Below are 113,530 nucleotides of genomic sequence, written 5' to 3' on the forward strand. Positions count from 1 at the left end.
CCGAGCAGGGGCAGGGAATATATGAAATTGGCATCATTGAAATCGGGCCGCGATGGCGCGCTGGTGGTCGTGTCGGATGATCTGGCCTGGTATGCGAGCGCTGCCGCGATTGCGCCGACCTTGCAAGCGGCGCTCGACGACTGGGAAATCGCCGGACCGCGCCTTGTCGCCCTCGCGACCGATCTGAATCACGAGGTAATCCCGCGCGAACGGTTTCACGAACGCGATGCCGCCGCGCCGCTGCCGCGTGCCTATCAGTGGGCCGACGGCAGCGCCTATGTGAACCATGTGGCGCTGGTGCGGCAGGCACGGGGGGCGGAAATGCCCGCCAGTTTCTGGCACGACCCGTTGATGTATCAGGGCGGCAGCGACGCCTTTCTGGGACCGCGTGATCCGATACCGCTCGGCGATCCGGCGTGGGGCTGCGACATGGAGGCCGAGGTCGTCGTGGTCACGGGCGATGTGCCGATGGGCGTGTCGGCCGAGGCGGCGCGCAGTTATATCCGGTTGGTCGGGCTGACCAATGACGTCTCGCTTCGCGGGCTGATCCCCGACGAATTGGCCAAAGGTTTCGGTTTTTTCCAGTCAAAGCCGGCCAGCGCCTTTTCGCCCGTTTTTGTGACCCCCGATGCCTTGGGGACGCGTTGGGACGGCGCCAAGTTGCACGGCGCGCTGTGCGTCGATCTTAACGGTGCGCCGCTGGGCCGCGCGGATGCCGGGGTCGACATGACCTTCGATTTCGGACAGTTGATTGCCCATGCCGCCAAGACGCGGCAGCTGGGTGCGGGTACCATTATCGGATCGGGCACCGTATCCAATCGTGACAGCGACGGCGGGCCGGGACGCCCGATTGCCGAAGGCGGGCTGGGCTATAGCTGTCTGGCCGAAGTGCGCACGGTCGAAACCATCCGGAACGGGGCGCCGGCGACGCCCTTCATGCAACCCGGCGACACGGTGCGCGTCTGGATGGACGATGACCGCCACCACAGCATCTTTGGCGCGATCGAGCAGGCGGTGGTTGCGGCCTGAGGCCAAAAGAAAACCGGCCCGGCCAAAAGAAAACCGGCCCGGGTTGCCCCGGACCGGTTTTCCGCCCCCAAGCGGTGGATTTACATCTTGCCGATCAGCGCATCCTTGATCGAGCAGGCTGCCGGTCCCAGAATGACGATGAACAGCACCGGCAGAATGAACAGGATCAGCGGCACGGTCATGATCGCGGGCAGGCGTGCAGCCTTTTCTTCGGCGCGCATCATGCGTTCGTTGCGGAATTCGGCCGACAGGACGCGCAGCGCCGAGGCGAGCGGCGTCCCGTATTTTTCGGTCTGGATCATGGTCGTGACCACGCCCTTCACCGATTCCAGATCGCAGCGATAGGCCAGGTTTTCGAACGCCATGCGCCGTTCGGTCAAAAAGCCGAGCTCAATCGACGTCAGCGCAAATTCTTCACCCAGTTCGGGATAGGCGCGGCCCAGTTCTTTGGCGACGCGGCTAAAGGCAGCATCGACGGTCAGGCCCGCTTCGGCGCAGATGACGAGCAAGTCGAGCGCGTCAGGCAGGCCCTTGCGCAGCGCATGGGTGCGCTTGGTGCGCTTGTTCGAAACCCACAGGTCGGGCGCTTTATAGCCGAGCAGCAAGGCGGCCATCAGCGCGCCGTTGCGTTTCACCGGCGTCCAGTCGGGGAACATGTCGGTGAAATAGACCGCCACCGCGACGAGGAGGCCCAGCACGACGGGCAGGATCAGGCGGCCAAAGATGACCGCGACAGCGAGGTCCTTTGAACGGATGCCCGCCTGCGCCAGTTTCTGCTGAACTTCCTTGACCTGTGTGTCCTGCAGCACCTGCATCGACGACAAGAGCTGACGCATCTTGTCGGCATGCTCGTTCTTGCGCACCAGCTTGGCGCGGCGCTTGGCGGTCGATGCCGTGATGCCAGCCTTGAGCTGTTCGCGCCGTTCGTTGAGCGCCTTGACGCGCTTGGCCATCGGGTCGCGCACCGTCATCGCGCCATAGATGGCGAGCATGACGGCCACCACGCCAACGGCTGCCAGGATGGAGGCCACCCAGACAACATCGACGCCGAGGAGCTTGGGTCCGGCAGCCGCCGGTGCGAAAGCCGTGAGGAGGGTGAAATTGTCCATAATCGCCGCCCCCGTCAGATTTCGAAGCTGATCATTTTGGCCATGATCCCGGCCCCGATGCCCATCCACACCAGCCCGCCGATGCCGACCACAATCAACCGCTCTTCATAGAAGAAGCCGGAAACATATTGCGGGTTCATCATCCACACGAGGCCGAAGACGAAGAAGGGAAGGGCGCCGACGATATAGGCCGAGGCCTTGGCTTCGGAGGACATGGCGCGAATTTTCAGCTTCATCTGCGCGCGCTTGCGCAGCACGTCGGACAGATTGTTGAGCGTTTCGGCCAGGTTGCCACCGGTTTCGCGCTGGATCGCGATGGTGATGCAAAAGAACTGGAATTCGGGCGTATCGAGCATCTCGGCCGATTCCTGAAGCGCGGCTTCCATCGTCTTGCCGATCCGGATGCGTTCCGTGACGCCCTTGAATTCCTCGCCGACGGGTCCCGGCAATTCGGTAGCGACCACGCCGAAGGTTTCGGTGATCGGTAGGCCCGACTTCAAACCACGCACGAGCAAATCGATGGCGTCGGGAAAGCGTTTGGTGAAATTGGCGACGCGCTTGTTGATCAGCCGGCCAACCCAAAAGTGCGGCAAGCCAATGCCGACGAACGCAGCGATCAAGCCAGTCAGCAGTATCGGGGCACCCATCAGCACCAGTAACGCCGCCGTGCCGACGAACATCACCATGCACACCATCATGAAATTGCTGAGCGTCCAGTTTTTGCCGGTCCGGCGCAGGCGCAGTTCCATCAGGTCGCGGCGCGGCATGAAGGAAGCGAGCGAATTGGCCGCGCTGCCGTTCAGGTTCGCAATGGTCTTGCGCATCTGGGCGGCAACCACGGCCTCGGTTGAGGCGGCATGGCGGTCTTTCACCGCAGACAGGCGGCGCGATTTGGCCTTGCCTGCCGACGGCCCGATGAGGGCAAGCCCCAGCAGCAACAGCCCCACAAAGGTGGCGACGATGGTTATGATGACGGGCATGTTCATGGTGCGATGCGTTCCGCCTGCAAGAGGATGAGGCGGGGGTCAGACCAATGCGGCCCGACCCCCGGCCCGATTATTTTGCGCCCTTTTTGGCCAGCATGCCGCCAAGTCCGCCGATTTTGCCAAGCAGCGAGCCGCTCTTTTCCTTGGCCGCCGGCTTGGCTGAGACTTCGTCCGGATCGGCGTCGGCGCCTTCCAGAATCTGACGCATCAGCTGATTCCACACCTGCCCGGCCTTGGTACCCTTGCACAGTTCGGCATAGGGTTTGCCGAGCTTGGCAGCCTGGCTGACCAGCTTGGGATCGAACGGAATGACCACATCGACCGGACGTTCGACCGACGATTCAAATTCCTTCCGCGACAGTTCGCCCACCGCGCTCTGGAATTTGTTGGCGACCAGGATGACCCGGGCACCCGGCACATTCTGTTTGAACCATGACAGCATGCGAATGGTGTCGCGCGCCGCCGCCAGTGTTACATCGGTCACCAGCGCGATGGTGCCAGCTTCCGACACGAGGTGCGGGAAGGGGATGAGCACCTGGCGCGGAATATCGACGATGGTCATTTCGAACGCGTTGCGCAGTTCCTCTTCCAGCTGGAAGAAAGCGCTGCCGTCGGTCAGGACCGGCTGGTGAATCGGCGCTTCGGCCGACAACAGGCTAAGCTTGTCCGACGCGCGCACCATGGCGCGTTCGATGAACAGGCCATCGATGCGGCTGGGGTTATCGATCGCGTCGATCAGCCCGCGGCCGGGTTCCAGATCCAGCGTCAATGCGCCGGTACCGAAGTGGACATCAAGGTCGAGCAGCGCGGTGTGGCGCTCGGCCTGTTCGCTGAACGCCCAAGCAAGCGAGGTCGATACCAGCGAGGCCCCGACACCGCCGCGCACACCAACCACCGCCATCAGATGGTGCGGCCGGTCGGCAGCGCCATCGGCGTGCTTGGGCGCCGACAACATCGCCTGTGCCTGCGCGAAACTGTCGCGCAGCTGGTCCACCGACAGCGGTTTCAGCAGATAGTCCTGGATACCGCTGGACAACAGGTCGCGGTACAAGCGGACGTCGTTGACCTGACCGGCGGCAATCACCACGGTGCCAGGTTCGCAAACTTCGGCGAGCGCGTTGATGTCGTTGATCGGATCGCCGCTTTCGGACATGTCGACGAACAGGATGTTCGGGCTGGCCGACACCGACAATGTCTGCACCGCGTTGCGGAGCCCGCCCTTGTTGCACTTTTCGGTCGGCCAGCCGAGATCGCCAGCGACCATGCGCACCAGTTCGAGCGTTTCGTCGTCGCAAACGAAGGCGTTGAACGGTTCACGCGTTCCGGATTTGAATGAAGCGCTCACTTACTTGCCTCCCTGCTCGCTGGTCGCTGTATCTTTGAGGCCGCCCTTTCCGGTCGGCTCGCTCTCGCGGAAAACGCGGATCGGTTTCGTTGCGGCCGAAGGATCATTGCTGTTGGCGCCCGACCCCTTGATCAAGTCATTGGGGTCGGCGACCATTGCCGCCAAATTGCTGTTGGAAGCGCAGCCATAGTTGGACGAGGTGGCGTTCTTGTCGCTGCTTGATTTGGTGGTATCCCAGTTCGGGCAGCCCGGAACCTTTGCCGTTGCGCGGGTGATGGTTATGCGCAGATTGCCTGAAGCGACCGAACCGGCGGTGACCGGCACAGCGTCGCTGACCAGCAGCCCGCGGCGTTCGATGATAGCGCGGATCTGGGCGGTGGCCGCTCCCTTGCCATAAAGCGAGGGGTCTTCAATCGCGATGCGGTCGCCATAGGCCACGCCCATGGCATCGAGCCAGCCATTGAGTTTGCCCTGTTCAGACGGAGGCAGTTCGCTGCCGACCGTTGCAACGTCGAAGCTGAACACTTCGCTGGTAACAATCGGTTGGTGCACCGAATCCAGGCTGCGGTTACTGTTGGCACCGCCGCCGCAACCAGCCAGAGTTGCGACCAGTCCCAGCATTGCCAGTTTTTGCAGATTTTTCATCACACTACTCCTGAAAATGCGGGTTACTTGACGCTGAAGCCGGGGGCGGGATCACCGCTCGGCGTGGCGCGAGGACGGTCGGCATCGGGCGCGGCGGGCGCACTGGTCGGCTTGGGCCGATCGCCGCCGACACCGCCTTTGTTGATCTGGCCGAGCAGAACGCGCGACAGATCACTGGCGTTGTTGAACGCGTCGGTGGGCAAGGCGATTTCGTTCGCCGACACCGGCTTCACCAAATAGGGGGTCACGACAATGACCAGTTCGGTCTCGCCGCGCCGGAAATTGTCCGACTTGAACAAAGTGCCTAGCACCGGGATATCGCCGACACCGGGAACCTTGTCGATCGAACTCACTGTCCGGTTGCTCAACAGGCCACCGATCATGAAGCTTTCACCTGAACCCAGCTCGACCGTTGTTTCCGCCCGGCGGATTGTGAGGGCCGGGATTTCAAATCCCTGCAGCGTGATTGAGCCTTCGGCAGACAATTCGGACACCTCAGGGCGAACGCGAAGGCTGATCCGTCCGTTCGACAGGACAATTGGCGTGTAGGCGAGGCTGACACCAAATTTGCGATATTCGATGGTAACCTGGCCGTCTTGACCCGGCACCGGCACCGGAAATTCGCCGCCCGCAAGGAAGTCTGCGGTCTCGCCCGAAATGGCGGTCAAATTGGGCTGCGCCAATGTTGCCACCAAACCCGAACGTTCGCCAAGGTCCAACGCGGCCATCACGTCGATGCCAAAAAGTCGGCCGGCCGCGCCGACGCTGTTGACCCCGTCGGGCACCGTAAACCGATAGTTTGTGCCGGTCTGGGTGGACGGAACGCCCGGATCGCCCGGATAGGTTATTTCGCCGATGCTGCGGCCGCGCGTTAAGGCGCCCAGAAAGCCGTTACCCAATCCGCCGTCGCGGTCGCGCGTCAGCAAATTGCCGCTGATTTCCTTCACCAGGCTGCGATTCACCTCGGCCACGCGGACCTGCAGGTTGACCTGCAGCGGCGTCGCGGTGCGCAGGCGCGAGAGCACCTTGGTCTTGTCGCCAACAAAAGCTTCGACAAGCAGTTGTGCCTCGGCGGCGTCATCGGGTGACTGGACCGTACCGGTCAGGAGCACAAAGCCGTTCATCGTGTTGGCGTTGATGTTCGCATCCGGCATGGCCAGTGACAGCATCTGGTCGATGGTTTCGATGTTGTTGCCGACGCGGGCAACGGTCGAAAACACCACGCGGCCCGATGCATCGGTGGCATAGATGCTGGTTTCACCCGGCTCCTTGCCAAAGATATACAGCTGGCGCTGCGAGCGGACCTGGACGTCGGCGACCTTGTCATTGGCGACAAAGACGTCGGTCATCGGGGCGGGCAGGGTGACCAGCCGTCCGCGACCGACCGACAGGTCGACGCTGGAGGTGGCATTCTGCGTCGCCTGGGCGAACAGCGGGGCGGCGGGGGCCGCGACCAGCGATCCGGCCATCAGCGCAATCGCTGCGGTGCGGGCAATGCTGGTCATCGCGCTAAGCTTCTTCGCGTTCATCTCAATAGCCTCCAACCGTCACTTCTTTGACCTGGTCACCGCGCACAACGCGCACGGTGGGACCACGGGGGGCGAGCCCTGCACCGGCCGAACCGCCCGGAATGCCCGCATAGGGATTGCCGCCATACTCACCGCCGCCGCTGCGGCCGCTGCGCGAAGGTGCGGCGCTGCCACGCGGACGCCCGGACACGGGGATCCAGTAGCGCGACACGTCGCCGCCGGTGACAGCATTGGATTTGCTCGACGTCGGACGGCTCGCGACTGCCGAAAGCATGCGGCGTTCGTCGCGCGGATTGCCACTGGTGGGCACATTGACCGCGCCCGAAGCAATGGCTGCATCAATGCCGCCTGCGGTTTCCGACAGCGGGCGCAGCGCCAGCGACAGCTTGCCCATGCCTTGCGCAACGGCAATCTTCTGGGCGATTTCAGGCGTCGCTTCGAGCGTGACAGTGCCAAAGGTGCGGACCGGGGTCTTGCCCTCTTCGTCCTCTGCCTCGAAACGCTGGTCGGTCGCCAGCACGCGGATGTTCTGAACAATCGTTTCAGCAGTGAACAGCTGCTCGTCCGGGTATGAAGAGCCTTCTTTCACTTGCAGGGTCTGAGCGAGGATGACGTCCACACGGTCGCCCGGGAAGACGAAGCCGGCAACGCCCTGCTCCAGCGAGACGCGCACCGTGATGGCGCGCATGCCGGCGCCCAGTGCGGCAGCCAGGAACCCACGATCGTCGGGATGAACCAGCGATCCCTGCGTCACCGGCTGGCCCGCCGTAATGGCGTGGCGCACGACGGTGCCGACCAGCGAATTGACGTCGGTCTTTTCCTTCAGGAAATAATTCTTCTGCGCCAGCTCTGCGGGCCAGGGCTGAAAGCGGAACGCGTCGTTGCCGATGATGGTGCCGACGGGCAACTGCCGCGTCGCGACCAAAATCGACGGACCAGTCGGCTTTGGCGCCGCCGCCGCCTGAGCGGGCGGAGCAGATGCCCCGCGCATCATCTGGTTGACCCCGAATGCCGCACCAATTGCGACAATCAGTGCCCCCACGATCAGCATTATCTTTCGCGTATCCATGACGATCTTTCGCCTCCTGCGCCTGCCCTAACGGACGATGGCAATTGCCCTCATGCCGACGGGTTAAACGTAAACTGGTTAAGATATTGTTGGTGAAGCATCCAAAGCCCCGCGGCGGCGATGGCGACGCCATAAGGAACCTCGGGCGGCTCGGTTTTTTTGGTCCAATATTTGTGGGCAAGCATGGCCGCGCTCAGCACGCCGCCGCCGATGGCCATGACCATCAGCATCGGCAGGAGCAGCAATGGCGGGACCCACAGTGCAACCGCGCCAATCATTTTTACATCGCCGCCGCCCATGCCGCCGACCATGAAAAGGCCAACAAAAGCGGCAAAGGTGATGAAGGCGAAGCCGAACTGCAGCGCCATGTCAGGCCAAGGCGAGAGGCCAATCGCGAACCAATAGGGGATGGCCAGCACGGCCATCGCCGCGTTCAGCCCATTGGCGATGGTGCGGCTGCGAATATCGCTGATCGCCGCGGCCAGCATCATGGCGGCGAGTGCGGCGGCAAGGGCCAGTGCGACGGGCGGGGCGAGCGTGGTAAACGTCATCGCCACAGGCCTAACAAGTTTGACTTACCAAAACGTAACCATGTTCGGCGGCTGGCCAATCCCCAGCGCCCGTTTGCAAGGTTGCCGCCGCTGACGAGTGTCGGCATAGCCTTGGCTGCTATGACCAAGACCGACGGATTCGACTGTGACGTGCTGGTGGTGGGCGCGGGTATCGCCGGAGCCAGCCTGGCCGCCGCACTGGCTGGGCACCGTGCGGTGCGAATAATCGAGGCGGAGGATAATCCAGCGCGCCATTCGACCGGGCGATCGGCGGCGCTGTGGCACGAAACCTATGGCGGGCCGTTGGTCCAGCCGCTGACCATTGCGGGCAAGCCGGTGATTGCAAGCCCCGATCCGGACTTCAACGAAACCAGCTTCCTGAGCCCGCGCCCGGCGCTCACCATCGGACTGGCCGATGAACAGGCTGCGGTGGACAAGTTCGTGGCGACCTTTGCGGCGCAGGGGGTCGATGTCCGCCCGCTTGATCATGCGGGGATTGCCGCACATGTGCCCGGCCTGCGCCCCGAATGGGTGCATGGCGCAATCGAGCCCGATTGCGGCGATATCGATGTCGCGGGTCTGCACGCGGCCTATCTGCGTCAGGCGAAGCGCAGTGGGGCGGAATTGCACCTGCGCAGCATTTTCCAGCGGGCGCGCTGGCGTGACGGCGGCTGGGACGTGGAAACGAGCAGCGGCGCGCTGCGCGTGCACACGCTGGTCAATGCCGCGGGCGGCTGGGCGGACCAGATTGCGGCGAACAGCGGCATCCGGCCGATCGGCATCCAACCCTATCAGCGCACCATCGTCCAGTTGCGACTGGGGATTGCGACCCCCGCGCATCTGCCGTTGACGATCCACGTCGGCGGCGAATTTTACTTCAAGGGCGAAGGCGAGGGGCGGGTGTGGCTGAGCCCGCATGACGAAACGCCGGTCGCCGCAGGCGATGTCGCGCCGGAGGAATTGGACGTGGCCATTGCCATCGACCGGTTCGAACATGTCGTCAATTGGCCGATCGCTGCAGTCGAGCGCAAGTGGGCCGGACTGCGCAGCTTTGCGCCGGACCGGCTGCCAGTGTTCGGCGCCGATCCTGCCAATGACCGATTTGTCTGGTGCGCGGGGCAGGGCGGTTTTGGCATCCAGACCGCGCCAGCCATCGCCGGGCTGCTCGCCGAGCAACTGGGCACGCCGGCCGATCCGGCCTATGCGGCCATCGCAGCGGGGGCGTTCAGTCCAGCGCGGTTCGCCTGAACTTTAGGGCTTTACGGGGCATTGGCACGCTGGCAGCCTTGCCGCGATGTTCCAGGCAAGGAGAGGCAGCGATGGCGCATTATTTCGAGATCAAGCAGAACAAGAAGGGCGAATATGTCGCCTATTTCAAATATAACAGCGAAACCATGTTCTGGACCGAGGGCTATTCCAGCAAAGCTTCAGCCCAGAATGCCATCGAATCGCTGAAGAAGAACGGCCCGGCGGCCGAGGTGCGCGAGGCGGACTAACCCCGATCACTCCCCATCGGGCAACTTCCCCAGCGCGGCATCGCTGGCCAGTTGGTCGGCCCATTCATTGTCGGGATCGCCGGCATGGCCCTTGACCCAGCGCCAGTCGATGCTGTGGCGCGCGGCTTCAGCGGCCAAGCGCTGCCACAAATCGGCGTTGGCGACGGGCTTTCTGGCGGCGGTTTTCCAGCCGTTGCGCTGCCAGCCATGGATCCATTTGGTAATGCCGTCGCGGACATAGACGCTGTCCGTCGACAGGATGATGGTGCAGGGGCGCTTGAGTGTGGCCAGCGCCTCAATCGCCGCCATCAGCTCCATGCGGTTGTTGGTGGTGTCGGGCACATGTCCCGCCAGCGTCCGCACAACATCGCCCCACCGCAGCACCGCGCCCCAGCCGCCGGGTCCCGGATTGCCCTTGCACGCCCCGTCCGTGGCGATGACGACCGTTTTTGCCCGGGTCATGCTGCGCCGGCGTAATGATCGAGCCGCCGCAGAAAGGCGAGCGGGTCCTTGCGCATTACCAGCGCACCAGGCGGCGTGTTCACCCAATCATAAGCGCGGGTCAGCAAAAAGCGCAGACACGCACCGCGCGCCATGGCGTCAAATGCCGCGGCTTCGGCGGTGCTGCGACCAAAGGCGGCATCATAGCCCGCGACCAGAGCAGCGCCGATAGCGCCATCATAGTTTCGGCCATCGCTGGTGAAACTCCATGCGGCGTGCGTGACCGCCAGATCCCAGGCGCGGACTTCGGTTGCAGCAAAGTAAAAGTCGATAAGTCCGCCCACCGCGTCGCCGCGCATCAGCACATTGTCGGGGAAAAGATCGCCGTGGACGATCGCCGTGGGCAGGTTGGCGGGCCAGTGCTGGTCGAGCCAAGCAAGTTCGCCCGCCACGCGGTCTGCCAGCCCCGGCTGGATGGCATTGAGGCCATCGGTGCCGCAGCGCGCGGCCAGGTCGTGCCATCCTGCCAGTCCCAACGCATTGGGCCGCAACAGCGGAAAATCGCTCAGCGCCGCATGCATTTGCCCCAGCGCCGCACCAACATTCTGCGCCTGCGCCGGCGTCGGTTGTGACACCGAAATGCCGGGCAGAAATTCGATCAGGCACGCGGGCCGTCCCGCCACCTCTTGCAACTGTTCGCCCTGTTTGTCGCGGTAGGTGCGCGGCACCGGCACGCCGCGTTCTGCCAGATGGTCAAGCAGCGCGAAGAAGAACGGCAAATCGGCGCTGTCGACCCGTTTCTCATACAGGGTCAGGAACAGGCGGCGCTGGGTGGTATCAATCAGGAAATTGCTGTTCTCGACGCCCTCGGCAATGCCTTTGGCAGAGACCAGGGTGCCCAGATCATAGCGCGCCAGCAGCGCTTCAAGCTGCTCGGCAGAAACCTGCGTATAGACGGCCATCAGGCGGGAGCGGTTTCCAGGCCGCGCGGCAGCTTGAAAATCATATGCTCTTCCGCCGTAGTGACCTGCTCTTCATGCACGGGGCGCACAGCGGCGACGGCGGCAATCACTTCGCGCACCAAAAGCTCGGGTGCGCTGGCCCCAGCGGTGACGCCCAGCGTCTTCACATCGGCCAACCACGCCGGGTCGACGTCGCTGCCGCGCTGCACTAGCCGCGCCGGAGTGCCCGCGCGCGAAGCGACTTCGACCAGCCGCAAGCTGTTGGAACTGTTGGTCGCGCCGATGACCAGCATCAGATCGCAGCGTTCGGCGATGGCTTTGACGGCCGCCTGCCGGTTCGATGTGGCATAGCAGATATCCTCGCCCTTGGGCGCGACAATCGACGGGAATCGCGCCTGCAAAGCTTCGACAATGGCGGCGGTGTCGTCGACCGACAGCGTTGTTTGGGTCAGGAACGCCAGCTTGTCGGGATCGGCGGGGTCAAGAGCGGCGACATCCTCGACGGTTTCGACCAATGTCATGGCGCCGTCGGGCAACTGGCCAAAGGTGCCGATGACCTCGGGATGCCCGGCATGCCCGACAAAGATGATGTGCCGTCCCGCCTCATGGTTGCGTTCGGCCTGGCGATGCACCTTCGACACCAGCGGACAGGTCGCATCGAAATAGGTCAGGCCGCGCGCCTCAGCCTTTGCCGGAACCGCCTTGGGCACGCCATGCGCGCTGAACACCACGGGCACGCCGTCGGGCACATCGTCCAGCGTTTCGACGAAAATCGCACCCTGCGCCTTCAATGTGTCGACAACATATTTGTTGTGGACGATTTCGTGGCGGACATAGACCGGCGGGCCGAAACGTTCGAGCGACAATTCGACAATGCGGATGGCGCGATCGACGCCTGCGCAAAAGCCGCGCGGTGCGGCAAGGAGCAAATGGATGGGAGCAACAGTGTCGGTCATGCCGCCCTTCTAGACCAGCCGTCCCGCCTTCGCAAAGGGCCAGCCGCCGAAAAAGCGGCCACAAAGATTGCGCCCCGTTCATCCCCCCGATAAGAAGCGGCGCGCATGGTGCCACGGCACCAAGTTTTGAGGAAATTTTGTTCGTGACTTTTTCTGCTTTGTCTGGCCGCCGTGCCGCCCTGCTCGCCATGTCGGGCAGCGTTTTGATTCTGTCGGCCTGTGCACGGGACAATGAAATCGACCTGTCGTCGGGCGTCGGCATCACCCAGACGCGCAGCCTGTGCCCGGCGCTGGCCATTCCGCTGCACACCGGTGACATCACGATCTTTGACCCCGCCACCAGCCGCGATGCGAGCGCGGTGGATGTGGTGGCCGCCATCACCAAATTGACCCCGCAGTGCAATGAAGAGGGCGACAAAGTTTATATGGTTGCTGACTTCGACGTGCTGGCCACGCGCCGCGACGCGGGTCCGGCGCGCAGCATCGACATCCCTTATTTCTCCGCCGTCGTCCAGGGCGGCTCGGCGGTGGTCGCGAAACGCATCGGTCAGGTGCGCGTCAGCTTTGCCGACGGGCAGACCCGCGGCAGCGGGAAAGGGCAGGCCTCTGCCTATGTCGACCGCGCGGCCGCGACGCTGCCCGCCGACGTTATGGAACGGATTACGCGCAAGCGGCGGCCGGGAGACGAGGATGCTGCGGTCGATCCGCTGACCGTCCCCGAAGTGCGCACCGCCATGCAGCGCGCGAGTTTCGAATTGCTGGTCGGCTTCCAGCTGACCGAAGCACAGCTCGAGCATAACGTCCGACGATAATCGCCGCTGTCAGGGCCAGCCGCCTTGACGTCCCGCACGGGGCGTTTCATGCCGCATTTTGACTTTACGCCCAGCCGACAGGATGGCCGAACGTGACGATTTTCGCCGATTTTTCGAAGCATATCAGTGCCGCGCTCGATGCGCTTGAAGCCAGCGGTCAATTGCCCGCCGGCCTGCCGCGCAGCAATATCAGTGTCGAGCCGCCGCGCGACCCCGCGCACGGCGACATTGCGACCAATGCGGCAATGGTGCTTGCCAAACCTGCGGGCACAAACCCGCGCGCGCTGGCTGAATTGCTGGCTGGCGAGCTGTGCAAACTGCCGGTTGTCACCAGTGCCGAAATCGCTGGCCCCGGATTCATCAATTTGCGCGTCGATGCCGCGGCGTGGCGCGCCGAATTGGCGCTGATCCATGCCAAAGGCACAGATTATGGCCGCTCGGCGATGGGGCAGGGCAAACGCGTCAATGTTGAATATGTCTCCGCCAACCCGACCGGGCCGATGCATGTCGGCCATTGCCGCGGCGCCGTGGTCGGCGATGCGCTGGCCAGCCTGCTGGCCTTTACGGGGCACGAGGTCATCCGCGAATATTATGTCAATGATGCGGGCGGACAGGTCGATGTCCTCGCGCGTTCCGTGCATTTGCGGTATCGCGAGGCACTGGGCGAAACCATTGATATCCCTGAGGGTCTGTATCCCGGGGACTATCTGAAGCCGGTTGGTGTGGCGCTGGCGGCCGAATTTGGAGACCAGTTTGTAGCTGCGCCAGAAAACGAATGGCTCGCCCTGTTCCGCGCCCGCGCGGTGGCGGCGATGATGGACATGATCCGCGCCGACCTTGCCAAGCTGGGGATCGCGCATGACCTGTTTTCTTCCGAAGCCGAACTTCAAGCGGCGGGTAAGCCCGCGGCAGCCGAAGCGCGGCTGCGCGGCGAGGGCCTGGTCTATGACGGCATGCTTGAGGCCCCGAAGGGCGAGACGCCCGAGGATTGGGAGCCAGTGCAGCTGCCACTGTTTCGCGCGACCCAATATGGCGATGACCAGGACCGGCCGATCAAAAAATCGGACGGGAGCTGGACCTATTTCGGCGCGGATCTGGCCTATCATGCCGAAAAGGCGGCGCGCGCCGACGAGCTGATCGACATCTGGGGCGCCGACCATGCCGGGACGGTCAAGCGGATCACGGCGGCGGTCGCGGCGCTGACCGGGGGCAAAACGCGCTTCGACGTCAAGCTGGTGCAGATGGTGCGGCTGCTGAAGGACGGCGAGCCCTTTAAAATGTCAAAGCGCGCGGGCAATTTCGTGACGCTCGCCGATGTCGTCGACATGGTCGGCAAGGATGTCGTGCGCTTCACCATGCTGACGCGCAAGGCCGACGCGCAAATGGATTTCGACTTTGCCAAGGTGGTCGAGGCGTCGAAGGATAATCCGGTTTTCTATGTGCAATATGCCCATGCCCGCATTGCCTCGCTCGGGCGGAAAGTCGCCGAAGCGGCGATAGTGCTGCCTGCGCCCGACGCTGGCTTGCTGGATGAGACCGAACTGGCGCTGGTGAAATTGCTGGCGCAATTTCCCCGCACGGTGGAAGCGGCGGCGGCAAACCGTGAACCGCACCGCATCGCCTTTTACCTCGGCGAGGTGGCAGCAGCGTTTCACAGCTGGTGGAATGCCGGCAACGACCGACCCGAAGCGCGGGTTATCCAGACTGAAAATCCGGCGCTGACCGCAACGCGGCTTTATCTGGCGCAGGGAATCGGGCAAGTCATCCGCAACGGGCTGGCACTGATGGGGGTGACAGCGGTCGAGGAACTGGCATGATGGCGGCGGGTGAACAGGCGGGCGGGCTGAACCTCGATAATGAGGAACGCTTGCCCTGGCTGGAACCGGCAGGCGATTTTGCTGACGATGAGCCGGTTTCGCCCGTGCGGTTGCTGCTGCTGGTTCTCAGTGGGTTGGTGCTGATTGCGGCGGCGCTCGGCGCTTTGTGGTGGTGGCAGGGTGGCCGCGACCGCGGGGAAGGTGAACTGATTGCCGCCGAAGCCGGGCCCTATAAAACGCCGCCAGCGAGCGACGGCGCAAAGCAGTTTGAAGGCGAAGGCGATGCCAGTTTTGCTGCGAGCGAGGGGCTTGAGCCTGCCGGGCGCGTCGATCCGGCGCGCATTCCCGAGGAACCGGCGGTGACAGACGTGCCCAAGGCGGCCGCTCCTGCGCCCAAAGCGGTTGTCGAGGCCAAGCCAGATGGCCCGGCCCCGGCGGCCAAAGCCCCGATTGTGGTCAGCAAAGCCCCCCCACCCAAGGCGGCGACGGCTGTCGCCAAGCCGGAAGCTGCCACGCCGGCGCCGGGCACCGCCATCCAGCTGGGCGCATTCAGCAACGAGGGAAGTGCCAACCGTGCTTGGTCGTCGCTCACCAAACGCTTCCCTTATCTGGACGGGCTTGGCCAATCGGTTGTGCCTGCAACGGTCGGCGGCAAAACCGTCTATCGCTTGCGCGCCGGGGCTGGCTCCACCGCGGCGGCGAGCGAAATCTGCGGCAAGCTGCGCGTGGCGGGCGAAAGCTGCGCCGTGGTGCGTTGAAACTGGTGGCAGGGCGTGTCATCCTGACCGTGTTGGGGGAAACGGGGTGCGCGGCGCGCGCGCCCGGGCAGGGATGACGGCGATGCTACCGGCGATTTTCGGTCTGTCGGGACCGCAACTGACGAGCGACGAGCGCGCCTTTTTCCGCGACAGCAACCCTGCGGGCTATATTTTGTTTGGCCGCAATATCGTTGACCACGACCAGCTGCGGGTTTTGACCGACAGTTTGCGCGCGCTGTCGGGGCGCGACGATGTGCCGATTCTGATCGATCAGGAGGGCGGGCGCGTGGCGCGGATGCGCGCGCCGAACTGGCCGGAGTTTCCGCCCGGAGCCGCCTTTGACGCGCTATATGAGCGCGCCCCGGCAAGCGCGATTGAGGCGGCGCGGGTCAATGCGCGCGCGCTGGCGCTGATGCTGGCGTCCAGCGGCATCAATGTCGATTGCCTGCCGCTGCTCGACGTGCGCCAACCGGGCGCGAGCGACGTCATTGGCGACCGCGCGCTGGGCAGCGAGCCAATGCGCGTCGCGGCGCTGGGGCGCGCGATTCTGTCCGGTTTGCAGGCCGGCGGTGTGGTCGGCGTGGTCAAACACATGCCGGGGCATGGCCGGGCATTGCTCGACACGCACAAGGCGCTGCCTGTGGTCGATGCGCGCGATACCGAATTGGCCACCGACCTTGCCCCCTTTGCCGCGCTGCGCGATGCGCCGATGGGTATGACCTGTCATGTGGTTTTCAGCGCCTGGGATGCCGAATTGCCCGCGACGCTGTCGCCAACAGTGATTCAGTCGATCATCCGCGAGCGCATCGGTTTCAATGGCCTCTTGATGACCGACGATCTCGACATGGATGCGCTGGCGGGTGACGTGCCGTCGCGCGCGGCCCGCGCCATTGCAGCGGGATGCGATATTGCGCTGAATTGCTGGGCAAAAATGGACGATATGGTGGGGATCGCCAACGCCTTGCCCAGCATGTCGGTGGAGGTGCGCGCGCGACTGGACGGCGCGATGGATCGGGTACGGGAAGTGCGGAATGGCGCGGATTTCGCGGCGCTGATCGAACGGCGCGATGCGTTGATGGCGGCGGCGGCATGATGGCGGACGCCGTGCTGTTCGACTTTGCTGACGAGGCGCTGCCGCGCGAGCCAGATGGCGATACACTGCGGCTTTCGTTCGAAAGTTGGGAAGGGCCGCTCGACCTGCTACTCACACTGGCGCGCGGACAAAAGGTCGATTTGCGGCAGATTTCCATCCTGGCGCTGGTCGAACAATATCTGGCCTATATCGACAGCGCGCGCGCGCTGAAGCTGGAGGTGGCGGCCGATTATCTGGTGATGGCGGCGTGGCTGGCTTACCTCAAATCGGCGTTGCTGCTGCCCAAAGACCCGCTGGAGGAGCCATCGCCCGACGAGCTGGCGCTGCGACTGCAGCTGCGACTGCAGCGGCTGGCAGCAATGCGTGAGGCGGCAGCGCGGCTGATGGCGCGCGACCGGCTGGGGCGCGACGTGTTTGCGCGTGCCGCGCCAGAGGGGCTGCGCGATATCAAGCTGCGCCAATGGGATGCGAGCCTTTATGATCTGCTTGCTGCCTATGGTCAGGTGAAGGCGCGCGCCGCACCGGTGGTGCATATGATTGCGCGCCGACCCGTCGTGACGCTGGATGCGGCGCTGGCGCATCTGGAGCGGCTGCTGGGTGTGCGGCTCGACTGGACCGAACTGGCAGCGTTTCTGCCGAGCGACTATGACGGGCCGCTTCGCCGCTCGGCGGTGGCGTCAAGCTTTGTCGCCGCGCTCGAACTGGCGCGGCAGGGGAAATTGCAATTGCGGCAGGATGAGACATTCGGGCCCCTTTACCTGCGCGGGGTCACGGCATGATTGACGCCAATGAACGCGCGATTGAGGCGATGCTGTTCGCCGCTGACGCGCCGGTCGATGCGCGTGATCTGGCCGAGCGCATCGGGGTGACGTCAGCGCAGGTGCGGGAAATCCTGGCCGCCGTCGCCGAGCGCCACGCTGGAACGGGCATCGAACTGGTCGAGCGCGGCGGGCATTGGCATTTTCAGACGCCTGCCGACCTCGCCCATCTGCTGCGGCGCGAGCGCGACGAGGTGCGCAAATTGTCGCGCGCCGCCACCGAAGTGCTGGCCATCATTGCTTATCACGAACCCGTCAGCCGCGCCGAGATTGAGGCGATCCGCGGCGTGCAGACCGCCAAAGGTACGCTGGATGTGCTGATGGAGGCGCGCTGGATTGCGCCAGCAGGGCGGCGCGAGGTGCCGGGGCGCCCGCTAATTTACAAGACGACGCAGGAATTTCTTACCCATTTCGGGTTAACCAGCCGCCGGGATTTGCCGGGCGTCGACGATTTGCGCGCCGCCGGGCTACTCGACCCGGTCGATTTGGCCTATGAAGCGGCACTTGAAGCTTCGATAGACAATAGCGATCTGGTAAAGGACGGCGAAGACGCCTAATCGGACGGGCTAGGAGATTTTGAAATGGGTGGTTTTAGCATCTGGCACTGGCTCGTCCTGGGCGTGATCGTGCTGTTGTTGTTCGGCAAGGGCCGGTTTTCGGACATGATGGGCGACGTTGCCAAGGGCATCAAAAGCTTCAAAAAGGGCATGGCAGAAGATGAAACCGTCGCCGCGCCAAAGCAGATCGACGGCCAGCGTGCGCCCGATCCGGCCCCCAGCTCGACCGTGACCAACGACCGCGATCCTGCCTGATCTGCCGCGAGCGGCGGCGCTGACCGATGTTTGATATCGCTCCGACTGAATTGCTGTTGGTCGCGCTGATTGCGCTGGTCGTGATCGGTCCCAAAGATTTGCCACGGGCAATGCGCTTTGTTGGCAAATGGATCGGGAAAGCGCGCGGTATGGCCCGGCATTTTCGTTCGGGCCTCGACACGATGATGCGCGAGGCCGAACTGGAAGAGCTGGAAAAGCAGTGGCGCCAGCAAAATGAGGAAATCATGCGCCAATATCCGCGCGTTGATGAGCCGGTTCAGGTCAGCCCTGACGTGGCAAGTGACGATGACGGTCCCGAAATCTTGATGCGGCCGACCGCCGCGACGCCCGACGCCCCCGCTGCACCGCCCAAGGGCGAAGCGCTGCCATGACGGCCGAAACACCCGTGACCGGTGGCGAGGAAATTGATGCGAGCAAGATGCCGCTGCTCGATCATCTGATCGAGCTCAGGTCGCGGCTGCTCAAATCGGTGCTGGCGTTGGCCGTGGCGTTTGGCGTCTGCTTCTATTTTGTGAAGCCCATCTATAGCTTTTTGGTCGCGCCGCTGGTGAAGGCCGGGCAGTCAAAGCTGATCTATACCCAGCTTTTCGAGGCCTTTTTTGTCGAGATCAAGGTCGCCCTGTTCGCGGCAGTGATGGTCGCCTTTCCGGTCATCGCCAACCAGCTGTGGAAATTCGTGGCACCAGGGCTTTATGCCAAGGAAAAGCGGGCGTTGTTGCCGTTCTTGCTGGCGACACCGTTGCTGTTCACATTGGGCGCTGCGGCGGCCTATTATGGCGCAGTGCCAGTGGCGCTAACTTTCCTGCTCAGTTTTCAGGGGGACCTGGGCGGGGTGTCGCAAGAGGCGCTGCCGTCTGCCGGCAGCTACCTGTCCTTCATCATGCATTTCATGATGGCGTTCGGCATCTGCTTTCTGCTGCCAATTTTGCTGATGCTGCTCGAACGGTCAGGGATTGTTACCCGCGATCAGCTGGTTGGCGCGCGGCGCTATATGATCGTTGCGGCTTTTGCGATTGCCGCAGTGGCCACGCCGCCGGACGTGCTGAGCCAGTTCCTGCTCGCCGTGCCGATGATCCTGCTCTATGAAATTTCGCTGGTGGCGATCTGGTTTACCCAGCGCCGCCGCGACAAGGCCAAGGCCGACGAGGCGGCTTAAGTCGCCGCGTCTTCCACCGTTTCACCGACCGATTCCACGTCGCGGCCAATACCGGCAATGGTGTTGCACGCCGCGAGCGCGGCTGCGCCGGCGATGGTCAGGATAATTTTGGTGATGCGGGACATGGCGCCCTCCTTCGTTGGTTCGGACCAGAAATAGGCCCGGCGCGCATCGAGGGGGGGGGAGGGTGATGCGGCGCCGGGCCCATGGTGCTGGATGACGCGGGTTGGGGGGCTATACGCCATCCAATAACCATAACGCAGCTTCACCGCATTTGGTTTCACGCGATGCAAAAAAATTCTGAATCGTATGAATCAGATAGAAACCAGGCCGCTCGCGACCGCCAGGCCAAGGAAAGCCAGAAAGCCCATACTGTCCGTGATCATCGTGACGAAAATCGAGCTAGCCACCGCCGGGTCTTGGTCGAACCGATCGAACAGCAGCGGAATGGCGACCCCGGCGATGCCTGCGACCAAAATATTGACGACCATCGCACAGGCGATGACCACGCCCAGTTGCGGGCTGGAGAACCAGAACGCGGTGGCAGTCCCGGCGATCAGCGCGATCGTGCCGCCATTGAGCATTGCGATGCGCATCTCGCGCCAAATGGCGCGGCCGCTGTTTGATGCCGTGACCTGATTGGTGGCGAGCGCGCGCACCGTCACCGCCAGCGTCTGCGTCCCGGCATTGCCGCCAACGCCCGCAACAATCGGCATTAACGCAGCCAGCGCCACCATCTGTTCGATGGCGGCCCCGAACAGGCCGATGATTGATGTCGCGATCAGCGCGGTGCCCAGATTGGCAATCAACCAGCGCACGCGCACCTTATAAGTCTCTGCGACCGGTTCGTTGATGTCACCGTCGCCTGCGCCCGACAGGCGCAGCACGTCCTCGCCCGCTTCTTCCTGGATAATGTGGACGACGTCATCGACCGTAATCATGCCGACCAGCCGCCCGGCGCTGTCGACCACAGCGGCGGAGATGAGCGCGTATTTCTGGAACATCAGCGCGACTTCTTCCTGATCCATATCGGCGGGGATCAGGCGCTGTTCGCGCTTCATGACGTCGGTGATCGCAATGTCGCGCGGGGTGCGCAGGATCCAGCTCAGTTGGCATGTGCCGACGGGCTTATGGTGCGGGTCGACGACAAAAATTTCCCAGAAATCGGTGGTGAAATCGCCGCCTTCGCGCAGCTGGTCGATGACATCGCCGACGGTAACATGTTCGGGCACCGCGACCAGATCGCGCTGCATCAGGCGCCCGGCCGACTCCTCGGGGTAGGACAGCGCGTCTTCGATAGCGGCGCGATCCTCGGGCTCCATCGCCTCGAGCACCGCTTGCTGCTCGTCGGTGTCGAGCTCGGCAATAATCGCCACGGCATCGTCGGTGTCGAGTTCGGACGCGAGTTCGGCAAGCTGTTCGGGCGCGAGCAATTCGACCAGATCGTCGCGCACATAATCATTCATTTCCGCCAGCACATCGGCGGACACCAGCTCGCCGAGCGTCGCGGCGAGCAGCGCGCGCCCATCCGACGGCGCGAGTTCGAACAAATCGGCGATATCGGCGGGGTGGAGGCGGCCAACCCGGTCGCGTGCGCCCTCCACATCGCCCGCTTCGGCAAGGTCTAGCACTTCGCGCACAAATTGCGGGCGCAGGCGGTTTTCGTCGTCGAAGTCGGTCCGCGCGGGTGGGGCGGGATTGGCGGCGTGCTGCGGTGTGTCGGTCATCGCGCGCCTCCCTGCACCCGGACAATGGCTTGTCCCTAGTCCCCGCCCCTATGAATGGCAACGCGCACGCGCAATTTTCGGCTGGCATGCCGCGCCCGCCCCGCTATGGCGTGCGGCAACTTGATTGCAGGAGAATTGCCATGACCGACCAGACACTGACGCTGACGCTTTCAACCGGCGAGGTGGTGATCCGCCTGCGTCCCGACCTGGCCCCCAAGCATGTCGCGCAGATTACCGAGCTGGCCAGCGTCGGTTTTTACAATGGCGTCATCTTTCACCGCGTGATCGACGGCTTCATGGCGCAGGGCGGGGATCCGACTGGCACCGGCATGGGTGGGTCGCAGCTGCCCGACATTCCGGCCGAATTTTCGGCCGAGCCGCATGTGCGTGGCACATGCTCCATGGCGCGCTCGCAAAATCCCAACAGCGCCAACAGCCAGTTCTTCATTTGCTTTGAAGATGCACGCTTCCTCGATCGCCAGTATACCGTCTGGGGTGAAGTGATTTCGGGAATGGACGCGGTTGACGCCCTGCCCAAAGGCGAGCCGCCGCGTGAACCGGGGAAGATTTTGACCGCGCGCGTGGGGTAAAAAGGCGTGTCACCCCTGTTTGCGCAGGGGTGACGGTTACACTTCCGCCAAAAATCCGTTCAGTCGCTCGCATGCCGCGAGCCAGTCTTCCTTGAACGCCTGCACCACTTGGCCTGCCGACATGGCTTCGTTCATCAGTCCGACGCCTTGACCGACCCAGTAGGTGGCCAGGGCTCTGGCGCCCTCGTGCCCGCCCTCGGCCAGCTTGTCGACCTTGCGCAGCGCGGGTTCGCTGACCAGCGATTGCAATGGCATCGGCAGCGGCTTGGGCGCGGCTTCGCTTTCCCAAGCGTCGGTCCATACCGAGCGCAGCTGGCGCGACGGTTTGCCGGTGCGGCTTTTCGACCGGATGGTGTCGCGCGACGAGGCGGCGAGCATCTTTTCCTTCACGACCGGGTTGGTTTCGGCCTCGGCGGTGGTCAGCCACACCGATCCAGTCCACGCCCCGTGCGCGCCCATTGCCATGGCGGCTGCCATCTGCCGGCCAGTAACGATACCGCCCGCAGCCAAAATAGGCGTGTCCGCACCGACCGCCTCCACCGCAGCGGCAACCTCGGGGACCAGCACCATGGTGGCGACTTCGCCGCAATGGCCGCCCGCTTCACCGCCCGCGACGACCAGGATGTCGACCCCAGCGCGCACCTGCGCGAGCGCATGGTCGCGCGTGCCGACCAACGCGGCGACGGGGACATTGTGGCGTTTGCCCAGCTCGAGCATGAGCGGCGGCGGAACGCCCAGCGCATTGGCGATCAGGCCGATCGGGTGCCGAAAGGCCACTTCCAGCAGCGCCGCCGCGCCGCTGTCGGTCATATTGGTGCCCAGCCCGCCAGCGCTTTCCTTTGGCAGCGTCAGATCGGTCGCCTCGACGCCGTGCTGGCCGAGCAGCCCCGCGACAAATTCGCGGTGCTCGGCGGGAATGGCCGGGGCGGCGCGTGGGCCGTCTTCGCCCTTGCCGGCAAAGCTGTTGGGAACGATCAGGTCGACGCCATAGGGCCGTCCGCCAATATGCGCGTCGATCCAGGCTAGCTCCTCCTCCAACCGGTGCGGTGGCAGCGAAGCGGCGCCGAACACGCCCATGCCCCCGGCCTTCGACACTGCGACAACGACGTCGCGGCAGTGCGAGAAGGCAAGCAGCGGAAATTCGATGCCGAGCATGGTGCAGATGGGCGATTGCATGATTTGTTTCTCCTCTGGCTTGCAACACACCGCTACTTTACGTGAACGTCAAGTTGATTTGAGCGCGCGCGCGGGTAACGCAGGGGTATGACCTTATTCGCGCTTCCCGGCTTTGACCTTGATGCCTTTGTCCGCAGCACCTTGGCCGAAGATTTGGGGGCAGAAGGCGATATTACATCGCAGGCGACCATTCCCGCCGATGCGCGCTTTGCCGGGGTGATGGACAGCCGCGATGCAATTGTCGTGGCAGGCTTGCCGATCGCGGTGCGCTTCTTTCAGGCGCTTGATCCCGACATCGAAATCACGCCGCTGGCCAAAGAGGGGCAGGCGGTTACGGCAGGTAGCGACCTGATGCGGATCAAGGGTAACGCGCGCGCCATGCTGACCGCCGAACGCTCGGCGCTGAACACGGTGCAGCATCTGTCGGGCATTGCCACGATGACGCGCGCCTATGTTGATGCCATCGCCGGCACCGGCTGCACCTTGCTCGATACGCGCAAGACTATTCCCGGGCTGCGCGTGCTGGAGAAATATGCGACGCGTATGGGCGGGGCGACCAATCACCGCATGGGGCTGTGGGATGCGGCGATGATCAAGGATAATCACGTCGCCGTGGCGGGGTCGGTCGAAGCCGCCGTGCAGCGCGCCGTCGCGGCAGGGATTGAACGCATCATCGTCGAGGTTGATCGGATCGATCAAATCGAACCCGCGCTGGGTGCGGGCGCAACGCACCTGCTGCTCGACAATATGACGACCGACGAACTGCGCGCCTGCGTTGCGCTGGTGGCGGGCCGGGTGCCGACTGAGGCGTCGGGCGGCGTGCGGCTTGATACCATTCGGGCGATTGCCGAGACGGGCGTGACCTTTGTCTCGGTCGGGCGGCTAACCCAGTCAGCGCAGGCCGCCGATATCGGGCTTGATTTTGCGCTGGCTTAATCTGGCCATCGCGCTGCTGCCCGTGGCCGCGCAGGGGCAAGTCATCAGCTGCCGCGCCCCGGACCGTATCGACGTGCCCCGGCTGGAGCGCGCCCCGCGCGGCGCGGTGGCGCGTACGGTTCCGATCAGCGGCTATTTGCTGGCGCTCAGCTGGTCGCCGCAATATTGCGCCAGTCGCCGCAATCTTGGCGAGCGGCGCGACGCGGTGCAGTGCGGGGGCGAAACGGGGCGCTTCGGCTGGGTCTTGCATGGGCTGTGGCCGCAAGGCAGCGGCACCGGGTATCCGGGATGGTGCCGCCCGGCGCGGATCGTGCCGCAACCGGTGCTGCGCGAGCATCTTTGCATGTCGCCGTCGGTTCAGCTTATGCAGCGGCAATGGGCCAAGCACGGCGTGTGCATGAGCCCGACCCCGGCGGCCTATTTCCGCGCGGCGGCGATACTGTACCGCGCTGTGCGTTTCCCCGACATGGCGGCACTGGCACGCCAGCCGCAAACGGCAGGGAGTCTGCGCCGCGCCTTTGCCCAGCAGAACAAAGGTGTGAGCGCCGCCATGCTGGCGGTCACAGCCGAACGCAATGGCTGGTTGCAAGAAGTGCGGTTGTGTCTGGGCCAGCGGATGCGGCCCGCCGTTTGTCAGCCGGGTCAGCGCGGCTTGCGCGACAATGCGCGGCTGCGGATCCGCAGCAATGTGCCGCGTTGACACGTTTCAAAAATTAACCCTCTTTTAACCTTATCAATTCGTTAAAGCCGCGATAGCTTTGTCGGCATGACCGAAAGCGACTCCGACGCCGTCAACATCCGCGAACGGGTACGCGCCCATCATTTGCGGCAGCTAAAGGTGGCGGCGCTCGCCGCTCCTGCGGACTGGGAGGCCGCACTGCGCGCAGCGCTGGCGGCGGAACGCAAGCCCGCTCCGTTGCTGGTCAGCACCAGCGATGTGAAATTGTTTCTGCAGAGTTTCGCGGTGTTTTTCACAACGCTGATGGTGTTTCTGTACTGACCGGGGCAGGGCGGCTTAATCGCAGGCTTTGTGGAGTTCCCACGCCAGCCACGCCGAAATCAGGCACATAAAAGCGCTGAGCAACAGCTGGTTGATGACACTCATCCCCAGCGTGCTGAGCCCGATGGCGATCATGGATCCGACCACCATCGCCCCAGCGTTGACGATATTGTTGGCGGCCACGGTGCGCGCGGTTTGCGACAGCGGCACTGTGGTCGTCAGAAAGGCATAGAGCGGCACGACGAACATTCCGCCCGAGATCGCCACGCCCAGCAGCGTCAATGTAATCGCCCAGCTGTTCTGATGGTCCAAAAATTCACCGATATTGTAAAGCTCGCCGGGGTTGTCATTAATCCAGCCGCGACACACAAAGTAAAACGCCACGACGAACAGCCCCATGACAATGACAGACGCCGGGCTGTAACGGGCCGATACCTCGCCCTTGAGCAAGCGGTTGACGGCTACCGAGCCGATGGCGATGCCGACCGAGAAGATTGCCAGAAACAGGCTGGCGACGCCTGCGTCGGACGTCAGGACATTTTTTACTAGCGGCGGGAATTGGATGAACAATACGGCACCGATGGTCCAGAAAAAGCTGATCGACACAATCGCCAGATAGAGTTTGCGGATGTGCAAGGTCGCGCTGACCAGACGTATCGATGAACGGATGATGTGCCAGTCCGGCGGCGAATCGGCGTCGGCCTCGGGCGGAGCCGCTGGCACATGCCGCGACGTCAGAAAGCCCACCACAGCGGTGACAATGACGCTCGCGGCGGCGATTTCAACGGGGATCACCCCGGCGATGATCGTGCCCGCCAAAATGGCGATATAGGTGCCTGCCTCGACCCAGCCGGTGCCCGCGAGCACCTCGTCTGCGGCCAGGTGCTGGGGCAGAATCGCATATTTGATCGGGCCAAAGAAGGTCGAGTGCACCCCCATGGCAAACAGCGCGAGCAACAATAGCGGGATGGCCACCATGTGTACCGCGATACCCTGCCACGCCAGCAGCAGCCCTGCCGCGCCTACGAGCATGATCAAAATTTCGCAGAATTTGACGATGCGGATGATCCGCGCCTTGTCGCGCGTGTCGGCCAGCTGGCCAGCCATCGCAGAAAGCAGGAAAAAGGGCAGGATGAAGATCAGCGAGGCGAAACCGCTGAACAACGTTTCGTCGCGCTCGCTGTCCAGCACATTGTAGACAACGAACAGAACCATCGCATTCTTGAATAGATTGTCGTTGAATGCGCCGAGCAGCTGGGTGGCAAACAGCGGCAGAAAACGGCGCTGACCGAGCAGCGAGAGCGAGCCTGTCATCGAAATCCTATCCCCTGTGTACGGCGCGCTTCGCGGTTGTCGCGCCGATGCCATATCGGCTAGGAAGATGACGGTCAAAGGTCATAATGACCGTGCGCCGCGGGGGTTTTGTATCAAAATGTTGAGCCTGCCCAATTTGTTGACGTTATCGCGCATTTTGGCGGTGCCGATCTTGCTGTTCCTTTTATGGCCGGGGACGCGCATGGGCAGCCATCAACCGCTTCAAATCGACTATGCCCTTGCTTTTGCACTATATTGCCTGATGGGATTGACCGACTATTTCGATGGATATGTCGCCCGCGCGCGCGGTACGGTGTCGCGGCTCGGCCAATTCCTCGATCCGATTGCGGACAAGATCATGATCGCGGCCGTGATTTTGCTGCTGGTGTTCACGCGCGATATTGCCGGGTGGCACGTGATTGCAGCGCTGGTCATTCTGTTGCGTGAGATTATTGTGTCGGGTCTGCGCGAATTTCTGGCGACCTTGCAAGTGTCGATGCCGGTGACGCAGCTCGCCAAATGGAAGACGACATTCCAGCTGGTGTCGTTCGGTGCGCTGATTTTGGCTGGTGCGGTGCCGCAATGGGAGTGGGTCAAGCTGGTCGGGCTGGCATCACTCTGGGGCGCGGCGGTCCTGACGCTCATAACCGGCTGGGATTATCTGCGTGTTGGTCTGAAACACATGGATTAACACTATGCTATCGATGAATATTTCCTATTTCGCCTGGGTGCGTGAACGGATGGGGAAGGGCAGCGAAACGGTCACCGTTCCGACCGGGATAGCAACCGTTCGCGACCTGATCGGCTGGCTGGCCACGCGCGATGCGGCCGGCGCAGCGGCGTTCGCTGAGCCCGAACGCATTCGCGTGGCGCTGGGCGCAACCATGGCGAACCACGACGATACCCTTGGCAATGGCGACGACATTTCCTTGTTTCCGCCGGTGACCGGCGGGTGAAACGCGCATTGGTGACATCGGGTGCCATTGACGTGGTGACCGAATTGGCGGTGCATGACCGCGGCGGGCACGGAGCGACAGCCAGTTTCATTGGCCGTGTGCGCGGCGATGATGGCGTGAGCGAATTGATGTTGGAGCATCATCCGGCGATGACCGCAGCGGCGCTGGACGCTCTGGCGACACAGGCACAAGCGCGCTGGGCGTTGGATTGTGTCAGCGTCATTCACCGCATCGGTCCGATGCAGCGCGGCGACGTCATTGTGCTGGTCCTGGCCAGCAGCGCGCACCGCGATGCTGCGCTGGCGGGGGCAAGCTTTTTGATCGACCGGCTCAAGACCGATGTCCCGCTGTGGAAACGCGAAACGCTGCTGGATGGCACACAGCGCTGGGTTGAACCGCGCGCCAATGACGAAGCGCGCGCGGCGGGGTGGGACTAGCCGCGCGCGATATAGAGCCGCTTCAACACATCAGCCAGCAGGGCAAATTCCTCGCCGCGCGGGCTGTTCTTGCGCCAGACAAGCGCGATGGTGCGCCAGTCATGGTCCGAGGCAAGCGGCCGGGTATCGATGTCTGTGCGGTCGAGAATGCCGGAATCGAGCGCCATTTGCGGGAGCATGGTAACGCCGAGGCCGTTATCGACCATCTGTACCAGCGTGTGCAGCGAGGTGCCCATCATCCGGGTGCCGCTGCGCAATTCGGGGCGGTTGCATGCAGCCAGGGCATGATCCTTCAGGCAATGGCCGTCCTCGAGCATCAGCAGCTGTGCGGGATCGAGCGTGTCGGCGCTGACCACCGCCGGCAGGTCTCCCGGAAAGTCGCCGGGGAATGCGACCAGCAGGGGGTCGTCAAACAGCACGGCGCTATCGACATCACCGCAGGCATAGGGCAGCGCCAGCAACACACAATCGACCTGACCGTGGTGGAGCGAATCGCAGGCCTGGGCACTGGGCTCTTCGCGCAGGAACAATTTGAGCTCGGGGCGCTCGCGGCGTAGCTGTGGCAAGACCGTTGGCAACATGAACGGCGCAATAGTGGGGATCACGCTCATCCGAAGTTCGCCGGTCAGCGGTTGGCTTGCGCCTGCCGCCAATGCGGCCAGTTCCTCTGCCTCGCGCAGGACGCGGTGCGCCTTGCGCGCGATGTTGAGTCCAAGCGGGGTAAAGCGCACAACGCGGCGCGTGCGCTCGACCAGCATCAGGCCAAGCAGTGTTTCCAGCTCGCGGATGCCGGCCGAAAGCGTCGACTGGGTAACATTGCAACTGTCGGCAGCCTTGCCGAAATGACCATGCGCTTCGAGCGCAACCAGATATTGCAGCTGCTTCAGGGTGGGAAGATAGGGCGAACTCATCGAGTGCCTCGATAAATGATTGTGCTGTGATAGACAATCACGCGGTCGGCGCGTCATGGTAGCGCCGTAAATCTGTTGCAGTCACGTCACAGTATTGCAAATTATCTTATAAATTTGCGTAAAATTGCGCGTATTTCATTGCGTTGCTTTTCTGTGCCGTCATGCTGACGGTTAGCCCGGGTCGCGAGGCGCATTTGCCGCCTACCGGAGCCAAAACAGGGAGCTCTCTCAGCTATGTCACGCACCATCACCCGTTCGCTGCTTGCCACCGCCCTAGTCGCTGCCGCCAGCGTCAGCCTGCCAGGCGTCGCGTTTGCGCAAGAGGAAGCCGAAGTCGCCGACGAAAGTGCAACCATTATTGTCACCGGCACGCGCCGTACCGACCGCACCGTGGCCGATAGTACGGTGCCAATCGATGTGATTTCGGCCGATTCGCTGGTGAACAGCGGAACGACCGAAACCAACCGGCTGCTCAATAATCTGGTGCCGTCGTTCAACTTTCCCCAGCCGTCGCTGACCGACGGCACGGACTCGCTGCGTCCCGCGACATTGCGCGGCTTGGCCCCCGATCAGGTGCTGGTGCTTATCAACGGCAAACGCCGCCATCTATCGTCGCTGCTCAACCTCAATGGCTCGGTTGGCCGCGGCTCGGCGGGGGTCGATCTGAATACCATCCCGCCGCTCGCGATCGAACGCATCGAGGTGCTGCGCGATGGCGCGGCGTCGCAATATGGTTCGGATGCGATTGCCGGCGTCATCAACATCCAGATCAAGAAGCGCGAAGGCGGCCGCGCGCAGGCGAGTTTCGGCAAGTATATCACGACGATGGAAGATGTCGCGCAGGTCGCCAGCGTTGGCTTGACCACCGGGACCGCCGACGACCCGGCGATCACTTTCACCGGCAATGATCGCAAACGGCGCGATGGCGACACCTATACGCTATCGACCAACATTGGGCTGCCCGTGGGCGATAGCGGCTATTTCAACTTCACCGCCGAATATAAGGACCGCTCGCCGACCAACCGGTCGGGCCCCGACATTCGCCGCCAGTATCTTACGGCCGGCGACCCGCGCGAGGCGACGATTGGACGCTATCTGCACCGCTTCGGTGACGGGGAATCCAAAGATTTCAACTTCTTTGTCAATGCCGGCATGGATGTGGGTGAGAGCTTTGAGCTCTACACATTCGGCAGCTATGGTGTGCGCGACGGCAATGGCGCGGGCTTCTACCGCCGCGCGCTCGATGCGCGTAACCGCGATTGGTCGGCATCGACGACAACGTTCATTCCCGTTTATCCCGACGGCTTTTTGCCGCTGATCAACAGCGAGATCCGCGATATCGCAATCGCGGGCGGCATCCGCGGTGAAGCCGCTGGCTGGAACCTTGACCTGTCCGTCAACTATGGCTCCAACCGGCTTGATTACGTCATTTCGAACAGCATCAACACATCGCTGGGCGCGGCTAACAGCCCCCGCACATTTGACGCCGGCGGCCTGCGTTCGGGCCAGATGTCGGTCAATTTCGATGCGCAGCGCGAGGTCGATTTCGGGCTAGGTGCAACCTCGCTCGCGGTGGGCGGTGAATGGCGCAATGAAAATTACAAGATCGTGCCCGGCGAAGTGGCGAGCTATGTCGCCGGTCCCTTTACCTTCAGCAACGGTGCCGCACCGGGATCGCAGGTGTTTCCGGGCTTTTCGCCAACCACCGCCATCGACGAATCGCGCGACAGCTTTGCCGCCTATGTCGAATTGGATGCCGACCTGAGCGATATATTCAACGTCCAGCTGGCGGGGCGTTATGAGCATTTCTCCGACTTTGGCAGCACCATCAATGGCAAGCTGGCGGCGCGGTTTGAACCAATTGACGGCATTGCGCTGCGCGGTTCGATATCGACCGGTTTCCGCGCGCCGGGGATGGCGCAGCAGTTCTTCTCGACCACGTCGACCAACAATGTGAACGGCGTGCTGATCGAAATTGGCACTTTCCCGGTGCAATCGCCTATCGCGGTCGCGCTGGGGGCAGAGCCGCTTGACGCTGAAACATCGCTTAACATTGGCGCGGGCGTGGTGTTGAGCCTGATCGACGGGCTGAACGTGACGGTCGATTATTATAACATCAAGATTGAAGACCGCATCACCCTCACCGAAAATCTGCAAGGGGCCGATGTGGTCGCTATCCTGCAGGCCGCCGGGGTGGTTGGCACTTCGGCGCGCTTCTTCATCAACGGGATCGATACCCGGACCGAAGGTCTTGATATCGTTGCCAGTTACCGCGTACCCGATTTTGGGGCAGGCCGCTTCACGCTAACCGCCGGCTATAACATCAACGACAACAAGATTACGGACCGGCGCACTTTCAGCGGCTTTACCGCGCAGCGCCTGTTTGCACGGCCCGAAAGCTTCCGCCTGACCGATGGTCAGCCTTCGAACAAGTTGAACATCGGACTGGATTGGGAAGCTGGCAAATTCGGGCTGACGGCGCGGGGCAACCGTTATGGCAGCGTGTTCCTGCCGGGGCCGAGCCTGGATATCACCATCCCCAAGGGCTCGGCGCCGGGCGATATCACCCTGACGCCGAAATGGGTGATGGATCTGGAAGTGCGGTTCAACCCGGTCGAGGCAGTGCAGCTGGCGGTTGGTGCCAATAACTTGCTAGACGAATATCCCGACCGTCTGCCGTTCGGCACGGTGAATGGCTTTAACTTCGGACTTAACAACAGCTTCCTGCCCTATTCGTCGCAGTCACCCTTTGGCTTCAGCGGACGCTTCGTTTATGGCCGGGTCAGCGTGGAATTCTGACTTATCGGAGTGATGCATGGCGGCGCGGTCTCACTTTTTGCTGGGGGGCCTCGCCACCGCGCTGGCGCTGACGGGCGGGCTGTTCCTGTGGCAGGGGTTGAGTCAGAGCGAAGGCACGGTCGAGCTGCCGGCGCCGCCGCCCGCCTTGCCGGCTATTCCGCAGGCGGGGGCCGACGCACCAAAATTTGGTGCGCCGCCGCCGGTGCTGCCCGAGGCCAAGCGCGCCTCGCGCGAGGAGCAGCGCTTCAACCGCTATGACCGGGATCGCAATGAGCGCATCAGCCGCATCGAAATGCTGGGCACGCGGTCGGCCGCGTTTCGCAAGCTCGACAAGGACGGCAACAATCTGTTGACGTTCGAGGAATGGGCGGCGGCGACGAGTGACCGATTTGCGGGAGCCGACGGTGACAAGTCGGGAGATCTGACGCGGGCAGAATTTGCGACGACCGCGCCTAAACGCAATCCGAATCCGGCATGCCGGTGTTGAACCATTCAGATTTGCAAAGCCGTTCGTCCTGAGCTTGTCGAAGGACTGTCCTTCATCTTGGCAATGTCCAAGCAATGAACGGCCCTTCGACGCGCGCAGGGCGCGCGGGGTGGGGTTCAGGCGTTGGTTGGTTCCTCCGCCGCCATCCAATTCGCAAGCGCCGTTCCCGCACGCTGCGTATAGCCCAGCTTGCGGTCCTTTTTGCGCACGTCATCGGCGAGCGGCGGGAAGAGACCAAAATTGACGTTCATGGGCTGATAGCTCGCCGCATCGGCGCCGCCGGTAATATGTCCCAGCAATGCTCCGAGCGCGGTTTCGGGCGGCGGCGGGGCGATCGCGGACCCGCGCAATTCGGCAGCGCCAAAGCGCGCGGCAATCAGCCCGATGGCGGCGCTTTCGACATAGCCTTCGCACCCGGTAATCTGGCCCGCGAAACGGATATGCGGTGCGTTTTTCAGCCGCAACTGACCGTCCAGCAGCTCGGGCGAGCGGATGAAACTGTTGCGGTGCAATCCGCCGAGGCGCGCAAATTCGGCTTTTTCCAGCCCCGGGATCGTGCGGAACAGGCGCACCTGTTCGGCGTGTTTCAGCTTGGTTTGAAACCCTACCATGTTCCACAATGTGCCTAGCGCATTGTCCTGTCGCAGCTGCACCACCGCATAGGGCCAGCGCCCGGTGCGCGGATTGTCGAGCCCGACGCCCTTCATCGGGCCGAAACGCAGCGTTTCGACGCCGCGCTCTGCCATCACCTCGATAGGCATGCAGCCCTCGAAATAAGGGGTGTCGGTTTCCCACTGCTTGAATTCGGTCTTCTCGCCGTCGAGCAGTCCCTGGACAAAGGCGTGATATTGGTCCTTGTCCATCGGGCAATTGATATAGTCCTTGCCGTCACCCATCGGCCCAACCTTGTCCCAGCGGCTGGCCATCCAGGCGACATCCATGTCGATGCTGTCGCGATAGACGATCGGCGCGATGGCGTCGAAAAAGGCGAGCGCGTCGCGGCCGGTGGCGGCACCAATGCTGTCGGCCAGCGCCGCGGCAGTTAGCGGCCCAGTGGCGACGATGGTCAATCCGCTTTCAGGCAATCTGTCAATGCGTTCGCGGACGATGCTGACATTGGGGTGCGAGGCCAGCGTGCGGGTAACTTCGGCCGAAAACTGGTCGCGGTCCACGGCCAAGGCTGATCCTGCCGGAACCTTGGTGGCATCAGCAGCGCGCATGATCAGCGAATTCAGCGCGCGCATTTCGCGGTGCAGCAGGCCGACCGCGTTGCTGTCGCCATCGTCCGAACGGAAGCTGTTCGAACAGACCATTTCAGCGAGGCCGTCCGTTTGGTGGGCAGGGGTCATATCGCCGCCACCGCGCATTTCGGACAGGCGGACGGTCAGGCCCGCTTCTGCCAGCTGCCACGCCGCCTCTGACCCAGCCAGGCCGCCGCCGATGATGTGAACATGATGCATTGTCTGTTTACTGTTTCCATGGAAAGGCGTTGCCGCGGCCTTTGGCACGAAGCGGGGCGCGGCAAAAGGGGGATGGATATGCAGGCAGCGGTTCGGATCGACGAAACGCGAACGCCGTGGCTGTGGTGGGCCGCGCTGGCCGTGGGGGCGACCTATATGCTGCCGGTTGTGCTGGCGCTCAGCGGACCGTCGATCATCCTGTGGAAGGGAGCGGGCGTGGGCCTGCTGGCACTATGGGCGGCGGTCAACGGCCGCGATCGCCACGGCCAGATGATCGCGCTGGTGCTGGGCTTTGGCGCGCTGGGCGATGTGTTGCTCGAAACATCCGGGCTGATGATCGGCGCCTTTGCCTTTTTGTTCGGTCATGTGATTGCGATCGGGCTATATAATGCCAACCCGCGGCCCAAGCTGACCGGGTCGCAGCGGCTGTTAACGGCGGTGGTGGCACCGCTGTCGCTCGTCATCACCTGGTTTCTGCTGCGCGAGGCCGGTAGCTTCCATACCGCCATGTTTGCCGGTGCACTTTTCTATACGCTGGTGGTGGCAGTGATGGCAGCATCGGCGTGGATGAGCAGCTTTCCGCGCTATCGGGTCGGACTGGGGGCCATGTTCTTCCTTATTTCAGACCTGCTGATTTTCGCGCGCATAGGCGGTGCCTTGCCGCCGGGACTGGCCAGTATGCTGATCTGGCCGCTCTATTTTGGCGGGCAGGCCCTGATCGCGTGGGGCGCGGTGACTACGCTGGCGGCGCGGCGGCGCTAACGCTTTTCAATACCCTGTATCAGGGCCAGCCCAAGTAACCGGAGAATATACCTGCCGCGACCGCCAACAGACCAAAGCCAACAATCTTCGCGAGCGTGAGGCCCAGAGAGCGGCCCGCTTCGGACCGCGAGGCACCAGGAAAATGGTCCATCGCCGACGGCATGTCTGGTGCGCTTTGTGTCCACGGCAAAGGCTCAGGCCGGGCTTGCTCGTCGGAGCCGTCCGAAACGCGCCAATTCGACTCTGGTGGTTTGGCCATGACGCGATAAATAGCGGTCATGTCGCAGGAAGCAACGTCGCTCGACGAACTGACCAAGCTCGATAACGCCGTGCTGGCCGAAGTCGTACGCGAAGGCGAAATGCTGGTCGCCAGCCAGTTTCAGGCGAGCTTTGCGGCAGACCAGCGCGCACTGACGCTGGCCGGTATCGCGCTCACTGTCGCGACAGGTCTGGTCGGGCTGTTGATCGCGGAAAAACTTCCGACGGGTATCGTCTCCGACGCCGGACTACGCACGCTTGCGCTGGTTGTGGCCCTGGCGCTGATCGGCGGGGCAATGGCGGCGGTCCATGCCGCGCTGCCCGCCAAATTCTTTTTCCCCGGCAATGAACCGCGCAACTGGTTGCCTGACCAATGGAGCCCGCGCGAGCGCCCCCGTTATGATCTAACCACCGCGCGCATCGAACAGGCGCAGGTGCTGCAAGCCGTTATCGACGCCAACAAGGCCATTGCTGCGCGGCAAGCATTATGGATCCGCCGATCGGTGCTGTGGTGCTTTGGCGCGCTGGTAACGGGGCTGCTCGGCGCGGTCGTGCTTTACGCCATATCCCTAAGCTGAATGCCAATGACGGCAGACTGCGGCAATGGCGCGTAAAGGTGGGGGAAAAGTGCGCCGCCGCGCGACACTTCCCACTTCAGCGCCTCGCCAAAGCGGCTGAGATCGATTTCGGCAATTACTAGACCGGTCTGCCCGGCGAAGTGCTTTGCCAGCGTTTCTTCAAGCTGCTCGGCGGTCGACATATGGATATAGCCATCGGCCAGATCGATCGGCGCACCGGCAAACGCGCTGTCACGTTGCAGCTCCGCCCATTGGCTGGAGGTCAAAACCTTGAAAGCGGTCGGGCTCACTCGCTCGTCGGCTCGTCGCTTGGCGCCGCTGGGGCTTCCGTATCCTCGGCCTCTTCGCTCTCCTCGATCAGCGCGGCGGAAACAATATGCTCGTCGGCGGCGACATCGAACAGCCGCACCCCGGCGCTCCCGCGCCCAATGACACGCAAGCTGGACAAGCTGATACGGATGAGTTTCGCCTGATCGGTCACGAGCATCAGCTGGTCGTCCTTGACCGCCGGGAAACTGGCCACGACGAGGCCATTGCGCGCGATATTGTCGATATTGGTAATGCCCTGGCCGCCGCGTCCGGTACGACGATATTCATAGGCCGAAGACAGCTTGCCATAGCCATTGGCGCACACGGTCAGGATAAATTGTTCGCGCGCTGCCATTTCGGTCATGCGATCGGCCGGCAGGCTCGGCTCATTCTCATTGTCCTTCCACGGGGCGGCGCGCAGATAGGCCTCGCGTTCCTCTTGCGAGGCGCCCGAGCGGTGGAGGATCGACAGCGAGATAACCTCGTCGCCATCTTTCAATGTCATTCCGCGCACGCCGGTCGAAGCCCGGCTTTGGAATTCGCGGATATCGCTGCCCATGAAGCGGATCGCCTTGCCCTGGCGGCTGGCGAGCAGCACATCGTCGCCTTCGGTCAGCAAAGCGACGCCGATCAGCCGGTCATCGGCGTCATCGCCTTCGAATTTCATCGCAATCTTGCCGTTCGACGGGACATTGGCAAAGGCGTCCATGCTGTTGCGCCGCACGCTACCCTTGGCAGTAGCGAACATGACATGCAGTTTCGACCATTCGCCCTCGTCCTCCGGCAAGGGGAGCACGGTCGAGATTGTTTCGCCCTGCGCCAATGGCAGCAGGTTGATCATCGGCCGCCCGCGCGTTGCCGGACCGCCTTCGGGCAAGCGCCACACCTTCATTCGATAGACTTTGCCGTGGGTCGAAAAGAACAGCACGGGGGTGTGGGTGGAGGTGACGAACAATTCGGTGACGACGTCTTCGTCCTTGGTCGCCATGCCGGCGCGGCCCTTGCCGCCGCGACGCTGCGCGCGGAAGGTGGCAAGCGGAGTGCGCTTGATATAGCCGTCCATGGTGACCGTCACGACCATCTCTTCGCGCTCGATCAGATCCTCGTCTTCGATGCCGTCGGCGGCGGGCGCAATTTGGGTGCGGCGCGGCGTCGCAAACTCCGCGCGCACAGCGCTGAGTTCTTCACGCATGACGGCATAGAGCTTGGCGCGGTCGGCGAGGATGCTCAAAAGCTCCTCAATCTCGCCCGACAGTTCTTTGAGTTCCTTGCCGATTTCGTCGCGACCAAGCGCCGTAAGCCGGTGCAGGCGAAGCTCCAGAATGGCGCGCACCTGGGCCTCGGACAGGCGATAGGTTTCACCCGCATCAAAGTCGCCCTCGATGGCCTCGACCAGTCGGATATAGGGCGCGATTTCGCCCACCGGCCAGTCGCGCGTCGCCAGCGCTTCGCGTGCAGCCGCCGGGCTGGAAGACCCGCGGATGATGCGGACGACTTCGTCCAAATTGCTGACGGCGACGACCAAGCCCAACAAGATGTGGGCGCGGTCGCGCGCTTTTGCGAGCTCGAATTTGCAGCGCCGAGTAATCACTTCCTCGCGGAAGGTCACAAAGGCCGACAAAATGTCCTTGAGCCCCATCATTTCGGGGCGGCCGCCGCGGATGGCCAGCATATTGGCGGGGAAGCTTTGCTGCGCCGGGGTGTTGCGCCACAGCTGGTTGAGCACGACGTCAGGGGTCGCATCGCGCTTCAGGTCGATGACGACGCGCACGCCTTCGCGGTTCGATTCGTCGCGGATGTCCGAAATGCCCTCGACCCGCTTGTCGCGCGCGGCTTCGGCGATTTTTTCGACGAGGCCGTTCTTGCCCTGCTGGAAGGGGATCGAGGTAAGCACGATCGAACGGCGGTCGCCGCGCCCTTCCTCAATCTCGTGCGTCGCGCGCATCATAATCGAGCCGCGCCCGGTGGCATAAGCATTGCGCGCGCCGCCCTGGCCCAAAATCAGCGCGCCGGTGGGGAAATCGGGGCCGGGAATGATAGCCATCAGCTCTTCAAGCGTGATAGCCGGATTGTCGATCAGCGCCAGCGTGGCATCGATCACTTCGCCCAGATTGTGCGGCGGAATGTTGGTTGCCATGCCAACCGCAATGCCGCCCGCGCCGTTGACCAGCAAATTGGGATAGCGCGCCGGCAGCACCGACGGCTCGTCGCGGCTGGCATCATAATTGGGCTGGAAATCGACGGTATCCTTGTCGAGGTCCCCCAGCAGCGTCATCGCAGCCTTGGCCAGTCGCGCTTCGGTATAGCGCATCGACGCGGGCGGATCGGGGTCCATCGAACCGAAATTGCCCTGACCATCGATCAGCGGCACGCGCATCGACCAGTCCTGCGTCATCCGCGCCAGAGCATCGTAAATCGCGCTGTCGCCGTGCGGGTGATAGTTACCCATCACGTCGCCGACAATTTTTGCCGATTTTTTATAGGGTTTGCCCGGAACAAAGCCGCCTTCTTGCGCCGCGAACAGGATGCGGCGGTGCACCGGCTTCAAACCATCGCGCACATCGGGCAAGGCGCGCGAGACAATCACGCTCATGGCATAGTCGAGATAGCTCGACTTCATTTCGTCGACGATGTTGACGGGGGCAACGCCCTCGGGCGAGGGCGGGGGAACGGGGGTTTCTTCGGTCAAGACCGGGCCTTCTTTCGGGGGTAATGTGACAGAAATCTGTCTAGCCGAAGCGGAAGCGGAAGGCCAGCTTTACAGCCTTACCCATCATGCCAGATTTTGACACTAAGTCACTGTTTTAATTGATTCCATCAAAAGGCGCGCCAGAAAAAATTTGATGACCTGCGGCGCCGTAGGAATCTTCGCGGCGCGCGGGCTGCACCAAGGCTTGCCAAATTGCCGCATGGTGACCAGACAGGGGGGGTGAACCCGCATTTCAACCAGTCGATGCCATGGCGCTCGTCGCGCTGATCGCCGCGAGCGAAGCGCTCGACGATGGAACAATGTTGCGCGCATTGGCTCCGGTGGCGGGCGAAACAATTATCGAGCGGCAAGCGGCACGTGCGCTGGCGGCGGGTGCCGAGACTTTATTCGTCGTTGTGGGCGCTGTGCCTCCGGAACTTTTACAAGCCCTCGACCGGGTGCGGCGCCGCGGCAGCCGCGTGCAGGTGGTTCGCGACGCCGCAGATTTGCAAACCAGCCTGCAACCCACCGACCGGCTGTTGCTGGTGGCCGACGGGCTGATTGCCCCGCCTGGCCAATATAAAGCGCTGGCGCTGGCTGCGACACCGTCGATCCTCGTTACCGCCGACACGCCGTTGACGCACGCGCTCGAACGGGTTGATGCCGCGCACCGCTGGGGCGGGCTGGCGCTGGTCCCGGCCGCGAGCGTGACAGAACTGGCGGCGCTGCCAGGCGAATGGGACATTGTGCTGACGTTGCTGCGCTTTGCCATCCAGGCCAATGCGACGCGGCTGGAATGCGAACCCGCCTTGTTCGGACAAGGCGAGATTTCCATCGTTGCGAACAGCGCAACGGCTTCACAAATGGAGCAAGTGGGGATTGAGCGTGTGGAATATGGCGGCATGGGGTTTGGCCGGTCGCTGTTCTCGATGCCGTTGGTGCGGTTGCTCGGTCCCTCGCTGGTTCGCGCCCCACGCCTGGTCGCGGCCTTGCCGTGGATGACCGGGGCGGCGTGGCTGGCGGCGGCGGTTGCGGCCGGTTTGGGCCAGGAACTTGGCGCAGCGCTGGCCGCTGTTGTGGGGTGCATTGGATTGTCGGCGCTGCGGTTTCTGGCGGCTTTCCGATTGGAAAACGTCCGGCTCGAGCAGTTGCGGAGCCTGTTTCGGGCCATATCGGTCGCTCTTCTTGCGGCGATTGGCTGGGTCCCGGTCATATTGCCCGCACCCGGCGCGCCGCCGCCGCTTGTCCCGATGGCACTTGGGCTGAGCCTTGCGGCGATTATCCTGCTGGCACGGCGCCTTTATGCCGAATTGGGCGCGCAGCGTGCGCGGCACTGGCTGCTTCCCGATGCCGATCAGGCGTGGCTGATCCTGGCCGTTGCCGCTGCGGCAGGGCTGCTGCCTATGGCGAAAGCGTTGCTGCCGTTGGCTGGGCTTGCACAGCTGCTGCTGTGGTTGCGCTTTGCCCCGCGACACAGCAACAGGGTTTAGCAAACGTTAACGCGGCTCTGCTATGCAGGACAGGCATGCAGGAATCACCCTCTCTGGAAGGTCTGGGCGGCGCGGCGGCGCGCTGGTCGCAGCATCAGGCCGCGCTTGCGGCGCGGCTGGGCCAGCCCGGTGCAGTCAGGCTGACCGAGGAGCAAGAGGCGCTCGGCCTCGGCATCACCCGGCGACTGGTACAGATGCTGGCCGCGGAGCTACCGTTGAAAATCCCGGTCACGAGCATCTGGGCCCATTGGGAAAGCGTCGGCTTACCATCGGCGGCGGCGCTGGCACCGGCCATTTTTGCGCGCGTGGAGGAATATCGCTGGCGGCGGATGATGACCGGGCCACTGCACGACCCGCTGCCAGGCTTGTTCGCTGATGCGAGTGGCAAACGCCGGAGCAGCGCTGTGCCGCCAGGGGTCGAACCGGCGCGCGCCGCGGTGGTCGATGCGGCCTTGTTGGCGCTGCGCGTGGCCGACGGTCGGCGCAGTGACGCGTTTGGGCTGCCGCTGCTCCTTGCGTCCGAATTGCCAGCTGCGGCGCGACGGGCATTGTTGTTCGACCTTGGCGCGCAGGACCTTGCACAAGCCAATGACCTTAACGCTCGCGCGCCTGCCATCGCCCAGGCAGTGGAGCGCGTCATGGCCGATTTGGCGGATTGCCCCGCCGACAGTGCGGCGCGCGCTTATGTGAACGCGCTTGAAACGACGGATTTGCTGGCAGCCGCTATGGCTGACGCGATTGCTCGGCACGATTGGCTGGCGGTCATTGCAGTGGTGGCGGTGCGATCCGGATGGCGCATTGCCGACGCGGCGGCAGCGCTGGTGGCGGCGGATGAGCTTGCTGTATTGCAATTCTTCACAGGGCTTGGCCTCGAACCCGGCGCAATCACCCCGCTGCTCGATAGCCTTGCCGAAATTCCGGGGCGGCCAACCAATGCCACATTGCCCCCGCCGGTACCGGCGAGTGAAGATCTGGTTCAGGCGGTTGCAGCACGCGCCAATGCGCTGCGAGCACGCCAGCAGGACCGCCCGTTATGAGCGCCGCGGTCGTTACCGGACAGATTGACCCCAAGGGGCTGCTGGTCGCGGCCGACCCCGCGCTGCTGCGCCTTCAGGAGCGCGCGGGTGGCAAGCTCGGTGGCCCGCTGATGTTGCCGCAACTGTCGCGCCTTTCGGCGCTGGCCATGCGGCTGGAACGCGAAATCACCCGCTCGCTGCTGACCGCTGACGATCATAGCGACATCAGCGCCACCGTGACGATCAGCCCGGTTGCCAATGGAGCCGAAATCATCATCCGCGAATGGCGCTCGCAGCAGGCAGCCGACGCGGCCGGGTTCGCGGATGCCGACGCGCACGGCGCTGGCACATCTATGGCCACCGATTGGAGCTGGGCCTGTGATGCGCAGCTGCGCCTTTTGGCGTTGCAACCCGTGACCGGATCGCCACCCACCGAAGGCTGGCAAGGCCGCTCGCTGTCCGAAGTGTTCGAGCTGGAACCTGACAGCGATGGCCGATTGCCCCTGTTGCTGGCGCTTGCCGATCATCGCAGTTTTTCCGACCAAAGGTTGCGTTTGCCCGCCGCATTAATTGCCGACCGCCCGGCCATGGCAATGTCCGGAACGGCACTGTTTGACGCCGGAGGCGGCTTTTCTGGATTTCGGGGTTGGCTGACGCGGCTTGATGCCGATGATGCCGGCGTTGCCGATGCGCCGCGGATCATCGATCCCGCCTTTGGCGCGTTGCCGCTGTCCGATCCGCGCTTTGGGCGGCGAATCGACGGGGCATTGCGTGGCCCGCTGGGCCGGATTATCGCCTCGGCCGAAACGATTTCGGGCCAATTTGAAGGGCCGATCCGTGCCGACTATGCCCGTTACGCGGCCGATATTGCGCATGCCGGGCGGCATTTGCTCGGGCTGATCGATGACCTTGGCGATTTGCAGAATATCGAGCGCCCGGGGTTTCACGCGGCGCGTGAGGCCGTCGATCTTGCAGATGTGGCACGGCGGGCAGTTGGTTTGCTCGGGATGAAGGCCGAAGAGCGCCAGATCCGCATTGACGCACCCAAGCGTGACGAAGCCTTGCCTGCAACCGGCGAGTTTCGGCGCGTATTGCAGATCATGCTCAATCTGATCGGCAACGCGATCCGCTACTCGCCCGAAGGTTCGATGATCTGGATACGCGGCGAAGCGGACGCGTCCCACGCGAGCATTACCGTTGCCGATCAGGGGCAGGGCTTGGCCCCCGATCAGCAATCGCTGATCTTTGAAAAATTCGAACGGCTGGGCCGCACCGATAGTGGCGGGTCTGGCCTGGGCCTTTACATCGCGCGCCGGTTAGCTCGGGCAATGGACGGCGACCTGACGGTCGACAGCGCGCCGGGGCAGGGCGCGCGCTTCACGCTGCGCCTGCCCAAAGGCTGATTTAGCGCTGGCTTACCGGCACATAGTCGCGCTGCGTCGGGCCCGTGTAGAGCTGGCGCGGGCGGCCGATTTTCTGTTCGGGGTCCGAAATCATCTCGTTCCACTGCGCCACCCAGCCGACGGTGCGGGCGAGTGCGAACAGCGCAGTGAACATAGTGGTCGGGAACCCGATCGCCGACAGGATGACGCCCGAATAGAAATCGACATTGGGGAACAGCTTCTTTTCGATGAAATAGCTGTCGTTAAGCGCCATTTCTTCGAGCTGCAGCGCGACTTCGAACACCGGGTCATTGATCCCCAGCGAGCCCAAGACTTCGCGCACCATCCCTTGGATGACGGTCGCGCGCGGATCGTAATTTTTGTAAACGCGGTGACCGAAACCCATTAAACGGAACGGATCATTCTTGTCCTTGGCACGGGCGAGATATTCCGGAATTCGTTCGGGGCGCCCAATTTCGCGGAGCATGTTGAGCGCGGCTTCGTTCGCTCCGCCATGGGCCGGTCCCCACAAGCATGCGATACCCGCGGCAATACAGGCAAAAGGATTGGCTCCTGATGATCCCGCCAGCCGAACCGTTGACGTCGAAGCGTTCTGCTCATGGTCGGCATGAACAATAAAAATCTGATCAAGGGCCTTTTCGACAATCGGGTTAACGACATATTCTTCAGCTGGCACGCCAAAGGTCATACGCAGGAAATTGCCGGTGTAGGACAGGTCGTTGCGCGGGTAGATGAACGGCTGGCCAACGGAATATTTATAGGCCATCGCCGCAATCGTCGGCATTTTGGCGATCAGGCGGTGGCTGGCCACCATGCGCTGGTGCGGGTCGCTGATTTCGGTCGAGTCATGGTAGAATGCCGACAGCGCGCCAACGACGCCGCACATGATGGCCATCGGGTGGGCATCGCGCCGAAAACCGCGGTAAAAGGTCGCGAGCTGCTCATGCAGCATGGTATGGCGGGTGATGGTGTAATTGAAGTTATGAAGTTCGTCTGCTGTTGGCAACTCGCCGTTCAGCAGCAGGTAGCAAACTTCCATAAAACTGGAATGTTCGGCGAGCTGGCCGATGGGGTAGCCGCGGTGCAGCAGGACGCCTTCATCGCCATCGATATAGGTCAATGCCGACTGGCAACTGGCGGTCGAAGTGAAACCAGGGTCATAGGTGAAAGCGCCGGTTTGCGCATAGAATTTTCGGATATCAACGACATCAGGCCCTACAGAACCTTGATGCACGGGCATGGCGACACTTTGGTCGCCAAGGGTGAAGCTGGCGCTGTTCTGGCTCATATTATTCCCCTGTAGCCCGCTGGCGATTCTGAGAGAAGACTCGCCCCTGCCGGAACTTATTGTACCGCGTCAAGCCGCGCTAGACTTTCCTCGCGTCCCAAGAGCAAGAGCACGTCAAAAATGCCCGGAGAGACGGCCTGGCCGGTCAGCGCAGCGCGAAGCGGCTGGGCGATTTTGCCTAGCCCGACGCCTGCAATCTCGGCTTGTTCGCGGATTGCCGCTTCAATGCTTTCGCCGCTCCAATCGTTGAGGCCGCGCAAACATGTGGTTGCAGCCGTTACCAGCCCGGCCGGGGCATCGGCAATCAGCTGCGCGGCCTTGTCATCCATCACCAACGGGCGCTTGGCGAACAGAAAGCGGGCGCCATCGACGACTTCGTGCAACGATTTGGCGCGAACTTTGATCACGGCCATTGCCCGCGTCAGTAGCGCAAGGTCTGTATCGGTCAGGTCGCGCCCCAGCTCTGCGGTCAGCATCGGTGCGGCCAGCTTGGCCAAGCGGACATCATCGGCCTCGCGCAGATAATGACCGTTCAGATTATCGAGCTTTTTGAAATCGAAACGCGCCGGACTGCGCCCGACGTTGGCCAGATCAAACCATTCGACGGCCTGATCGCGGCTGATAATCTCGGCATCGCCATGCCCCCAGCCGAGCCGTAGCAGATAATTGTTCACCGCCTCGGGCAGATAGCCCAGTTCGTCGCGATAGGCGTCCACCCCCAGCGCGCCATGGCGTTTGGACAGTTTCGCACCGTCGGCACCGTGGATCAGCGGAACATGGGCATAAACAGGCTCTGGCCACTGCATCGCGCGGATCAACGCCAGTTGGCGGAAGGCATTGTTGAGATGGTCATCGCCGCGAATGACATGAGTGATCCCCATGTCATGGTCGTCGACGACGACGCTGAGCATATAGGTGGGCGTACCGTCCGAGCGCAGCAGGATGAAGTCATCAAGCTCGGAATTCTGGACGGTGACATCGCCTTGTACGCGGTCAGAAATGGTAACGGCGCCGTCCTGCGGCGCTCTGAGCCGCACGACCGGTGGGCCTTCGCCGCGGTCGGTGCGGTCGCGCCATGGACTACGCACCCTGAAAGGAAGGCGCTTTTCCTGTGCCTCGGCGCGCATTGCAGCGAGCTCGTCCTGCGTCAACCAGCATTCATAGGCATGGCCCGCCGCCAGCAACTGGTGCGCAACTTCGGCATGTCGCTCGGCGCGCGCGAATTGGTAGACGACCTCGTCATCCCAATCGAGATCGAGCCAGCGCATGCCATCAATTATGGCGTCAATTGCCGCATCGGTTGATCGCGCGCGGTCGGTATCCTCGATCCGCAGCAGGAATTTGCCGCCGTGGTGGCGCGCAAACAGCCAATTGAACAGCGCAGTACGCGCTCCGCCGATATGCAGATAGCCGGTGGGCGAAGGGGCGAAGCGGGTTACAACGGCGCTGCCGGTGGCTTCAGCAGCGGCGCGGGATTGGGTTGTCACGAGGCGATTCTTTGCGCAATTTGAATAAGGCGCCCGGTCGGGTCGCGGGGGACCCCCTAGCATGGCAACAGTGCCGCTTCAAACGCCCATTGCGGCCCCCCGGACGACAGCGGTGACGCGGTTGGAGGCGCGTCTTGAGGCAGAGCGCGATGCTATTGGGATTTGGCTGCCAGTAGCGCTGGGCGCAGGCATCATGTTGTGGTTCGTGCTGCCGCACCCTTTGGCGTGGGGCGGGGCAGCAGGGCTGCTGATTGCCGTGGCGCTCGTCGCCCATTTGCTCGCTCGCGGGACGCGGGCGGGGGCCATGCTGACGCGCGGTCCCTTGGCGGCGGTTTTGGGTCTGGCGCTGGTGTGGGGGCACGCCCAGTGGGTCGCGGGTCCGGTGGTAGCGCGCCCGGTTACCACCAGTTTTTCAGGCATTATCCGCGATGTCGAGCCGCTGCCCGCGCGGGAAACAGTGCGAATCGTCGTGGAGCCCGTTGGCCGCGCTGACCTGCCTCGCCGGGTGCGCGTAACGATTGCCCAGCGTGACCTGCCCGATCGACCACTCGTGGCGGGGCGGGGAATAGGATTACGCGCGCGGTTGATGCCACCACCGGGGCCGACTCTGCCCGGAAGCTATGATTTTGCCCAGCGCGCCTGGTTCGAGGGATTGGGGGCAGTCGGGAGCGTGATCGGCAAGCCGACCGTAGCCGGGGGAACCGCGCCGTCGCCCGATGCCGGAGTGCGAGCGCGACTCACGAAGCATATCCAGGCCCAAATTCAGGGCAGTGCAGGCGGTGTGGCGGCGGCGCTGGTCACCGGCGATCGCGGCGGCATCGCCGATGCCGATAATGAAGCGATGCAGCGCAGCGGATTGGCGCATTTGCTCTCGGTAAGCGGGCTGCACATAACGGCGGTTGTGGCTGGAACCATGTTTGCGATGATGGTTCTGCTAGCGCTGAACCAGCGATTGGCGCGGTCGGGAACGGTACCGCTGCTCGCGGCGGGCGGTGCGGCGCTGGCGGGCATCGGCTATACGCTGCTGAGCGGGGCAGAAGTGCCAACGATCCGGTCGTGCATAGCCGCATTGCTGGTGTTGACGGCGCTGGCGCTGGGCCGCGAGGCGCTGACACTGCGGCTGGTTGCGGCAGGGGCATTGCTGGTGATGCTGTTCTGGCCCGAGGCCGTGGCAGGACCCAGTTTTCAGCTGAGTTTCATGGCCGTGACCACCATTGTTGCGCTGCACCAGCACCCGCGCGTGCAAGGCTGGCTGGCTCGGCGGGATGAAGGCGCGGCAGCGCGATTTATCCGGGCGCTGGCGGGATTGGTGCTGACCGGACTGGCCATCGAGGTGGCGCTGACCCCGATTGCCATGTTCCACTTTCATCGCGCCGGACTTTACGGTGCGCTCGCCAATGTGCTGGCGATTCCACTGACCACCTTTGTGATTATGCCGATGGAGGCGCTGGCGCTGGCGCTCGACAGCTTGGGGTTGGGTGCACCGGCGTGGTGGATAGCCGGCAAGGGAATCGAAATCCTGTTGGGCATTGCCCATTTTGTGGCTTCCGTTCCCGGAGCAGTGCTCACACTGCCGCGCCCATCACCGATTGGCTTTGCGCTCGCGATAGGCAGCTTGCTGTGGGTGCTGCTGTGGCAAACGCGGTGGCGTTGGTGGGGACTGGGACCGGCCTTGGGCGGCTTTGCCCTGATGCTGGCGTCTCCGGCGCCTGATTTGCTGATTACCGGCGACGGCCGCCATGTTGCTGCACGGATGAATGATGGCCGTTTTGCCACGTTGCGATCGGGCGCAGGCGACTATGTGCGTGAACAACTGGCCGAGGCGGCAGGCAGTGGGGAGGAAATGGCGGCGTTTGCCGAACTCCCCGGCAGCGAATGCAACGCCGATTTCTGCCGTTGGCCGGTCGCGCGCGGCGGGCGCACTTGGACAATATTGGCAGCGCGCAGCCGTTATCTGGTTGACGGGCCGGAACTGATCGCAGCGTGCGCCGCGGCCGACATTGTCATTGCCGATCGCTGGCTGCCGGTGGGGTGCAGAGCACGCTGGCTAACGCTCGACCGCGATGCATTTGATGTCCACGGCGGCGTGGCAGTGCGGTTCGATCCACCGTCCCTGAGTACCGCCATCGACCCGAGTGATGCCCACCCATGGCGGCAGGCACAGCAGGTCAGTGGTAACGACGAAGCAGGCCCGCCAGCTTCCCCTGCACCATGACGCGGTTCGCCGGATATCGCTGCGGTTCATAGGCGCCATTAGCAGGATCAAGCCGGATCATCGCGCCTTCGCGGCGGAAATATTTGAGCGTTGCGTCCTGCCCGTCGACCAGCGCCACCACTATGTCGCCTTCGCGCGCGGTGTTGGCTTTCTGGATCAGCGCATAATCGCCGTCCAAAATGCCAGCCTCCACCATCGAATCGCCCGATACTTCGAGCGCATAATGATCGCCCGGGCCGAGCAGCGCAGCGGGCACGGCGAGCGCGGCCGAATCTTCGAACGCTTCGATAGGAACACCGGCAGCAATCTTGCCATGTAGCGGCAGCTCGATGATGTCGTTGGCGGCGATCGGAATGCGCGCAGGATTTTTGCGCAAGGGCACGACATTTTCACGATTGTTGCGCATAGACGCGGTCTCGGCCTTAAGCGCGTCGGGTAGCTTCGTCACCTCGAGCGCGCGGGCGCGGTTGGGGAGGCGGTGGAGAAAACCGCGCTCTTCCAAAGCACTGATCAGCCGGTGGATGCCCGATTTGGACTTGAGCCCGAGCGCTTCCTTCATTTCCTCGAACGAGGGCGAAATGCCGCTGGCGTCGAGCCGTTGCTGGATGAAGACGAGCAATTCCTGCTGTTTTGCGGTAAGCATGTTGGCACCCTTCGCTGGTCAGCCTCTGGACATAGGAAGAACAGCTAAAGAACAAAGCGGGCCGCGTCAAGCCCCTGTGGTCCCGCTTTGTTCAAAGCGCGATATATGGTGCCAGTGCGCCTGCGGGCTGGGGCGGGTCTCCGATGTCGCGAACCAAGAGCGCGTTGGCGTTGGCGAGTGCAATCGTGCGGCCGCTATCCTGCGCCGCAAAGGGTGTGATGCGTCCATCAGCGACGATCGCGCGCAGATAATCGCGGCGCGGCCCGCCCGCCTCTAGCGGGGCAGCGAGCGTGGCGTGTGCCACCTCGGGCAGCGGCATGTTGGCCCCGGCGAGGTGACGCAACAATGGCAGCAGGAACAGCTGCGCCGTCACAAAGGCTGACGCCGGATTACCCGGCAGACCGAGGAGCACCGCATTGCCGACGCGCCCCGCGAGCAGCGGTTTTCCGGGACGCATTGCGATTTTCCAGAAGGCGGGCGGGGCGCCGAGTGACGTCATGGCGGCGTGGACATGATCGTGATCGCCAACCGACGCGCCGCCCAGTGTGACAATGACGTCGTGCGTAGTGGCGGCCTGGTCGATTGCGGCAATGGTGGCGGCGCGGTCATCGCCGATGCGGACAATAGCACCGATCTGTGCCGGAACCGCCGTTAGCAACGCGGTCAGCATCGGGGCGTTGCTGTCCGGGATCTGGCCGGGAGCCAGCGGAGCGCCCGGGTCGACCAGTTCGTCACCGGTTGAAATCAGCGCCACCCGCGGGGCGCGACCGACGGTGAAGCTGGAGTGTCCTGCCATCGCGGCGAGGGCAACGAGGCCCGGCGAGACGCGTGCACCAGCGGCGGCGAGGTCGGCGCCATCGAAAAAATCGCTCCCTGCCGCGCGGACATGCTGGCCCGGCGCGGCGGGGCCTGATCCGGTGAGAGCGATTTTGCCATCGGTAGCGGCCGCATCTTCCTGAACCAGCACGGTATCGGCACCCTCGGGTAACGGAGCGCCGGTGAAAATGCGCATCGTTTCGCCCGGCGCAATGCCGGTTTCGGGCCAACTGCCCGCCGCGATGCTGCCGACCTGTTGCCAAGGCCCCGGCAGATCGGCGAAGCGAATGGCATAGCCGTCCATCGCCGACAGTGCGGCGGCGGGCTGGGTGCGCAGCGCAGCAAGGGGGGCTGCGAGATAGCGGCCAAGCGCGGTGGTGAGAGACAATGTTTCCGCCGGCAGTCGTTTGGCGAGTGCAAGCAGACGGGTCTGTGCTTCCTCCACAGGTAGCAGCCCGCTCATGCGGCCTGCCAGTCGCCCGATTTGCCACCGGTTTTGCTCAAAAGGCGAATATCACTGATTACCATCGCCTTATCGAGCGATTTTGCCATGTCATAGAGAGTCAGGAGCGCGACCGACACGGCGGTCATCGCCTCCATCTCTACCCCCGTTTGGCCTGTAAGGCGCGCAGTGGCGGTGGCGCGGATGCCCTCTGCTTCGAACACAAAATCGACCGCGACCTTGGCCAGCATGAGCGGGTGGCACAGCGGGATAAGATCGCTGGTGCGCTTGGCAGCCATGATGCCTGCGATGCGGGCGGTGGCGAGGACATCGCCCTTTTTCGCTGTTCCATCGCGGATGGCGGTCAGGGCTGCGGCCGACATGGTGATGCGCCCGCATGCCACCGCTTCGCGCACAGTCGGGGCCTTGGCGGACACGTCGACCATCGCAGCCTGACCGGCGTCGTCGAGGTGGGTGAGTTTGGTCATGCGCCCGTCAATAGCATGCGCGTCGCCGCTTCGACATCCGCCTGACGCATCAGGCTTTCGCCGACCAGGAAGGTACGCACACCGCTGGCCGCCATGCGCTGACAGTCGGTATGGCTGGCTATACCGCTTTCGCAAACCAGCAGCACATCGTCTGGAACCAGCTTGGCCAGACGCTCGGTGGTCGAAAGATCAACCTCAAACGTCTTCAGATTGCGGTTGTTGACGCCGATCAGCGGCGATTTCAGATGGTTGAGCGCGCGCTCGAGCTCGGACTCGTCGTGGACTTCGACGAGCACTTCAAGACCTTGGGCGAAAGCTTCGGCCTCGATTTCGGCCATCGCGCCATCATCGAGCGCGGCGACGATAATCAAGATGGCATCGGCCCCCATCGCGCGCGCTTCGGCGCACTGCCAGGGGTCGATCATGAAATCCTTGCGCAACACCGGCAGATCGCAGGCGGCCTTGGCGGCACGCAGATAATCGGAATGCCCCTGAAAATAGGGCCCATCGGTCAGCACCGACAGGCACGCCGCGCCGCCCGCCTGATAGGCGCTGGCGTGGGCGGCCGGGTCAAAATCGGCGCGGATCAGCCCCTTGGACGGGCTGGCCTTTTTGATTTCGGCGATCAGGGCGAGTTTCCCTTCGTTATGCTTGCGCACCAAGGCTGAATGGAAACTACGCAAGCCGCCAGTTATACTGCATTCAACCGCCCAAAGGTCCAACGCTTCCGCATCGGTGGCATCGTCCCATGGCGTGCCGACTAACCCATGTTCACGCATGGATTGAAGAGCTGCAGCCTTGCGTTCAGCTACTTCAATACGCTTCGTCGCGCAGATTTCCGCGAGTTTATCCGTCATTGGCCTTGCCGTCCTGCCGCGATCGATTCGCCGATTTCGCATGCCCGGTCGAGGATAAAGTCAATGTCAGCGCGGGTGGTACGCAGGTTCATGAAACAAGCGCGCAGGCCAATGCGACCTTTGACGTTGGCGGGGCCGAGGAAAGCATCGCCGCTGTCGACCAACTGTTTCAGCACGGCGCGGTTGCCCGCCTCGTCGAGCGCCGCAACGCCGAAACACACGCAGTTAAATGTTACCGGGGCCAGCAATGCCAGCTCCGGTCGCTTGCCGATTCCTGCGGCCATATAGTCAGCATGGTCCGCCATGCGGTCGATAACCCGGCCAAAGGCGTCGGCCCCGAACAATTTCAGTGACCACCACACTTTGAACGCCTTGAAGCTGCGCGTCAGCTGCGGGCCGTAATTGGCATAATCCACGAAATCGGGGTCTTCCGACATCGTCAGATAGCTCGGCTGGGCGCCGAACGCGTGGCGCAAATTGCCGGCATCGCGAACGATCACGCAACCAGCTTCTGCGGGGCAAAACAGAAATTTGTGCGGATCGAGCGACACGGAATCAGCCAGGCCGATGGGTTGCATCAGCACGCGATACCTCTCGCTGAGCACCGTCAGCGCGCCATAGGCTCCGTCGATATGCAGCCAAAGGCCTTCGCTGCGGCAAAATGCTGAAAGCTCTGCAATCGGGTCGATCGATCCAGTGGTGACTGTGCCCGCGCTGGCGACGACGCAAAAGGGCTGGCGACCGGCGGCGCGGTCTTGCTGCACCGCTGCCGCGAGCGCGTCGATATCGATGCGAAACGTCGCATCAGTGGCGATATGGCGCAAATTGTCGGTGCCCAGTCCAAGTACCGACACCGCCTTGTCGATGCTCGAATGCACCTCTTCGGAGGTATAAATCGTCAACGGACGCGCTTGGCCCTGCAGCCCATGTTTGCGCGCGTCTGGCCCCAAGGCATGATCGCGTGCAGCAGTGAGTGCGACCAGATTGGCGGCTGATCCGCCGCTGGTAATCAGGCCGCCGGCGCTGGCGGGAAAGCCGAACAGGTCGGCGAACCAGCGCACGACCGTTTGTTCAACCGCATTGGCCGAGGGCGACAGGTGCCACAGGTTACAATTCTGGTTAAGCAGGCTGGCGATGGCATCGGCATAGGGCGCGATCGCGTTCGGTGTCGGCTGGACATAGGGTAGGAAACGCGGGTGGGCGGTGTGCGTGGCGTTGGCGACGATGACGGCCTCCAGCTCGGCAAACAGAGCGGAAAGGGGCGAGCCTGCACGCGGCAGCGGGGCCGCCATCACATCGCGCAGCGCGGCGCGGTCGAGGTCGGGATAGACCGGACGGTCGGCGACGCCATTGAGGTAACGCTGGGCAAACTCCGCCGTCTGCTGCCACGCCGCATCATGCTGGTCAGGAGTGAAGAGTAAGTCAGTCATGAATGGATGGTGCTTTATTCTTGTTGCGCGCGCTGTCAAAACTTGATCCAGCAATTGAGCAGCGCGTTCGCCAGCCCCTTGTCGATGGCCTCGGCAGCTTCCTCTACGCCTTCGTGCCAGCTTGCCGCCTCGCCCGCGACCATCAGCGCGGCGGCGCTGTTGAGCAGCACGGCGTCGCGGTAGGCGCGGTCGAGTTCACTTTCCTGTTCGCCGAGCAGCAGGCGGCGGAGCGCAGCGGCATTGTGGGCCGCGGATCCGCCGCGCAGGGCAACGAGGGGGTGGCGGGTGAGGCCGACGTCTTCGGGGGTGATGCGCGCGGTTTTGCGCTGGAGGCGCAATAGGGTGCTCGGCCCGCTGACCGATAGTTCGTCGAGCGGCTCGTCGCCCGCGACCAGCATCGCATCTTCGGTATCCAGCAGTGCCAGTGCCTCGGCATAGACGGGCAGAAAGTCGGGGCGCGCCACGCCAATCAGCTGGCGGCGCACGCCCGCCGGGTTGCAGGCCGGGCCGGTGAGGTTGAAAATCGTGCGCCGCGCGATCGATTTGCGGATCGGGGCAAGACGGGCGAGCGCGGGGTGGTGCTTTTGCGCGAACAGGAAGGCGATGCCGAGGTCGGCAAGCGTGGCTTCAGCGGTTTCGCTCGCGCGGTCGAGGTTCAGGCCCAAAGCTTCGAGCGTATCGGCCCCGCCCGCCTGGCTTGATGCCGCACGGTTACCGTGTTTTGCGACGGGCACGCCGCACGCCGCGACGACAATGGCAACGGCGGTCGACACATTGACGCTGTTGCTCATGTCGCCGCCGGTGCCGCACACGTCGATCGCGCCTGCGGGCGCGGTGACCGGGATCATGCGTGCGCGGATGGCGCGGATGGCGGCGGCGATTTCGACTGGTGTTTCGTCGCGCAGCGAGAGGGTGAGGATGAAGTCGCGGATGGCTTCATCATCGACGCTGCCGTCAAGCAGCAGCGCGAAGGCGGCATCGGCTTCCTCTTGGGTCAAGGGTTCGGTGGCGTCGGGCAGGGTCATCTTGAATTTTCCCCGTCATTGCGAGCGCAGCGAAGCAATCCAGAGCGGCCTTGCGACGCCCTGGATTGCTTCGCCTTTGGCTCGCAATGACGCTGTTTGTTCACACCCGTTCCCCCACCGGCATGCCCGCCACGCGCAGGAAATTGGCGAGCATCGCATGGCCGTGCTCGGTGGCGATGCTCTCGGGGTGGAATTGCACGCCGTGGATGGGGAGTTCCTTGTGACGGAAGCCCATGACGGCGCCGTCATCGCTGGTTGCGTTGACGATGAGTTCGGCGGGAATATCGACCACCTCCAGGCTGTGATAGCGCGTCGCGGTGAAGGGGGTGGGCAGGCCTGCGAACAGCCCGCTGCCGTCGTGGCTGACCGGCGAGGTTTTGCCGTGCATCAAATGGCCGCGCTGGACGGTGCCGCCGAAATGCTGGCCGATGCTCTGGTGGCCGAGGCACACACCCAGCAGCGGCTTGCCGGACGCAGCGCAGCCGGCGACCAGATCGAGGCTGATCCCCGCTTCATTGGGTGTGCAGGGGCCGGGCGAGAGCAGGAAAGCGGTCGCGTTTGACGCCAGCGCCTCGGCTGCGGTCAGTGCATCGTTGCGTTCGACACGTACCTCAGCCCCCAGCTCGACCAGATAATGGACGAGGTTGAAGGTGAAGCTGTCGTAATTGTCGATGACCAAAATCATGTGGCGCTCACTGCCCATATCCCGCTTCACCCGCAAGCCGCACGGCTTCGCGCGCGGCGGCGAACAATGCCCCAGCCTTGGCCTCGCACTCGCGCTGTTCATATTCGGGCACGCTGTCGGCGACGATGCCCGCGCCGGCCTGCACATGCATGACGCCATCTTTCAGGATCGCGGTGCGCAGGACGATACAGCTGTCCATATTGCCGTCGGGGCTGAAATAGCCGACGCCGCCCGCATAAGGCCCGCGGGCGTCCGCCTCTAGCTCGGCGATGATTTCGCAGGCGCGGACCTTGGGCGCGCCCGACACGGTGCCCGCCGGAAAACCCGCGAACAGTGCGTCGATGGCGTCCTTATCAGGGGCAAGCTGGCCGACGACATTGCTGACGATGTGCATGACATGGCTGTAGAACTCGACGGTATAGCTGTCGGTGACCGTCACGCTGCCGCCCTTGGCCGCGCGGCCAACGTCGTTACGTCCCAGATCGAGCAGCATCAGATGCTCGGCGCGCTCCTTGGGGTCCGCGAGCAGGCTGTCGCGGTTGGCGACGTCCTCAGCAGCGGTGGCGCCGCGCGGACGGGTCCCGGCGATGGGGCGGATGGTGATTTCGCAGTCGCGCACGCGGACCAATATTTCGGGGCTCGATCCGATCAGCGAGAAGCCGGGGAGGTCAAGGAAATAGAGGAAGGGCGAAGGATTGATGCGCCTGAGGGCGCGGTAAAGGTCAAGCGGCGGGAGCGGGAAGGGTGAAGAAAAGCGCTGCGCCAGCACCACCTGAAAAATGTCGCCCGCGACGATATAGTCTTTCGCGGCCGCGACCATCGCGGCGTAGCGCTCGGGCGGGGTGTGCGCCGTGGCTGTAATGTCGGCGGGGTCCGGCAGAGCGGCAGTGCGGGGGCTGCCAGGAACCGCACCGGCCAGGCGCGCGGCAGTGGCTTCGATCCGTTCAGCGGCGGCGGTGATAGCGGCGTTGGCATCGCCACCGGGCCAGACAGGCGCGACGAGGAACAGCTCGTCGGCGAGGCGATCAAACACCAGCACCATGCCGGGGCGCACGAACACCATATCGGGCAGACCAAGGCCAGCGCCAGCTGCACGCGGGAGGCGCTCGACCAGACCGGTGGTTTCATAGGCGAAGAAACCGACCAGCACCGCCAGTGCCTTGGGCAGGTCAGCCGGCACATCAAAGCGGCATTCGGCGACCAGCGCGCGCAGGGCCGCGAGTGCGGGTTCAGGGCTGGCGGTGAAGGCTTCACGGGCCGTTCGCCAATCGCGGTTGATGCGCGCATCGTTGCCGCGCACCTCGAACAACAAATCAGGGTCGAGCCCGATCAGGCTGTAGCGCCCGCGTGTTTCGCCGCCTTCGACCGATTCGAGCAGCCAGTCGCCGCGCTCGGGCTGCATCAACTTCAGCGCGGCGGCGATCGGCGTGTCGGTATCGGCAATCTGGCGCTGCCAGATCACCCCGGCGCGGCCAGCGGCGAGCGCGGTGCGCGCCTGCTCGAGCCCGGCCAGCATAAGATTTAAAGCGCGGCGGGCGACTGGCCCGACATTTCGCGCTTGAGCTGGTTCACCGCGTCGGTGTTGATCGTCACGCCCACGCGCGCCTTGGCGTCGGCAATCAGCTGCGCGACCAATTCATTGCCAAAAGCACCGGCAAGCGGGCGCGCAACGGCATCGACGCGGGCCTGATCAACCGCAGCGGGATTGGGCCGCGGCAGCGCGCCGAGCGACAGCACCATCCAGCCACGATTGCCAGGGATTTCCAGCGTCTTGACGCTGTTGGCTGACATGGAAAACAGCAGCGCCACTTCGGGCGGAACGCGCTGTCCGTCGCGCGCGAGCTGGGCGCGGGTGCCGCCAATGGTCTGCACCGCGCCGACGCCGGTGCCGGTTGCAACGGCGCTGAGCGGTTGCCCGGCCTCGACCGCCTTTACGATGGCGCGGGCCTTGTCTCGCGCGGCGCGGTGACCCTGCGCCAGCCGCCAATCAGCGATCAGCGTGTCCTTGATCTGCGCCAGCGGCGGCGGGGCCGAGGCGACAATCTGCTTTACGTCAAAAACCGCAAACGACTGGTTCTGCTCCAGCGTCGCCAGCTGGCCCTCGCCCTCGGTCGCGCCCTGGAAAGCTTGATTGACCATCGGTGCCAGGATGGCTGGCAGGGCAAAACCGGCCTGGTCGGGGGCACGGCCGCTGGGCAGGATGGCGGGGGTCTCCACCAGCTTCAACTTACGCTCGGCCGCGATTTCTTCGACCGAGGCACCATTGTTTACGGCGTCCTGCACGCTGTTGTAAAAGGTGACCATGGCTTCCTGCGCCTTGGTCGCGCCAAGCTGCTGGCGCAGTTCGGGGGTCGCCTGCGCCAGCGTGCGCGCCGGAATGACATTAACTTCGGCGACGCGGTAAACGGCAAAGCCCAATGGCGCTTCAACCGGGCCTACAATCGCCCCGCGCGCGGCGGCGAACACCGACTTGGCGGTGGCGGCGCTGCTTTGCGAGGCAAAGGCGCTCTGCGACAGCGGCTGGGTGAAGCTGGACGACAGGCCGTTTGCCAAGGCGGCGGCATCAAGCGACTGGCCGCCGCGCGCGGCGGCGGCGATTTTGTCGGCAGCGGCGCGGGTCGGGGCAATGACCTGCGCCAGACGGCGCGTTTCACTCGCGGCGTAGCGGGCCGCATTGTCCTTGAACGCCTTGGCAATTTCGGCATCGGTGACCGGGGCAACGGGCACCGCGCTGCGGTCAAACACCGCATAGCGCAGCACCCGGCGCTCGGGCAGGCTATAGCGGACACGGTTCTGGGTCAGGTAGGTCGCCAGTGTTTTGTCGTCGGGCGTGGTTGTTGGCGCGAGTGCGCTGGCGGCGATGAAGGTCGCATTGCCCTTGCGCTCTTCCAGCAGCAGCGCGGCATAGGGACGCGCCAGCGAAGGCGACACAGCGGGCACCGACGCGATAGGGCTGATAATCTGTTCAAACAAAATCTGGCGCTCGAAATCTTCGCGCACTTCGGCGTCGGACAAGCCCTGCTGTTGCAGGAACCGGGCATAGGCGGCCTGATCGAATTTGCCGGCGACACCAAAAAATTGCGGCGTGTCGGCGATGCGCCCGTCGATCTGGCGCTTGCTCGCGGCAAAGCCTAGCTCGCGCGCGTAAAGGGTAAAGGCGCGCGCCTCGATCATGGTTTTGAGCGCATTGTCGAGCCCGCCTGATTCGACAAAGGCCGCCAGCGTCAGCGTCGGTTGCTGCTGGCGCGCCTGTTCATAGCTGCGCTGCACCTGCTGGCGCAGTTCACCCACGCCGATGCCTTTGCTCCCCACTTTGGCCACATCGCCCCCGGCAACGCCGCTAAAATTGCCGATGTTGCTGACATCGGTGAGCGCGAAGGCAAGGCCGATGAAGACCAGAAAGCCCAGCGCCAGCACTTTGCCGACGGCGGACGAAAACATACGGCGGATGGCGGTGATCATGGAAGAGGCAGGGCCTTGTCTAGTCGTCGTTAGGTGCAGCGAAGGGCCGCAAGCGCGGTGCTTTAGGCGGTGCGCCCGCCGTCATCAAGGGCGCTTGTGGCTTGCCAGTGCGCGGGCACAGCGCCAATAGGCAGGCCCGAAGCGGGGAGGATGTTATGGCACGGCGCAAATATATTGTCGGCAATTGGAAGATGAACGGGTCGCTGAGCGCGTTGGCCGAGCTGGACGCGATTGCGGCCCAAGCGGCCGGTGCGACGGCAACCGTTGCCATCTGTCCGCCCGCTACACTGATCGCGCCTGCTGCTGCGCGCCAACCAGGCCTGATCATCGGCGGGCAGGATTGCCACTGGAACGCCAGCGGGGCGCACACCGGATGTCTGTCGGCGCAAATGTTGATCGAGGCCGGTGCGCGGATGGTGATCGTCGGGCACAGCGAACGCCGCACCGACAATGGCGAAACCAGCGCGGAGGTGCGCAAGAAAGCGGAGGCCGCGCTCGCGGCGGGGCTGATCACCATATTGTGCGTCGGCGAAATCCGCGCCGAGCGCGAAAGCGGCTGGGCAATTGCGACGGTCGAACGTCAACTGGAAGATTCGCTCCCCGCGCCGCAGCATCTCGACCGGTTGATCATTGCCTATGAACCGGTGTGGGCGATCGGTACCGGCCTGACGCCAACGGTGGCCGATGTGGCCGAAATGCACGACGCGATTCGGGGGTTTCTTGGCGCGCGCTACGGCACGGTGGGGCAGGATATTTCGATCCTCTACGGCGGGTCAGTGAACGGCGACAATGCGGCCGAATTGCTCGGCGCAGCGGATGTTGATGGAGCGCTAGTCGGTGGCGCGAGCCTGACGGCGGCAAAGTTCGCGCCGATTGTTGCGGTTACCGTGCCTCCCGCTTGAACCCTGGCCCTTTCCCCCCTATGTGCGCGGCCAATCCCGAAAAATCACACAGGACGCGTTCATGGGCACCCTCTTTACCTTTCTCCTCGTCGTGCAGGCGCTGATTGCCGCTGCCATGATCGGCGTGATCCTGATGCAGCGCAGCGAAGGTGGCGGTCTGGGGGTTGGCGGCAGCCCGGCGGGCATGCTGTCGGCGCGTGGTGCGGCCGATTTCCTGACGCGCGCGACAACCATTTTGGCGATGCTGTTTGTTGGTTTGTCGATTGTGCTCGCAGCGCTGGCTGCAACGGGGGGCAGCGGCGCGACCAAGATTGATACCTCGCTGTCGAAATCGGGTCAGGCCGCGCCCGGCGCGGCTGTGACGGGGGCGGCGCCAGCTGCGGCCCCGGCCCTGGGTTCGGTGCCGCTTTCGGATGATCCGCTCGAGGCAGGAGCTGCGGCCGGGGAAGCAGCGCCGAAAGAGGCGGCGCCGCCGACGAAACAGGGTGTGCCGCTGGAGCAATAAGTTTCGGCGAGTTGTAGAGCCGCTGTGCCGAGCGAGGTTGAGGCTTAGGCAGCTCGGTTTCTCGCCCCGCTCACAGGGGCCCCTCGTGTTCGGCCGGGAAAGCGGAGTTGTTGTTATTCCGCTGCCCAACCGTTCCGAAAAATTCCTGCGGCTGCGATTCTCGCGCTTGCGCTTTTGACAATCTTGCGGCTAGGCCTTTTCTCCCATGGCGCGGTTCATTTTCATCACCGGCGGCGTGGTTTCTTCGCTTGGCAAGGGGCTCATGGCAGCATCGCTCGCGGCGCTGCTACAGGCGCGCGGCTATCGCGTGCGTATCCGCAAATTTGACCCTTATCTCAATGTCGACCCCGGCACCATGTCGCCCTACCAGCACGGTGAGGTGTTCGTGACCGACGACGGGGCGGAAACCGACCTCGATCTGGGCCATTATGAACGCTTTACCGGCGTCGCGGCGCGGCAGGCCGACAATGTCACCTCTGGCCGCATTTACCGCGACATTATTGCCAAGGAACGGCGCGGCGATTTTCTGGGCGCGACGGTGCAGGTCATCCCGCACGTCACTGACGCCATCAAGGCCTTTGCCATGGCCGAAACCGACGATCTGGATTTCGTGCTGTGCGAAATCGGCGGCACGGTGGGCGATATCGAATCGCTGCCCTTCATCGAAGCGATCCGCCAGCTGCGCAACGAATTGGGCCGCGACCAGACGGTATCGGTGCATGTCACCTTGGTGCCCTATATTGCCGCGGCAGGCGAGCTGAAGACCAAGCCAACACAGCACAGCGTGCGCGAGCTTGCGTCCCTGGGCGTTCAGCCCGATATTTTGCTGTGCCGCGCCGAAAAACCGCTGCCCGACAGCGAACGGGCGAAAATCGCGCTGTTCTGCAACGTGCGCAAGGAAGCGGTGATCCCGGCGCTGGACGCCGAGAGCATCTATTCGGTCCCCGTCCAATATCATGGCGAGGGGCTGGATGAAGAGGTGCTGCGCGCCTTTGGCATCACCGACGCACCGGCGCCCGATCTGTCGCGCTGGTACGACATCATGGACCGCAAGCAGAACCCCGAAGGCGAGGTTACGATTGGTGTGGTCGGCAAATATGTCGGGCTGCAGGATGCGTATAAGTCCTTGAATGAAGCGCTGGTGCACGGCGGTTTGGCAAACCGCGTGCGCGTCAACATCCAGTGGATCGACGCCGAGCTCTTCGAGGCAGCGGACAGCGACGTTGCGGCGAAGCTGGAGCCGATGCACGCGATTTTGGTGCCCGGCGCCTTTGGCGAGCGCGGGGCGGAGGGGAAGATCGAGGCGATCCGCTTCGCGCGTGAGCGCAGTGTGCCCTATTTCGGCATCTGTTTCGGGATGCAGATGGCGTGCATCGAGGCAGCGCGCAATCAGGCCGGGGTAACGAACGCCTCCTCGACTGAATTCGGCCCAACCGACGAGCCGGTGGTCGGCATTATCGAGGAATGGATGAGCGAAGAGGGGCTGCAAAAGCGCAGCGCCGCCAGCGATCTGGGCGGAACGATGCGGCTGGGGGCCTATGAGGCTGCGTTGTCGGGCAACAGCCATGTCGCGGGTATTTATGGGAGCGAGCGGATTTCGGAACGCCACCGCCACCGTTACGAGGTCAACACCGCGTGGCGCGAACGGCTGGAAGCGCAGGGGCTGATTTTCAGTGGCATGTCGCCCGATGGTGAGCTGCCCGAAATTGTCGAACGCCCTGACCATCCCTGGTTTATCGGCGTGCAGTTCCACCCCGAGCTTAAGTCGCGCCCGTTTGAACCGCACCCATTATTTGCCAGCTTTATCGCCGCTGCGGTAAGGCAGAGTCGCTTGGTCTGATTTTTGCGGGCCATTCGCCAAGGGGACGGGCGCGATGGATTATAGCGAATTGGCGAAGATGCAGGGGCCGGACAGCCTGTTTTCCGGGCTGGCCGCGCAAGATTGGGACGATCTGGCCGCGCGCGCGGTGCGCATTGGTTTCAAGCGCGGCAAGGAATTGCTAGCGCAGGGTGAAAGCGGCGACAAATTGTTGATCCTGACCGAAGGGTCGGCACGCGTGACGCTGACCACCGCGAACGGGCGCGAAATCATCCTTGCTTATGCCGACCCGGGCGCGGTGCTGGGCGAAATCGCACTGCTTGATGGCGGCGAGCGCACCGCTTCAGTGTTTGCCACCAGCGACGGCAGCGCTTTGCAGCTGGGGCGCAACGCCCTCAAAGATTTCGCCGCTAGCCATCCTGATTTTGCCTGGCGGATGATGCAGCAACTGGCACGCCGCCTGCGCACAGCCGACCAGACGATCGAAAGCGACCGCGCCTATGCGTCAGGGCCGCGTCTTGCGCGTTATCTGCGCCGCCTGATCCGGGTGGGGGCCGAGGCGACGCGGCTGGAACTTTCACAAACAGAACTCGGCAATTTTGCCGGGATGAGCCGCGAACATATCAACCGTCAGCTGAAAAATTGGGAAGAGGCGGGTGTGATCAGCCTCGAACAAGGACGCGTCCGCGTGCTCGACGCCGAAATGCTGGAGGATATTGCCGAGAGCGAAGCATAGGATTTAGCATATAGTCGTCGGCCGGATGCGGAAAAACACACCGCGGGGATGCCGTGACCTAGCGTGTCGGTATGCGCACAAACAGCCTCTGCCCGCCGACATCTATAATGCCCTGAAATTGCGTTAATATATCCTGACCAATAACGCCGTCCACCTCGACATTGTTGGCCGCACGCAAAGCACCCACAACGCCGTCGAGGTTGGCACTTCGCACTTCCGTTACGGGAAGTCTGATCGATTCAATTGCAAAGCTGTGGACCTGGTACTGGTTTATGGCAAATGTACCCCCGGCTCCGGTGGCGTTTTGCTGAGGGCCTGCAGGGTTGCTCAGATTGAATTTGGCGAGACTGCTGTTGTTAATGACCGACGCACCGGCACCTGAGTCAAGGATGAACAGACCGGTGACTCCGTTGATTTCGACTTTGACGCTTTCATGGCTGGAACGGAGTTTTGTAAGCGGTATGGCCGAGAAGCCGTGATTCGCCAGATATGCTAACAGGTCAGTTTGGTGTCGCTCTGAATGAGCGGACGCAGGCATTGCGCACGACAGAAATATCAGCGTGATCAGGCTTCCAAGCAACTCGCGCATATAGTGATCCCCTAACGACTACAGTTGTAGTCGTATGTAGCGATTGCTACGGAGTCAATATGCGAGTGGTTGTGATCAGGGAAAGAAACGCCCGGACCTGACCGCTGTCAGACCCGGGCGCCTGTGACGAACTTCGCCATCCCCCTTTGCGCCGGGCTTTGCAGACCCGGCACTCCCTGAAACCGGCCATCGCTGTCCGCAATCAGTGCATTGCCTGAGTAGCGCCATTGTGGGCCTTGTCACCCGCCCAGCGCATGGTGGCACCATTTTGCCGACAAGGCTGTTGCGTTTGCGCAACATTGCCAGCGAGCCAACGCCGCCCTAAAGCCCGCGCGATGCTGCTGCGCCCCCACGAATGGATGATCTTCAAACGCTACCTGCTGCCGCATCGCGGCGAGGGGTTTATTTTTGTCGCGGCGGGATTCAGCTTCACCGCCGTCATGCTGGGCGTCGCCGCGCTGGTGGTGGTGATGAGCGTCGTCAACGGCGTGCGCGCCGAGCTGTTCAACAAGATTGTTGGGCTGAACGGCCATGCGGTGGTCCAGGGGTTCGGCGGGCGGCTCGACGACTGGCAGGAACTGTTGCGGCAGGCGAAGGCTGTGCCGGGCGTGGTGTCGGCAACGCCGCTGATCGAGCAGCCGTTGCTCACCACCTTCAACGGGCGGGTTGAGGCGGTACTGGTGCGCGGGATGCTGGTGGAGGATATCCGCAGCAATCCCTCGCTTAAGGGCAAGGCGACGCAGGGCAGCTTTGCCGCGCTGGCCCCAGGCAGCGGGCGGGTGGCGATTGGTGCGCAGTTGGCCCGCAACATCGGCGCGTCGGTGGGATCGCGCATCACCATCATCAATCCCGCCGGGCGCGCGACTCCCTTTGGCACCGTGCCGCGCGAAATCAGCTATGATGTCGCCGCGATTTTCGAGATCGGGGTTTATGATTTCGACAAAGCGTTTGTCATCATGCCGATGGAGGATGCGCAGCTGTTGATGCTGCTGGGCGATTCGGTTGGCATGATCGAGATCAAGACCGAGGATCCCGACCGCGTCGGTGAGATTTTGGCACCATTCGCTCAGCAAGTGGCGACGAAAGCGGTCGTCGCCGACTGGCGCAGCATGAACGCCAGCCTGTTCGAGGCGTTGGCGATCGAGCGCGTCGCGCTGTTCGTCATATTGTCGATCATTGTGGTGGTGGCCGCGTTTAACATCATCTCGTCGTTGATCATGCTGGTCCAGGCCAAGACCCGCGACATTGCGATTTTGCGCACCATCGGCGCAACGCGCGAATCGGTTCTGCGCATCTTTATGAGCATCGGTGTGTCGATCGGCGTTGCAGGGATGATCGCGGGCATGGCGCTGGGGGCGATCTTGCTGCTGTTCCGCGGGCAAGTGGTGCGTGGGTTGGAACTGATCACTGGCCAGACTTTGTGGGATCCATCGATCCGCTTTTTGACCGAATTGCCCGCCGATCCCGACCCGGCGGAAATCATTGGCATTGCGGTAATGGCGGTGTTGTTCAGTTTCCTTGCAACGCTCTATCCCGCGTTCAAGGCGGCAAATACCGATCCGGTACAGGTGCTGCGCTATGAGTGACGCGCTGCGGCTTGAGAATGTGACGCGCAGCTTTGTCCAGGGTGACGCCGAAATTGCCGTGCTGCGCGGCGTCAACGCGCACCTGGTGCGCGGCGAAATTGTCGCGCTGCTGGGACCATCGGGGTCGGGCAAATCGACGCTGCTCCAAGCCGTCGGCCTGCTCGAAGGCGGCTTTGGCGGGCGCATCATCATCGATGGCGTCGATGTCGCGGGGTTTGACCAGGGCGAGCGCACGCGGGTGCGGCGCGAGCAGATCGGTTTTGTTTATCAATTCCACCATCTGCTCCCCGATTTCGACGCGCTCGACAATGTCATCCTGCCACAGCTGGTGCACGGCACTGCGCATGCCGATGCCGCCGCGCACGCTGCTGCGCTCTTGGGGCGGTTGGGGCTGGACGAACGGTTGCACCACAAGCCCAACAAGCTGTCGGGCGGCGAGCAACAGCGGGTGGCGGTGGCGCGGGCGCTGGCAAACAGTCCGTTGCTGGTGCTGGCGGACGAACCCACCGGCAATCTGGACGAAAAGACCGCCGATATCGTGTTCGACCAGTTTGTCGCGCTGGTGCGCGATCAGGGCTCGGCGGCGCTGGTGGCGACGCATAACGAACGGCTGGCGGCACGGATGGACCGGGTGTGGCGGTTGCATGACGGGGTGGTAACGGCCACCAGCAATAAGAAGGGATCGAAATGACGGCGCTTTATGATCTGGACGCCCCGATGCCGGGCGGCACGCTGCAGCCGATGGGCGATTATCGCGGCAAAGTGCTGCTGATCGTCAATACCGCGTCGAAATGCGGTTTTACCCCGCAATATGAGGGACTCGAAGAGCTCTACCGGGATTACAAGGATCGCGGGTTCGAGATTCTGGCTTTTCCCTGTAACCAGTTTGGCGCGCAGGAACCTGGCGATGCCCAGGAAATCGCCAACTTTTGTTCGCTCACTTATGACGTGACCTTTCCGTTGACGGCAAAGGTTGAGGTGAACGGATCGGGCGCAGACCCGATCTGGAAACTGCTCAAGAAGGAACAGGGCGGGCTGCTGGGCGACGGGATCAAATGGAATTTCACCAAATTCCTGGTCGATCGGTCGGGTAAGGTCGTGTCGCGCCATGCCCCAACGACCAAGCCCGAGGCGCTGCGGAAAGAGATTGAGGCGTTGTTGGGGTAAAAATTTCCGTCGCCCCTGCGATGGCTTAATTTCCTTCCCCGAATCACCCCGCCCGCATAGCGTCGGCGGATGCCCTTCAGCCCCTTTGTCCCGCTGCGCGTGTTTTCCAGCTATACCATGCTGGAAGGCGCGATCGAACCGAAGGCGTTGGCCAAACTGGCGCGCGCGCGCGGGTTTCCGGCGGCTGCCATTTGCGATCGCAACGGGCTCTATGGTGCCATGGCCTTTGGCGATGCCTGCGTCGAGGCAGGGGTGCAACCCATTGTCGGCGCGTTGGTCAGCGTTGCCCGGCCCGGGCCGGCGGGAGGCGGCGGAGCGCCGCTGATCGACTGGCTGGCGCTGTTTGTGCAGGATGCAGCGGGCTATGAAAATTTGTGCCGGATCGTCTCGGCGGCGCATCTAGACCGGCCCATCGAGCATGAACCGCATGTCGCGCTGGCGGCGCTGACTGGGCGCACCGAGGGATTGGTCTGCCTGACGGGTGCGGGCGAGGGTGCGCTGGCACGATTGCTCGCCGAAGGTCAGCAGGCGGCGGCGATTGGCTATGCTGAGAAGCTGGAGGCGCTGTTCCCCGGTCGCCTTTATATCGAGCTCGCGCGGCGGGGGGAGGCTACCGAGGAAGCCGCCGAAGATGGGCTGATCGATCTCGCCTATTCCCGCGCATTGCCCTTGGTTGCTACCAACCCGGCCTGCTTTGCCGAGGCCGAGTTCCATCCGGCGCACGATGCCATGCTGTGCATTGCGCAAAGCGCCTATGTCGAAAGCGAGGATCGCCAGCGGTCAAGCCCGCAAAGCTGGCTCAAACCGGCCGAAGCGATGGAGGACGCCTTCAGCGACCTGCCGGAGGCGATCCGCAACACGCTGGTGATCGCACAGCGCTGCGCCTTTATGGCGCCCAGCCGCAAGCCGATCTTGCCCAGTCTGGCCGGAGACCGTGACGCCGAAGCGGCGCAACTGCGCGCCGATGCAGAGGCGGGGCTGGAAATGCGGCTGGCTCGCTACCCGGATTTATCGGACGCCGAGCGCGCGGCCTATTTTGAACGGCTGGCATTCGAGGTTGATGTTATCGCCGGCATGGGATTTCCCGGCTATTTCCTCATCGTTGCCGATTTCATCAAATGGGCCAAGGCGCGCGACATTCCGGTGGGGCCGGGGCGCGGTTCCGGCGCGGGGTCGGTGGTGGCGTGGGCTCTGACGATCACCGATTTGGACCCGCTCAAGCTGGGCCTTCTGTTCGAACGCTTCCTTAATCCTGAACGCGTGTCGATGCCCGACTTCGACATCGATTTCTGCGAAACGCGGCGCGGCGAAGTCATTCGCTATGTGCAGGAAAAATATGGCCGCGATACAGTCGCACAGATCATCACCTTCGGTAAGTTGAAGGCCCGCGCGGTGTTAAAGGATACCGGGCGCGTGCTCCAGATGAGCTATGGTCAGGTCGACCGGCTGGCGAAGCTGGTGCCCAACCACCCGACCGATCCGTGGACGCTGGAGCGTTCGTTGAACGGGGTGGCCGAACTGTCCAAAGAGTATCGGCAGGACGACGGCGTGCGCCGCCTGTTCGATATGGCGCGCCAGCTGGAAGGGCTGCCGCGCCACAGCTCGACCCACGCTGCTGGCGTGGTAATTGGCGACCGCCCGCTCGACCAGCTGGTCCCGCTCTACCGCGACCCGCGCTCGGACATGCCGGTGACGCAGTTCGACATGAAATATGCCGAAGCTGCAGGCCTCGTGAAGTTCGACTTTCTGGGACTCAAGACCTTGTCGGTGCTGCGCGAGGCGCGGCGGCTCTTGGCGCTTCGCGGGATTGACATTGATCTGGATACGCTCGGCTGGGACGATCCGGCGGTGTACGAACTGCTCCAGCGCGGCGACACGGTCGGCGTGTTCCAGCTGGAATCCGAAGGGATGCGGCGCACGCTGGCGGCGGTCAAGCCGACCAATTTCGGCGACATTATCGCGCTCGTGTCGCTCTATCGCCCGGGGCCGATGGACAATATCCCGCTGTTTGGCGACCGCAAAAACGGGCGTGCTCCGGTCGAATATCCGCACCCGCTGCTCAGCGATATCCTCGCGGAAACCTATGGTATTTTCGTTTATCAGGAACAGGTGATGCAGGCCGCGCAGGTGCTGGCGGGCTACAGCCTCGGCGGCGCTGACCTGCTGCGCCGCGCGATGGGGAAGAAAATCCAGGCCGAAATGGACGCGCAGCGCGATACCTTTGTGAAGGGTTGTGCCGAGCATAATGGCATCGACGCCGCCAAGGCCAACGAGCTGTTCGATTTGATCGACAAATTTGCAGGCTATGGCTTCAACAAAAGCCATGCGGCCGCCTATGCGCTGCTCGCCTATCAAACGGCATGGCTGAAGGCGCATTATCCGCACGAATTTTTTGCCGCGTCGATGTCGTTCGACGCGCATCAGACTGACAAGCTCGCCGTGTTTGTCGATGACATGCGGCGGCTGGGCGTCACCATCGAACCGCCGTCGATCAACGCTAGCGAGGCCGATTTCTCTGTCGAGGGGACAGGAAACGCGCTGGCTGTGCGCTACGCGCTTGGCGCGCTCAAAGGCGTGGGGGAAAAGGCCATGATGGCTTTGACCGCCGAGCGCCACGAAAATGGCGATTTTGTAACGCTTGATGATTTCGCCAGCCGCATCGATCCAAAATTGCTCAACAAGCGCCAGATTGAGGCACTGATCGGGGCTGGTGCGTTCGATGCCATCGAGCCTGATCGCCCCGCGCTTTATGCTGGTGCCGAGCAATTGCTGGCGGCGGCAAACAATGCTGCGCATGAACGTGCGAGCGGGCAGGGCGGGTTGTTTGGCGGCGGCGATGTTGCCACCGTTGCGCTGCAATTGCCCAAGGCCGAACCCTGGACGCAGGCCGAACGCATGGCCAAGGAACGCGATGCCTTTGGCTATTATTTCGCCGCGCATCCCGTGCAACAATATGACGCCATCCTGACGGCACGCGGCGCACAGAGCTATGCCGACATTTGCGCGCGCGAAGACTTCACCCCGGGTACGCGCGTGCCGATGGTGATGGCGGGGATGGTCGAATCAATCCGCTGGCGCACCTCGCAGCGCGGCAACCGTTTCGCGATGGCGCAGATGTCCGACCGGTCGGGGCAGTTCGCGGCGAGCTGCTTTGATGAAGGAGCGTGCAAGGCGCTGGAGGCGCTCGCCGAAAATGGCGGCTGCGCCATGCTGGGTGTCGAGCTGGATTTGCTGGAGGGTGAGGAAACGCCGCGCGTGACCATCCGCTCTGTCCAGCCGCTCGCGGCCATCGCCGCGACCGCCGCGCTGCGCATCGAATGCGAGGTCGCGTTCGCGGACGCGGTGCCTGAACTTGCCAAGCTGCTGACCACCCATGACGGTGCGCGCGGGCGGGTGATTCTGGTGGCCACGGCGCCGGGCGGTGACCGGGTGCGGATCGAGCTGGGCCGCAATTTCACTGTCGACCCCGACCTGAAGGACCGGATGGAGCGCATTGGCGGCGTTGGCGCGGTGACAATGGGAATCGAGAGCGGGCCTGATTTCAGGGCGCGCGCGGTCTAGTTTTTCATCGCAGCCTTGAGCTTGTCGAAGGGCGCGGCGCGTCATGGCGAAACCCCCTTCGACAAGCTCAGGGCTACGGTATAAGACTTCGAAACAGTCTGCCCGGGTCATGAGGCAGAAGAACGGGAGAGAAGCAAATGTTCGGGATGCAGGGCCAACCCTTGCTGGTCACCAGCCTGATCGACCATGCCGCGCGCGAGCATGGTAGCCGCGAGATTGTGACGCGCTGGGCCGACGGACGCACGACGCGATCGAACTGGGGCGAGGTCGGGGTTGATGCCCGCAAATGCGCCGCGGCGTTGACCAAGCTGGGAATGCAAAAGGGTGACCGCATCGCCACGCTGGCGATGAATCACGTCCACCATCTGGCCAGTTGGTATGGCACGGCGGGCCTTGGCGGGGTGCTGCACACGGTCAACCCGCGTCTGTTCGACGAGCAGCTCGTTTACATCATCAACCACGCCGAAGACCGGGTGTTGCTGTTCGACAAGATGTTTCAGCCGATTGTCGACCGGCTGCGCCCGCAGTTCAGCACGGTTGAGCATTTCATCCTGTTCGATGCCGATGCCGAGGGTGACTATAAAAGCTTCCGCGCGTTGCTTGATGCCGAAGATGGCAATTTCGAATGGGTAGATCTCGACGAGCGTGATCCGGTGGGGTTGTGCTACACCAGCGGGACGACGGGTAACCCGAAGGGCGTGCTCTACGAGCATCGTTCGAACGTGATCCACGCCATCACCGAAATCCAGCCCGATGTATTCGACCTGTCGAACCGCAGTTGCATCTTGCCCATCGTGCCGATGTTCCATGCCAACAGCTGGGGCATTCCCTTTGCCGCCGCGACGGTCGGCGCGAAGCTCGTGTTTTCGATGACCAACGATGCGCAGGTGCTGTGCGACCTGATGCATGCCGAGGGCGTGACGCACAGCGCGGGCGTGCCGACGGTGTGGATTGCGATGTTCGCGCACATGGACGCGACCGGCATCGGTTATGGCAAGCTCTACCGCGTCATCATCGGCGGGTCGGCGTGTCCGCGCGCAATGATCGAACGCTTTATGAAGGCAGGGGTCGATGTCGGCCACGCCTGGGGGATGACCGAGACCAGCCCCATTGGCACCATGGGCAAACGGCCATGGAATTGGGATGCGCTGAGCTTCGATGAAAAAGTCGATATCGTCTGCCGCCAGGGGACGCCCCCGTTCGGCGTCGAGCTACGCGTGGTTGATGACGCCGGCGATGTTTTGCCGCGCGACGGCGTTTCGAGCGGGCGGCTGCAATGCAGGGGGCCGTGGATCATCCGGCGCTATTTCAAGGCCGAGGAGGATGCGACGAGCAGCGACGACTGGTTCGACACCGGCGATGTCGCGGTGATCCACCCCGACGGCGTGATGCAGATTACCGACCGTGCCAAGGATGTCATCAAATCGGGCGGCGAGTGGATTAGCTCGATCGAGCTTGAAAATGCCGCCGTTGGCGCACCGGGCGTCCAAGAGGCGGCCGCCGTTGGCGTCTATCATCCCAAATGGGACGAGCGCCCCATCCTCCTGATCGTGCCCAAACCGGGCGCGGAGGTCAGCGAGGCAGCGGTGGTCGACTATTTGAAGGACAAGGTCGCCAAATGGTGGCTGCCCGACGAGGTGCTGATTGTCGACAGCCTGCCGCACACGGCAACCGGCAAGATTTTAAAGCGCCAGTTGCGCGAGGATTATAAGAATTATCAGCTAAAGGCGCTGGCGGGGGTTTAGCTTGCAACCGCTCGTCGTGCTGAACTTGTTTCAGCACAACGCATTGCAGGCTCGTTATCCTGAAACAAGTTCAGGATGACGATGTTTTGGCGACGACTCACAGCTGTTCACAACAGCCGCAGCTGCCCACCCGCTTCGGGCCGCACGAACAAGTCGCTGCGTAACGGAACGTACCGCCCATCCAGGCCATGCTTGGCCGCCGCTTTTCTAAAGCGCGCCCGGATCAGCTCGGCCCACACGCCCGTGCCGCGCATGCGCGATCCGAATTCCGGATCATTGTCGCGCCCACCGCGCATCTCCCGAACAATGTGCATAACCTTGGCGGCGCGGTCGGGGTGGTGGGCATCGAGCCAAGCGCGGAACAGCGGCGCGACCTCGTGCGGCAGGCGCAGCAGGATATAACTGGCTCGCACAGCTTTCGCGTTGGCAGCGGCGGCCATGATGGCTTCGATTTCATGATCGGTGATCGCGGGGATGACCGGCGAGATGTTCACCTGCGTCGGGACGCCGGCGTCGTTGAGTGCTTTGATTGCAGCTAGGCGCTTGGCTGGCGCGGACGCGCGGGGTTCCAGCGTGCGCGCGGTTTTGGCATCGAGCGTCGTCACCGAAATGGCAACATGCACCAGTTGGTCGCGCGCCATTCCCGCCAGCAAATCGATATCGCGCAAGATGCGGTCGGACTTGGTGGTGATCAGCAGCGGGTGGCGCACCTCTGCCAGTACTTCAATCACCTCACGGGTGATGCGCCAGTCGCGCTCGATGGGTTGATACGGGTCGGTATTGGTGCCGATAGCGAGCGGCGCGGGGCGATAGCCGGGTTTGGCGAGTTCGGCGAGCAGCAGTTTCGCAGCGTCGGGCTTGGCAAACAGCCTGGTTTCGAAATCCAGCCCCGGCGACAGATCATGAAACGCATGCGTCGGCCGCGCATAGCAATAGACACAGCCATGCTCGCAGCCCCGATAAGCGTTGATTGACCGGTCAAAACTGATGTCGGGCGAGCTATTGCGCGTGATGATGGTGCGCGGCGTTTCGACCGTCACCGTCGTGCGCAGCGGGGGAGGGGCGCCATCGATCGTGCCTTGTCCGTCCAGCCAATCGCCATCGGCCTCGCGCAGCAGCGCACCGGTGCGCACCGGATTGGGATTGGTAGGGGCGCCACGACCACGCACTGACAAAATCCGCGAAGAAACAAAACAAGAACATATTGCATGTTTCCCGACGGTGTGCAACCTCGCCAAGGCCAGTCGAATCACCGGGGACTTTCATGCTTGATAAGCGCTTCATTCTCCCAGTTGCGGCCATATTGGCTGTTGCAGCGGTTCCCGTTGCAGCCGCCGAAAAGGTCGCATGCGGCAGGGATTTGATTTGCGCGAGCAAGCCAGAAACCGTGGTCAAGGGACTGCAAGAGGCAGGATATAAAGCCAAGCTGGTGACACCCGATGACGGTGATCACTATGTCGAAACAAGTATGAACGGCTATTTCGTCGATGTCGTTTTTAGTGACTGTGACAAAAAGAAAGACTGTAATAGCCTGTCTTTTCGTCTGAGCTTCGTTGAGGATCCGCTTTATACTGCTGAGGTGGCAAATAATTGGAACAAGGCCTATCGCTTCATGCAAGTTTATCGGACCGATAGTGGTGCGATGGGCATGAACTTTGATGTGTCGACGGTGGGTGGATTGAATCAAGCCAATTTTTCAGATGTCTGCCAAGTGTTTGACACGCAACTCGGCGCGTTCGATAAGTTTCTCGATAACGCACGGACCGAGCAAGAGGCGGCCGCCGCCAAACCACAAGCTGCGGCGCCCAGCGCTATTCCTTGAGCCGCGGCATCAGTTCGACAAAATTGCAGGGCCGGAACCGGCTGTCGAGCTGGCTCGCCAAAATGCCGTCCCACGCATCGGTGACTGCGCCGGTCGAGCCGGGCAGCGCGAAGATATAGGTGCCGCGCACCACGCGGGCGCAGGCGCGCGACTGGATGGTGGAGGTGCCGATGCTCTGATAGCTGAGCCAGCGGAACAGCTCGCCAAAGCCCGGAATATCCTTGCCGTCCAAGGCTTCCAGCGCCTCGGGCGTGACGTCACGGCCGGTGACGCCGGTGCCGCCAGTGGTCAGGATCACATCAATTTGCGGATCGTCGATCCAGCGGTTCAGCATGGCGGTGAGCAGGTCAACTTCGTCGCGCACGATTGCGCGGTCGGCCAGCACATGGCCGGCGTCGCTTAACCGCTGCACCAGTCGGTCGCCCGATGTGTCATTGTCCAGCGTGCGCGTGTCGCTGACGGTCAGGACAGCGATACGGACGGGCACGAAGGCCCGCGTCTCGTCAATCGGCATTGCTGCTCACGGGGGCCGACGTCATGGCGATACCCGCGCTACGAATTTCGCCGGGAAAGCGCGGCCAGCGGCCCGCGACCAAATCCTTGCGGCTTTGCGATGGCTTGCCTGCCTGCGCCTCATACATCCAGTAATTGCGCAGGACGATGCCAACATAGCCCCGCGTCTCCCAATAGGGGATGCTTTCGATGTAGAGCAACGGATCACCATTATCGCGCACTTCGGTCGCCCAGCGCGCCACCGGCGTCGGGCCCGCGTTATACGCCGCGATCACTTTGGGCAACAAGCCGCCGGTCGAGGTGTCGCCCGACAGCAATTGCAGATAGCTTTGCCCGAAATCCATGTTGACGGCGGGGTTCTTAAGGTCGCGGTTGCCCGCCGCCAGATCGCCGCGCCAGCGGGCAATGTCGCGCGCCGTGCCGGGCCGCACCTGCATCAGGCCCTGTGCACCGGCGGGGCTAACCGCCGCGCGCTTGAACTGCGATTCCTGCAATGCGTGTGCAAAGACCAGCGCGGGATCGACGCGCCAGCCGCCCGCGGGCGCCCAGCGCGGTGCGGGGTAGCGCGCCATCATGTCGGGACGCTGCCCGCGCGGCGTGTTGTGCGCAAGGAAAAGCTGGGTTTCGGGCAGCCCCATCGACCCGGCGAGCGCCGCGAGAGCGCTATGCTGCGCCGGATTGCCGATGCGTGCCTGGTGTCGCAACAGCTGATCCGCTTCCTCATACGCGCCAAGCTCGAGCAGAGCCTGGGCACGGCGGATGTTGGGCTGCTGGATCAGGATGCGAAATTCGGCGCCTGTCTCGTGCCGCGGGGCAACGGGCGTTTCGTCCAACAGTTCGGCCGCCAGCATGCCATAGAAAGTTTCGGCGTCATGCATCGCGGCGCGAAAACGCTCCTGGGCTTGCTTTTTCTCGCGCAATTTGGTGGCGGTTCGGCCCGCCCAATAATGCCCGGCAGCGCGCATTTCGGGGTCGTCGGCCATGTAGCCGACGCGGACAAAGGCATCGTCTGCCGCCCGGAAATCTTCCATGCGCCACGATGCCAGCCCTTCAACCCACGCAGCGCGCATCGCCCAAGCGCCCACGCCGCGAGCCGCCTCGCGCGCGACGCGCAGCGCATTGGCATCGTCATTTTCGATATAATAGGACCAGGCAACGCGTTGCTGCCATTCGGTCAGGCCCTCCGGTGAAAGTCCCGCACGCGCCTCTTCAAGCAGCAGCTCGGCTCCAGCAGGGTCATCCGCCTTGATGCGTTCGCGGATTTTGCCGCCAAGGGATGAAGCGGCAGGATCTTCCACCGAACGTTCGGTGGTGCGGCGCGGGGCGCTGCCAGCCCAGATCAGCCGCTGCTCGCTTGGCAGACGGGGCAGGGCCGACGCGCCCCGTTTGGAGGCGAGCGTGGCGAGGCGCGATGCTTGCGGCAGGTCAGGCGCTGATTCTAGGATCGGCAGGATGTCGGCCAGCTCAGCCCGCGGGCTGTCCGGGGCAAGCAGCAGCTGGGCGCGCAGATAATGGGCAAGCGGGCCATCCTTGTCGCTGTCGAGCAGCGCATCGGCATCGGCCCAGCGCTTCGCACGCAGCGCCGCAAGAACGTCGGCATAAAGTTGGCGTTGCTTGTCGGTCAGTGTTGCCGGTCCACCTTCGGCAGCCAGTGCCTTGCTGGCCTGCGCCCAGCGTCCTGCAGCATCGGTCGCCTGTGCCGGAACGGCGGCGGCAGCGACCAGCGCCAGCACGATCACGCGACCAAGAACAGGCGAAATGGTCATGCGGCGCTTTTTCCCTCAGCGAGCAGCGTCAAACTGTCCCACGCCGCCGCCTTGCGCGCCGGCCGGTCCAGCAGCAGCAGCGGATGCTGCGTTGCTGCGGCCGCAACTGTGACCCCGCTTTGGTTAACATCGCGTAAGGAACCCCGCAGTGCCGCAAGATCGCTGCCAAACACCAACTGGGCCAGATCGCTGCCAAAAAGCAGCAACTTTGCTGGAGCCGCAAGGCGCAAATGGTGCCATAGCAGCGGGGTCAGCGCAGCCAGGTCGGCACCATCGATCCGGCCACCGGGCGGCCGCGTGAGCGCCAGACTGGCAAGATAACATTGCGCCCGCGTCAGGCCGATGGCGCCCAGCATCGCATCGAGCAATCGCCCCGCGTCGCCCGCAAACAATTGTCCCGCATCCTGATCGGCCATTTCGGGGGTGAGCGCGAGCACCATCAGCTTCGCGCCCTGCGTTCCGGCAGGCAGAATGCGCTGCGGGTGCCAGCGCGTGCCGGGCACGGCGGTGTCGTTCGCGAGCCAGCTTTGGAACGCAACCCAATCGTCGGGCATCGCGAGCGGTGCCAGCGGGGTAGGGGTGGGCGACGGGGCCGGCGCAGCCAATGCAGACTCGCTCTGGCGGACCGGCGGAACCGCTTCGGGCGCGGGCTTATCCGGCACTGGATCGCCCTTGGGTGCCAGCCAGTTTTGCGGTTCTTCGTCGACCAGCGTTTCCAGCCCGGCAAGCTGCCACCAGTTGCGGTGGCTTTCGACAAGCAGGGCGGCGGGGGTCACGGTCATCGCGTTGGCACAAACAAGCGGTTGACGGCAGCGTCAATTGGCGGGCATCGGGTTATGTGATGGATTGACCGGCTGGCGCGGCAGAGTGAGGCTGCGGGCCGCCCGAAGCAGAGGAAGAGAGCCGTGAGCGAACGCGAAGCAATGCCCTATGACGTCGTCATTGTCGGTGCTGGCCCGGCGGGCCTGTCGGCGGCGATCCGGCTGAAACAGCTCGCAAATGAAACCGGCGCTGATCTGTCGGTCTGTATTTTGGAGAAAGGATCCGAAGTCGGCGCGCATATCTTGTCGGGTGCGGTGGTCGATCCGCGCGCACTCGACGAATTGTTGCCCGATTGGCGGACGATAGGTTGCCCGCTTGCGGAAACGCCGGTGACCGACAACCAACACTGGGTCCTGACCGCCAAGAGCAAACGCAACTTGCCCGAATTGCTGACCCCGCCCTATTTGCACAATGAAGGGACCTACACTGGCAGTTTGGGCAATTTGTGTCGCTGGCTCGCCGAACAGGCCGAGGGGTTGGGGGTAGAGATTTTCGCTGGCTTCCCCGCCGCCGAAATTCTTTACAATGACGACGGCTCGGTGAAGGGCGTCGCCACGGGCGATATGGGCATAGCGCGCGACGGCAGCCACAAGGGCGATTATCAGCCGGGGCTGGAACTCCACGCCAAATACACGCTGTTTGCCGAAGGTGTGCGCGGGCATTTGTCAAAGCAGGCCAAGGCGCGCTTCAATTTGGAAGCCAACTGCCAGCCGCAGGTCTATGGCCTTGGCATCAAGGAATTGTGGGACATCGATCCCGCCGAGCATGTGCCCGGCCGCGTCATCCATACCCAGGGCTGGCCGCTCGATGAAAATAGCAATGGTGGCGGGTTTCTGTACCATCAGGCGAATGGACAGGTGGCGTTGGGCTTTGTCACCTGGCTCAATTATCGCAATCCGCATACCTCGCCATTTCAGGAAATGCAGAAATGGAAAACACATCCCGAAATTGCCAAGATCCTCAAAGGCGGAAAGCGCGTGTCCTATGGCGCGCGGGCGATCAATGATGGCGGATGGCAATCGGTACCCAAATTGTCTTTTCCCGGCGGTGCGCTGATTGGCTGTTCGGCGGGCTTTGTGAATGTGCCGCGTATCAAGGGCAGCCACACCGCGATGAAGACCGGTATGCTGGCTGCCGAGGCTGCGTTCGCCGCTGTGCAGGCGGGCCGGTCCAATGACGAACTGACGGCCTATCAGGCGGCCTATGACACCAGCTGGGTCGAAGCCGAGCTGCGCGGGGTGCGCAACGTCCTGCCTTTGATGGAAAAATATGGCGATTTGGCAGGGTCGTTGCTGGCAGGCATCACCATGTGGGCCGAGTATCTGAAGGTCCGTATGCCCTTTACGATGAAGCACCATCCCGACCACCAAAGCCTGTACCGCGCCGATCTGATGACGCCGCCGGTCTATCCCAAGCCCGACGGGGTGCTGACCTTCGACCGGCTGTCGTCGGTGTTCCTGTCGAACACCAACCACGAGGAAGACCAGCCGGTCCATTTGCAGGTCAAGGACCTGGAACTGCAAAAGGCCAGCGAGCTGGGCGTCTATGCCGGACCGTCGACGCGCTATTGCCCCGCCGGGGTGTATGAATGGGTGGGCGTCGAATCGGGCGATCCCAAATATGTGATCAATGCGCAGAACTGCGTCCACTGCAAAACCTGCGACATCAAGGACCCCAACCAGAACATCAACTGGGTTTCGCCCGAGGGCGGCGGAGGGCCGAACTATCCCAATATGTAACGCCCGGATGCGCGGTGCCTTATCGGCGGTGGCGTTGGGCCTGTTCGCGGCGTCCGCGCAGGCGGCGCCCATTGTGAGTGATTCCGCCGTGATCCGCGCGGCGGCCAAGGCGCGCTTGGCCGAGGAAAGCGGCGATGCGCGCGCAGCGCTGGCGGCCTTGGTGGCGGTTGCTAATGTCGATCCTGCGCGCGCGGGACTGCGCGGGCGGATGCTGGAACAGGCGATTATCGCCGGTGACCAGCGCCGCGCCACCGAAGCGGCACAAGCGCTGTGGCAGGCAGGCGAACAGCGCTTCGATGCGCGGGTGGTGCTGCTCGTGGACGCGGTGCGGCGTGGCGACTGGAGGGCGGCGCGCGGTTTCGCAGGCGAGGAAAGTGGCAAGGCGGGTCCCGATTTCACCGGGCGGCTGCTGAGCCCGGCGATGCTGGGCTGGATCGATGTTGCGACCCGCGAAAAAGAACCGACGCGGCATCTCAATCGCTTTGGACGCATTGGCGAGGACCAGACCCCGCTGTGGATTGGAGCCACGATGCTGTTGCTGGGGGGTGAGCGCGATGCAGCGATCGGGCAGGCCGAGCGGCTCAATTTGGGCAACCGGACCAGCCGGATCGTTGCGGCGCGGTTGGCGGCGACATTTATGAAACGCGGTGATGTGGCGGCCGCCGATGCGCTGAAGCAGCGGCTTGCGGCTTTTCCCGACGCGCAATCCGTTGAAATTGCAGCGCCGTTGCCGGTCGCCGATGCCCGCCAAGGAATGGGCCAATGGTTGGGCCTACTCGGCGACGGCTTTGTCCGTACACCCGGCGGCAGCGGGTCCCTCGCGCTGCTTTTTGCCCGTGCCGCGCAATGGCTCGACCCGGCAGATGCCGTCGGGCGGCTTGCGCTGGCAGAGGCTTTGGTCAAGGCCGGCCAAACCGATGCTGCCCTAGAGGTGTTGGAACAGGCTGTGCGGGTGCCGGGTGGCGCGGCCGACCAGTTCGCACTGCGCCGCGCCGAATTGCTTGCCGACACAGGTGCGGTGGCGCAAGCGATTGCGCTCGTCGCGCCCGATCCTGCGCGATTGCCTGATGACCGGGGCTGGTTGGTCCGCTTTGCCGAAATCGCGCGGCAGTCCGACGATCCGGCAGTGGCCGAGGCCGTGTTCGACAAGCTGTTGGCGCAGCCCGCCGCAACGCCCAGCGACAATGCGCTGCGCGCTTCACTGTTGATTGCCAAGGCCGAAATCAAGCTGAAGCAAAACCGCTGGAGCGAGGCTGAGCCGCTACTGGAAGCCGCGTTGGCCGCTAACCCCGATGATCCGGGGACGCTGAATTTTGTTGGCTATTCCGCGCTCGAACGGCGGCAGGACGTGCCGAAAGCGCTCGCGCGGATCGAGGCGGCGTGGCGCGGCGAGCCCGGCAATGCGGCGATCACCGATTCGCTCGGCTGGGCCTATGTCCTTACCGGCGATGCGGCGCGCGGCGTGCCACTCCTCGAGCGTGCGGCGCGCGGCGAGCCCGCCAATAATGTTATCAACGAACATCTGGGCGATGCTTATTGGAAGGTCGGGCGGCTGATCGAGGCGCGTTATGCTTGGCGCGCGGCCGCGCTGGAGGCAGAGGCGGTCATGGCCGAGCGGCTGGCCATGAAGATTGCGGGCGGGCTGACCGAGGCGACGCTGGCGCCGTGACGTCGTGGTGCGAAACAGCCTATGCCAAGATCAACCTTGCGCTCCATGTGCGGGCGCGGCGGAGTGATGGTTATCATGACATCGAAACCATCTTTGCCTTTGTCGATACAGGCGACGCGCTTACGGCGGCACCCGCAGCCGAGGACAGCCTGGCCATCACCGGCGATTTTGCTGAGGGACTGAGCGCGGACGGCGAAAATCTGGTCTTGCGCGCGCTGGCTTTTATGCGCAGCCAGCCGGGCGGCACCGCCATTCCGCCAATGGCAGTCACGCTGGACAAGAAGCTGCCGGTGGCAGCCGGGCTGGGCGGCGGTTCGGCCGATGCGGCGGCGCTGATCCGGCTGGTGCAGCGGGAATTTGGCGTTGGAGAATTGGAAGCATTGGTGGCTGCCAGCCAATCGCTTGGGGCCGACGTCGGTGCTTGCATAATCAGCGAAACCCGCCGGGGCAGCGGGACAGGATGGGAACTTGAAAGGGTCGAGGACAGCGATGTGCGCGGCCTACCGTTATTGCTGGTCAACCCGCGCATCCCGCTGGCGACGGGGCCGGTATTTGCCGGATGGGACGGGCGCGATCGCGGCGCTTTGGCCGGGGGCAGCGCGCTCGCATCCGCGCGGTCCGGGCGCAATGATCTCGAGCCGCCCGCGCTCGCACTGGTTCCGGAAATCGATGAGGTGCTGGCAGTGCTGCGCGCGCAACTGCCGATACTGGCCCGGATGTCGGGTTCCGGGGCGAGCTGCTTTGCGCTGTTTCGCAGCGTTGCTGAACGCGACGCGGCCGCGTCTCGGATCGCCAACGATCATCCCGACTGGTGGGTGATGGCAGGGGCGGTGCGGTGAGCGCAGCCTGGCGCGAACTGGGCGCCGCGCGTGCGGGCGGCATATTGTTGATCGCCGATCATGCGAGCAATGCGGTCCCCGCCGACATTGATCTTGGCATCGCACCGGCGCTGCTTGACGACCATATTGCGGTCGACATTGGGGTGGCCAGCGTGGCCGAACAGCTGGTGAAATTGGGTGCGATCGATTGCGGCATTTTGGGCGGGATGTCGCGGCTGGTGATCGACCTCAACCGCGAGGTCGACCATCCCGGGCTTATCCCGGACAGCAGCGACGGGCATGTCATCCCCGGCAACGCCAACCTTTCAGCCGATGAGCGCCGGGACCGCATTGCCTGCCTTTACGATCCCTATCATGCCCGCATCGACGCTGTTATCGCAGCAGCGGCGCCCGCGATGATCCTGTCGCTGCACAGCTTCACGCCGCGCCTTGCCAGCCGTCCCGATGAAGCGCGGCCGTGGGACATTGGCATCCTTTATAATCAGGACGAGCGGCTTGCTGCCGCGGCCATCACGGCGCTTTCGGCCGACGGTTGGCTTGTTGGCGACCAGCTGCCCTATTCGGGCAAGTTGCTCAACGCGACGATGAACCGCCATGCCGAGGCGCGCGGCATTCCCTATGTCGGCGTAGAAATGCGGCAGGACCATAGCGGCAGCACGGCGGGACAAGCGCGCATGGCAACCAGTCTGGCAAAAATGCTGGCCGCTGCACGCAATCTCCTTGCGTGATGCGCTGTCCTTTGGAAAGGGACACGGCATAACCAGCGCCGCAGGAATAACTTCATGACGTTCGACAAATCGCGCCTGCCCAGCCGCCATGTTTCGGTGGGGCCCGCGCGTGCGCCCCACCGCAGCTATTATTATGCGATGGGGTGGAGCGAAGACGATATTGCCAAGCCGTTCGTCGGCCTAGCGTCAGCGGGCAATGAATCGGCGCCGTGCAACACCACGCTCGACGCACAGGCCAATGCCGCCAAGGCAGGGGTGCAGGCGGGCGGCGGCACACCCTTCCGCTTCAACACCATCACCGTGACCGATGGCATCGCCATGGGGCATCAGGGAATGAAATCGTCGCTGATAAGCCGCGAGGTGATTGCCGATTCGGTCGAACTTTCCATGCGCGGCCATTGCTATGACGCGCTGGTCGGCTTTGCTGGCTGCGACAAGTCGCTGCCGGGGATGATGATGGCCATGCTGCGGCTGAATGTGCCGTCGATCTTTGTCTATGGCGGGTCGATCCTGCCCGGCCAGTTCGACGGCAAGGATGTGACGGTCAAGGATGTGTTCGAGGCGGTGGGCCAGCACGCGGCGGGAAACTGCCCGCTGCAGGAGCTGATTGCACTCGAAAAGGTCGCTTGTCCGGGGCACGGCGCGTGCGGCGGGCAATATACGGCGAACACCATGGCGTGTGTTGGCGAAGCGATCGGCCTGTCGCTGCCGAACAGCAACATGGTGCCCGCGCCCTATCAGAGCCGCGCCGAAATTGCGGTTGCGGCGGGGCGGCAGGTGATGACGCTGCTGGAACGCAATTTGCGCCCGCGCGACATTTGTACGCGCGAAGCCTTTGAAAATGCGGCGCGGGTGGTTGCGGCGACGGGCGGATCGACCAACGCCGGACTGCATCTGCCCGCCATGGCGCATGAGTGCGGGATCGAATTTGACCTGTTTGACGTTGCCGAGATTTTCAAGACGACCCCCTATATCGCTGATCTGCAACCCGGCGGCCGCTATGTCGCGCGCGACATGTATGAAGCAGGCGGGGTTTACATGCTGATGAAGACCCTGCTCGATAATGGCTTGCTTAACGGCGATTGCATGACCGTGACCGGCAAGACGCTGGGCGAAAATATCGCAGAGGTGAGCTGGAACCCTGACCAGAAGGTAATTTACGACGCCCGCAGCCCGATAACGCCAACGGGCGGCGTGGTGGGACTGCGTGGCTCGCTCGCCCCCGACGGCGCGATTGTGAAGGTAGCAGGGATGACCGAGCTGGCGTTCACCGGCCCGGCGCGCGTGTTCGATTGCGAAGAGGATGCCTTCGGCGCCGTCGAACGCCGCGATATTGCCGAAGGGTCGGTTATCGTCATCCGCTACGAAGGGCCCAAGGGTGGGCCGGGTATGCGCGAAATGCTGTCGACCACGGCTGCGCTCTATGGGCAGGGCATGGGCGACAAAGTCGCGTTGATCACCGACGGACGCTTTTCGGGCGCGACGCGCGGTTTCTGTATTGGCCATGTCGGCCCCGAAGCGGCAGTGGGCGGTCCCATTGCCTTGATCGAAGATGGCGACATCATTCGCATCGACGCGAATGTCGGCACCATCGATTTGGACGTTGATGCAGCTGTGCTGGCGGAACGGCGCGGGCGCTGGCAGCCGCGCGAGCATGATTACCAGGCAGGCGCGCTATGGCGCTATGCCCAAAATGTCGGGGACGCGCGCACCGGCGCGGTGACCCACCCCGGCGCGGCGACGGAAACGCATGTCTTTGCGGATATTTAGTCTGTTTTCACTCGCCGCGCTGCTGGCGGGCTGCAGCAGCGGGGCTGACAGCGGCGGCGCCGCTGCCGCCAACCAAGGCCGCATCGATTGTGCGCTGGGGGGCGCTGCGCAATTTGACCGCGTTTGCACCCTCGACCGCATGAGCAGCGCCGACGGTATCGTGCTGGTGGTCGGGCGCGAAGGTACCGGTTTTCGCCGCCTGCTGATTACCACCGACGGGCGGGGCGTGGTCGCGGCGGACGGCGTGGATGCAGCCAGCGTTTCCATTGTCGGTGACGGATTGATCGAGGTCGCCATCGGCGGCGACCGTTTCCGCTTGCCCGCCGATACCGACGGCATGCCTTAGCGAACGGGACTCATCGAAAACTTGCTGCTATGCGCGCGCCGATGACCGTGCCCGTTGCCGCTCCGATCCTGAACATTGCGCAGATGCGCGCCGCCGAGCTGGCGATGACCGCGCATGGGGTCAGCCTGGCCGAGCTGATGGAACGCGCCGGGGCTGCCGTTGCCGACCTCGTGTGGCGCGCGGCGTCCGGGCGGCCAGTGCTGATATTGGCCGGGCCGGGCAACAATGGCGGAGACGGTTATGTCGCAGCGCGCTTGCTGGCGGAGCGGGGAGCAAAGCTACGCGTCGCTGCAAGCGCGCCGCCCGCAACCGATCTGGCGCGCGGTGCAGCGGCATTATGGGGTGGAACGGTTGAGGCATTGGGTCCGGAAACTTTGCCCGCGCCAGTCGTGGTCGATGCGTTGTTCGGCGTCGGGCTTACGCGCCCGCTGGCGCCTGAGCTGGTGGCGACACTCGGGCGGCTTGTCCAAGCCGCCGAGCGCCGGATCGCCGTCGATGTTCCCAGCGGCATTGCCAGCGACAGCGGCGCATGCTTATCGCCGGTTCCGCAATATGACCTGACCTTGGCCTTGGGCGCGCTGAAGCCCGCGCATGTCCTGCTGCCCGCTGCCGAACATTGCGGCGAGCTGCACTTTGCTGGCCTTGGCATTGCTGTCGACAGCAATATTGCGACCCTTGATCGGTTTGCGCCACCTTGGCCCGGTGCGGCCAGCCACAAGTATAGTCGCGGCCAGGTGCTGGTGATCGGCGGTGCGATGGGCGGCGCGGGGGCGCTGGCTGCCAATGCCGCGCTACGCGCCGGGGCCGGCTATGTTGTGCTCCACGGCGAAGGTGGTGTGGCAGCGCAGGCTGTGGTGCGCGACAGGCAAACGCTTGCTGAGTGGCTGCGTGACCGGCGGCTCGGCGCGGTCGTGCTGGGGCCGGGGCAAATTGAAGGCGTGGAATTTGATGCGCTCACCGCCGAAGTGGTGGCGGCGGGCAGGCCGGTGGTGCTCGACGCCGGGGCGATCAAGGCGGGTCTTGCGCCGCTCGCTGCCGCCGCCATGCTGCGACCGCCCACGATCCTGACCCCGCACAGCGGCGAATTTGATCGCGCCTTTGGCGGGCTGCGCGGCAGCAAGATTGATCGCACCCGCGCCGCTGCCAAGAAAGCGGGCGCGGTGGTGGTCCACAAGGGGGCCGACACGATCATCGCGGCGCCGGACGGGAAGGTCGCGGCGGCGTGGCCCGGATCGCCGCATCTGGCGAGCGCCGGTACGGGGGATGTGCTGGCCGGCGCATGCGGGGCGATGTTAGCGCAGGGCTTTGCTCCATTTGAAGCCGCGTGCCGTGCGGTGGAGTGGCACATCCAGCGGGGGCGCATGATTGGCGCCGGACTTATTGCCGACGATCTGGTTGCTGCACCATGACCAGCGGCGAAGCGATCGTTCGCATTGCCGCGCGCGGCGAGGGCGTGACCGCGACCGGCCGTCATATTGCTGGCGGCGTGCCCGGCGACACGCTGGCACCCGACGGCACGATCATCGCTGGTCCGAACCGCGCGATGCCGCCGTGCCGCCATTTCGGTTCGTGCGGCGGATGCCAGCTGCAACATGTTGGTGATGGCGCGCTGGCCGCTTATGCTCGCGATCGGGTGGTCGGCGCGCTGGCGGCCCAAAATGTGGCTGCCGGTTCCGTCCGCACCGCAATGCTATCGCCGCCCGCCAGCCGCCGCCGCGCCGCGCTCACCGCCATGGCAACGGGCAAGCGCGCGGTGATCGGCTTCAACGCGGCGGGGAGCAATCAAATTGCCGACATGCAGCAATGCCCGCTGTTGGATCCGGCGTTGTTCGCGCTGATTAAGCCCCTGCGCACCCTGGTTGGAACCCACGGCAAGCAGCGGCGGGCGATCAAGGTGCTGTTGCAACGGCTGGATCAGGGCGTCGAAGTCGTCATCGACGGCATGGCCGACGCCGGGCTGGGGACGGCTATGGCGTTGCAGGACTTTGCCGGCACGTACCAGCTGGCGCGGCTGGTGGTGGATCAGGGCGACGGGCCGCAAATAGTCTGGGAACCCGAACCCGCCACAGTGCGCTTTGGCAACATTGCGGTAGTGCCGCCGCCGCACGCCTTTTTGCAGGCGACCGCCGCAGGCGAACAAGCTTTGATTGCTGCGGTGGCCGAGGCTGTGGGTGATGCAACGGCATTGGCTGACCTGTTCGCGGGTATCGGCACCTTTGCGCTGTCGTTGCACCAGGGCCGCCGTGTCTATGCCGCCGAGGCTGCACGCGACGCGGTGTTGGCGCTGAAAGGTGCGGCAGACCGGGTACAGGCGCGGGTCGTGACCGAGCACCGCGACCTGTTCCGCCGCCCGCTGGTGCCCGCCGAACTCGACAAATTTGACGCGGTCGTGCTCGATCCGCCGCGCGCCGGGGCAGAGGAGCAGGTTGGGCAACTCGCCAACAGCAAGGTGCCGCGCGTTGCCTATGTCAGCTGCAATCCCGCCAGCTTTGCGCGCGACGCCAAGCTGCTCACTGGCGGTGGTTACCGGCTCGACTGGGTGCAACCCGTGGGCCAGTTCCGCTGGTCCACCCATGTCGAGCTGGCGGGCTGTTTCGTAAGGGATTAATGCAGCACAAAGCCGATGAAGGCGTGCAGGCACAGCGCGATCAGCGCCAGACTGGCCAACGCAAAGATGGCGAAGCGCAGCATCACCCGGTTGACCGTTGCCTGTACGATACTGTGCAGCACGCGCAGCCCGACATAGGCCCAGGCGATTTGCGTGTTCAGTCCATCGCCCTGACCGCCGATCGCCAGCGCGAGCGCCACTGCGTAAAAGACCGTCGGCTGTTCCATCAGATGGTTGTAATTATGCGCCTTCCACTGCACTTCGGCAGGCAGGGCATCGTCGAGGTTGCGTCCCGTCGTGCCGACGAGCCCCTTCGCGTCGATCTTGGCGCGCTGCATTGCCGGGATGCGCGTCGCGTACATCCACGCCCACATCACCATTGACCACATCGCCAGCGCGGCGACTGGCCCCAAAATGTCATGTCCCATAATACGTCCCCCCCCTTATTGTTAGATCAGCCCAGCGTCGCGATCACCGCCAGCACCGCCAATGCAATCAGGCATGTGCTTCCCGCCAGAAAAATGGCGAAGCGAACGGGCACCTTGTTGACCGTTGACTGGTAAATGCTGTGGACGATGCGCAGCGCGGTATAAGCCCAAGCCAAGCCGATAGTCAGCTGCGTGACCCCGCCCGCAAGCGTCAGAAATACGATGACCGCATAAAACACCGTCGGCTGTTCGTGCAGGTGGGTGTAATTGTGCGACGGCCAATTGACCTTGGCCGGCAGCATCGCCTCCACGTCTTGACCGCGTCCGCCGGGTGCCGGGTCAATGCCCAGCTTGTTCAGCTGCGGCAGGCGTACGGCGGCAAGCCAGCCGAGCATGATGGTGGTCCAAAGCGCCAGAACCGCACCCGGCGCAAGCAGACTGTAATCGACCATGAATTTCTCCCTTCCTCGCCGGGCAGCTTAGGTATTGCGTAGCCGATTGCAACGCTTTGTCATTTCGGATTGCTGCCGAACAGCTCGGTACGGATGGCGTCACCATCAGCGCCCAGCGCGGGAGCAAATCCCAGCGTCCGGTCGGGGTCTGCCGAGTAGCGCACCGGGGGGCGCATTTCGCGCATCGGCCCGACGACGGGGTGGTCGCGCGGGCGAAAAAATCCGGTCGCCGTAAAATGCGGATCGGATGTCACCTCGCTCAGATCGGCGGCGCGCATCGCCGGAATGTCATGCTCGGCAAACAGGGCGAGCCATTCGGCGGTGGTGCGTGAGGGCGTTTTGCGCGCGGTCTCGGCCCAGACCTCTTGCATCAGCGTGCCCTTCGCGCGCGCCTCGGCCATATCCGGACGGTCGAGAAAGCCGGCGCTGCCGATCAGGTCGAGCAGCCGCGCGGTGGTGATCGGGGTGTAGGGCACGACCGAGATAAAGCCATCGGCCGTGGGAAAAGGTTGGCGCAGCGGGTCAAGCTGGCGCGGATAGCCCGCGGGGCCGAGCGGCGGTTCGAGCGTCGCATCGCGCAGATGTTCGGTCATCAGGAAACTGGTGAAGCATTCGAACATTGGCACTTCGACCGCCTGACCTTTGCCGGTGCGCAGCTTGTGCACCAGCGCGGCCAAAATCGCCTGCGCCCCATAATGGCCGGCCACCTTATCAGCGATCAGCGATGGCAGGTACCGTGGGCGCGGGTTGCCATCAACGCGGGGCAACAAGCTCGTCGCACCCGAAGCGGCCTGAATAACATCGTCATAGGCCTGCAGATCGGCATAGGGCCCATCCTGCCCGAACCCGGCGCCATGGACGTAGATGATGTCATCCTTGATCGCCTTGCACGCGGCATAGTCAAACCCCAACCGCGTGATGGCAGCCGCGCGGACATTGTGGAAGAACACATCGGCGGTGGCGATCAGATCGCGCAGGGTTGCGGCATCATCGGGCTGTTTCAGATCGAGGATGATGGATCGTTTGCCGCGATTGACGGTCAGGTGGACCGACCCGTCGGAAGGCGCGCCAGCGCTGGAGCCAAGGTAGCGTGAGATACAGCCGCCCGGGGTCTCCACCTTAATGACATCGGCCCCCAGGTCGGCCAGCATTTGCGTGGCATAGGGGCCGAAGATGACCGTAGTCAGGTCGATGATGCGGATGCCGTCGAGCATGGTCATGGCCGTGATTTCCTAGCGCAGAGACTGCGGCCATGCCTTGCCCGAACAGCTTTGTCACCCTTGTCTCAAACCACCACCTGAACCCCCAGTTCCACCACCCGGTTGGGCGGAATGCGGAAGAAGTCGGTGGGGTCGGCGGCATTTTTCTGGAGGAAGATCAGAATCATGTCCTGCCAGAACGGCAGCCCTTCGTCGCGTGAAGCGCGCAGGCTGTTGCGCCCGATATAGTAACTCGTGCGCATCGGGTCGCCCAGATGCCGGTCGCCGCCCTCGCACATGCCCAGATCGCCCGGAACGTCAGGGGTGTCCATGAACCCATAGCGCAACTGGACACGGCTGAAATCGTCATTGATCCGCTGTTCCGTCAGCCGTTCCTCGACTGGCACATGTGGCATGCTGGCGGTTTTGATGGTGACGATCAGATTGCGTTCGTGCAGCACCTGATTGTGCTTGAGGTTGTGAAGCAGCGCGTTGGGCACCGCATCGGGGTTGGCGGTCAGGAAAACCGCCGTTCCCTTAACCCGCGCGGGCGGATTGGCCGCCAGAATCTTGGCGATTTCCTCCATCGGCAAGGCATGGCTCTGCTCATAATCAGCGATCAGCCGTTTGCCGCGCACCCACACCCAGATCGTCAGCAGAATAACGCCGGCAACCAGCAGCGGCACCCAGCCGCCCTCGACTATGCGCAGGACATTCGCCCCAAAGAAGATAAGGTCAATCAGCAGGAAGGGGGCAATGAACAGCGCCGATTTGGCGAGGCTCCATCCCCACAATTTGTGCACGACCACCGACGCGAGCAATGTGGTCATCACCATTGTCCCGGTGACAGCAATGCCATAGGCCACCGCCAGCGCCGAACTGGTCTGGAAAGCAACAACCAGAATGACAACTCCAAGCAGCAGCAGCCAGTTGATGACCGGCAAGTAGATTTGTCCGGCATGACCTGCCGAGGTCTGACGAATGGTCATGCGCGGCAATAGGCCAAGCTGGATCGCCTGCTGCGTCAGCGAATAGGCCCCGGTGATCACTGCCTGACTTGCGATGATGGTGGCCAGGCCCGCCAGGATGACCAGCGGTACGCGAAAGGCTTCGGGCGCCATCAGGAAGAACCAGTCCTGATTGGCAAAGGGACGGCCCGCCGCCTCGGCCTCGGCCAATGTTGCCAAAGCAAACGCGCCTTGACCGAAATAGTTGAGCGTCAGCGCCGGAAACACCAGCAGGAACCAGCCAAGCCGGATCGGAAAACGCCCAAAATGGCCCATGTCGGCGGTCAGCGCTTCTGCGCCGGTCACAGTCAGGAACACCGCGCCGAGCACAAGCAGGCCCACGACTCCATGTGTGAGCATGAACTGGACGGCATGGTGCGGCGATATGGCCTGCAGGATCGCGGGCTCGTCGCTGATGTGCATGATGCCGAGCACCGCCATGGCGAGGAACCACACCACGCATATGGGGCCGAACAACTTGGACACTGCGGCCGTGCCGCGCGACTGCACGGCAAACAGGCCGACCAATATGCCGAGGGTGATGAGGATGATGGTTGATGTCGCAATATCCGGGCCAATGGCAGGGATGGACTTCAGCCCCTCGACCGCCGACAACACGGACAGGGCAGGCGTGAGGATAGCATCGCCATAGAACAGCGCCGCGCCGATGGCCCCAAGTGCCAGTACGATACCGCGCCGCCCGCCGATGCCGCGGCCTGCGAGCGCGAGCAGCGCCAGCACGCCGCCTTCGCCATTGTTGTCGGCGCGCATCAGGAACAATATATATTTAACGGTCACGACCAGGATCAGCGACCATAGCGCCATGCTGAGCACGCCGATGATTTCATCGGCGCCGATGCCGGTCGGCGCGGCCTGGTGCAGCGCTTCGCGAAAGGCGTAAAGTGGGCTGGTGCCAATGTCGCCAAAGACGACGCCGATGGCGCCGATGGTCAGAAATGCAATGGTAGGTGTTTGGTGGCTGGAAGGGACAGCCGAGCCCGAATTCGCCAGTGTCATAATTGACTCCGAACAGGTGGGGCGGCGGCCACTACTCCAATTTTTGTGCGGTGCAAGAAAAATCGGCAAGTTCTTTTCAAAACCTGCCGATTCCATTTCAATACAATTAGTTGAGTAGATTTATAACCATTTTGCGTCATCCCGGACTTGATCCGGGATGACGATAGCAACGACTTGTGGCCCGACCTGGCTAAAACAGCTTTGTCACCGTTGCCGTACGGCGTTCGGGGGCGTGCGTGCCCGTGTAGAGGCTCGCCATTGGCTCGTCGCTGACGGTCTGCTGGTCTTCCGCGCCGAAGCCGTTGAATTTGGTGCGCATGGCGCAGCCATAGGCCCCCAGCATCCCGACCTCGATAAAGTCACCGGCCTTGACGTCGGCGGGCAGGAAGAACGGGCCGGCCATATGATCCATGTCATCACACGTCGGGCCGTAGAAGGCAAAGGGCAGCGTCTCGGCGCCCGATGGTTCGGCGCGGAGCAGCGTGACGGGAAAACGCCACCCGACATGCGCGGCATCAAACAGCGCGCCATAGGCACCGTCGTTGATGAACAGCTCATTGCCGCGGCGCTTTTCGACGCGCACGATCAGCGAGCTATATTCGGCGGCAAGCGCGCGGCCCGGCTCGCACCACAGTTCCGCCGAATAGCTGATCGGCAGCGCTTCGAACGTGCGGTGGATGACCGCGAAATAATCCTCGAGCGGCGGCGGCTCCATGCCGGGATAGGTCGAGGGGAAGCCGCCGCCGACATCGATGATGTCGACGGTAACTGCCGACGCCACGATGGCGGCGCGCACGCGTTCCATCGCCTGCGCATAGGCGTGCGGCGTCATCGCCTGGCTGCCAACGTGGAAACAGATGCCCAAAGCATCCGACGCCTGACGTGCAGCCATCAGCAGGTCAGCGACCTCTTCGGGCTCGGCACCGAACTTCGACGCAAGGCTCAGCTTTGAATGATCCGACGAAACGCGCAGGCGCACGAGCAGGTTCAAATCTTCCGCGCCCTTGGTGGCGCGGATGACCTTGCTCAGCTCGGTCATGCTGTCGAGGCTGAAGGTGCGCACGCCGTGGGTGAAGTAAGCCTCGGCAATCGCTTCCTCGGCCTTCACCGGATGCATGAAACACAGCACCGCCCCGGGCAGCGTGCGCGCAACCAGCCGCACCTCGGCAATCGAGGCAACATCATAATGGGTGACGCCGCTGTCCCACAGCACGCGCAGCAGGTCGGGCGAAGGATTGGCCTTCACCGCATAAAGCGTCTTCCCCGGAAAGCGGTCGACAAAGAAACGCGCGGCCCGCGCCGCGGCGTGCGGACGGACGAGCGTAACGGGTTCGACCGGCGAAAGTGCCTGGACTACAGCCAGCGCGCTATGATGATTGTGCAACGCAAGGGACCCCCAAAAAGTAACGGTAAACGACAAGGCTGCCTTGCGGTTATTGGAAGTCCCCCTGGGGCAGCGGAGGGCGCATATATGGGTGGGGGTCCCCCCTGTAAAGGGGAATCGGGGGCGGGTGTTAAGAATTAGGGTAAGACGATGAATTACTGTGTATAAAAATAGAATGCCGTCATTGCGAGCGTAGCGACGCAATCCAGAGCGGCGCACAACAGCCCTAGATTGCTTCGCTACGCTCGCAATGACGTGTCAGCTTAGGCGGCTTTTAAATTCATCATACCCGAACGACCGCACCTCGCGCAGGTCGTCGGTTTCGCTGTCCCACAACCAGATGGCGGGCAGGGGCACCCCGTTAAAGGTATTGGTTTTGACCATCGAATAATGCGCCTGGTCGAGGAAGGCGAAGCGTTCGCCCACCGCGCCGCCGGCGGGCAGGCGGTAATCGCCGATCACATCACCCGCGAGGCAGCTGGGACCACCCAGCCGCACGGCTTCGCCCTCGCTGCGCTCGTTCAGCATCGCGGGACGATAGGGCGCCTCGATGACGTCGGGCATGTGGCACGTCGCGCTGATGTCGGTGATGCCGATGGGCATGCCATTGTCGAACCGGTCGAGGATTTCGCCAACAAGGATGCCGGCGTCAAGCGCAACGGCTTCGCCCGGTTCGATCATGACGTCGCAGCCGGTTTCTTCGCGTACCGAGCGAAGGAATGCGATCAGATCATCGATCTGGTAATCGGCGCGCGTGACATGGTGCCCGCCGCCGAAGTTGATCCACTTCAGTGCGCCGAGGTGCGGCGCAAGCGCAGGTTGCACTGCCGCCCAGGTGCGCGCGAGCGGCGGGAAATCCTGTTCGCACAAGGTGTGCATATGGATGCCGGTGACGCCGTCCAGATGTTCGGGCCGCAGCTGGCTGACTGGAAAGCCGAGGCGGCTCATCGGCGCGGCGGGGTCATATTTGGCGACCTCGCCTTCGCTGTGCAGCGGGTTGAGCCGCAGGCCGATGTCGAACGCGATGCCGTCGGCGCGCAGCTGATCGAGCAATGGCCGGAACCGGGCAATCTGGAACGGCGAATTGAAAATCAAGTGATCCGACAAGCGGGCGATTTCGGGCAGATCATCGGCTTTGTAGGCCGCGCAATAGGTGGCCACTTCACCGCCATATTCTTCGCGGCCCAACCGCGCCTCATACAGGCCCGATGCGCAGACCCCGTCGAGATACTCGGCCACGGTCGATCCCAGCGACCACATCGAGAAAGCCTTGAGCGCCGCCAGCACCTTCGCGCCGGACGCGTCGCCGATATGGCGTAGCACCGCCAAATTGGCGCGCACCTTCGCCGCATCGACCACGAACGCGGGCGAAGGGACACGGGTCAGGTCAAACCAGGCAAAAGCCCCAGGATCGCCAGCTTTGGTTTCCATTTTCACTTTTCCAATTGGTTCACGCAGAGATCGCAGGGGAAGCAGAGACCGCAGAGAATCATTCTTCGCCGTTATAGTCGTTGACGATCCGCTTGATGCCTTCCTTCATCGTCGCTCCAGAAAAATTGAGAAGCAGCCCGACGGGCTGCTGCAAAATTCTGAGATAGGTCAGCAGTTGCCGAGAATGTGCTTTGCTCAGTTGCTCAACAGCTTTGATTTCCAGCACGAGCTTGTCCTCAACCAAAATGTCTATTTTGAATGCCGCGTCGAATCGGTCGTTGCCAACCGTCAGCGGGACGACATGCTGCCGTGCAATTTTCAAGCCTCGCGCGGCAAGCCTCGTTGCTAGCACCGTTTCATAGACTGATTCCAACAGTCCAGGCCCTAACAGTCGGTGTACGGCAATTGCTTCTTCAATTGCCAGGGCGCTCAGGTCGTCAATCCGCATATCATTATTCTCTCTGCGGTCTCTGCTTCCTCTGCGCCCTCTGCGTGAACCCTTAGAACTTCAAAGGCGCGTCCAATTCCTTCACCTGCCACGGCAACCCATGGTCGTTCAGCATCGCCATGAAGGGATCGGGGTCCATCTGTTCCATGTTGAACACGCCCGCGCCTGACCAGGTGCCCGTCACCATCATCGCCGCGCCGATCATCGCGGGGACACCAGTGGTGTAGCTGACCGCCTGATTGCCGGTTTCGGCAAAGGCATCCTCATGGTCACAGATGTTATAGAGGTAGAGCGTCTTTTCCTTGCCGTCCTTGCCGATACCCGTCGCGATGACGCCGATGTTGGTCTTGCCCTTGGTCGTCTCCCCTAGGCTCGACGGTTCGGGCAGCACGGCTTTCAAAAACTGCAGGGGGACGATTTCGCGGCCCTCGTAGATCACCGGATCGATGCGCGTCATGCCAACATTCTGGAGCACGGTAAGGTGCTGGATATAGGCGTCGCCAAAGGTCATCCAGAAACGGATGCGGCGGATTTCGGGCAGGTGCGTTTTCAGGCTTTCGATTTCCTCATGATACATGAGGTACATATTCTTGGGCCCCACTGCCTCGAAGTCGAATTGCTGCTTTACCGACATTGGCGGGGTTTCGACCCAGTCGCCATTTTCCCAATGCCGCGCCACCGCCGTCACTTCGCGGATGTTGATCTCGGGGTTGAAGTTGGTGGCGAAATGCTGGCCATGATCGCCGCCGTTGCAATCGAGAATATCGAGCGTGTCGATGCGCTCGAAATGATGCTTTTTCAGCCAGACGGTGAACACGCTGGTGACGCCGGGGTCAAAGCCCGAGCCCAGCAGCGCCATCAATCCCGCATCCTTGAAACGGTCATGATAGGCCCATTGCCAGTGATATTCGAACTTCGCCTCGTCACGCGGCTCGTAATTGGCGGTGTCCAGATAATGCGCGCCGGTCGCGAGACACGCGTCCATGATGGTAAGGTCCTGATAGGGCAGGGCCAGGTTGACGACATGGGTGATGCCGTGCGCGCGGATCAGCGCGGCGGTGGCGTCGGCATCATCGGCATCGACTTCGGCGGTTGTGATGGTCACGCCGGTGCGTGCCTTCACCGATTCGGCGATCGCGTCGCACTTGAACTTGCGGCGGCTGGCCAGTGTGATCGACGGAAAGATGTCGGCATTCATCGCCATCTTGTGCACCGCGACCGAACCGACGCCGCCTGCGCCGATCACCAGAACTTTGTTCATCGAAAAATCTCCCATGGCCTCTTTGCCATCTCAAACCGGCCCTATAGGACAAGGGCATGACAGAAGAAACTCCCCCGCATCTGCCCGACCCGGCGCGCGCGCCGACGCGCGAAGGCGTGCTGCGCGCCGCCGCCAAAGTGGCTGCAATCCTGCCACCAACACCGCTGTTGCCGCTCGAAGTCGATGGCCGGACCATCTGGTGCAAGGCCGAAAGCCTCCAGCCCATTGGTTCGTTCAAGATTCGCGGTGCATGGCACCGCCTGTCCGATCTCACCCCGCAGCAAGCGGCGGCCGGTGTTGTCGGCGTGTCGAGCGGCAACCACGCGCAAGGCGTTGCTTGGGCGGCGCGGCGGCTGGGAGTAAAGGCGACCATCGTCATGCCCAACGACGCCCCGCGCGCGAAGTTAGCGGCGACGCGCGCGCTGGGGGCCGAAGTCGTGCTTTACGATCGGCCTGGCGGAGAAGACCGTGACGCAGTGGCGCGTGCCTTGGTGGACCAGAGTGGGCGGACGCTGGTGCATGCCTTCGGCGATCCATGGGTGATTGAAGGCCAAGGAAGCCTCGCTATCGAGGCCGCCAACCAGCTTAAGGCGATGACCGGCACCGAATTTGACACCGCCATCGCCTGCCTGGGCGGCGGCGGGCTGTCGTCGGGCATCGCATTGGCGCTACCCGAAACGCAGGTCTGGGGTGTGGAGCCCGAAGGTTGGGACGACGTCCGCCGCAGCCTCGAAAGCGGCAGCATCGAGCGCGTCCAGAATCCCCCGCCAACGGCGTGCGACGCGCTGCAAACGCCCGCGACCTACCCCATCAACTTCGCCGTGCTGCAGTCACGCGGCGTAAAGGTTGTGGCTGTCAGTGAGCAAGAGGTGCGCACGGCGATGCGCCTTGCCTTTGCACGCCTGCACCTGGTTATCGAACCCGGCGGCGCAGCAGCGCTGGCGGCAGTGCTCGCCGGCAAGATTCCGGTGGGTCCGCACACGCTGGTTACGCTCTCGGGTGGGAATGTGGACGCCGATCAATTTGCCGTGGTGCTGGCCGAGGCCGCGTGACGCAAACCCGGTTGGCCGAATTGCTTGGACAGGTTGCTACCGGCGACCAGCCGGCATTGCGCGCGCTCTACACGCTGACCTCGGCAAAATTGTTCGGTGTGTGCTTGCGCATCACGCAGGATCGCATGGGGGCCGAAGAAGCGTTGCAGGACGCCTATGTTAAAGTCTGGCGCAAGGCGGCCTATTTTGACCCGGACAAGGCGTCACCCATCGCCTGGATGTGCGCGATTGCGCGCAATTGCGCGATCGACTGGCGGCGCACGCACGGCCGCGCGCCAGTGCCGGTCGAGGATGGCGCGCTGCATGATCTGATGCCAGATCAGGTCGACAAAAGCGGCGACGATGGGCACAATCTGCTCGACTGCGTGGCACAGTTGCAGGAGCGCGAGGCGCGCGCGGTGCGCTTCGCTTTCTACGAAGGGCTGAGCCATAGCGAATTGGCCGTGCGCCTCGCTATCCCCCTCGGTACCTTGAAAAGCCTGATGCGCCGCGCCATCCTGACATTAAGGAAATGTGTTGATGACGCCAACTGACACCAATGCCGATGACCGCACCGCTGCCGCCGGGGCGCTGGCGCTTGGGCTGCTTGAAGGGACGGAGCGCGCCGACGCGCTGCGGCGCATGTTGGCCGACCGCGACTTTGCGGCCGAGGTTGAGCGCTGGCGCATCAGGACCGGCGACCTGTTCGATGCGGTGCCCGAAGTGGAGCCGCCAGCGCATGCGTGGGATGGCATCGCCGCCCGTGTTGCGCCTCCGGGGCCGCAAATGCCCGCGACGCTGCGCTGGTGGCAGGGCGGGGCAATTGGCGCGGGCGCATTGGCTGCCGGACTGGCGCTGGCTTTGCTGTGGCAGCAGCCGGCGGTCGTGCCGGCGGCGCCGACGACGATGGCGGTAGCGCAGCTGACCGGGGAAATTGCCGGACTGCGCATTGCGGCGCGCTATGACCCGGCCACCGCCACCTTGCTCCTGCGGACCATCGGTATGCCCGATACGCCGACTGCACCCGAAATCTGGGTTATCCCGGCCGATGGTATTCCGCGCTCGTTGGGACAGATTGCCCGTGATGGCGAAACCCGGCTGACGGTAGCCGAGGGGCATCGCAGCCTGATCAACGGCCGTGCGCAATTTGGGCTGTCGATGGAACCGCCCGCTGCCGCCCCGCATAGCGCGCCTTCGGCACCAATGGTGGCGCGCGGCGCAATCGACATCATCTGAAAATTTTTTTTGGCCGTGCGTCATCCAAAATGGGTGGGCGCGCCGTAGCTCTTGTTGCTTCCATCCCCCGGGAGCGAAAACAGGAGTTTGATGATGACCCGTTTCCCCCTGAAAGCCGCCGCCGCGGCCCTGCTTGCGGTTGCCACCGTCAGCGGTGCTGCCCATGCCAACCACCATGGCGGTGCAGCAAAGGCCAACATCGTTGAAAAGGCGGCGTCGCTGCCCGACTTTTCAACGCTCGTGGCTGCGGTGAAGGCCGCTGATCTGGCCACGACTCTGTCTGGTGCCGGTCCGTTCACGGTATTTGCGCCCAACAATGCCGCCTTTGGCAAACTGCCCGCCGGTACCGTCGAAACGCTGGTGCAGCCCGCGAACAAGGGCACGCTGACCCGCATCCTGACCTATCATGTCGTCCCCGGTCGCATCATGGCGAGCGACGTTGTCAACGCCGTCAAGGCGGGCGGTGGGCGCGCCGAGCTGACCACCGTTGCGGGCGTAAAGCTGACCGCGCGTTATGACAGCCACGGTGCTCTGGTGCTGGTCGACGCCAAGGGCGGGACGTCCAAGATCATCGCCACCGACATCAACCAGTCGAACGGTGTCATCCACGCCATCGACACGGTGGTGATGCCGGGCTGAATTCAGCCCGCAGTGCTCCCTTGCCGGGCTATCCCCCCCTCCAAGTCCGGCAAGGGGCATTTGCGCAATTGTCGCGGCTTTGTCACGCCGGCGACGCGGAACTTCCATCAAACATTGTCATGCGCGCGTCATCTGATTCCATCTGGAAAGGACCCGCATGGCCAGCCAGCCCAATCGCAAAATCGCCGCCGCCGTCGTCCGGCATGAAGTAGAGGGCAAACAGCGCCTGCTCGACCGCGCCTTTGCTCTGGCGTTCAAGGGACTGGTTTACGCCCAAATCTGGGAGGATCCGGTCGTCGATATGGAGGCGCTGGCAATTCAGCCGGGCGCGCGCATCGCGACCATCGCCAGCGGCGGATGCAATGTCTTTTCCTATCTGGTCGCTGACCCGTCTGAAATCGTCGCGGTCGACCTCAACACGGCGCATGTCGCGCTGGGGCATTTGAAACGCACCGCGATCGAACGGCTGCCTGATTATGACGCGCTCCGCCAATTTTTCGCCGACGCCGACAGCAAGGCGAATGTCGCCAATTACCGCGCCCATGTGCATCCGCATTTGGATGAGGTCAGCCGCCGCTATTGGGAGGGCCGCGACCTGATCGGCCGGCGCCGCATCAACGGCTTCGCGGCCGGGGTTTACCGGCGCGGCCTGCTTGGCAATTTCATCGGTCTCGCGCATTTGGTCGCAAGACTCCATCGCGTCGATCCGCGCCAGTTTCTGGCCGCGACCAGCGTCGAGGAACAGCGCGCGATCTTTGATGAAAAGTTCGCGCCTTTCTTCGATCGCAAGTTCATCCGCTGGGTCACCGACCAGCGTTCGTCGCTGTTCGGGCTGGGTATCCCGCCCGCGCAATATGATGCGCTCGCGGGTGGCAAACCAATGGCCGAAGTGCTGCGCGGTCGGCTGGAAAAGCTTGCCTGCGATTTCCCGCTCGCCGACAATTATTTTGCGTGGCAGGCCTTTGGGCGCGGCTATGGCAAGGGTGCTAACGTGCCGCTGCCGCCCTATCTGCAGGCGGCCAATTATGATGCGGTCAAAGCGCGCGCCGGCCGTGTCACGATGATGCACGCCAATATGACCGACATGCTGGCTGCGTCAGAGGCGGCCAGCTTTGACCGCTATATCTTCCTCGACGCGCAGGACTGGATGAGCAACGACCAACTGAATGCACTGTGGAGCCAGGTGTGCCGCACCGCGCGGCCCGGTGCGCGCGTGCTGTTCCGTACCGCCGCCGAACCCAGCCTGCTGCCAGGGCGGCTCGGCGATGCGCTGCTGAACCAGTGGGACTACCGGGCTCAGGAATCGCACGACTACACCCGCCGCGACCGCTCGGCCATCTATGGCGGCGTCCATCTTTATGTGCGGAAAGACGGCTGACCATGGCCGGTACGCATGGCGGTATGATGGACGATGTCTATCGCACCCAGCGCCATTTCTATGACCTGACGCGCAAATATTATCTGCTGGGGCGCGACCGGCTGATCGCCGAATTGGACCCGCCAGCGCGCGGCAGCGTGCTGGAGATCGGCTGCGGCACCGGACGCAATCTGGTGGCGGTGGGGCGCCGCTATCCAGGCGTGCGCCTCTATGGCGTCGATATTTCGGCCGAGATGCTGACCAGTGCGCGAAAATCGATCGCGCGTGCTGGAATGGAGGACCGCACGCTGCTGGCCGAGGGCGATGCTGCTGATTTCGACGCTACCGCGCTGTTCGGCCAAGCGACCTTCGACCGCGTGTTCATCAGCTACGCGCTGTCGATGATCCCCGACTGGCAGGGCGCGCTCAAACAAGCGGCCCAATGCGTCGCCCCCGGCGGCCGCCTCGACATCGTCGATTTCGGGCAACAGGATGCACTGCCCAAGCTGTGGCGCCGCGGGCTGTTCGCCTGGCTCGCAAAATTCCACGTCGCCCCCCGCGCTGACTTGGGGCCGACGCTGGCGAAGCTGGCAGATCAAATCGGCAGCGCGGGCCACTGCCGCAGCCTTTATCGTGGCTATGCGATCATGGGCGGGATTATGCGAAATTGATCGTCGTCCCTGCGTGCGCAGGGCCGACGCGCTTGCCTAGGCCGCCTGCGCCACGCGCAGTTCCATCCGGTCCCAAATCTCGGCGAGGCCCGCGACCAGCTCGTCCATCATTTCGCGCGTATGCATTGGCCCCGGCGTAAAGCGCAGCCGTTCGGTACCGCGCGGCACCGTCGGGAAATTGATCGGCTGGACGTAAACGCCATATTCGGCGAGCAAAATGTCGCTGATCCGCTTGGCGCGCACGGGGTCGCCAACCATCAGCGGCACAATGTGCGTCACCGAATCCATCACCGGCAGCCCGGCGGCGCGCATTGCGTCCTTGAGGTAGGCGGCGGCAGCCTGCTGCGCCTCGCGCTCTTCGCTCGATGCCTTCAAATGCTTGACGCTCGCCAGCACGCCCGCGACCAGCACTGGCGACAGGCTGGTGGTGAAGATGAACCCCGGCGCGTAAGAGCGGATCACATCGATGATATTGCGATCGGCGGCGATATAGCCGCCCATCACGCCGAACGCTTTGCCCAGCGTGCCTTCGATAATCGTCACCCGTTCCGCCGCTTCGTCGCGGTCGGTGATGCCGCCGCCGCGCGGGCCGTACATGCCGACGGCGTGGACTTCGTCGCAATAGGTCAGCGCATTATATTTTTCGGCCAGATCACAAATCGCGTGGATCGGCGCAACATCGCCGTCCATCGAATAAACGCTTTCGAACGCGATCAGCTTCGCCGCTGCCGGATCATCGGCGGCGAGCAATTCTTCCAGATGCGCCAGATCATTGTGCCGCCACACGCGCTTTTCACAGCCCGAATTGCGGATGCCGGCGATCATCGAGGCGTGGTTCAATTCGTCCGAATAGATGATGCAGCCCGGCAAAATCTTGCCCAGCGTACCCAGCGTTGCCTCGTTGGAAATATAGCCGCTGGTGAACAGCAGCGCCCCATCCTTGCCATGCAGGTCGGCAAGCTCATGCTCCAGCTCGATATGATAATGGGTGTTGCCGCCAATATTGCGCGTGCCGCCCGAACCCGCGCCGACATCATGCAGCGCCTCTTCCATCGCGGCGATCACCTTGGGGTGCTGGCCCATGGCGAGATAATCGTTCGAGCACCATACGGTGATCGGCTTGGGCCCATTATGCCCCGCAAAACAACGCGCATTCGGGAACGCGCCCTTGTTGCGCAGGATATCGATGAAGACGCGGTAGCGGCCCTCTTCGTGCAGCCGGTCGATCGCTTTGGCGAAAATATCGTCGTAATTCACCGGGTGCACCCCATCGTCTGATGCGTTCAGGACCGCCCCTTCCAGGCGATTTTCCCGCGCGCTTTACCGTTGCTTTACGCCAAAGGCCAGTGCGAACGAATCGCAAATTTCCGCACACTCAAATCGACTGGATGCGCGACAGGCCGAAGGGCGCAAGCACTGCCGGGTCGGGGGGCGGCAGATCGGGATTGCGCGTAAACAGCGCAAGGCTGGCGGGCGGCTCGGCGGGCCACTCCTGTCCCGCGGTCAATGCCGCGATACGGCGCGCTATCCCCGCGCTGCCGTCAACGAAGCGGATATCCGGCGCTGCGGCGGCCAATTCGTCAGCCAGCAGCGGAAAGTGCGTGCAGGCGAGCACGACGGTGTCGAGCGCCGGGTTGTCGAACCCTGCCAAAGCGCGGTGGATGTCGGCGGGGTCAACCGGCTGCCCGCGCAGCTTCGCCTCGGCCGCGGCCACCAGCTCGGGCGCTGCGTGGCGCAGCACAGTGCAGTCGCTGGCGAACGCGGCGCTCAAGCGGTCGACATAGGGCTGGCGGATCGTCGCCGCCGTGCCCAGCACGCCGATAACGCGCGACTTGCTGGCCAGTGCGGCGGGCTTGATGGCGGGCACGGTGCCGACCACCGGCAGATCGAGCACGGCGCGGACATGGGCGAGCGCAATGGTGCTGGCGGTATTGCAGGCGATGACCGCAAGGCGCGGCTGATAGCGTTCGGTCAGCATCCCCAGCAACGCGCACACCCGCGTCGCCACCTCAATCTCGCTCTTCTCGCCATAGGGGATGCCGGCATAATCGGCGGCATAAATGATGGGGGCGTTCGGCAGCAGTTTGCGTGTTGGCGTCAGCACCGACAATCCGCCCAGCCCGCTGTCAAGAAACAGGATCGGGGCATCGGGGGCAGGGATCTCAGCCATTGCTGTGCGCGATAGGGTGTTGATCCGGATGCGGCAAGGGTGGCGTTGACCCGGCGCTGATTTCCACACTAAGCCCTGAACTTGACGAAGAATATTGCGAAGTCGTGCGCCACGTGCTTCCAGAGACCCAGCGCTACGATACTTTCGATTGGATCATATAGTGGAAGATTTCCTTAGTCTGTCGGGTTTCATGATCCTGGTGACCGATTGGCAGTTGGTAGCGATTGTATTCCTCTGTGGTTACCTCCTCGGCTCCATCCCGTTCGGCGTCATCCTTACCCGTATGTTCGGCGCGGGCGACCTGCGCCAAATTGGATCGGGCAACATCGGTGCAACCAACGTGCTGCGTACCGGACGCAAGGGGCTGGCGGCGGCGACACTAATCCTCGACGGCGCAAAAGGCGCTGTTGCGGCGCTGATGGTAGCACGCGCATTACCAGACATGGGCGACAGCTGGCCAATGCTTGCGGGCGCGGCGGCCTTCATTGGGCACTGCTATCCGGTGTGGCTGAAATTCAAGGGCGGGAAGGGGGTTGCCACCCTGCTTGGCTTGTCCTTCGCCTTCGCCTGGCCCATTGGCCTTGCCTTTGCAGCAACCTGGCTCGCCGCCGTGCTGATTACCCGCATCTCGTCGCTCGGCGGCCTGATCGGCAGCGTTGCCGCGCCTGTCACCGCCTTCGCCATCGGCGAGCATGGCTTCGTTACCGGCCTCGCCGCGCTCGTGGTGCTGGTGTTCTGGCGTCACCGCGAAAATCTCGCGCGGCTGCGTGCCGGGACCGAACCGCGCATCGGCGGTTCCAAACCCAAGTGAGCGACGCCGAACGGTTTGCCGCGCTCCAACTGCTGCGCACCCCCGGCGTTGGCCCGGTCAGCTGGCGCCAAATGCTGCTGCGCTTCGGCAGCGCTGTTGCAGCAGCGGACGCGCTGCCCGATCTTGCCGCGCGCGGCGGCAAGCGCTTGGCGCTCGCCGATCCACGCGGCATCGAAGCGGAACTCGCCCGTGTCGCTGCGCTCGGTGCGCGCCACATCTTCCAGACCGACGCCGATTATCCCGCGCTGCTTGCCGAGATCGAAGGCGCGCCCGCCGCCATCATCATCCGCGGCGACATTGCGCTTACCACCAAGCCCACGCTCGCCATGGTCGGCGCGCGCAACGCCTCGGCCATCGCCTGCCGCTTCGCGCGCCAGATCGCCGCCGAGCTGGCACGCGAAGGGGTGACCATCGTCAGCGGGCTGGCGCGCGGGATCGATACCGCAGCGCACGTCGGGGCGATGGGGCAGGGGAGCACCATTGGCGTCATCGGCAGCGGTATCGACGTCGCCTTCCCGCCCGAAAATGAAGAATTGCAGAATGAACTGGGCAACACCCAGCTGCTGATCGCCGAAGAGCCGCCGGGCACCCAGCCGCTCGCGCGCCACTTCCCCGCGCGCAACCGCATCATCGCCGGGCTGGCGCTGGGAACTTTGGTGGTTGAAGCCGCGCCCAAGTCTGGCTCGCTCATCACCGCGCGCCGCGCCGCCGAATTCGGACGCGAGGTGATGGCGGTTCCCGGCTCGCCGCTCGACCCGCGCGCGCAAGGGTGCAATTTGCTGATCCGCGAAGGCGCCACGCTGATCCAGTCCGCTGCCGACGTGATGGAAATGCTCCGCCCGATCGACCCCCGCATGCTTCGTGAACCGCCGCGCGACTGGCGGCACGACGGCGGCGATTTCGGCGTTGATGCGAACGACGCCGACCGCCGGCGCATCACCGAACTACTGGGTCCGGTGCCGGTCGCGATCGATGAACTGGTGCGCCAGTCGGGCTGTACGGCGAGCGTGGTGTCGCTGGTTTTGCTCGAACTCGAACTGGCAGGACGGCTGGAACGGCACGCGGGGGGAAGGGTCAGCGGAGGCTAGCTCGCCCCGCTTTCGTCATCCCGAACTTGTTTCGGGTTACCGAGCCGCCGGTGGCGCGCTGTGCTGAAACAAGTTCAACACGACGAAAACTGGGCCTATGGACACATTCTTTCGGCCCTGATCCACCGGGAAGCCAGCAGTTTGGTGCCGCTTATTACCGGCATGCCGCAATGCTCGCTCATCGGGTCAAGCGCCGCCTCGTCCAGCGTGTTGCGGAAGATGACCACATCGCCCTTGCGGCCCTTCACCTTCAATCCCGATTTGACGAACGCCGTCTCCCCGCCGCGATAGTCGTGGTTCAGATAGGTCAGCGCGGTCAGTACGCGCTGATTGTCCAGCGTCGGGTTGAAATCATAATGGGCGCGATATTGCTGACCGGGCTTGTAGCGCAAAATCTGCATCGCCTCGCCTTGTGACGCGTCGGTGCCGCTGGCAGCAGCAAGGCGGCGGTTGATGGCGTGCACCACCGGGTCTTCAATCATCCAGTGCAGCGTCGCTTCATCGCTGTTGCGAATGGGGTCGCGCATCGTGCCCCCCGATGGGCTGCGGACGGTGGCGGGCTGAAAGGCACGGCTGGCAAGGTCGACCAGATAGGCGCACTCGGCAGCCGTCAGCAGGCCGGGAAAGCGCCGCACCCACGGGCTGTCGCTCAGCACCTCTGGGTCGCGCACCCGCTGCGGGTCGCCCGCCGCGTCGATGTGCATTTTGCCCAACAGGTCGATTTGCACTTTTCGGCGCGGGTCGATGGCAGCCTCGCTCGCCAGCCGCATCATAGCGTCCGCCCAGTCGCGCTCGCCCGCGATGCCGCTCGCCAGCAAATTGGTGCTGACAATGCGCGCGGCGGGATGTCCGGCCTTGGCGGCGCGTTCGAAATTGCTGCGGGCTGCGACCGGATCTTGCGCCACGATGCCGCCGCCCCATTGCATTTGGCCCAGCAGGAATAGCGCTTGCGGCTCGCCGGTAGCGGCCAGCCGCGTCACAATCGCCGCCGCCTCGGCGTTGCGACCACTGTTCGAAAGCGCAATGGCCTGTTGGATCAGGGGGTGCGGCGTCGCCATGCCGCGCCTCATGCCCAAAAGCGGGACATGATGCCAGCCCGGCTTTCGTCGCAGTTCAGATACGGTTCATCCCAATGATACAATCTATCACGCGACAGGGATTGGGGTCGGGGAGGGTCGTTTTCATGCACCAGAAATTTCTGAGCTCCGTTGCCTTGCTGGCGATTGTCAGCGCGGCGTCCGCGTCAGTGCCGCTGGCTCCAACTTCGGCACTGGCGCGGGTGGAGGCACAGCAAGGCTTTTGCCGCAACGCCGCCTCGCTGCCCGACATCGGACAGGAACGCAATTGGCAGGCCGAGCAGGACCGCCGCGACCGCGAAGCCGCCATGGCCGAACGCAGCGGCGGCGACCGCATGGTCGTCGGTGACGTGGTGTCGGCGACCCCATCATTGGCGGTGCCAGCCCCCCCACCGCCCCCCGCTCCGCTCCCACCGCCCGCCTCAGCCAGCGGCGCTGATGGCGAGGGCGCGATCTCGGTTACGGCGCGGCGCATCGAATCGCCATCCTATGACAGCCCGACCCCCGTCACTGTCGTCAGCGAAGAGACGCTGGAAAGCGATAGCGCTGCCAGCGATGTTGTCGTCACCGGCACGCGTTCCGACGGAAGCCGCCGCAGCACGCGCGACCGTGCCGAAAAGCGCGGCGACCGGACGACCGAAGTCGCACCTCCTCCCACCGAGCGGCGCTATCGCCCGCAACAGCCGCAATCCGGCCTGCTCACCGCCGGCGAGCATGACGACCTGCTCAATCCCGAACTTTACGCTGCCTATGTCCGCAAGAGCAATTTGGCGCAGCGCATTCGCGATCTGCCGCGCGTCGATACGCTGAACGTGGTGACGGTGAAGGTCGCCGATGCGCGCGGACAGGCGGTGCCCTTTGCTGAGGTGAAAGTAACGTGCAGCGACGGCAACAGCATTTCAATGGCAACACAGGCTGACGGCACCGCAACCTTTTTCCCCGGCCTCGACCGGCTCAGCGAACGCATCAGCGTGTCGGCGCGGCAGGATGGCCGCATTATTGCGCCTGCGCGTGCTGTGCTGGTCAGCGAGCAGCCAGGCGGGCAGCTCGTCGGCCTCACTGCCACTGACAGCGCGCAGCGCGTGGACAAACTCGACCTGATGTTCGTCATCGACACCACTGGCAGCATGGGCGACGAAATCCGCTATCTGCAAAGCGAGCTCAGGACGATCATCAACGATGTCACCGCCAAGCATCGCGGTGTGGACATCCGCCTCGGCTTTGTTTTTTACCGCGACGAGGGCGATGACTATGTCACCTACAGCGTCGATTTTGCGGGCGACATCGGGCGGCAACAGGGCATACTGGCCAAACAATCGGCGAACGGCGGCGGCGACTATCCTGAGGCGATGGATCAGGCGCTGATCCGTGCAGTCAGCCACCAGTGGCGGCCCGATGCGGTCAAGTCGCTGTTCCTGGTCGCCGACGCGCCGCCGCATAATGACAAATTCGGTCGGACTTGGGCGGCGACCGAGGCCGCGCGCGCCAAGCGCATTCACATCACCCCGATCGCCGCATCGGGCGTGGCCGACGAGGCCGAATATGCGATGCGCGCCATGGCGGCGGCGACCCAGTCGCGCTATTTGTTCCTGACCGACGACAGCGGCATTGGAAACCCGCACGCCCCGCCAGCGATCGACTGCTACCTCGTCACGCGGCTGGACGCGTTGGTGCGCCGCGTGGTCGACAGCCAGCTCAGCGGTCGCCGCGTCGAACCCGACAAGGATGAAGTGATCCGCTCGGTCGGCAATTATGACGCGGGCAAATGCATCCTGCCGCGTGGCTATCGCTGGGATCAGGGGAAATAGGCCTCGTCATTGCGAGCCGAAGGTGAAGCAATCCAGAGCGGCCTTGAGCAGCCCTGGATTGCTTCGCTGCGCTCGCAATGACGTGGATATGGAAAACCCCTCTTGACGTCCCCCTAATCCCCCCGCCACCCTCGCGCGTACGTGAGATAGCAACAGCGCGACAGGATTTTCCCAAAACATGCAACTGGTTATCGTTGAATCGCCAGCCAAGGCGAAGACCATCGAGAAATATCTCGGCCGCGACTTCAAGGTGCTCGCTTCTTACGGTCATGTCCGCGATCTGCCGCCCAAGGACGGCTCGGTTGATCCCGACGACGGCTTTGCCATGCAATGGGAACTGTATGCCGACAAGGCGAAGCGGATGAAGGAAATTTCCGACGCCGCCAAAACGGCCGATCGCTTGGTGCTGGCCACCGACCCTGATCGCGAGGGTGAGGCGATCAGCTGGCATGTGCAGGAATTGCTGCGCAGCAAAAAGGCGTTGCCACAGGATGTCGCGCGCGTCACCTTCAACGCCATAACAAAGGATGCGGTGCTCGCTGCGATGGCCGCCCCGCGCGAGCTCGATACCGATTTGATCGACGCCTATCGCGCCCGGCGTGCGCTCGATTATCTGGTTGGCTTCACCCTTTCGCCGATCCTTTGGCGCAAGCTGCCCGGCGCGAAATCGGCGGGGCGGGTCCAGTCGGTGGCGCTGCGCATGATCGTTGAGCGCGAACGCGAGATTGAACAATTTGTTGCGCAGCAATATTGGTCGGTCACCGGGCTGTTCGAACAAGGCGGCACCCCGTTTCGCGCGCGCCTGGCGCGCTGGCGCGGTGATAAGATTGAGCGCTTGTCGATAAAGACCGAAGCCGATGCACGCGCCGCTGAGGCCGAAATTGCTGCAGGCAAATTCACGGTCACCTCGGTCGAAACCAAACCGCTGACGCGCAATCCGCCGCCGCCATTTACGACTTCGACCTTGCAGCAAGAGGCGGCGCGCAAACTCGGCTTCTCCGCCAGCCATACGATGCGGTTGGCGCAGGCGCTGTATGAGGATGGCGCGATCACCTATATGCGCACCGATGGCGTCCAAATGGATGGCAGCGCCATTAGCGCCGCGCGCAAGGCAATCGTCGACCGCTATGACGGCGGCTATATTCCGGACAAGCCGCGCCAATATCAGACCAAGGCGAAGAATGCGCAGGAAGCGCACGAGGCAATCCGGCCTACCGACTTTACGCGCAGCCACGCTGGCAGCGGTGACCATGCGCGCCTTTATGAGCTTGTCTGGAAACGCGCGCTCGCCAGCCAGATGGCCGCCGCACGGCTTGAACGTACCACGGTTGAGCTGGAGGATGGTACCGGCAATGTCATGCTGCGTGCGACGGGGCAGGTAGTGCAATTTCCCGGCTTCCTGGCCCTGTACGACGAGGGCCGCGACGACAATAATGAGGATGAAGACAGCCGCCTGCTGCCCGCCATGGCGCGCGGCGATGCGCCTGCCAAACAGGGCGTTGAGGTCGAAAGCCACGAAACCCAGCCGCCGCCGCGCTACAGCGAGGCCAGCCTCGTCAAGCGGATGGAGGAACTCGGCATCGGTCGGCCCTCGACCTACGCCGCAATCCTGCAAGTGCTCAAGGACCGCGCCTATGTGCGCGTCGAAAAGAACCGCTTTATTCCTGAAGAAAGCGGGCGGTTGCTGACCGCGTTCCTCGAACGCTTTTTTACCCGCTATGTCGAATATGATTTCACCGCGGGGCTCGAAGAAGAACTCGATGATGTATCGGGTGGCCGCGCACAATGGCAGGCGGTGCTCGAGGCCTTCTGGCGCGACTTCAAACCGCGCACCGGCGAGGTGATGGAGCAAAAGCCAAGCGAGATAACGGCTGAGCTCGACAAGTTTTTGGGCCCTTATCTTTTCCCCGACAAGGGCGACGGGACCGACCCGCGCCTGTGCCCCAAATGCAGTGTCGGCAGTCTCGCGCTGCGCGGCGGCAAATTTGGCCCCTTCATCGCGTGCAGCAATTATCCTGACTGCAAATTTACGCGCAAATTCGCGCAGCCCGGCGGGAGCGGTGAGGACAGTGGTCCCGAAGTGCTGGGCACTGATCCTGAATCGGGGCTGGAGGTCAGCAAGCGCAGCGGACGGTTTGGTCCCTATGTCCAGCTGGGCGAGGGCAAAGAAGCGAAGCGTTCGTCGATCCCCAAGGATATCCCGACCGAGGATTTTGACCTTGATTATGCGCTCAGGCTGCTGGCTTTGCCGCGCGAGGTCGGGGTGCATCCCGAAAGCGGCAAGCTCATTGTTGCCGGACTGGGTCGCTACGGCCCCTATCTGCTCCACGACGGCAAATATGCGAAGCTAACGGGCACGGCCGAAATCTTTGAAATCGGTATGAACGCCGCCGTCACGCGCATCGCCGAGGCGGCGGCAAATGGCGGCCGCCCCGCGCGCGCCGCTGCGTCTGCGCTCAAAAGCTTTGGCCCGCATCCGGTCAGCGGCGGCGAGATAAAGCTGATGGCCGGACGCTATGGTCCCTATGTCACCGACGGCACCACCAATGCCACACTGCCCAAGACGGCGGACCCCGATACGTTGACCGCCGAACAAGCGGCGGCGCTGATCGACGACCGGGCCGCGAAGGGGCCAGCGAAGGGGAAAAAGAAGGCGCCAGCGAAGAAGGCTGCGGCAAAAAAGGCCCCGGCAAAGAAGGTCCCGGCGCAGAAGGCGGGGGCAAAAAAGGCGGCGAAATAATGCTGCTGCCTCTGCCGCTTGGTCAGGGCATTTCTGAACGTCCGACGACAACCCGGTTCATCTGCGCGACAGAAGGATTGGGATAGCTTTCCCCCATGTCCGACGCAACGGGCGCGGGCAGTTGGGGAGAGGTCACATGTCCAAAGGCCACATCAGCTTTCGTCGTTCCGCTTTCGCTCTGCTTGCCAGCGCCGCGTTGGTAGCGCCGCCGCTCATCGCGCAGGAAGCGGCGCCGCAGGAAGAGGAAGAGGAAGCCGACCTCTCCAACATCATCGTCACCGGCAGCCGCATTCGCCAGGGCGGCGCGCAGGACATTCAGCATTTCCGGTCGATGGCATTGAGCGCGCCCACATTGCCGCGGCCCGAATCGCTGACCGTCGAAGGGCTGATGGGCGAACATGATCTGACGCTGCCCGCGGGCGGCGCGTGCGAGCAACTCTTCTGCCTCAACGTGCACAGCATGGCGGCCTGGCTGCCAACGCGCCCCGACGATCATCTGTTCGTCGGCCTTGGCTTTGACAGCAATATCGACGGTGATCGCTGGAAGCGCGAACCACTCAGCATCATGGCCGTGGTCGACCGCTCGGGCTCGATGAGCGGGCCGCCGATCGAAAATGTGAAGGCCGCGCTGCACGCCATGGTCGACCAGCTTGGCCCGCAGGACCGCCTCGGCATTGCCATTTACGGGACGACGTCGCTGGTTCACCTGACCCCCACCGATGTTGCGGGCAACAAGGATGCGCTCCACGCCAGCATCGATGCCATCGCCATCGACGGCTCGACCAATTTGGAAGCGGGGCTAAAGCTGGGCATCGACGCTGCACTGGCCGAGGCGGCGCAATATAAGGGCAAGACCCGCCTGATGCTGTTCACCGACGAACGCCCCAACACCGGCCGCACCGACGCGCTGGGGTTCATGGGGCTCGCCGAAACCGCCTCGCGCGCGGGCATCGGCATGACGACCATCGGCGTCGGCGTCCAATATGACGGCGCGCTCGCGACCAAAATCTCGTCGGTGCGCGGCGGCAATCTGTTCTTCGTCGACGGCCCCGCAAAGGGCAGGGCGCTGATGGAAAAGGAATTCCGCAACATGGTCAGCGAGGTCGCGCATGACCTGGTCATGACGCTGACCCCGCAACCCGGCTATAAGATCAGCGGCGTCTTTGGCGTCCCCGACGGCCTGATGAAGGAGGGCCGCGACGGCAGCATCGCCGTCACCGTCCCGTCAGTGTTCCTGTCATCCAACGGCGGCGGTATTTTTGCCTCGCTGGCCAAATCCGACACGCGCAAATATTTGCCCCCCGCATCGCTCGACGCCGCGACGCCGCTGATGACCGTCAGCCTCAGCTACACCAGCGCGCTCGACGGAGCGAAAGGCAGTGATCGCGTCGCGGTCGGCGTGCCGCACGGCGAAGCGCCCGCCAAACTGCGCCTCGCGCAAAGCCTGATCGACCAATATCTGACGATGGATATGGCGACCCGCGTTTATCACGAAAAGGGCGACGCCAAGGCCGCCTTCGCCGCCCTCGATGGCCTCAGCCAGCGCCTCGCCACGGTCGACTTCGCCGACCTCAAGGCCGAACGCGAACTGGTCGACACGATGCGCGGCAAGGCGGCGCTCTATGCCGGCTACAGCGGCGAAGTGCCCAAGGAACTGCGCCCGCAGCGCGTGCTGGGCAAATGGCGCGTGGTGTCGCTGAGCGGCGTCGAAGATCTGTCGCGCGGCGACATCATGGAATTTGACGAGGACGGCGAAGTCACCACCTACTTCCAGCGCCCGCTGCGCGGCGATGACGAACTTTATCAGGAATTCCAGATCAACGAGCGCGAGATCTATATCCCCGATGGCAATTTGCGCGTGCGCTACACGGTGGACGGCGACCGCCTGCACCTCCATTCGCGCGATGATCAGGTACGGATCGTGCTGGCCCGCGCGGTGGAGAGTTAGGGGCCAACACACCCTGCTATCGTCGTCCCGGACATGATCCGGGACAACGAACTGCCATCCGCCTGTTATCCCGGATCACGTCCGGGATGACGAGGTTTGGGGTCAGACGTACAATTTCGCAATTCAATCGCATGCTTTAAAACTTGCGTCTGATCAGTGATCCAACGCCGATTCCGATCAAGCATCCTACAAAGTTAAGTCCAAGATTCAGGACTGCGCCAATCAACCACATGGCGTCGGAATAGCGATTCGGAAAAAACACAAAATGAGTAAGCAACTGACCGATGACGAGCGTCGCGGCGATGATGAGAAATGTTCGCCCACCTGGCATCGCCAAACGCGTAGCCAATGCGACTGCGACGACCGAAAGGTTTTGCCATATTTGCATATCCATCGCGCGGCGCCCACTCAATCCACCCAATCCAGCCCCATGTCGCGATACACTCCGCGGTCTTCGTCCCAATTGGCCTTGACCTTCACGTGCAGGAACAGGTGCACCTTTCGGCCCAGCAATTCGGCGAGCTCCGCCCGCGCCTTGGCGCCGATTTCCTTGATCCGCGCGCCCTTGTGCCCCAGCACGATGGCGCGCTGGTTGTCGCGCGCGACATAGATTTGCTGGTGGATTTCGGCGCTGCCGTCGGGCCGCGTTTTGAACAGCTCGGTCTCGACGGTTGATTGATAGGGCAGCTCCTCGTGCAACTGGCGGAACAATTGCTCGCGGGTAATCTCGGCGGCCAGCATCCGTTCGGGCGCGTCGCTGACCTCATCTTCGGGAAAGTGCCAGCTACCTTGGGGCATACGCCCCGCCAGATGCGCCTTCAGCTCGGCCACGCCGTCGCCGGTTTGCGCGCTGATAAAGAAAATTTCGGCAAAATTGGCGCGCCCCGCCAAATCCTCGGCCAGCGTCAGCAGCTTGTCCTTCTTGGCCAGGTCCACCTTGTTGAGCGCCAGGATCAGCGGCTCCTTGCGGTTCTGCAGGCCGTTCAGCAGTCGCTCGACCCGTTCGCCGGGTTTGGCCAGCGCGTCGACCACCAGCACGATGGCCTCGGCATTGTCGATGCTGCCCCACGCCGCCGCCACCATCGCGCGGTCCAGCCGGCGTTCGGGCGCGAAAATGCCCGGTGTGTCGATCAGCACAATCTGGGTATCGCCGTCCATCGCGACGCCCATCAGGCGCGTGCGCGTCGTCTGCGCCTTGGGGCTGACGATGGCGACTTTCTGGCCGACCAGCGCGTTGACGAGGGTCGATTTGCCCGCATTGGGCGCGCCGACAACGGCAACAAAACCGCAGCGCTGGGTCATTCCTTCATTCCTTCGACAATAGCGAGCAACGCGGCGGCGGCCTCTTTCTCGGCGGCCTGTTTGCTCGGACCCTCGGCGGTCGCCTCGGCCAGCTTACCGATAGCAGCGCGCACCGTGAAGCGCGGGGCATGGTCGGGTCCAGAGCGGTCCACCACGCTATATTCAGGCGGCTTGCGCCCACGCGCGAGGGCCCATTCCTGCAAGGCCGCCTTGGGATGTTTGGGCGCCGCACGCTGGCCATCGAGCATCGGCCCCCACTGCGCCAGAATGAAGGCGCGCGCAGCGTCGAGCCCGCCGTCGAGATACAGCGCACCGATCAGCGACTCTGCGACATCGGCGGCGATATTGTCGCTATAGCGCCCGCCATCGCCAATCGCCTGCGCGCCCAGCTCGACAAGTTCGGGCAGGTCAAGCTGGCGCGCGATCACCGCGCACGCTTCGCCGGACACCAGGGCATTGAAGCGCGAGGACAGCTCCCCCTCGGGCGCACCGGGAAAGCGCGCAAAAAGCTCGGTTGAAATGACCAACCCCAGCACCCGGTCTCCCAGAAATTCCAGCCGCTGGTAATCGGCCTTGCCGGTGCTGCCGTGGGTCAGCGCCTGGGTAAAATGCCCAAGCTCGCGCGGGCGATGCCCGGTGATGTGGGCCAGGGTATCGGCAAGGTCCCCGCGACTCAAAAGCCTTCCCCGATGCGCTCCCAGCGCGCGGCGGTGAACCAGCTGATGGGGTTGAACCAGCTCGCCGATCCGTCGGTGGCGAACATGCTGACCAGCGCTTTGCCGACCAGATTTTCTTGCGGGACGATGCCGATGCCCGCACCTTCAATGGCCGGAAAGCGGCTATCGCTGCTGCGGTCGCGATTGTCGCCCATCAGGAACAAATGTCCCTCGGGCACGATGGTCAGCGGATAATTGTCGGCCGATGAACGGATGACATCGAGCACGGCATAGCTTTTGCCGTTGGGCAGCGTTTCTTTGTAGCGCGGATAGCGGCACTGACGCTTGCCGTCGGGTGTCAGTTCCTCGAATTGCATCGCATAACAGGGCAGGTCACCCGTCCCGCGCGCTGCATCGATCATATTCTGGGTCACCGGAATCACCAGGTCGGGCATCTTCACCTTGGGCACCGGCTTGCCGTTCAGCCACAACACCCCGTCGCGCATCTCGATGCTGTCACCGGGCAGGCCGATGACGCGCTTGATATAATCGACGCTGTTGCCCGGCGGCGCCTTGAACACGGCGACATCACCACGCTCGGGCGTCGCGGGAAAGATGCGCCCGGGGATCAACGGCACGCTGAACGGCAGGCTGTGCTTGGAATAGCCATAGGCCATTTTGTTGACGAGCAGATAGTCGCCGATCAGCAGGCGGGGCTGCATCGACTCCGACGGAATGTTAAAAGGTGACAGGAAAAAGCTGCGAAAGATGATCACCGCGACGACCAGCCAGGCCAGGAAACGGACGGTGTCCACCGCTTCTTCCTTCGCGCTGATGGGTTCGGGCGCGGCAGGCGGTGTTGGGGCGTTGGCAGGCGGCAAAGCGTCGGCGGTCGTAGCGGTATCGTTCATGCCGCGGCCTTGGCGGGGAAGGGGGGCACTGGTCAAGCGATTATGGGCAATCGCGGCTGGCATCGGGGCGTTTCGGCGCGTAAGGACGCCGCGCTGACCACCGCCTGCTCTGGAGGATGATATGACTGCTGCCGACACCGCATGGACTGCGCTGGCCAAATGGCAGCCACAACGCCTGACTGATCTGGTCACCAGCGGCGGCGATGCTCGCGTCGCAGCGATGGTCCAGCATGTGGCGGACATTCGCTTCGACTTTGCCAAAACGCATCTTGATGCCGCTGCCATTGCTGCCTTGTCCGCCGTTGCCGAAGCGGGCGATTATTCCGGTCGCCGGCGCGCGCTGTTTGCCGGCGAAGTTGCCAATCCGACCGAAGGCCGTGCCGCCGAACATACCGCCGAGCGCGGCGAGGGCGCGGCCGACAGCGTCCTTCGCGCGCAGCAGTTTCACCAGCGCATGCGGCTTTTGATCGACGCGATTGAGGCGGGGGCATTCGGCGAGATCAGGCATCTGCTGCACATAGGCATTGGCGGGTCGGCGCTGGGGCCTGATTTGCTGATTGACGCACTGGGACGCCGCTCGGATCGCTACGACGTCGCGGTGGTTTCCAATGTCGATGGCGCGGCTTTGCAGGCGGTGTTCAACCGTTTCGATCCCGCAACGACACTGGTCGCCATTGCCTCCAAAACCTTCACCACCACCGAAACCATGCTCAACGCCGCCTCGGCGTTGCAATGGCTGGAAGAGGGCGGGGTCGCCGATCCGTTCGGGCGGGTGGTCGCGCTGACCGCCTATCCCGACAAGGCGGTTGCATGGGGCGTCGATGAAACCCGCGTTTTGCCGTTCAGCGAAAGCGTCGGCGGGCGCTATTCGCTCTGGTCCTCGATTGGCTTTCCGGCGGCGCTGGCGCTGGGCTGGGATGCCTTTGCCGAAATGCTGGAAGGGGCGGCGGAAATGGACCGCCACGTTCGCTTGACCGACGGGGTCGACAATGTCGCACTGCTCGCGGCCTTCGTCGACCAGCTTTATGCAAACCGCCTTGGCTGCCAGACGCGCGCGCTGTTTGCCTATGACGAACGGCTGCGGCTGCTGCCCAGCTATCTGCAGCAACTCGAGATGGAATCGAACGGCAAGTCGGTCGATCTTGATGGCACGCCGGTCGCGCGCGCGACCGCACCAATCACCTGGGGCGGCGTCGGCACTGACGCGCAGCATGCGGTGTTCCAGCTGCTGCACCAGGGTACGCATTTGATCCCGGTCGAATTTGTGGTGGCGCGCGAGCCCGAACATCACCTCGATCCGGCGCATCATGAGGCGCTGGTGCAGAACTGCATCGCACAGGGGGCGGCGCTGATGGCGGGCCGGGGGCATGCGGATGGCGCGCGCGCCTACCCCGGCGATCGGCCATCTACGACCATTCTACTGGACCAGGTCAGCCCGCACAGCCTCGGCGCGCTGCTGGCGTTCTATGAACATCGCACTTTTGCCAATGCCGTCTTGCTGGGCATCAACCCCTTCGACCAATTCGGCGTCGAGCTGGGTAAGGAGATGGCCAAGGCCGTCGGAGACGGCGGCGGTGATTTCGATCCGGCTACGCGCGCGCTGATGGCGGCGGCTCTGGGCGATGGTGCCTGAAACCTTGTCGCAAGCGCACGAAAGCCCATATCACGACGAACGCGTAACCTAAT

Annotated in this window: 107 protein-coding genes; 57 read left to right on the forward strand and 50 right to left on the reverse strand. The window is 63.4% G+C overall.

What is annotated here, in order from left to right:
- Window positions 1-21: 21 nt before the first annotated feature.
- Window positions 22-1,029 carry a fumarylacetoacetate hydrolase family protein gene (locus AC2TC0_RS08485; protein WP_484717071.1) on the forward strand — a complete coding sequence of 336 codons (1,008 nt, stop codon included), beginning with the start codon at window positions 22-24 and terminating at the stop codon, window positions 1,027-1,029.
- Between the two features lie 80 nt (window positions 1,030-1,109).
- Here the strand turns inward: AC2TC0_RS08485 and AC2TC0_RS08490 are convergent, their stop codons facing one another.
- The 7 genes from AC2TC0_RS08490 to AC2TC0_RS08520 all read right to left on the reverse strand — a co-directional run bounded on the left by AC2TC0_RS08490 (window position 1,110) and on the right by AC2TC0_RS08520 (window position 8,263).
- Window positions 1,110-2,138 (reverse strand): type II secretion system F family protein, encoded by a 1,029-nt coding sequence (locus AC2TC0_RS08490; RefSeq protein WP_484717072.1) that lies wholly within the window; start codon window positions 2,136-2,138, stop codon window positions 1,110-1,112.
- A 14-nt stretch (window positions 2,139-2,152) separates the two neighbouring features.
- Entirely contained in the window at window positions 2,153-3,124 is a 972-nt protein-coding gene (locus AC2TC0_RS08495) for a type II secretion system F family protein (protein WP_484717073.1), read from the reverse strand.
- Between the two features lie 70 nt (window positions 3,125-3,194).
- Window positions 3,195-4,469: a CpaE/TadZ family protein gene (locus AC2TC0_RS08500; RefSeq protein WP_484717074.1), complete on the reverse strand. Its 1,275-nt coding sequence runs from the start codon at window positions 4,467-4,469 to the stop codon at window positions 3,195-3,197.
- Window positions 4,470-5,114, reverse strand: a complete 645-nt coding sequence (locus tag AC2TC0_RS08505; protein WP_484717075.1) for a CpaD family pilus assembly protein — start codon at window positions 5,112-5,114, stop codon at window positions 4,470-4,472.
- 23 nt (window positions 5,115-5,137) lie between these two features.
- Complete coding sequence (locus AC2TC0_RS08510) at window positions 5,138-6,619, reverse strand: type II and III secretion system protein family protein (protein WP_484717076.1); 1,482 nt, start codon at window positions 6,617-6,619, stop codon at window positions 5,138-5,140.
- A gap of 25 nt (window positions 6,620-6,644) precedes the next feature.
- Window positions 6,645-7,712, reverse strand: a complete 1,068-nt coding sequence (cpaB, locus tag AC2TC0_RS08515) for a Flp pilus assembly protein CpaB (protein WP_484717077.1) — start codon at window positions 7,710-7,712, stop codon at window positions 6,645-6,647.
- Window positions 7,713-7,762: 50 nt separating this feature from the next.
- Entirely contained in the window at window positions 7,763-8,263 is a 501-nt protein-coding gene (locus tag AC2TC0_RS08520) for an A24 family peptidase (protein WP_484717078.1), read from the reverse strand.
- A gap of 120 nt (window positions 8,264-8,383) precedes the next feature.
- Here AC2TC0_RS08520 and AC2TC0_RS08525 point away from each other — a divergent pair, with 120 nt between their 5' ends.
- Both AC2TC0_RS08525 and AC2TC0_RS08530 read left to right on the forward strand, forming a co-directional pair.
- A complete protein-coding gene (locus AC2TC0_RS08525) occupies window positions 8,384-9,511 on the forward strand; it encodes an NAD(P)/FAD-dependent oxidoreductase (protein ID WP_484717079.1) in 1,128 nt (375 codons plus the stop codon).
- 71 nt (window positions 9,512-9,582) lie between these two features.
- On the forward strand, window positions 9,583-9,759 hold the full coding sequence (locus AC2TC0_RS08530) for a YegP family protein (protein WP_484717080.1): 177 nt from the start codon (window positions 9,583-9,585) through the stop codon (window positions 9,757-9,759).
- Between the two features lie 6 nt (window positions 9,760-9,765).
- Here AC2TC0_RS08530 and rnhA read toward each other — a convergent pair whose 3' ends face one another.
- From rnhA to ispH, 3 genes are read right to left on the reverse strand one after another with little or no spacing between them, the layout of a single operon-like run.
- Window positions 9,766-10,221, reverse strand: a complete 456-nt coding sequence (gene rnhA / locus AC2TC0_RS08535; RefSeq protein WP_484717081.1) for a ribonuclease HI — start codon at window positions 10,219-10,221, stop codon at window positions 9,766-9,768.
- Window positions 10,218-11,162 (reverse strand): homoserine kinase, encoded by a 945-nt coding sequence (gene thrB, locus AC2TC0_RS08540; RefSeq protein ID WP_484717082.1) that lies wholly within the window; start codon window positions 11,160-11,162, stop codon window positions 10,218-10,220. Before thrB ends, rnhA begins: the two co-directional genes overlap by 4 nt.
- Window positions 11,162-12,118: a 4-hydroxy-3-methylbut-2-enyl diphosphate reductase gene (gene ispH, locus AC2TC0_RS08545; protein WP_484717083.1), complete on the reverse strand. Its 957-nt coding sequence runs from the start codon at window positions 12,116-12,118 to the stop codon at window positions 11,162-11,164. Before ispH ends, thrB begins: the two co-directional genes overlap by 1 nt.
- Window positions 12,119-12,306: 188 nt before the next feature.
- Here ispH and AC2TC0_RS08550 point away from each other — a divergent pair, with 188 nt between their 5' ends.
- The 9 genes from AC2TC0_RS08550 (at window position 12,307) to tatC (ending at window position 19,405) form a co-directional block, all read left to right on the forward strand.
- Entirely contained in the window at window positions 12,307-12,930 is a 624-nt protein-coding gene (locus tag AC2TC0_RS08550) for a hypothetical protein (RefSeq protein ID WP_484717481.1), read from the forward strand.
- A gap of 92 nt (window positions 12,931-13,022) precedes the next feature.
- Window positions 13,023-14,747 carry an arginine--tRNA ligase gene (gene argS, locus AC2TC0_RS08555; RefSeq protein WP_484717084.1) on the forward strand — a complete coding sequence of 575 codons (1,725 nt, stop codon included), beginning with the start codon at window positions 13,023-13,025 and terminating at the stop codon, window positions 14,745-14,747.
- Window positions 14,744-15,505, forward strand: a complete 762-nt coding sequence (locus AC2TC0_RS08560) for an SPOR domain-containing protein (protein ID WP_484717085.1) — start codon at window positions 14,744-14,746, stop codon at window positions 15,503-15,505. The genes argS and AC2TC0_RS08560 overlap by 4 nt, the downstream gene beginning before the upstream one ends.
- Before the next feature lie 82 nt (window positions 15,506-15,587).
- Window positions 15,588-16,598 (forward strand): beta-N-acetylhexosaminidase, encoded by a 1,011-nt coding sequence (gene nagZ / locus AC2TC0_RS08565; RefSeq protein WP_484717086.1) that lies wholly within the window; start codon window positions 15,588-15,590, stop codon window positions 16,596-16,598.
- Window positions 16,598-17,377: a segregation and condensation protein A gene (locus AC2TC0_RS08570; RefSeq protein ID WP_484717482.1), complete on the forward strand. Its 780-nt coding sequence runs from the start codon at window positions 16,598-16,600 to the stop codon at window positions 17,375-17,377. The genes nagZ and AC2TC0_RS08570 overlap by 1 nt, the downstream gene beginning before the upstream one ends.
- Window positions 17,374-17,973: an SMC-Scp complex subunit ScpB gene (gene scpB, locus AC2TC0_RS08575; protein WP_484717087.1), complete on the forward strand. Its 600-nt coding sequence runs from the start codon at window positions 17,374-17,376 to the stop codon at window positions 17,971-17,973. The genes AC2TC0_RS08570 and scpB overlap by 4 nt, the downstream gene beginning before the upstream one ends.
- Before the next feature lie 24 nt (window positions 17,974-17,997).
- A complete protein-coding gene (locus AC2TC0_RS08580; RefSeq protein WP_484717088.1) occupies window positions 17,998-18,228 on the forward strand; it encodes a twin-arginine translocase TatA/TatE family subunit in 231 nt (76 codons plus the stop codon).
- A gap of 26 nt (window positions 18,229-18,254) precedes the next feature.
- A complete protein-coding gene (gene tatB / locus AC2TC0_RS08585; protein ID WP_484717089.1) occupies window positions 18,255-18,620 on the forward strand; it encodes a Sec-independent protein translocase protein TatB in 366 nt (121 codons plus the stop codon).
- The gene (gene tatC / locus AC2TC0_RS08590; protein ID WP_484717090.1) at window positions 18,617-19,405 is read left to right on the forward strand and encodes a twin-arginine translocase subunit TatC; all 789 of its coding nucleotides are present in this window, start codon (window positions 18,617-18,619) and stop codon (window positions 19,403-19,405) included. The genes tatB and tatC overlap by 4 nt, the downstream gene beginning before the upstream one ends.
- Here the strand turns inward: tatC and AC2TC0_RS08595 are convergent.
- Window positions 19,402-19,530 carry an entericidin A/B family lipoprotein gene (locus AC2TC0_RS08595; protein WP_484717091.1) on the reverse strand — a complete coding sequence of 43 codons (129 nt, stop codon included), beginning with the start codon at window positions 19,528-19,530 and terminating at the stop codon, window positions 19,402-19,404. The genes tatC and AC2TC0_RS08595 overlap by 4 nt on opposite strands.
- 189 nt (window positions 19,531-19,719) lie before the next feature.
- Window positions 19,720-21,132 carry a magnesium transporter gene (gene mgtE / locus AC2TC0_RS08600; RefSeq protein ID WP_484717092.1) on the reverse strand — a complete coding sequence of 471 codons (1,413 nt, stop codon included), beginning with the start codon at window positions 21,130-21,132 and terminating at the stop codon, window positions 19,720-19,722.
- Window positions 21,133-21,272: 140 nt separating this feature from the next.
- Between mgtE and AC2TC0_RS08605 the strand changes: the two genes are divergently transcribed.
- Window positions 21,273-21,722: a peptidylprolyl isomerase gene (locus AC2TC0_RS08605; RefSeq protein WP_484717093.1), complete on the forward strand. Its 450-nt coding sequence runs from the start codon at window positions 21,273-21,275 to the stop codon at window positions 21,720-21,722.
- Window positions 21,723-21,758: 36 nt separating this feature from the next.
- Here the strand turns inward: AC2TC0_RS08605 and AC2TC0_RS08610 are convergent, their stop codons facing one another.
- The gene (locus tag AC2TC0_RS08610; protein ID WP_484717094.1) at window positions 21,759-22,898 is read right to left on the reverse strand and encodes an NAD(P)H-dependent flavin oxidoreductase; all 1,140 of its coding nucleotides are present in this window, start codon (window positions 22,896-22,898) and stop codon (window positions 21,759-21,761) included.
- A gap of 87 nt (window positions 22,899-22,985) precedes the next feature.
- Here AC2TC0_RS08610 and nadC point away from each other — a divergent pair, with 87 nt between their 5' ends.
- The 3 genes from nadC to AC2TC0_RS08625 all read left to right on the forward strand — a co-directional run bounded on the left by nadC (window position 22,986) and on the right by AC2TC0_RS08625 (window position 24,834).
- Window positions 22,986-23,834, forward strand: coding sequence for a carboxylating nicotinate-nucleotide diphosphorylase (gene nadC, locus AC2TC0_RS08615; protein ID WP_484717095.1), 849 nt, complete (start codon window positions 22,986-22,988; stop codon window positions 23,832-23,834).
- Complete coding sequence (locus AC2TC0_RS08620; RefSeq protein WP_484717096.1) at window positions 23,815-24,534, forward strand: ribonuclease T2 family protein; 720 nt, start codon at window positions 23,815-23,817, stop codon at window positions 24,532-24,534. The genes nadC and AC2TC0_RS08620 overlap by 20 nt, the downstream gene beginning before the upstream one ends.
- Window positions 24,535-24,600: 66 nt before the next feature.
- Complete coding sequence (locus tag AC2TC0_RS08625) at window positions 24,601-24,834, forward strand: hypothetical protein (RefSeq protein ID WP_484717097.1); 234 nt, start codon at window positions 24,601-24,603, stop codon at window positions 24,832-24,834.
- Window positions 24,835-24,849: 15 nt separating this feature from the next.
- Here AC2TC0_RS08625 and AC2TC0_RS08630 read toward each other — a convergent pair whose 3' ends face one another.
- Window positions 24,850-26,148: an MFS transporter gene (locus tag AC2TC0_RS08630; protein WP_484717098.1), complete on the reverse strand. Its 1,299-nt coding sequence runs from the start codon at window positions 26,146-26,148 to the stop codon at window positions 24,850-24,852.
- Between the two features lie 118 nt (window positions 26,149-26,266).
- Here AC2TC0_RS08630 and pgsA point away from each other — a divergent pair, with 118 nt between their 5' ends.
- Genes pgsA through AC2TC0_RS08645 form a run of 3 tightly spaced genes read left to right on the forward strand, consistent with a single transcriptional unit; the run spans window position 26,267 to window position 27,541 of the window.
- Window positions 26,267-26,839: a CDP-diacylglycerol--glycerol-3-phosphate 3-phosphatidyltransferase gene (gene pgsA, locus AC2TC0_RS08635; RefSeq protein ID WP_484717099.1), complete on the forward strand. Its 573-nt coding sequence runs from the start codon at window positions 26,267-26,269 to the stop codon at window positions 26,837-26,839.
- A 13-nt stretch (window positions 26,840-26,852) separates the two neighbouring features.
- The gene (moaD, locus tag AC2TC0_RS08640; RefSeq protein WP_484717100.1) at window positions 26,853-27,104 is read left to right on the forward strand and encodes a molybdopterin converting factor subunit 1; all 252 of its coding nucleotides are present in this window, start codon (window positions 26,853-26,855) and stop codon (window positions 27,102-27,104) included.
- Entirely contained in the window at window positions 27,101-27,541 is a 441-nt protein-coding gene (locus tag AC2TC0_RS08645) for a molybdenum cofactor biosynthesis protein MoaE (RefSeq protein WP_484717101.1), read from the forward strand. The genes moaD and AC2TC0_RS08645 overlap by 4 nt, the downstream gene beginning before the upstream one ends.
- Here the strand turns inward: AC2TC0_RS08645 and AC2TC0_RS08650 are convergent.
- The gene (locus AC2TC0_RS08650) at window positions 27,538-28,452 is read right to left on the reverse strand and encodes a hydrogen peroxide-inducible genes activator (RefSeq protein ID WP_484717102.1); all 915 of its coding nucleotides are present in this window, start codon (window positions 28,450-28,452) and stop codon (window positions 27,538-27,540) included. The genes AC2TC0_RS08645 and AC2TC0_RS08650 overlap by 4 nt on opposite strands.
- 234 nt (window positions 28,453-28,686) lie before the next feature.
- Here AC2TC0_RS08650 and AC2TC0_RS08655 point away from each other — a divergent pair, with 234 nt between their 5' ends.
- Both AC2TC0_RS08655 and AC2TC0_RS08660 read left to right on the forward strand, forming a co-directional pair.
- Entirely contained in the window at window positions 28,687-31,251 is a 2,565-nt protein-coding gene (locus tag AC2TC0_RS08655) for a TonB-dependent receptor plug domain-containing protein (RefSeq protein ID WP_484717103.1), read from the forward strand.
- Between the two features lie 16 nt (window positions 31,252-31,267).
- Window positions 31,268-31,738, forward strand: a complete 471-nt coding sequence (locus AC2TC0_RS08660) for an EF-hand domain-containing protein (protein ID WP_484717104.1) — start codon at window positions 31,268-31,270, stop codon at window positions 31,736-31,738.
- Window positions 31,739-31,854: 116 nt separating this feature from the next.
- On the opposite strand, the gene trmFO is transcribed toward AC2TC0_RS08660, so the two are convergent.
- Window positions 31,855-33,198, reverse strand: coding sequence for a methylenetetrahydrofolate--tRNA-(uracil(54)-C(5))-methyltransferase (FADH(2)-oxidizing) TrmFO (trmFO, locus tag AC2TC0_RS08665; RefSeq protein ID WP_484717105.1), 1,344 nt, complete (start codon window positions 33,196-33,198; stop codon window positions 31,855-31,857).
- 78 nt (window positions 33,199-33,276) lie between these two features.
- Here trmFO and AC2TC0_RS08670 point away from each other — a divergent pair, with 78 nt between their 5' ends.
- Window positions 33,277-33,960: a lysoplasmalogenase family protein gene (locus tag AC2TC0_RS08670; protein ID WP_484717106.1), complete on the forward strand. Its 684-nt coding sequence runs from the start codon at window positions 33,277-33,279 to the stop codon at window positions 33,958-33,960.
- 19 nt (window positions 33,961-33,979) lie between these two features.
- Here the strand turns inward: AC2TC0_RS08670 and AC2TC0_RS08675 are convergent, their stop codons facing one another.
- Window positions 33,980-34,240, reverse strand: coding sequence for a hypothetical protein (locus AC2TC0_RS08675; protein WP_484717107.1), 261 nt, complete (start codon window positions 34,238-34,240; stop codon window positions 33,980-33,982).
- Between AC2TC0_RS08675 and AC2TC0_RS08680 the strand changes: the two genes are divergently transcribed.
- Complete coding sequence (locus AC2TC0_RS08680) at window positions 34,239-34,796, forward strand: hypothetical protein (protein ID WP_484717108.1); 558 nt, start codon at window positions 34,239-34,241, stop codon at window positions 34,794-34,796. The two genes, AC2TC0_RS08675 and AC2TC0_RS08680, sit on opposite strands and share 2 nt — an antisense overlap.
- On the opposite strand, the gene AC2TC0_RS08685 is transcribed toward AC2TC0_RS08680, so the two are convergent.
- Together AC2TC0_RS08685 and gyrA are read right to left on the reverse strand one after the other, a co-directional pair.
- Window positions 34,775-35,086 (reverse strand): DUF952 domain-containing protein, encoded by a 312-nt coding sequence (locus AC2TC0_RS08685; RefSeq protein ID WP_484717109.1) that lies wholly within the window; start codon window positions 35,084-35,086, stop codon window positions 34,775-34,777. The two genes, AC2TC0_RS08680 and AC2TC0_RS08685, sit on opposite strands and share 22 nt — an antisense overlap.
- The gene (gene gyrA / locus AC2TC0_RS08690; protein ID WP_484717110.1) at window positions 35,083-37,794 is read right to left on the reverse strand and encodes a DNA gyrase subunit A; all 2,712 of its coding nucleotides are present in this window, start codon (window positions 37,792-37,794) and stop codon (window positions 35,083-35,085) included. Before gyrA ends, AC2TC0_RS08685 begins: the two co-directional genes overlap by 4 nt.
- A 269-nt stretch (window positions 37,795-38,063) precedes the next feature.
- Between gyrA and AC2TC0_RS08695 the strand changes: the two genes are divergently transcribed.
- The 3 genes from AC2TC0_RS08695 to AC2TC0_RS08705 are packed head-to-tail and all read left to right on the forward strand — an operon-like array spanning window position 38,064 to window position 41,703.
- Window positions 38,064-39,284 (forward strand): hypothetical protein, encoded by a 1,221-nt coding sequence (locus AC2TC0_RS08695; RefSeq protein WP_484717111.1) that lies wholly within the window; start codon window positions 38,064-38,066, stop codon window positions 39,282-39,284.
- A 35-nt stretch (window positions 39,285-39,319) separates the two neighbouring features.
- Window positions 39,320-40,321: a hypothetical protein gene (locus AC2TC0_RS08700; RefSeq protein ID WP_484717112.1), complete on the forward strand. Its 1,002-nt coding sequence runs from the start codon at window positions 39,320-39,322 to the stop codon at window positions 40,319-40,321.
- On the forward strand, window positions 40,318-41,703 hold the full coding sequence (locus AC2TC0_RS08705; RefSeq protein WP_484717113.1) for a sensor histidine kinase: 1,386 nt from the start codon (window positions 40,318-40,320) through the stop codon (window positions 41,701-41,703). Before AC2TC0_RS08700 ends, AC2TC0_RS08705 begins: the two co-directional genes overlap by 4 nt.
- Before the next feature lies 1 nt (window position 41,704).
- Here AC2TC0_RS08705 and AC2TC0_RS08710 read toward each other — a convergent pair whose 3' ends face one another.
- Window positions 41,705-42,991 carry a citrate synthase gene (locus AC2TC0_RS08710; protein WP_484717114.1) on the reverse strand — a complete coding sequence of 429 codons (1,287 nt, stop codon included), beginning with the start codon at window positions 42,989-42,991 and terminating at the stop codon, window positions 41,705-41,707.
- Window positions 42,992-43,047: 56 nt separating this feature from the next.
- Window positions 43,048-44,478 (reverse strand): glutamate--tRNA ligase, encoded by a 1,431-nt coding sequence (gltX, locus tag AC2TC0_RS08715; protein WP_484717115.1) that lies wholly within the window; start codon window positions 44,476-44,478, stop codon window positions 43,048-43,050.
- A gap of 61 nt (window positions 44,479-44,539) precedes the next feature.
- Here gltX and AC2TC0_RS08720 point away from each other — a divergent pair, with 61 nt between their 5' ends.
- Window positions 44,540-46,693 (forward strand): ComEC/Rec2 family competence protein, encoded by a 2,154-nt coding sequence (locus AC2TC0_RS08720; RefSeq protein ID WP_484717116.1) that lies wholly within the window; start codon window positions 44,540-44,542, stop codon window positions 46,691-46,693.
- Here AC2TC0_RS08720 and lexA read toward each other — a convergent pair.
- The 9 genes from lexA to AC2TC0_RS08765 all read right to left on the reverse strand — a co-directional run bounded on the left by lexA (window position 46,647) and on the right by AC2TC0_RS08765 (window position 56,541).
- On the reverse strand, window positions 46,647-47,336 hold the full coding sequence (lexA, locus tag AC2TC0_RS08725; protein ID WP_484717117.1) for a transcriptional repressor LexA: 690 nt from the start codon (window positions 47,334-47,336) through the stop codon (window positions 46,647-46,649). The two genes, AC2TC0_RS08720 and lexA, sit on opposite strands and share 47 nt — an antisense overlap.
- A gap of 91 nt (window positions 47,337-47,427) precedes the next feature.
- On the reverse strand, window positions 47,428-48,615 hold the full coding sequence (locus AC2TC0_RS08730; RefSeq protein WP_484717118.1) for a molybdopterin molybdotransferase MoeA: 1,188 nt from the start codon (window positions 48,613-48,615) through the stop codon (window positions 47,428-47,430).
- Window positions 48,612-49,082, reverse strand: coding sequence for a cyclic pyranopterin monophosphate synthase MoaC (gene moaC / locus AC2TC0_RS08735; protein ID WP_484717119.1), 471 nt, complete (start codon window positions 49,080-49,082; stop codon window positions 48,612-48,614). Before moaC ends, AC2TC0_RS08730 begins: the two co-directional genes overlap by 4 nt.
- On the reverse strand, window positions 49,079-49,939 hold the full coding sequence (gene trpC / locus AC2TC0_RS08740; protein ID WP_484717120.1) for an indole-3-glycerol phosphate synthase TrpC: 861 nt from the start codon (window positions 49,937-49,939) through the stop codon (window positions 49,079-49,081). Before trpC ends, moaC begins: the two co-directional genes overlap by 4 nt.
- A complete protein-coding gene (locus tag AC2TC0_RS08745; protein ID WP_484717121.1) occupies window positions 49,936-51,369 on the reverse strand; it encodes a pyridoxal phosphate-dependent decarboxylase family protein in 1,434 nt (477 codons plus the stop codon). Before AC2TC0_RS08745 ends, trpC begins: the two co-directional genes overlap by 4 nt.
- 35 nt (window positions 51,370-51,404) lie before the next feature.
- Complete coding sequence (gene trpD / locus AC2TC0_RS08750) at window positions 51,405-52,394, reverse strand: anthranilate phosphoribosyltransferase (protein ID WP_484717122.1); 990 nt, start codon at window positions 52,392-52,394, stop codon at window positions 51,405-51,407.
- 100 nt (window positions 52,395-52,494) lie between these two features.
- A complete protein-coding gene (locus AC2TC0_RS08755; RefSeq protein WP_484717123.1) occupies window positions 52,495-53,079 on the reverse strand; it encodes an anthranilate synthase component II in 585 nt (194 codons plus the stop codon).
- Between the two features lie 7 nt (window positions 53,080-53,086).
- Window positions 53,087-54,595 (reverse strand): anthranilate synthase component I family protein, encoded by a 1,509-nt coding sequence (locus AC2TC0_RS08760; protein ID WP_484717124.1) that lies wholly within the window; start codon window positions 54,593-54,595, stop codon window positions 53,087-53,089.
- A gap of 5 nt (window positions 54,596-54,600) precedes the next feature.
- Window positions 54,601-56,541: a peptidylprolyl isomerase gene (locus tag AC2TC0_RS08765; RefSeq protein WP_484717125.1), complete on the reverse strand. Its 1,941-nt coding sequence runs from the start codon at window positions 56,539-56,541 to the stop codon at window positions 54,601-54,603.
- Window positions 56,542-56,696: 155 nt separating this feature from the next.
- On the opposite strand from AC2TC0_RS08765, the gene tpiA reads away from it, so the two are divergent.
- From tpiA to AC2TC0_RS08785, 4 genes are all read left to right on the forward strand, one after another.
- Window positions 56,697-57,443 (forward strand): triose-phosphate isomerase, encoded by a 747-nt coding sequence (gene tpiA / locus AC2TC0_RS08770; RefSeq protein WP_484717126.1) that lies wholly within the window; start codon window positions 56,697-56,699, stop codon window positions 57,441-57,443.
- A 61-nt stretch (window positions 57,444-57,504) separates the two neighbouring features.
- Entirely contained in the window at window positions 57,505-57,948 is a 444-nt protein-coding gene (secG, locus tag AC2TC0_RS08775; RefSeq protein WP_484717127.1) for a preprotein translocase subunit SecG, read from the forward strand.
- A gap of 205 nt (window positions 57,949-58,153) precedes the next feature.
- Window positions 58,154-59,788 (forward strand): CTP synthase, encoded by a 1,635-nt coding sequence (gene pyrG / locus AC2TC0_RS08780; protein WP_484717128.1) that lies wholly within the window; start codon window positions 58,154-58,156, stop codon window positions 59,786-59,788.
- 34 nt (window positions 59,789-59,822) lie between these two features.
- Window positions 59,823-60,503: a Crp/Fnr family transcriptional regulator gene (locus tag AC2TC0_RS08785; protein ID WP_484717129.1), complete on the forward strand. Its 681-nt coding sequence runs from the start codon at window positions 59,823-59,825 to the stop codon at window positions 60,501-60,503.
- Window positions 60,504-60,561: 58 nt separating this feature from the next.
- Here the strand turns inward: AC2TC0_RS08785 and AC2TC0_RS08790 are convergent, their stop codons facing one another.
- The gene (locus AC2TC0_RS08790; protein WP_484717130.1) at window positions 60,562-61,092 is read right to left on the reverse strand and encodes a retropepsin-like aspartic protease; all 531 of its coding nucleotides are present in this window, start codon (window positions 61,090-61,092) and stop codon (window positions 60,562-60,564) included.
- Window positions 61,093-61,427: 335 nt separating this feature from the next.
- Here AC2TC0_RS08790 and AC2TC0_RS08795 point away from each other — a divergent pair, with 335 nt between their 5' ends.
- The 5 genes from AC2TC0_RS08795 (at window position 61,428) to AC2TC0_RS08815 (ending at window position 69,151) form a co-directional block, all read left to right on the forward strand.
- Entirely contained in the window at window positions 61,428-62,678 is a 1,251-nt protein-coding gene (locus AC2TC0_RS08795) for a lipoprotein-releasing ABC transporter permease subunit (RefSeq protein ID WP_484717131.1), read from the forward strand.
- On the forward strand, window positions 62,671-63,369 hold the full coding sequence (locus AC2TC0_RS08800) for an ABC transporter ATP-binding protein (RefSeq protein ID WP_484717132.1): 699 nt from the start codon (window positions 62,671-62,673) through the stop codon (window positions 63,367-63,369). The genes AC2TC0_RS08795 and AC2TC0_RS08800 overlap by 8 nt, the downstream gene beginning before the upstream one ends.
- Window positions 63,366-63,845, forward strand: coding sequence for a glutathione peroxidase (locus AC2TC0_RS08805; protein WP_484717133.1), 480 nt, complete (start codon window positions 63,366-63,368; stop codon window positions 63,843-63,845). The genes AC2TC0_RS08800 and AC2TC0_RS08805 overlap by 4 nt, the downstream gene beginning before the upstream one ends.
- Before the next feature lie 69 nt (window positions 63,846-63,914).
- The gene (dnaE, locus tag AC2TC0_RS08810) at window positions 63,915-67,406 is read left to right on the forward strand and encodes a DNA polymerase III subunit alpha (protein WP_484717134.1); all 3,492 of its coding nucleotides are present in this window, start codon (window positions 63,915-63,917) and stop codon (window positions 67,404-67,406) included.
- A 137-nt stretch (window positions 67,407-67,543) separates the two neighbouring features.
- Complete coding sequence (locus AC2TC0_RS08815) at window positions 67,544-69,151, forward strand: long-chain fatty acid--CoA ligase (RefSeq protein ID WP_484717135.1); 1,608 nt, start codon at window positions 67,544-67,546, stop codon at window positions 69,149-69,151.
- 107 nt (window positions 69,152-69,258) lie between these two features.
- Here AC2TC0_RS08815 and AC2TC0_RS08820 read toward each other — a convergent pair whose 3' ends face one another.
- Window positions 69,259-70,329, reverse strand: a complete 1,071-nt coding sequence (locus AC2TC0_RS08820) for a PA0069 family radical SAM protein (RefSeq protein WP_484717483.1) — start codon at window positions 70,327-70,329, stop codon at window positions 69,259-69,261.
- Between the two features lie 86 nt (window positions 70,330-70,415).
- Here AC2TC0_RS08820 and AC2TC0_RS08825 point away from each other — a divergent pair, with 86 nt between their 5' ends.
- Window positions 70,416-70,973, forward strand: a complete 558-nt coding sequence (locus AC2TC0_RS08825; protein WP_484717136.1) for a YbjN domain-containing protein — start codon at window positions 70,416-70,418, stop codon at window positions 70,971-70,973.
- Here AC2TC0_RS08825 and moaB read toward each other — a convergent pair.
- The 3 genes from moaB to AC2TC0_RS08840 are packed head-to-tail and all read right to left on the reverse strand — an operon-like array spanning window position 70,963 to window position 74,034.
- Window positions 70,963-71,487, reverse strand: coding sequence for a molybdenum cofactor biosynthesis protein B (gene moaB, locus AC2TC0_RS08830; RefSeq protein WP_484717137.1), 525 nt, complete (start codon window positions 71,485-71,487; stop codon window positions 70,963-70,965). The two genes, AC2TC0_RS08825 and moaB, sit on opposite strands and share 11 nt — an antisense overlap.
- Window positions 71,477-73,252 (reverse strand): lytic transglycosylase domain-containing protein, encoded by a 1,776-nt coding sequence (locus AC2TC0_RS08835; protein WP_484717138.1) that lies wholly within the window; start codon window positions 73,250-73,252, stop codon window positions 71,477-71,479. The genes moaB and AC2TC0_RS08835 overlap by 11 nt, the downstream gene beginning before the upstream one ends.
- Window positions 73,249-74,034 carry a uracil-DNA glycosylase family protein gene (locus AC2TC0_RS08840; protein ID WP_484717139.1) on the reverse strand — a complete coding sequence of 262 codons (786 nt, stop codon included), beginning with the start codon at window positions 74,032-74,034 and terminating at the stop codon, window positions 73,249-73,251. The genes AC2TC0_RS08835 and AC2TC0_RS08840 overlap by 4 nt, the downstream gene beginning before the upstream one ends.
- Window positions 74,035-74,157: 123 nt before the next feature.
- Here AC2TC0_RS08840 and AC2TC0_RS08845 point away from each other — a divergent pair, with 123 nt between their 5' ends.
- The 8 genes from AC2TC0_RS08845 (at window position 74,158) to AC2TC0_RS08880 (ending at window position 83,773) form a co-directional block, all read left to right on the forward strand.
- A complete protein-coding gene (locus AC2TC0_RS08845; RefSeq protein WP_484717140.1) occupies window positions 74,158-75,813 on the forward strand; it encodes an electron transfer flavoprotein-ubiquinone oxidoreductase in 1,656 nt (551 codons plus the stop codon).
- A gap of 73 nt (window positions 75,814-75,886) precedes the next feature.
- A complete protein-coding gene (locus AC2TC0_RS08850; protein ID WP_484717141.1) occupies window positions 75,887-77,482 on the forward strand; it encodes a tetratricopeptide repeat protein in 1,596 nt (531 codons plus the stop codon).
- Entirely contained in the window at window positions 77,479-78,321 is an 843-nt protein-coding gene (locus tag AC2TC0_RS08855; RefSeq protein ID WP_484717142.1) for a 4-(cytidine 5'-diphospho)-2-C-methyl-D-erythritol kinase, read from the forward strand. The genes AC2TC0_RS08850 and AC2TC0_RS08855 overlap by 4 nt, the downstream gene beginning before the upstream one ends.
- Window positions 78,318-79,049, forward strand: a complete 732-nt coding sequence (locus tag AC2TC0_RS08860; protein ID WP_484717143.1) for an N-formylglutamate amidohydrolase — start codon at window positions 78,318-78,320, stop codon at window positions 79,047-79,049. The genes AC2TC0_RS08855 and AC2TC0_RS08860 overlap by 4 nt, the downstream gene beginning before the upstream one ends.
- Window positions 79,050-79,103: 54 nt before the next feature.
- Window positions 79,104-80,819, forward strand: coding sequence for a dihydroxy-acid dehydratase (gene ilvD, locus AC2TC0_RS08865; RefSeq protein ID WP_484717144.1), 1,716 nt, complete (start codon window positions 79,104-79,106; stop codon window positions 80,817-80,819).
- Window positions 80,800-81,165 (forward strand): hypothetical protein, encoded by a 366-nt coding sequence (locus AC2TC0_RS08870; RefSeq protein WP_484717145.1) that lies wholly within the window; start codon window positions 80,800-80,802, stop codon window positions 81,163-81,165. The genes ilvD and AC2TC0_RS08870 overlap by 20 nt, the downstream gene beginning before the upstream one ends.
- A gap of 29 nt (window positions 81,166-81,194) precedes the next feature.
- Window positions 81,195-82,574 carry an NAD(P)H-hydrate dehydratase gene (locus AC2TC0_RS08875; protein WP_484717146.1) on the forward strand — a complete coding sequence of 460 codons (1,380 nt, stop codon included), beginning with the start codon at window positions 81,195-81,197 and terminating at the stop codon, window positions 82,572-82,574.
- The gene (locus AC2TC0_RS08880) at window positions 82,571-83,773 is read left to right on the forward strand and encodes a class I SAM-dependent RNA methyltransferase (protein ID WP_484717147.1); all 1,203 of its coding nucleotides are present in this window, start codon (window positions 82,571-82,573) and stop codon (window positions 83,771-83,773) included. Before AC2TC0_RS08875 ends, AC2TC0_RS08880 begins: the two co-directional genes overlap by 4 nt.
- Here the strand turns inward: AC2TC0_RS08880 and AC2TC0_RS08885 are convergent.
- The 8 genes from AC2TC0_RS08885 to AC2TC0_RS08920 all read right to left on the reverse strand — a co-directional run bounded on the left by AC2TC0_RS08885 (window position 83,770) and on the right by AC2TC0_RS08920 (window position 92,400).
- Complete coding sequence (locus tag AC2TC0_RS08885) at window positions 83,770-84,201, reverse strand: MAPEG family protein (protein WP_484717148.1); 432 nt, start codon at window positions 84,199-84,201, stop codon at window positions 83,770-83,772. The genes AC2TC0_RS08880 and AC2TC0_RS08885 overlap by 4 nt on opposite strands.
- Before the next feature lie 26 nt (window positions 84,202-84,227).
- The gene (locus AC2TC0_RS08890) at window positions 84,228-84,653 is read right to left on the reverse strand and encodes an MAPEG family protein (RefSeq protein WP_484717149.1); all 426 of its coding nucleotides are present in this window, start codon (window positions 84,651-84,653) and stop codon (window positions 84,228-84,230) included.
- 59 nt (window positions 84,654-84,712) lie between these two features.
- Window positions 84,713-85,873: a CaiB/BaiF CoA transferase family protein gene (locus AC2TC0_RS08895; RefSeq protein ID WP_484717150.1), complete on the reverse strand. Its 1,161-nt coding sequence runs from the start codon at window positions 85,871-85,873 to the stop codon at window positions 84,713-84,715.
- Window positions 85,874-85,938: 65 nt separating this feature from the next.
- Window positions 85,939-87,876 carry a potassium transporter Kup gene (locus AC2TC0_RS08900; RefSeq protein ID WP_484717151.1) on the reverse strand — a complete coding sequence of 646 codons (1,938 nt, stop codon included), beginning with the start codon at window positions 87,874-87,876 and terminating at the stop codon, window positions 85,939-85,941.
- Between the two features lie 190 nt (window positions 87,877-88,066).
- The gene (locus AC2TC0_RS08905) at window positions 88,067-89,260 is read right to left on the reverse strand and encodes a type III PLP-dependent enzyme (RefSeq protein ID WP_484717152.1); all 1,194 of its coding nucleotides are present in this window, start codon (window positions 89,258-89,260) and stop codon (window positions 88,067-88,069) included.
- Window positions 89,261-89,518: 258 nt separating this feature from the next.
- Window positions 89,519-90,691, reverse strand: a complete 1,173-nt coding sequence (locus tag AC2TC0_RS08910) for a carboxynorspermidine decarboxylase (RefSeq protein ID WP_484717153.1) — start codon at window positions 90,689-90,691, stop codon at window positions 89,519-89,521.
- 58 nt (window positions 90,692-90,749) lie between these two features.
- Window positions 90,750-91,139, reverse strand: coding sequence for a GxxExxY protein (locus AC2TC0_RS08915; protein ID WP_484717154.1), 390 nt, complete (start codon window positions 91,137-91,139; stop codon window positions 90,750-90,752).
- A gap of 52 nt (window positions 91,140-91,191) precedes the next feature.
- Complete coding sequence (locus AC2TC0_RS08920) at window positions 91,192-92,400, reverse strand: saccharopine dehydrogenase family protein (protein ID WP_484717155.1); 1,209 nt, start codon at window positions 92,398-92,400, stop codon at window positions 91,192-91,194.
- A 56-nt stretch (window positions 92,401-92,456) separates the two neighbouring features.
- Here AC2TC0_RS08920 and AC2TC0_RS08925 point away from each other — a divergent pair, with 56 nt between their 5' ends.
- From AC2TC0_RS08925 to AC2TC0_RS08950, 6 genes are all read left to right on the forward strand, one after another.
- Window positions 92,457-93,452, forward strand: coding sequence for a threonine ammonia-lyase (locus AC2TC0_RS08925; RefSeq protein ID WP_484717156.1), 996 nt, complete (start codon window positions 92,457-92,459; stop codon window positions 93,450-93,452).
- Entirely contained in the window at window positions 93,449-93,985 is a 537-nt protein-coding gene (locus AC2TC0_RS08930; RefSeq protein WP_484717157.1) for a sigma-70 family RNA polymerase sigma factor, read from the forward strand. Before AC2TC0_RS08925 ends, AC2TC0_RS08930 begins: the two co-directional genes overlap by 4 nt.
- Entirely contained in the window at window positions 93,972-94,667 is a 696-nt protein-coding gene (locus AC2TC0_RS08935; RefSeq protein ID WP_484717158.1) for an anti-sigma factor, read from the forward strand. Before AC2TC0_RS08930 ends, AC2TC0_RS08935 begins: the two co-directional genes overlap by 14 nt.
- Before the next feature lie 93 nt (window positions 94,668-94,760).
- Window positions 94,761-95,306, forward strand: a complete 546-nt coding sequence (locus AC2TC0_RS08940) for a fasciclin domain-containing protein (RefSeq protein ID WP_484717159.1) — start codon at window positions 94,761-94,763, stop codon at window positions 95,304-95,306.
- A gap of 157 nt (window positions 95,307-95,463) precedes the next feature.
- Complete coding sequence (locus AC2TC0_RS08945; RefSeq protein ID WP_484717160.1) at window positions 95,464-96,684, forward strand: BtaA family protein; 1,221 nt, start codon at window positions 95,464-95,466, stop codon at window positions 96,682-96,684.
- A gap of 2 nt (window positions 96,685-96,686) precedes the next feature.
- A complete protein-coding gene (locus AC2TC0_RS08950; RefSeq protein WP_484717161.1) occupies window positions 96,687-97,334 on the forward strand; it encodes a class I SAM-dependent methyltransferase in 648 nt (215 codons plus the stop codon).
- Between the two features lie 36 nt (window positions 97,335-97,370).
- Here the strand turns inward: AC2TC0_RS08950 and hemA are convergent, their stop codons facing one another.
- On the reverse strand, window positions 97,371-98,591 hold the full coding sequence (hemA, locus tag AC2TC0_RS08955) for a 5-aminolevulinate synthase (protein WP_484717162.1): 1,221 nt from the start codon (window positions 98,589-98,591) through the stop codon (window positions 97,371-97,373).
- A 118-nt stretch (window positions 98,592-98,709) separates the two neighbouring features.
- Window positions 98,710-99,504 (reverse strand): glutamate racemase, encoded by a 795-nt coding sequence (gene murI, locus AC2TC0_RS08960; protein ID WP_484717163.1) that lies wholly within the window; start codon window positions 99,502-99,504, stop codon window positions 98,710-98,712.
- 190 nt (window positions 99,505-99,694) lie between these two features.
- On the opposite strand from murI, the gene plsY reads away from it, so the two are divergent.
- Together plsY and dprA are read left to right on the forward strand one after the other, a co-directional pair.
- Complete coding sequence (gene plsY, locus AC2TC0_RS08965) at window positions 99,695-100,315, forward strand: glycerol-3-phosphate 1-O-acyltransferase PlsY (protein WP_484717484.1); 621 nt, start codon at window positions 99,695-99,697, stop codon at window positions 100,313-100,315.
- Entirely contained in the window at window positions 100,312-101,403 is a 1,092-nt protein-coding gene (dprA, locus tag AC2TC0_RS08970; protein WP_484717164.1) for a DNA-processing protein DprA, read from the forward strand. Before plsY ends, dprA begins: the two co-directional genes overlap by 4 nt.
- Window positions 101,404-101,498: 95 nt before the next feature.
- Here dprA and AC2TC0_RS08975 read toward each other — a convergent pair whose 3' ends face one another.
- On the reverse strand, window positions 101,499-102,461 hold the full coding sequence (locus tag AC2TC0_RS08975; RefSeq protein ID WP_484717165.1) for a 2OG-Fe(II) oxygenase: 963 nt from the start codon (window positions 102,459-102,461) through the stop codon (window positions 101,499-101,501).
- A 125-nt stretch (window positions 102,462-102,586) separates the two neighbouring features.
- Here AC2TC0_RS08975 and AC2TC0_RS08980 point away from each other — a divergent pair, with 125 nt between their 5' ends.
- From AC2TC0_RS08980 to AC2TC0_RS08990, 3 genes are all read left to right on the forward strand, one after another.
- Window positions 102,587-104,287, forward strand: coding sequence for a vWA domain-containing protein (locus AC2TC0_RS08980; protein WP_484717166.1), 1,701 nt, complete (start codon window positions 102,587-102,589; stop codon window positions 104,285-104,287).
- A 178-nt stretch (window positions 104,288-104,465) separates the two neighbouring features.
- Window positions 104,466-107,027 (forward strand): type I DNA topoisomerase, encoded by a 2,562-nt coding sequence (gene topA / locus AC2TC0_RS08985; RefSeq protein ID WP_484717167.1) that lies wholly within the window; start codon window positions 104,466-104,468, stop codon window positions 107,025-107,027.
- A gap of 136 nt (window positions 107,028-107,163) precedes the next feature.
- Entirely contained in the window at window positions 107,164-108,975 is a 1,812-nt protein-coding gene (locus AC2TC0_RS08990; protein WP_484717168.1) for a vWA domain-containing protein, read from the forward strand.
- A 136-nt stretch (window positions 108,976-109,111) separates the two neighbouring features.
- Here AC2TC0_RS08990 and AC2TC0_RS08995 read toward each other — a convergent pair whose 3' ends face one another.
- From AC2TC0_RS08995 to lepB, 4 genes are read right to left on the reverse strand one after another with little or no spacing between them, the layout of a single operon-like run.
- Entirely contained in the window at window positions 109,112-109,369 is a 258-nt protein-coding gene (locus AC2TC0_RS08995; protein ID WP_484717169.1) for a hypothetical protein, read from the reverse strand.
- Window positions 109,370-109,383: 14 nt separating this feature from the next.
- Entirely contained in the window at window positions 109,384-110,277 is an 894-nt protein-coding gene (gene era, locus AC2TC0_RS09000; protein ID WP_484717170.1) for a GTPase Era, read from the reverse strand.
- The gene (rnc, locus tag AC2TC0_RS09005) at window positions 110,274-110,954 is read right to left on the reverse strand and encodes a ribonuclease III (protein WP_484717171.1); all 681 of its coding nucleotides are present in this window, start codon (window positions 110,952-110,954) and stop codon (window positions 110,274-110,276) included. The genes era and rnc overlap by 4 nt, the downstream gene beginning before the upstream one ends.
- A complete protein-coding gene (lepB, locus tag AC2TC0_RS09010; protein WP_484717485.1) occupies window positions 110,951-111,769 on the reverse strand; it encodes a signal peptidase I in 819 nt (272 codons plus the stop codon). The genes rnc and lepB overlap by 4 nt, the downstream gene beginning before the upstream one ends.
- A gap of 196 nt (window positions 111,770-111,965) precedes the next feature.
- Here lepB and pgi point away from each other — a divergent pair, with 196 nt between their 5' ends.
- Entirely contained in the window at window positions 111,966-113,477 is a 1,512-nt protein-coding gene (gene pgi, locus AC2TC0_RS09015) for a glucose-6-phosphate isomerase (RefSeq protein WP_484717172.1), read from the forward strand.
- Window positions 113,478-113,530 lie beyond the last annotated feature (53 nt).

The sequence above is a fragment of the Sphingopyxis sp. sgz302558 genome, from assembly GCF_057220455.1.

Coding starts and splice junctions, on each gene's coding strand:
- AC2TC0_RS08890 (WP_484717149.1), bottom strand. CDS start 84,653: ATGGTCGATTACAGTCTGCTTGCGCCGGGTGCGGTTCTGGCGCTTTGG.
- AC2TC0_RS08570 (WP_484717482.1), top strand. CDS start 16,598: ATGGCGGACGCCGTGCTGTTCGACTTTGCTGACGAGGCGCTGCCGCGC.
- AC2TC0_RS08495 (WP_484717073.1), bottom strand. CDS start 3,124: ATGAACATGCCCGTCATCATAACCATCGTCGCCACCTTTGTGGGGCTG.
- AC2TC0_RS08990 (WP_484717168.1), top strand. CDS start 107,164: ATGTCCAAAGGCCACATCAGCTTTCGTCGTTCCGCTTTCGCTCTGCTT.
- dnaE (WP_484717134.1), top strand. CDS start 63,915: ATGCCCTTCAGCCCCTTTGTCCCGCTGCGCGTGTTTTCCAGCTATACC.
- topA (WP_484717167.1), top strand. CDS start 104,466: ATGCAACTGGTTATCGTTGAATCGCCAGCCAAGGCGAAGACCATCGAG.
- AC2TC0_RS08485 (WP_484717071.1), top strand. CDS start 22: ATGAAATTGGCATCATTGAAATCGGGCCGCGATGGCGCGCTGGTGGTC.
- AC2TC0_RS08785 (WP_484717129.1), top strand. CDS start 59,823: ATGGATTATAGCGAATTGGCGAAGATGCAGGGGCCGGACAGCCTGTTT.
- nagZ (WP_484717086.1), top strand. CDS start 15,588: ATGCTACCGGCGATTTTCGGTCTGTCGGGACCGCAACTGACGAGCGAC.
- AC2TC0_RS08900 (WP_484717151.1), bottom strand. CDS start 87,876: ATGACACTGGCGAATTCGGGCTCGGCTGTCCCTTCCAGCCACCAAACA.
- AC2TC0_RS08935 (WP_484717158.1), top strand. CDS start 93,972: ATGACGCCAACTGACACCAATGCCGATGACCGCACCGCTGCCGCCGGG.
- moaB (WP_484717137.1), bottom strand. CDS start 71,487: ATGCCGATTGACGAGACGCGGGCCTTCGTGCCCGTCCGTATCGCTGTC.
- AC2TC0_RS08560 (WP_484717085.1), top strand. CDS start 14,744: ATGATGGCGGCGGGTGAACAGGCGGGCGGGCTGAACCTCGATAATGAG.
- secG (WP_484717127.1), top strand. CDS start 57,505: ATGGGCACCCTCTTTACCTTTCTCCTCGTCGTGCAGGCGCTGATTGCC.
- AC2TC0_RS08670 (WP_484717106.1), top strand. CDS start 33,277: ATGCAGGCAGCGGTTCGGATCGACGAAACGCGAACGCCGTGGCTGTGG.
- AC2TC0_RS08815 (WP_484717135.1), top strand. CDS start 67,544: ATGTTCGGGATGCAGGGCCAACCCTTGCTGGTCACCAGCCTGATCGAC.
- lexA (WP_484717117.1), bottom strand. CDS start 47,336: ATGCTTACCGCAAAACAGCAGGAATTGCTCGTCTTCATCCAGCAACGG.
- AC2TC0_RS08760 (WP_484717124.1), bottom strand. CDS start 54,595: ATGCTGGCCGGGCTCGAGCAGGCGCGCACCGCGCTCGCCGCTGGCCGC.
- pgsA (WP_484717099.1), top strand. CDS start 26,267: ATGTTGAGCCTGCCCAATTTGTTGACGTTATCGCGCATTTTGGCGGTG.
- moaC (WP_484717119.1), bottom strand. CDS start 49,082: ATGACCAAACTCACCCACCTCGACGACGCCGGTCAGGCTGCGATGGTC.
- tatB (WP_484717089.1), top strand. CDS start 18,255: ATGTTTGATATCGCTCCGACTGAATTGCTGTTGGTCGCGCTGATTGCG.
- AC2TC0_RS08605 (WP_484717093.1), top strand. CDS start 21,273: ATGACCGACCAGACACTGACGCTGACGCTTTCAACCGGCGAGGTGGTG.
- AC2TC0_RS08700 (WP_484717112.1), top strand. CDS start 39,320: ATGCAGGAATCACCCTCTCTGGAAGGTCTGGGCGGCGCGGCGGCGCGC.
- trpC (WP_484717120.1), bottom strand. CDS start 49,939: ATGACGGATAAACTCGCGGAAATCTGCGCGACGAAGCGTATTGAAGTA.
- AC2TC0_RS08945 (WP_484717160.1), top strand. CDS start 95,464: ATGGCCAGCCAGCCCAATCGCAAAATCGCCGCCGCCGTCGTCCGGCAT.
- AC2TC0_RS08745 (WP_484717121.1), bottom strand. CDS start 51,369: ATGACTGACTTACTCTTCACTCCTGACCAGCATGATGCGGCGTGGCAG.
- ilvD (WP_484717144.1), top strand. CDS start 79,104: ATGACGTTCGACAAATCGCGCCTGCCCAGCCGCCATGTTTCGGTGGGG.
- AC2TC0_RS08730 (WP_484717118.1), bottom strand. CDS start 48,615: ATGAGCGGGCTGCTACCTGTGGAGGAAGCACAGACCCGTCTGCTTGCA.
- AC2TC0_RS08630 (WP_484717098.1), bottom strand. CDS start 26,148: ATGACAGGCTCGCTCTCGCTGCTCGGTCAGCGCCGTTTTCTGCCGCTG.
- thrB (WP_484717082.1), bottom strand. CDS start 11,162: ATGGCCGTCTATACGCAGGTTTCTGCCGAGCAGCTTGAAGCGCTGCTG.
- cpaB (WP_484717077.1), bottom strand. CDS start 7,712: ATGGATACGCGAAAGATAATGCTGATCGTGGGGGCACTGATTGTCGCA.
- AC2TC0_RS08835 (WP_484717138.1), bottom strand. CDS start 73,252: ATGACCATTTCGCCTGTTCTTGGTCGCGTGATCGTGCTGGCGCTGGTC.
- AC2TC0_RS08915 (WP_484717154.1), bottom strand. CDS start 91,139: ATGCGGATTGACGACCTGAGCGCCCTGGCAATTGAAGAAGCAATTGCC.
- trpD (WP_484717122.1), bottom strand. CDS start 52,394: ATGACCCTGCCCGACGCCACCGAACCCTTGACCCAAGAGGAAGCCGAT.
- AC2TC0_RS08520 (WP_484717078.1), bottom strand. CDS start 8,263: ATGACGTTTACCACGCTCGCCCCGCCCGTCGCACTGGCCCTTGCCGCC.
- AC2TC0_RS08550 (WP_484717481.1), top strand. CDS start 12,307: ATGTCGGGCAGCGTTTTGATTCTGTCGGCCTGTGCACGGGACAATGAA.
- mgtE (WP_484717092.1), bottom strand. CDS start 21,132: ATGACCGACACACCGCAGCACGCCGCCAATCCCGCCCCACCCGCGCGG.
- AC2TC0_RS08510 (WP_484717076.1), bottom strand. CDS start 6,619: ATGACCAGCATTGCCCGCACCGCAGCGATTGCGCTGATGGCCGGATCG.
- AC2TC0_RS08710 (WP_484717114.1), bottom strand. CDS start 42,991: ATGAGCCAGAACAGCGCCAGCTTCACCCTTGGCGACCAAAGTGTCGCC.
- era (WP_484717170.1), bottom strand. CDS start 110,277: ATGACCCAGCGCTGCGGTTTTGTTGCCGTTGTCGGCGCGCCCAATGCG.
- AC2TC0_RS08975 (WP_484717165.1), bottom strand. CDS start 102,461: ATGGCGACGCCGCACCCCCTGATCCAACAGGCCATTGCGCTTTCGAAC.
- AC2TC0_RS08655 (WP_484717103.1), top strand. CDS start 28,687: ATGTCACGCACCATCACCCGTTCGCTGCTTGCCACCGCCCTAGTCGCT.
- AC2TC0_RS08950 (WP_484717161.1), top strand. CDS start 96,687: ATGGCCGGTACGCATGGCGGTATGATGGACGATGTCTATCGCACCCAG.
- AC2TC0_RS08525 (WP_484717079.1), top strand. CDS start 8,384: ATGACCAAGACCGACGGATTCGACTGTGACGTGCTGGTGGTGGGCGCG.
- AC2TC0_RS08880 (WP_484717147.1), top strand. CDS start 82,571: ATGACCAGCGGCGAAGCGATCGTTCGCATTGCCGCGCGCGGCGAGGGC.
- AC2TC0_RS08925 (WP_484717156.1), top strand. CDS start 92,457: ATGACAGAAGAAACTCCCCCGCATCTGCCCGACCCGGCGCGCGCGCCG.
- trmFO (WP_484717105.1), bottom strand. CDS start 33,198: ATGCATCATGTTCACATCATCGGCGGCGGCCTGGCTGGGTCAGAGGCG.
- murI (WP_484717163.1), bottom strand. CDS start 99,504: ATGGCTGAGATCCCTGCCCCCGATGCCCCGATCCTGTTTCTTGACAGC.
- AC2TC0_RS08920 (WP_484717155.1), bottom strand. CDS start 92,400: ATGAACAAAGTTCTGGTGATCGGCGCAGGCGGCGTCGGTTCGGTCGCG.
- moaD (WP_484717100.1), top strand. CDS start 26,853: ATGAATATTTCCTATTTCGCCTGGGTGCGTGAACGGATGGGGAAGGGC.
- AC2TC0_RS08505 (WP_484717075.1), bottom strand. CDS start 5,114: ATGAAAAATCTGCAAAAACTGGCAATGCTGGGACTGGTCGCAACTCTG.
- AC2TC0_RS08720 (WP_484717116.1), top strand. CDS start 44,540: ATGGCAACAGTGCCGCTTCAAACGCCCATTGCGGCCCCCCGGACGACA.
- pgi (WP_484717172.1), top strand. CDS start 111,966: ATGACTGCTGCCGACACCGCATGGACTGCGCTGGCCAAATGGCAGCCA.
- AC2TC0_RS08530 (WP_484717080.1), top strand. CDS start 9,583: ATGGCGCATTATTTCGAGATCAAGCAGAACAAGAAGGGCGAATATGTC.
- AC2TC0_RS08675 (WP_484717107.1), bottom strand. CDS start 34,240: ATGACCGCTATTTATCGCGTCATGGCCAAACCACCAGAGTCGAATTGG.
- AC2TC0_RS08695 (WP_484717111.1), top strand. CDS start 38,064: ATGGCGCTCGTCGCGCTGATCGCCGCGAGCGAAGCGCTCGACGATGGA.
- AC2TC0_RS08995 (WP_484717169.1), bottom strand. CDS start 109,369: ATGGATATGCAAATATGGCAAAACCTTTCGGTCGTCGCAGTCGCATTG.
- AC2TC0_RS08680 (WP_484717108.1), top strand. CDS start 34,239: ATGTCGCAGGAAGCAACGTCGCTCGACGAACTGACCAAGCTCGATAAC.
- tpiA (WP_484717126.1), top strand. CDS start 56,697: ATGGCACGGCGCAAATATATTGTCGGCAATTGGAAGATGAACGGGTCG.
- AC2TC0_RS08490 (WP_484717072.1), bottom strand. CDS start 2,138: ATGGACAATTTCACCCTCCTCACGGCTTTCGCACCGGCGGCTGCCGGA.
- AC2TC0_RS08825 (WP_484717136.1), top strand. CDS start 70,416: ATGCTTGATAAGCGCTTCATTCTCCCAGTTGCGGCCATATTGGCTGTT.
- AC2TC0_RS08650 (WP_484717102.1), bottom strand. CDS start 28,452: ATGAGTTCGCCCTATCTTCCCACCCTGAAGCAGCTGCAATATCTGGTT.
- AC2TC0_RS08910 (WP_484717153.1), bottom strand. CDS start 90,691: ATGGAAACCAAAGCTGGCGATCCTGGGGCTTTTGCCTGGTTTGACCTG.
- plsY (WP_484717484.1), top strand. CDS start 99,695: ATGATCCTGGTGACCGATTGGCAGTTGGTAGCGATTGTATTCCTCTGT.
- ispH (WP_484717083.1), bottom strand. CDS start 12,118: ATGACCGACACTGTTGCTCCCATCCATTTGCTCCTTGCCGCACCGCGC.
- AC2TC0_RS08940 (WP_484717159.1), top strand. CDS start 94,761: ATGACCCGTTTCCCCCTGAAAGCCGCCGCCGCGGCCCTGCTTGCGGTT.
- AC2TC0_RS08765 (WP_484717125.1), bottom strand. CDS start 56,541: ATGATCACCGCCATCCGCCGTATGTTTTCGTCCGCCGTCGGCAAAGTG.
- AC2TC0_RS08800 (WP_484717132.1), top strand. CDS start 62,671: ATGAGTGACGCGCTGCGGCTTGAGAATGTGACGCGCAGCTTTGTCCAG.
- AC2TC0_RS08805 (WP_484717133.1), top strand. CDS start 63,366: ATGACGGCGCTTTATGATCTGGACGCCCCGATGCCGGGCGGCACGCTG.
- AC2TC0_RS08840 (WP_484717139.1), bottom strand. CDS start 74,034: ATGACCGTGACCCCCGCCGCCCTGCTTGTCGAAAGCCACCGCAACTGG.
- AC2TC0_RS08870 (WP_484717145.1), top strand. CDS start 80,800: ATGTCTTTGCGGATATTTAGTCTGTTTTCACTCGCCGCGCTGCTGGCG.
- AC2TC0_RS08980 (WP_484717166.1), top strand. CDS start 102,587: ATGCACCAGAAATTTCTGAGCTCCGTTGCCTTGCTGGCGATTGTCAGC.
- AC2TC0_RS08625 (WP_484717097.1), top strand. CDS start 24,601: ATGACCGAAAGCGACTCCGACGCCGTCAACATCCGCGAACGGGTACGC.
- scpB (WP_484717087.1), top strand. CDS start 17,374: ATGATTGACGCCAATGAACGCGCGATTGAGGCGATGCTGTTCGCCGCT.
- AC2TC0_RS08795 (WP_484717131.1), top strand. CDS start 61,428: ATGCTGCTGCGCCCCCACGAATGGATGATCTTCAAACGCTACCTGCTG.
- nadC (WP_484717095.1), top strand. CDS start 22,986: ATGACCTTATTCGCGCTTCCCGGCTTTGACCTTGATGCCTTTGTCCGC.
- AC2TC0_RS08580 (WP_484717088.1), top strand. CDS start 17,998: ATGGGTGGTTTTAGCATCTGGCACTGGCTCGTCCTGGGCGTGATCGTG.
- AC2TC0_RS08895 (WP_484717150.1), bottom strand. CDS start 85,873: ATGACCATGCTCGACGGCATCCGCATCATCGACCTGACTACGGTCATC.
- rnhA (WP_484717081.1), bottom strand. CDS start 10,221: ATGACCCGGGCAAAAACGGTCGTCATCGCCACGGACGGGGCGTGCAAG.
- AC2TC0_RS08705 (WP_484717113.1), top strand. CDS start 40,318: ATGAGCGCCGCGGTCGTTACCGGACAGATTGACCCCAAGGGGCTGCTG.
- AC2TC0_RS08595 (WP_484717091.1), bottom strand. CDS start 19,530: ATGTCCCGCATCACCAAAATTATCCTGACCATCGCCGGCGCAGCCGCG.
- AC2TC0_RS08610 (WP_484717094.1), bottom strand. CDS start 22,898: ATGCAATCGCCCATCTGCACCATGCTCGGCATCGAATTTCCGCTGCTT.
- AC2TC0_RS08660 (WP_484717104.1), top strand. CDS start 31,268: ATGGCGGCGCGGTCTCACTTTTTGCTGGGGGGCCTCGCCACCGCGCTG.
- AC2TC0_RS08875 (WP_484717146.1), top strand. CDS start 81,195: ATGCGCGCGCCGATGACCGTGCCCGTTGCCGCTCCGATCCTGAACATT.
- pyrG (WP_484717128.1), top strand. CDS start 58,154: ATGGCGCGGTTCATTTTCATCACCGGCGGCGTGGTTTCTTCGCTTGGC.
- AC2TC0_RS08790 (WP_484717130.1), bottom strand. CDS start 61,092: ATGCGCGAGTTGCTTGGAAGCCTGATCACGCTGATATTTCTGTCGTGC.
- AC2TC0_RS08885 (WP_484717148.1), bottom strand. CDS start 84,201: ATGGGACATGACATTTTGGGGCCAGTCGCCGCGCTGGCGATGTGGTCA.
- AC2TC0_RS08755 (WP_484717123.1), bottom strand. CDS start 53,079: ATGATTTTGGTCATCGACAATTACGACAGCTTCACCTTCAACCTCGTC.
- tatC (WP_484717090.1), top strand. CDS start 18,617: ATGACGGCCGAAACACCCGTGACCGGTGGCGAGGAAATTGATGCGAGC.